Annotated in this window: 89 protein-coding genes and 13 pseudogenes (1 of these 102 running past the window's edge); 63 read left to right on the forward strand and 39 right to left on the reverse strand. The window is 71.6% G+C overall.

What is annotated here, in order from left to right:
- Together V1L54_RS11215 and V1L54_RS11220 are read right to left on the reverse strand one after the other, a co-directional pair.
- Positions 1-1,849: WD40 repeat domain-containing protein (locus tag V1L54_RS11215; RefSeq protein ID WP_330117976.1), on the reverse strand; the 1,849-nt coding region annotated here is incomplete at its 3' end.
- A 204-nt stretch (positions 1,850-2,053) separates the two neighbouring features.
- Positions 2,054-3,157, reverse strand: a pseudogene (locus V1L54_RS11220) (nSTAND1 domain-containing NTPase); the annotation flags it as partial.
- Between the two features lie 304 nt (positions 3,158-3,461).
- Here V1L54_RS11220 and V1L54_RS11225 point away from each other — a divergent pair.
- Both V1L54_RS11225 and V1L54_RS11230 read left to right on the forward strand, forming a co-directional pair.
- Positions 3,462-4,225, forward strand: a pseudogene (locus V1L54_RS11225) (transposase family protein).
- Positions 4,226-4,577: 352 nt separating this feature from the next.
- Positions 4,578-5,375 (forward strand): annotated as a pseudogene (locus V1L54_RS11230) (IS5 family transposase).
- Positions 5,376-5,445: 70 nt separating this feature from the next.
- Here V1L54_RS11230 and V1L54_RS11235 read toward each other — a convergent pair.
- The 6 genes from V1L54_RS11235 to V1L54_RS11260 form a co-directional block, all read right to left on the reverse strand.
- Positions 5,446-5,922, reverse strand: coding sequence for a hypothetical protein (locus V1L54_RS11235; RefSeq protein ID WP_330117795.1), 477 nt, complete (start codon positions 5,920-5,922; stop codon positions 5,446-5,448).
- Positions 5,923-5,954: 32 nt separating this feature from the next.
- Positions 5,955-6,434 carry a MarR family winged helix-turn-helix transcriptional regulator gene (locus tag V1L54_RS11240; protein ID WP_330117796.1) on the reverse strand — a complete coding sequence of 160 codons (480 nt, stop codon included), beginning with the start codon at positions 6,432-6,434 and terminating at the stop codon, positions 5,955-5,957.
- Between the two features lie 1,036 nt (positions 6,435-7,470).
- Positions 7,471-7,713 (reverse strand): hypothetical protein, encoded by a 243-nt coding sequence (locus tag V1L54_RS11245; RefSeq protein ID WP_330117797.1) that lies wholly within the window; start codon positions 7,711-7,713, stop codon positions 7,471-7,473.
- 178 nt (positions 7,714-7,891) lie between these two features.
- A complete protein-coding gene (locus V1L54_RS11250) occupies positions 7,892-8,161 on the reverse strand; it encodes a hypothetical protein (protein ID WP_330117798.1) in 270 nt (89 codons plus the stop codon).
- Between the two features lie 186 nt (positions 8,162-8,347).
- On the reverse strand, positions 8,348-8,788 hold the full coding sequence (locus tag V1L54_RS11255; RefSeq protein WP_330117799.1) for a helix-turn-helix domain-containing protein: 441 nt from the start codon (positions 8,786-8,788) through the stop codon (positions 8,348-8,350).
- A gap of 126 nt (positions 8,789-8,914) precedes the next feature.
- A complete protein-coding gene (locus V1L54_RS11260; protein WP_330117800.1) occupies positions 8,915-9,685 on the reverse strand; it encodes an SDR family NAD(P)-dependent oxidoreductase in 771 nt (256 codons plus the stop codon).
- Between the two features lie 54 nt (positions 9,686-9,739).
- On the opposite strand from V1L54_RS11260, the gene V1L54_RS11265 reads away from it, so the two are divergent.
- The 4 genes and pseudogenes from V1L54_RS11265 (at position 9,740) to V1L54_RS11280 (ending at position 13,132) form a co-directional block, all read left to right on the forward strand.
- Positions 9,740-10,078, forward strand: a complete 339-nt coding sequence (locus tag V1L54_RS11265; RefSeq protein WP_330117801.1) for an ArsR/SmtB family transcription factor — start codon at positions 9,740-9,742, stop codon at positions 10,076-10,078.
- 291 nt (positions 10,079-10,369) lie between these two features.
- Complete coding sequence (locus V1L54_RS11270) at positions 10,370-10,975, forward strand: dihydrofolate reductase family protein (RefSeq protein ID WP_330117802.1); 606 nt, start codon at positions 10,370-10,372, stop codon at positions 10,973-10,975.
- A 441-nt stretch (positions 10,976-11,416) separates the two neighbouring features.
- Positions 11,417-12,394 (forward strand): annotated as a pseudogene (locus V1L54_RS11275) (ISAs1 family transposase).
- 162 nt (positions 12,395-12,556) lie between these two features.
- Positions 12,557-13,132 carry a DUF3885 domain-containing protein gene (locus tag V1L54_RS11280; protein ID WP_330117803.1) on the forward strand — a complete coding sequence of 192 codons (576 nt, stop codon included), beginning with the start codon at positions 12,557-12,559 and terminating at the stop codon, positions 13,130-13,132.
- A 295-nt stretch (positions 13,133-13,427) separates the two neighbouring features.
- Here the strand turns inward: V1L54_RS11280 and V1L54_RS29460 are convergent.
- Positions 13,428-14,460: pseudogene (locus V1L54_RS29460) on the reverse strand (IS630 family transposase).
- 176 nt (positions 14,461-14,636) lie between these two features.
- On the opposite strand from V1L54_RS29460, the gene V1L54_RS11295 reads away from it, so the two are divergent.
- Both V1L54_RS11295 and V1L54_RS11300 read left to right on the forward strand, forming a co-directional pair.
- Positions 14,637-15,329 (forward strand): response regulator transcription factor, encoded by a 693-nt coding sequence (locus tag V1L54_RS11295; protein WP_330117805.1) that lies wholly within the window; start codon positions 14,637-14,639, stop codon positions 15,327-15,329.
- Positions 15,326-16,777 carry a HAMP domain-containing sensor histidine kinase gene (locus tag V1L54_RS11300; protein ID WP_330117806.1) on the forward strand — a complete coding sequence of 484 codons (1,452 nt, stop codon included), beginning with the start codon at positions 15,326-15,328 and terminating at the stop codon, positions 16,775-16,777. The genes V1L54_RS11295 and V1L54_RS11300 overlap by 4 nt, the downstream gene beginning before the upstream one ends.
- A 207-nt stretch (positions 16,778-16,984) precedes the next feature.
- Here V1L54_RS11300 and V1L54_RS11305 read toward each other — a convergent pair whose 3' ends face one another.
- Positions 16,985-19,135 (reverse strand): MMPL family transporter, encoded by a 2,151-nt coding sequence (locus V1L54_RS11305; RefSeq protein ID WP_330117807.1) that lies wholly within the window; start codon positions 19,133-19,135, stop codon positions 16,985-16,987.
- Positions 19,136-19,370: 235 nt separating this feature from the next.
- On the opposite strand from V1L54_RS11305, the pseudogene V1L54_RS11310 reads away from it, so the two are divergent.
- From V1L54_RS11310 to V1L54_RS11320, 3 pseudogenes are all read left to right on the forward strand, one after another.
- Positions 19,371-20,094: pseudogene (locus V1L54_RS11310) on the forward strand (IS701 family transposase); the annotation flags it as partial.
- Positions 20,095-20,191: 97 nt separating this feature from the next.
- Positions 20,192-20,434, forward strand: a pseudogene (locus tag V1L54_RS11315) (transposase); the annotation flags it as partial.
- A 271-nt stretch (positions 20,435-20,705) separates the two neighbouring features.
- A pseudogene (locus tag V1L54_RS11320) lies at positions 20,706-22,582 on the forward strand (Tn3 family transposase).
- Between the two features lie 47 nt (positions 22,583-22,629).
- Here the strand turns inward: V1L54_RS11320 and V1L54_RS11325 are convergent.
- Positions 22,630-23,388: an SDR family NAD(P)-dependent oxidoreductase gene (locus V1L54_RS11325; protein WP_330117808.1), complete on the reverse strand. Its 759-nt coding sequence runs from the start codon at positions 23,386-23,388 to the stop codon at positions 22,630-22,632.
- Between the two features lie 148 nt (positions 23,389-23,536).
- Here V1L54_RS11325 and V1L54_RS11330 point away from each other — a divergent pair, with 148 nt between their 5' ends.
- From V1L54_RS11330 to V1L54_RS11340, 3 genes and pseudogenes are all read left to right on the forward strand, one after another.
- Positions 23,537-24,190 carry a TetR/AcrR family transcriptional regulator gene (locus V1L54_RS11330; RefSeq protein WP_330117809.1) on the forward strand — a complete coding sequence of 218 codons (654 nt, stop codon included), beginning with the start codon at positions 23,537-23,539 and terminating at the stop codon, positions 24,188-24,190.
- A 122-nt stretch (positions 24,191-24,312) separates the two neighbouring features.
- Positions 24,313-24,717, forward strand: a pseudogene (locus V1L54_RS11335) (helix-turn-helix domain-containing protein); the annotation flags it as partial.
- A 372-nt stretch (positions 24,718-25,089) separates the two neighbouring features.
- Positions 25,090-25,623: a hypothetical protein gene (locus V1L54_RS11340; protein ID WP_330117989.1), complete on the forward strand. Its 534-nt coding sequence runs from the start codon at positions 25,090-25,092 to the stop codon at positions 25,621-25,623.
- A 30-nt stretch (positions 25,624-25,653) separates the two neighbouring features.
- Here the strand turns inward: V1L54_RS11340 and V1L54_RS11345 are convergent, their stop codons facing one another.
- Positions 25,654-29,421, reverse strand: a complete 3,768-nt coding sequence (locus V1L54_RS11345; protein WP_330117810.1) for an nSTAND1 domain-containing NTPase — start codon at positions 29,419-29,421, stop codon at positions 25,654-25,656.
- Between the two features lie 662 nt (positions 29,422-30,083).
- Here V1L54_RS11345 and V1L54_RS11350 point away from each other — a divergent pair.
- The 13 genes and pseudogenes from V1L54_RS11350 to V1L54_RS11410 all read left to right on the forward strand — a co-directional run.
- Positions 30,084-31,514, forward strand: a complete 1,431-nt coding sequence (locus V1L54_RS11350) for a tetratricopeptide repeat protein (protein WP_330117811.1) — start codon at positions 30,084-30,086, stop codon at positions 31,512-31,514.
- Between the two features lie 478 nt (positions 31,515-31,992).
- Positions 31,993-32,196 carry a DUF2997 domain-containing protein gene (locus tag V1L54_RS11355; RefSeq protein ID WP_330117812.1) on the forward strand — a complete coding sequence of 68 codons (204 nt, stop codon included), beginning with the start codon at positions 31,993-31,995 and terminating at the stop codon, positions 32,194-32,196.
- Between the two features lie 4 nt (positions 32,197-32,200).
- Positions 32,201-32,782, forward strand: a complete 582-nt coding sequence (locus V1L54_RS11360) for a 4Fe-4S cluster-binding domain-containing protein (protein ID WP_330117813.1) — start codon at positions 32,201-32,203, stop codon at positions 32,780-32,782.
- Positions 32,783-34,333: a Ycf46 family AAA ATPase gene (locus tag V1L54_RS11365; RefSeq protein WP_330117814.1), complete on the forward strand. Its 1,551-nt coding sequence runs from the start codon at positions 32,783-32,785 to the stop codon at positions 34,331-34,333.
- 4 nt (positions 34,334-34,337) lie between these two features.
- Positions 34,338-34,658, forward strand: a complete 321-nt coding sequence (locus V1L54_RS11370) for a hypothetical protein (protein WP_330117815.1) — start codon at positions 34,338-34,340, stop codon at positions 34,656-34,658.
- Positions 34,655-36,922 carry a hypothetical protein gene (locus tag V1L54_RS11375; protein ID WP_330117816.1) on the forward strand — a complete coding sequence of 756 codons (2,268 nt, stop codon included), beginning with the start codon at positions 34,655-34,657 and terminating at the stop codon, positions 36,920-36,922. Before V1L54_RS11370 ends, V1L54_RS11375 begins: the two co-directional genes overlap by 4 nt.
- A 5-nt stretch (positions 36,923-36,927) precedes the next feature.
- Entirely contained in the window at positions 36,928-39,234 is a 2,307-nt protein-coding gene (locus V1L54_RS11380) for a hypothetical protein (protein WP_330117817.1), read from the forward strand.
- Positions 39,231-41,129: a hypothetical protein gene (locus V1L54_RS11385; protein ID WP_330117818.1), complete on the forward strand. Its 1,899-nt coding sequence runs from the start codon at positions 39,231-39,233 to the stop codon at positions 41,127-41,129. The genes V1L54_RS11380 and V1L54_RS11385 overlap by 4 nt, the downstream gene beginning before the upstream one ends.
- Positions 41,126-42,736 (forward strand): Hsp70 family protein, encoded by a 1,611-nt coding sequence (locus V1L54_RS11390; protein WP_330117819.1) that lies wholly within the window; start codon positions 41,126-41,128, stop codon positions 42,734-42,736. Before V1L54_RS11385 ends, V1L54_RS11390 begins: the two co-directional genes overlap by 4 nt.
- A 55-nt stretch (positions 42,737-42,791) precedes the next feature.
- Entirely contained in the window at positions 42,792-43,199 is a 408-nt protein-coding gene (locus V1L54_RS11395) for a DUF1257 domain-containing protein (RefSeq protein WP_330117820.1), read from the forward strand.
- 36 nt (positions 43,200-43,235) lie between these two features.
- Complete coding sequence (locus tag V1L54_RS11400) at positions 43,236-43,358, forward strand: hypothetical protein (RefSeq protein ID WP_330117821.1); 123 nt, start codon at positions 43,236-43,238, stop codon at positions 43,356-43,358.
- 14 nt (positions 43,359-43,372) lie between these two features.
- Positions 43,373-43,609: pseudogene (locus V1L54_RS11405) on the forward strand (NUDIX domain-containing protein); the annotation flags it as partial.
- A 206-nt stretch (positions 43,610-43,815) separates the two neighbouring features.
- Positions 43,816-43,959, forward strand: a pseudogene (locus tag V1L54_RS11410) (glyoxalase); the annotation flags it as partial.
- A 49-nt stretch (positions 43,960-44,008) separates the two neighbouring features.
- Here the strand turns inward: V1L54_RS11410 and V1L54_RS11415 are convergent.
- Positions 44,009-44,899, reverse strand: coding sequence for an alpha/beta fold hydrolase (locus V1L54_RS11415; protein WP_330117822.1), 891 nt, complete (start codon positions 44,897-44,899; stop codon positions 44,009-44,011).
- 83 nt (positions 44,900-44,982) lie between these two features.
- Here V1L54_RS11415 and V1L54_RS11420 point away from each other — a divergent pair, with 83 nt between their 5' ends.
- The 5 genes from V1L54_RS11420 (at position 44,983) to V1L54_RS11440 (ending at position 48,221) form a co-directional block, all read left to right on the forward strand.
- Positions 44,983-45,462, forward strand: a complete 480-nt coding sequence (locus tag V1L54_RS11420; protein WP_330117823.1) for a MarR family winged helix-turn-helix transcriptional regulator — start codon at positions 44,983-44,985, stop codon at positions 45,460-45,462.
- Positions 45,463-45,515: 53 nt separating this feature from the next.
- Positions 45,516-46,700 (forward strand): IS701 family transposase, encoded by a 1,185-nt coding sequence (locus tag V1L54_RS11425; protein ID WP_330117824.1) that lies wholly within the window; start codon positions 45,516-45,518, stop codon positions 46,698-46,700.
- 301 nt (positions 46,701-47,001) lie between these two features.
- Positions 47,002-47,538: an RNA polymerase sigma factor gene (locus tag V1L54_RS11430; protein WP_330117825.1), complete on the forward strand. Its 537-nt coding sequence runs from the start codon at positions 47,002-47,004 to the stop codon at positions 47,536-47,538.
- Positions 47,535-48,032 carry a transmembrane transport protein gene (locus V1L54_RS11435; RefSeq protein WP_330117826.1) on the forward strand — a complete coding sequence of 166 codons (498 nt, stop codon included), beginning with the start codon at positions 47,535-47,537 and terminating at the stop codon, positions 48,030-48,032. Before V1L54_RS11430 ends, V1L54_RS11435 begins: the two co-directional genes overlap by 4 nt.
- A gap of 51 nt (positions 48,033-48,083) precedes the next feature.
- The gene (locus tag V1L54_RS11440; RefSeq protein ID WP_330117827.1) at positions 48,084-48,221 is read left to right on the forward strand and encodes a hypothetical protein; all 138 of its coding nucleotides are present in this window, start codon (positions 48,084-48,086) and stop codon (positions 48,219-48,221) included.
- A 390-nt stretch (positions 48,222-48,611) separates the two neighbouring features.
- Here the strand turns inward: V1L54_RS11440 and V1L54_RS11445 are convergent.
- The 5 genes and pseudogenes from V1L54_RS11445 to V1L54_RS11465 all read right to left on the reverse strand — a co-directional run.
- Positions 48,612-49,349: pseudogene (locus tag V1L54_RS11445) on the reverse strand (ATP-binding cassette domain-containing protein); the annotation flags it as partial.
- 333 nt (positions 49,350-49,682) lie between these two features.
- Positions 49,683-50,033, reverse strand: coding sequence for a hypothetical protein (locus V1L54_RS11450; RefSeq protein ID WP_443076589.1), 351 nt, complete (start codon positions 50,031-50,033; stop codon positions 49,683-49,685).
- Positions 50,034-50,275: 242 nt separating this feature from the next.
- Positions 50,276-51,268 (reverse strand): ArsA family ATPase, encoded by a 993-nt coding sequence (locus tag V1L54_RS11455; RefSeq protein ID WP_330117828.1) that lies wholly within the window; start codon positions 51,266-51,268, stop codon positions 50,276-50,278.
- Positions 51,259-51,516: a cory-CC-star protein gene (locus tag V1L54_RS11460; protein WP_330117829.1), complete on the reverse strand. Its 258-nt coding sequence runs from the start codon at positions 51,514-51,516 to the stop codon at positions 51,259-51,261. The genes V1L54_RS11455 and V1L54_RS11460 overlap by 10 nt, the downstream gene beginning before the upstream one ends.
- Positions 51,513-53,213: a carbon starvation CstA family protein gene (locus V1L54_RS11465; RefSeq protein WP_330117830.1), complete on the reverse strand. Its 1,701-nt coding sequence runs from the start codon at positions 53,211-53,213 to the stop codon at positions 51,513-51,515. The genes V1L54_RS11460 and V1L54_RS11465 overlap by 4 nt, the downstream gene beginning before the upstream one ends.
- Before the next feature lie 816 nt (positions 53,214-54,029).
- On the opposite strand from V1L54_RS11465, the gene V1L54_RS11470 reads away from it, so the two are divergent.
- The 7 genes from V1L54_RS11470 (at position 54,030) to V1L54_RS11500 (ending at position 61,470) form a co-directional block, all read left to right on the forward strand.
- Complete coding sequence (locus V1L54_RS11470) at positions 54,030-54,455, forward strand: VOC family protein (RefSeq protein ID WP_330117831.1); 426 nt, start codon at positions 54,030-54,032, stop codon at positions 54,453-54,455.
- Positions 54,456-54,475: 20 nt separating this feature from the next.
- Positions 54,476-55,513 carry an aldo/keto reductase gene (locus V1L54_RS11475; protein WP_330117832.1) on the forward strand — a complete coding sequence of 346 codons (1,038 nt, stop codon included), beginning with the start codon at positions 54,476-54,478 and terminating at the stop codon, positions 55,511-55,513.
- Positions 55,514-55,703: 190 nt separating this feature from the next.
- The gene (locus V1L54_RS11480; protein WP_330117833.1) at positions 55,704-56,720 is read left to right on the forward strand and encodes a helix-turn-helix transcriptional regulator; all 1,017 of its coding nucleotides are present in this window, start codon (positions 55,704-55,706) and stop codon (positions 56,718-56,720) included.
- Between the two features lie 486 nt (positions 56,721-57,206).
- A complete protein-coding gene (locus tag V1L54_RS11485) occupies positions 57,207-57,980 on the forward strand; it encodes an ABC transporter substrate-binding protein (RefSeq protein ID WP_330117834.1) in 774 nt (257 codons plus the stop codon).
- A gap of 597 nt (positions 57,981-58,577) precedes the next feature.
- A complete protein-coding gene (locus V1L54_RS11490) occupies positions 58,578-58,838 on the forward strand; it encodes a hypothetical protein (RefSeq protein WP_330117835.1) in 261 nt (86 codons plus the stop codon).
- A gap of 218 nt (positions 58,839-59,056) precedes the next feature.
- Positions 59,057-59,824: a bestrophin-like domain gene (locus V1L54_RS11495; protein WP_330117836.1), complete on the forward strand. Its 768-nt coding sequence runs from the start codon at positions 59,057-59,059 to the stop codon at positions 59,822-59,824.
- Between the two features lie 614 nt (positions 59,825-60,438).
- Positions 60,439-61,470 carry an oxygenase MpaB family protein gene (locus V1L54_RS11500; RefSeq protein WP_443076602.1) on the forward strand — a complete coding sequence of 344 codons (1,032 nt, stop codon included), beginning with the start codon at positions 60,439-60,441 and terminating at the stop codon, positions 61,468-61,470.
- Positions 61,471-61,710: 240 nt separating this feature from the next.
- Here the strand turns inward: V1L54_RS11500 and V1L54_RS11505 are convergent, their stop codons facing one another.
- Complete coding sequence (locus V1L54_RS11505; RefSeq protein ID WP_330117837.1) at positions 61,711-62,454, reverse strand: hypothetical protein; 744 nt, start codon at positions 62,452-62,454, stop codon at positions 61,711-61,713.
- A 776-nt stretch (positions 62,455-63,230) separates the two neighbouring features.
- Between V1L54_RS11505 and V1L54_RS11510 the strand changes: the two genes are divergently transcribed.
- Entirely contained in the window at positions 63,231-63,743 is a 513-nt protein-coding gene (locus V1L54_RS11510; protein WP_330117838.1) for a tetratricopeptide repeat protein, read from the forward strand.
- Positions 63,744-63,906: 163 nt separating this feature from the next.
- On the opposite strand, the gene V1L54_RS11515 is transcribed toward V1L54_RS11510, so the two are convergent.
- On the reverse strand, positions 63,907-64,848 hold the full coding sequence (locus V1L54_RS11515; protein WP_330117839.1) for an alpha/beta hydrolase: 942 nt from the start codon (positions 64,846-64,848) through the stop codon (positions 63,907-63,909).
- A 171-nt stretch (positions 64,849-65,019) separates the two neighbouring features.
- Here V1L54_RS11515 and V1L54_RS11520 point away from each other — a divergent pair, with 171 nt between their 5' ends.
- Positions 65,020-65,907, forward strand: a complete 888-nt coding sequence (locus V1L54_RS11520; protein ID WP_330117840.1) for a helix-turn-helix transcriptional regulator — start codon at positions 65,020-65,022, stop codon at positions 65,905-65,907.
- 716 nt (positions 65,908-66,623) lie between these two features.
- Here the strand turns inward: V1L54_RS11520 and V1L54_RS11525 are convergent.
- Both V1L54_RS11525 and V1L54_RS11530 read right to left on the reverse strand, forming a co-directional pair.
- On the reverse strand, positions 66,624-68,933 hold the full coding sequence (locus V1L54_RS11525; protein ID WP_330117841.1) for a beta-L-arabinofuranosidase domain-containing protein: 2,310 nt from the start codon (positions 68,931-68,933) through the stop codon (positions 66,624-66,626).
- Positions 68,934-69,508: 575 nt separating this feature from the next.
- Positions 69,509-69,730 (reverse strand): hypothetical protein, encoded by a 222-nt coding sequence (locus tag V1L54_RS11530; RefSeq protein ID WP_330117842.1) that lies wholly within the window; start codon positions 69,728-69,730, stop codon positions 69,509-69,511.
- A 1,523-nt stretch (positions 69,731-71,253) separates the two neighbouring features.
- On the opposite strand from V1L54_RS11530, the gene V1L54_RS11535 reads away from it, so the two are divergent.
- Both V1L54_RS11535 and V1L54_RS11545 read left to right on the forward strand, forming a co-directional pair.
- A complete protein-coding gene (locus V1L54_RS11535; RefSeq protein ID WP_330117843.1) occupies positions 71,254-72,918 on the forward strand; it encodes a hypothetical protein in 1,665 nt (554 codons plus the stop codon).
- Between the two features lie 738 nt (positions 72,919-73,656).
- Positions 73,657-76,535: pseudogene (locus V1L54_RS11545) on the forward strand (Tn3 family transposase).
- 90 nt (positions 76,536-76,625) lie between these two features.
- Here the strand turns inward: V1L54_RS11545 and V1L54_RS11550 are convergent.
- On the reverse strand, positions 76,626-77,213 hold the full coding sequence (locus V1L54_RS11550; protein WP_330117844.1) for a TetR/AcrR family transcriptional regulator: 588 nt from the start codon (positions 77,211-77,213) through the stop codon (positions 76,626-76,628).
- Positions 77,214-77,307: 94 nt separating this feature from the next.
- On the opposite strand from V1L54_RS11550, the gene V1L54_RS11555 reads away from it, so the two are divergent.
- The 3 genes from V1L54_RS11555 (at position 77,308) to V1L54_RS11565 (ending at position 80,593) form a co-directional block, all read left to right on the forward strand.
- Complete coding sequence (locus V1L54_RS11555; protein WP_330117845.1) at positions 77,308-78,348, forward strand: NAD(P)-dependent alcohol dehydrogenase; 1,041 nt, start codon at positions 77,308-77,310, stop codon at positions 78,346-78,348.
- 212 nt (positions 78,349-78,560) lie between these two features.
- A complete protein-coding gene (locus V1L54_RS11560; protein WP_330117846.1) occupies positions 78,561-79,529 on the forward strand; it encodes a recombinase family protein in 969 nt (322 codons plus the stop codon).
- A gap of 356 nt (positions 79,530-79,885) precedes the next feature.
- Positions 79,886-80,593 (forward strand): hypothetical protein, encoded by a 708-nt coding sequence (locus V1L54_RS11565; protein ID WP_330117847.1) that lies wholly within the window; start codon positions 79,886-79,888, stop codon positions 80,591-80,593.
- 369 nt (positions 80,594-80,962) lie between these two features.
- Here V1L54_RS11565 and V1L54_RS29465 read toward each other — a convergent pair whose 3' ends face one another.
- On the reverse strand, positions 80,963-81,628 hold the full coding sequence (locus tag V1L54_RS29465) for a hypothetical protein (RefSeq protein ID WP_443076590.1): 666 nt from the start codon (positions 81,626-81,628) through the stop codon (positions 80,963-80,965).
- 203 nt (positions 81,629-81,831) lie between these two features.
- Between V1L54_RS29465 and V1L54_RS11575 the strand changes: the two genes are divergently transcribed.
- The gene (locus V1L54_RS11575) at positions 81,832-82,404 is read left to right on the forward strand and encodes a GNAT family N-acetyltransferase (protein WP_330117849.1); all 573 of its coding nucleotides are present in this window, start codon (positions 81,832-81,834) and stop codon (positions 82,402-82,404) included.
- Positions 82,405-82,661: 257 nt separating this feature from the next.
- On the opposite strand, the gene V1L54_RS11580 is transcribed toward V1L54_RS11575, so the two are convergent.
- On the reverse strand, positions 82,662-84,218 hold the full coding sequence (locus V1L54_RS11580; RefSeq protein ID WP_330117850.1) for a GH39 family glycosyl hydrolase: 1,557 nt from the start codon (positions 84,216-84,218) through the stop codon (positions 82,662-82,664).
- Positions 84,219-84,673: 455 nt separating this feature from the next.
- Here V1L54_RS11580 and V1L54_RS11585 point away from each other — a divergent pair, with 455 nt between their 5' ends.
- From V1L54_RS11585 to arfA, 4 genes are all read left to right on the forward strand, one after another.
- Positions 84,674-85,945, forward strand: coding sequence for an ABC transporter substrate-binding protein (locus V1L54_RS11585; RefSeq protein ID WP_330117851.1), 1,272 nt, complete (start codon positions 84,674-84,676; stop codon positions 85,943-85,945).
- A 142-nt stretch (positions 85,946-86,087) separates the two neighbouring features.
- Entirely contained in the window at positions 86,088-86,978 is an 891-nt protein-coding gene (locus V1L54_RS11590; RefSeq protein WP_330117852.1) for a carbohydrate ABC transporter permease, read from the forward strand.
- Positions 86,978-87,880 carry a carbohydrate ABC transporter permease gene (locus tag V1L54_RS11595; protein ID WP_330117853.1) on the forward strand — a complete coding sequence of 301 codons (903 nt, stop codon included), beginning with the start codon at positions 86,978-86,980 and terminating at the stop codon, positions 87,878-87,880. Before V1L54_RS11590 ends, V1L54_RS11595 begins: the two co-directional genes overlap by 1 nt.
- A 131-nt stretch (positions 87,881-88,011) precedes the next feature.
- Positions 88,012-89,511 carry an arabinosylfuranosidase ArfA gene (gene arfA, locus V1L54_RS11600; RefSeq protein WP_330117854.1) on the forward strand — a complete coding sequence of 500 codons (1,500 nt, stop codon included), beginning with the start codon at positions 88,012-88,014 and terminating at the stop codon, positions 89,509-89,511.
- 141 nt (positions 89,512-89,652) lie between these two features.
- On the opposite strand, the gene V1L54_RS11605 is transcribed toward arfA, so the two are convergent.
- The 7 genes from V1L54_RS11605 to V1L54_RS11635 form a co-directional block, all read right to left on the reverse strand.
- Entirely contained in the window at positions 89,653-90,711 is a 1,059-nt protein-coding gene (locus V1L54_RS11605) for a LacI family DNA-binding transcriptional regulator (RefSeq protein ID WP_330117855.1), read from the reverse strand.
- A gap of 250 nt (positions 90,712-90,961) precedes the next feature.
- Complete coding sequence (locus tag V1L54_RS11610; protein WP_330117856.1) at positions 90,962-92,497, reverse strand: glycoside hydrolase family 43 protein; 1,536 nt, start codon at positions 92,495-92,497, stop codon at positions 90,962-90,964.
- A 133-nt stretch (positions 92,498-92,630) separates the two neighbouring features.
- On the reverse strand, positions 92,631-93,515 hold the full coding sequence (locus tag V1L54_RS11615) for a fructosamine kinase family protein (RefSeq protein ID WP_330117857.1): 885 nt from the start codon (positions 93,513-93,515) through the stop codon (positions 92,631-92,633).
- Positions 93,516-94,120: 605 nt separating this feature from the next.
- The gene (locus V1L54_RS11620) at positions 94,121-94,729 is read right to left on the reverse strand and encodes a hypothetical protein (protein WP_330117979.1); all 609 of its coding nucleotides are present in this window, start codon (positions 94,727-94,729) and stop codon (positions 94,121-94,123) included.
- A 197-nt stretch (positions 94,730-94,926) separates the two neighbouring features.
- A complete protein-coding gene (locus V1L54_RS11625; RefSeq protein ID WP_330117858.1) occupies positions 94,927-95,460 on the reverse strand; it encodes a DinB family protein in 534 nt (177 codons plus the stop codon).
- Positions 95,457-96,119, reverse strand: coding sequence for an SAM-dependent methyltransferase (locus tag V1L54_RS11630; protein WP_330117859.1), 663 nt, complete (start codon positions 96,117-96,119; stop codon positions 95,457-95,459). Before V1L54_RS11630 ends, V1L54_RS11625 begins: the two co-directional genes overlap by 4 nt.
- A gap of 64 nt (positions 96,120-96,183) precedes the next feature.
- Entirely contained in the window at positions 96,184-97,197 is a 1,014-nt protein-coding gene (locus tag V1L54_RS11635) for an alpha/beta fold hydrolase (protein ID WP_330117860.1), read from the reverse strand.
- Between the two features lie 169 nt (positions 97,198-97,366).
- On the opposite strand from V1L54_RS11635, the gene V1L54_RS11640 reads away from it, so the two are divergent.
- Entirely contained in the window at positions 97,367-97,945 is a 579-nt protein-coding gene (locus tag V1L54_RS11640; protein WP_330117861.1) for a helix-turn-helix domain-containing protein, read from the forward strand.
- Between the two features lie 115 nt (positions 97,946-98,060).
- On the opposite strand, the gene V1L54_RS11645 is transcribed toward V1L54_RS11640, so the two are convergent.
- Positions 98,061-99,074: a helix-turn-helix transcriptional regulator gene (locus V1L54_RS11645; RefSeq protein ID WP_330117862.1), complete on the reverse strand. Its 1,014-nt coding sequence runs from the start codon at positions 99,072-99,074 to the stop codon at positions 98,061-98,063.
- A gap of 164 nt (positions 99,075-99,238) precedes the next feature.
- Here V1L54_RS11645 and V1L54_RS11650 point away from each other — a divergent pair, with 164 nt between their 5' ends.
- The 10 genes from V1L54_RS11650 (at position 99,239) to V1L54_RS11695 (ending at position 108,065) form a co-directional block, all read left to right on the forward strand.
- The gene (locus V1L54_RS11650; protein ID WP_330117863.1) at positions 99,239-99,664 is read left to right on the forward strand and encodes a VOC family protein; all 426 of its coding nucleotides are present in this window, start codon (positions 99,239-99,241) and stop codon (positions 99,662-99,664) included.
- Positions 99,665-99,723: 59 nt separating this feature from the next.
- Positions 99,724-100,830, forward strand: a complete 1,107-nt coding sequence (locus tag V1L54_RS11655) for a winged helix DNA-binding domain-containing protein (protein WP_330117864.1) — start codon at positions 99,724-99,726, stop codon at positions 100,828-100,830.
- Positions 100,831-101,004: 174 nt separating this feature from the next.
- Positions 101,005-101,844, forward strand: a complete 840-nt coding sequence (locus V1L54_RS11660; RefSeq protein ID WP_330117865.1) for a helix-turn-helix transcriptional regulator — start codon at positions 101,005-101,007, stop codon at positions 101,842-101,844.
- On the forward strand, positions 101,841-102,809 hold the full coding sequence (locus tag V1L54_RS11665; protein ID WP_330117866.1) for a threo-3-hydroxy-L-aspartate ammonia-lyase: 969 nt from the start codon (positions 101,841-101,843) through the stop codon (positions 102,807-102,809). The genes V1L54_RS11660 and V1L54_RS11665 overlap by 4 nt, the downstream gene beginning before the upstream one ends.
- 707 nt (positions 102,810-103,516) lie before the next feature.
- Entirely contained in the window at positions 103,517-104,014 is a 498-nt protein-coding gene (locus V1L54_RS11670; protein ID WP_330117867.1) for a DUF2975 domain-containing protein, read from the forward strand.
- Positions 104,014-104,256 (forward strand): helix-turn-helix domain-containing protein, encoded by a 243-nt coding sequence (locus tag V1L54_RS11675; RefSeq protein ID WP_330117868.1) that lies wholly within the window; start codon positions 104,014-104,016, stop codon positions 104,254-104,256. Before V1L54_RS11670 ends, V1L54_RS11675 begins: the two co-directional genes overlap by 1 nt.
- Positions 104,253-105,185, forward strand: coding sequence for an ABC transporter ATP-binding protein (locus V1L54_RS11680; RefSeq protein ID WP_330117869.1), 933 nt, complete (start codon positions 104,253-104,255; stop codon positions 105,183-105,185). Before V1L54_RS11675 ends, V1L54_RS11680 begins: the two co-directional genes overlap by 4 nt.
- Positions 105,182-105,949 carry a hypothetical protein gene (locus V1L54_RS11685; RefSeq protein WP_330117870.1) on the forward strand — a complete coding sequence of 256 codons (768 nt, stop codon included), beginning with the start codon at positions 105,182-105,184 and terminating at the stop codon, positions 105,947-105,949. The genes V1L54_RS11680 and V1L54_RS11685 overlap by 4 nt, the downstream gene beginning before the upstream one ends.
- A gap of 22 nt (positions 105,950-105,971) precedes the next feature.
- Positions 105,972-107,129 (forward strand): FAD-dependent oxidoreductase, encoded by a 1,158-nt coding sequence (locus V1L54_RS11690; protein WP_330117871.1) that lies wholly within the window; start codon positions 105,972-105,974, stop codon positions 107,127-107,129.
- A gap of 459 nt (positions 107,130-107,588) precedes the next feature.
- On the forward strand, positions 107,589-108,065 hold the full coding sequence (locus V1L54_RS11695; RefSeq protein ID WP_330117872.1) for a UCP032817 domain-containing protein: 477 nt from the start codon (positions 107,589-107,591) through the stop codon (positions 108,063-108,065).
- A 169-nt stretch (positions 108,066-108,234) separates the two neighbouring features.
- On the opposite strand, the gene V1L54_RS11700 is transcribed toward V1L54_RS11695, so the two are convergent.
- Genes V1L54_RS11700 through V1L54_RS11720 form a run of 5 tightly spaced genes read right to left on the reverse strand, consistent with a single transcriptional unit; the run spans position 108,235 to position 112,931 of the window.
- Positions 108,235-109,302 (reverse strand): NAD(P)/FAD-dependent oxidoreductase, encoded by a 1,068-nt coding sequence (locus tag V1L54_RS11700; RefSeq protein WP_330117873.1) that lies wholly within the window; start codon positions 109,300-109,302, stop codon positions 108,235-108,237.
- Positions 109,303-109,313: 11 nt separating this feature from the next.
- Positions 109,314-109,832 carry an isoprenylcysteine carboxyl methyltransferase family protein gene (locus tag V1L54_RS11705; protein ID WP_330117874.1) on the reverse strand — a complete coding sequence of 173 codons (519 nt, stop codon included), beginning with the start codon at positions 109,830-109,832 and terminating at the stop codon, positions 109,314-109,316.
- Entirely contained in the window at positions 109,829-110,917 is a 1,089-nt protein-coding gene (locus V1L54_RS11710; protein ID WP_330117875.1) for a type III polyketide synthase, read from the reverse strand. Before V1L54_RS11710 ends, V1L54_RS11705 begins: the two co-directional genes overlap by 4 nt.
- On the reverse strand, positions 110,914-112,095 hold the full coding sequence (locus V1L54_RS11715; protein ID WP_330117876.1) for a geranylgeranyl reductase family protein: 1,182 nt from the start codon (positions 112,093-112,095) through the stop codon (positions 110,914-110,916). The genes V1L54_RS11710 and V1L54_RS11715 overlap by 4 nt, the downstream gene beginning before the upstream one ends.
- On the reverse strand, positions 112,095-112,931 hold the full coding sequence (locus V1L54_RS11720) for a UbiA family prenyltransferase (protein WP_330117877.1): 837 nt from the start codon (positions 112,929-112,931) through the stop codon (positions 112,095-112,097). Before V1L54_RS11720 ends, V1L54_RS11715 begins: the two co-directional genes overlap by 1 nt.
- Before the next feature lie 454 nt (positions 112,932-113,385).
- Here V1L54_RS11720 and V1L54_RS11725 point away from each other — a divergent pair, with 454 nt between their 5' ends.
- A complete protein-coding gene (locus V1L54_RS11725) occupies positions 113,386-113,985 on the forward strand; it encodes an LURP-one-related family protein (protein WP_330117878.1) in 600 nt (199 codons plus the stop codon).
- Positions 113,986-114,082: 97 nt separating this feature from the next.
- Here the strand turns inward: V1L54_RS11725 and katG are convergent, their stop codons facing one another.
- Positions 114,083-115,343, reverse strand: partial view of a catalase/peroxidase HPI gene (katG, locus tag V1L54_RS11730; protein WP_330117879.1) — the 3' portion only. It continues 974 nt past the right edge of the window; the window shows 1,261 of its 2,235 coding nt (coding positions 975-2,235); its start codon lies off the right edge, out of view; the stop codon is at positions 114,083-114,085.

Below are 115,343 nucleotides of genomic sequence, written 5' to 3' on the forward strand. Positions count from 1 at the left end.
ACAGGAAGACCCGTTCCAGCACTCCATACCGCACAGTGTTCAGATCCTCCTGAGAGATATCGCGTGTGACGCGTGAGCAGAGTTCGGCGACCCAGTCTTCGGCGGATGCCTGTCTCAGCTGGAAAACCACCGTCTCGGATGCCGACTCCGTCCCCTGTGTGATGTTCACCGGCACGCTCAGCAACAGGCGTTTTCCGTCGGGCGAGGGCACAACGGCCCGAACATGAGCGGCCGCAGGTATACGGGTTTGGGCCATGAGTCCTTCAGGGCCCCACCGCTCCACCACTCCCCTCCTTACGCTGACGGTCTCCTCGCCATCAGAGAGAAACGCTGTGACACGGTCGGCGGGCGGGACAGCCATCTCACGGCGCTCACCCCCGGCATCCCACACCTCCGCGCTTCCGTTTTTACCGATCAGCAGCAGACGCCGGCCGTCGTTGCTGAACCGCACAGCCTCCCGGTCGGCGAGCGGAACGCGAAAGCCGGGTCTGACCACAGAGACCCGCCGTCGATCGCGCAGATCCCAGATCTCGACACCGCGCAGATCCGCAGTCGCCACGGCAATCCGCTCGGACACCGGGTCGGCTGCGAAAGTAGTCGCGTACCGGCTCCGATCGACTCCCGCCTCCTCCCGGAACAGCAGCGCCTCACCTGCCCTGTGGCCGGTTGTGACATCCCACTGCGAGACGGCGCCTCCCGCCAGCACCATCAGCCGGCCGTGCCGGTTGAAGCCCAGGTCAAGGGACTCTGCGGCCTGGGGTGCCGATCCGAAGGGCATATCGACACGTACCCACCGTAGTACCTTGAGGGAGGGCAGCCTGTAGAGCGTGACCGACTGTGTCGGGGCATCGTTCACGGCCAGCGTCTTTTCCTCGGCGTCGAAGGCAAGCCTCGCGGATGTCTGATACCCGCCCTTACCGATGGCCGCGATCCGCCGTCCGGTTGCCGGGTTCCAGACGGCGACCGTGCCGCCGACGCCTGTCGTCACCAGGTAGCGACCGGAAGGAGAGAAGCGCGCGGTCTCCTCGTCGCGCTGACCGGTGTCCGCGGTGCCCCAGACGAAGATGTCGGCGGCCGGGAGCGAGCCGCGTGCCGGAGCTGTGGCAACCAGTACCTCCGTTCCGCGGGCGAGAGCCACACGGCGGCTCGCCCCGGCCAGGGCATAGCGGGTGTAGCGGCCCTTGGTGTCGTCCTCGGCCAGGACGAGAAGCCGTTGTCCGGTAGCCGCGTCCCGCACGGCTACTGCCTCGCCCTCATGTGTCAGCGCGATCTGATCCGAGACCGCGACCAGCGCGCCGGCCAGGTGGCTTTCAGCGCTGCACGGCAGGCCCTGGAAAAAATGAGGGTCGGGCCTGTCCGCAGCGACGCCGGACAGCCGCCACTCGCCGCCGGTACACGCCGCGGTCACCGGACGTGGGCCGGGGATGAACTCGGGTTCATTGAAGCCAGGGACATCCACCAGGCGGCCGGAGCGAGCGTCCCAGACACCCTGGCTTCCCGGCCCGGAAGACACCACGTGCTTACCGTCCACATCGAAGACGAATCCGTTAGGGGAGCCTTCAAGGAGCGGTTCCAACGTGACAGGCCGGGCGGTGGGCCGCTCCAGATCCCACACCTGAGCCGTATCGTCCTGCGCAGGGTGGGCCAGCAGGCGGCGTCCTGTGCGGTCGAAGCGCAGTTCGTCCACCGTCTGAACAGTGCTCCTGGTGCTCGCCGCGGCGCGCAGGGCCAGCAGGATCCTGCCTTTCCTCACATCCCAGATCCTGATGCGGTTGCCGTCGCTCCCCAGAGCCAGCCGGGTGCCGTCGGGACTGACCGCGACGGCCGAGACGTCGTTCCTGCGGATCATCAAAGATGGTCCGCCGGGCCCGACATCCCACACCGACAGCTGGCCTGCCCCGTTGCGTACCGCGACAACCTGGCCGGAGTCGTCCAGCGCCGTCTCCTCGACCTCCCCGTCGGCGGGCAGAACGGCGTCGTACGGGGCGTCAACCAGATAGCGAGCGAACAGGTTGTCATGCGCCTGCTGGGTGGGTGCGGTGCGCCAAGCCGCGACGGACAGCAGCGCGGCCTTCTCCCGGTGAGAGGCTGCCTGTCCCTGCGCCTGCTGCACGAGGCCGGCCGACAACTCTGCGGCTTTGCTGCCACGTACCGAGTGCGCTCCGATGAGGACCCGCTCGGCATGCGACGCGAGGGCGCCCGCGACGCGGCCGATCTCCTCGTAGGCGGCATGCCCGAGAACACCATGGCGCTGCCGCTCCCACAGCAGGGTGAGGGTGAACTCAAGCAAGGGCAGCACGCCGGGGCTGCGGCCCGCGTCCGACAGAAGCCGCTCGACGAGCCGCTCCTCGAAACGTACGGCCCCGTGAAACAGAGCCACAGGAGACAACACCACATCACGAAGCTGATTGCCGGCCAGGCGGTCAATGAGTACCGGCGACGCTTCGCACGCGCGCTCCAGAACCGGGAAGCGCCGCATGGCCTTCAGGAAGTCCAGCCGCAGGGCGAAAACCAGCCGCACCAACGGCCCACCGTCCACGGCACGCCATCCGGTCATGCCCACCACTTGCTCGACCAAGGTGTCGACAGCGTCCGGCGAGCAGCGGAACAGCATCTCGAACTAGTCCATGATCAGGACCAATTGAGTTGTTCCGGATCGGGCAAGCAGTTCCCTGACAACCGCAGCAGTCGCCCCCTCCCGCAGCCGCCCAGCAAGCCGTTCCACCTGTTCGAGCCGGTCGAGCGGGTCGAGCGGGTCGACCACCTCGATCGACACGCTGAGCAACGGCAACAGAGCAGCAGCGAGCATGACCTCCGCTCCCGAGGCAGGATCCGGGACCAACGAGGCGATACCGCAGTCCCCGCGCTTGCGCAGTTCGGGAACGAGACCGGCATGGACGAGTGACGACTTGCCGACTCCGGACACCCCGATGACCGGGACGACCGACGACGTGGTGACCGCCTCGGTCAGTGCCTTGACCTGCTCATCCCGTCCGAAGTAGTGGGCGGCGTCCTGCTCCCGGAACGACTCCAGCCCGCGGAACGGCGACGGCAACTCAGCAAGACGACGCAGGTCGGGATGAGCCTTGAACAGAGCATCGGCGGTGATGGCGTAGGCTGCCGGCCGGAGAAACCGCCCATCAGTGGCGACAACCATGCCGACCACCCCCTTGAAGCGCTCATCCCACAGCGGCGCGCCACTGAAGCCCTCTTGGATCTCGCAGGCACCGGTGCTCTCGAACTGCAGCCAGCCACGCCCGCGGTCGTCCACGATCGTGCCGAACGACCAGACGCCCTCGTCGTCACCGGCTGGGAAACCGAAAGCCCGAAACGGGTGGCCCCGCACTGAGCCGTTTTCAACCTGGGGCTGAAGGTGGGGCGGACCCTGGCGGTAGCAACAGACGAAGCTCCTGGTAGATGGGTTGTCGACCAAGATCAACCTGTCCGGCCAGGAGCTTCGTGTGCTTGTCTGCCCATCGGCGATCGATCTGTCCGGTTCGGCCCTGCGGTTCCTCAGCCGTCACCTGGCCGAGCGGCGCAGAGCCATCGGCTGCCGGTGGCGCCGCCTCTCCAGCAACCGCCAGGCGCTGCTGGTCCTGGCCCACCTGCGCTGCGGCGACACCTACGCCCGGCTTGCCGCGGCCTTCCGGATCGGGGTTGCCACCGTCCACCGCTACATCCGTGAGACCGTCGAGATCCTGGCGGCCTTGGCCCCGGGCCTGGCCGACGCCATGAAGACGGCCGACGCCAAGGCCTTTGTGATTCTGGACGGCACCGTGCTGCCGATCGACCGGATCGCCGCCGACCGGCCGTACTACCCGGGCAAGCACAAGCGGCACGGCATGAACGTCCAGGTCCTGGCCGACCCGTCCGGGAAACTGCTCTGGGCCTCCCCGGCGCTGCCCGGAGCGGTCCACGACCTCCGGGCCGCCCGCACGCACGGCATCATTAACGCCCTGGCCGAGGCCGGCGCGGTCTGCTGGGCCGATAAAGGCTACCGAGGCGCCGGCGGCACCACACGGGTGCCCCACTGGGGCCGCTGGGAGAAGCTCTCGGCCGGGCAGCAGGTTCACAACCACTCCCACGCCCCATCCGTGCCCTGGGCGAGCAGGCGGTGGCCGCCCTCAAGTCCCGGCGGCTGCTGCGCAAGCTCCGCTGCAGCACCACCCGGATCACCGGCCTGGTCCAGGCCGTCCTCACCCTCCACCTCGCCGCATCAGCATGAGGTTGGAAAACGCTCACTGATTACGCCCGAACGGTGGGTTTACCGGCAAGGTCCCCGCTGCGGTGGAGCGGAATGACAGCGCCATATGCAAGCCTCGTGCTGAGGCCCTTCCCGCGACCCCCCGTGGATCAGCGAGCGGCGTCGGATGTGGTCAATCGCAAAGCGGAGGGTGGTCCTCGTATGCGACGTACGCGGACGATCCGACAACGCGGCGAGTGGCTGCAGTCGGCGGCGGGACCCGCTGGGGGTCACGGGAAGCCCTTAGAGCTCCTAACGCAATGAGGTTGGGCCGTGTCCTTCGGGCAGGTGGCTCGGTTGTTCGGGTGTGAGGAAGCGTGACCCTCAACCGTGGATGGTTGACGATGAGTTGTGGGCGCGGGTCGAGCCGCTGCTGCCCGTGCGGCAGCGCCGGCACCGGCATCCGGGCCGGAAGGCGCTGGATGACCGCACCGTGTTGTGCGGAATCCTGTTCGTGCTCTACACCGGCATTCGGTGGGAGTGGCTGCCCAAGGAACTTGGCTTCGGCTCGGGCATGACCTGCTGGCGCAGGCTGCGGGACTGGAACAACGCTGGAGTGTGGCAGCGGCTGCACGAGGTGCTGCTGGCCGAGCTGCGGGCGGCCGACCGCCTGGACCTGTCGCGGGCGGTGATCGACAGCTCTCACATCCGGGCGCTCAAGGGCGGCCCAAAACCGGCAGGAGTCCGGTCGACCGGGGCCGGCCGGGCTCCAAACACCATCTGATCTGCGATGCCACCGGCATTCCGCTCGCGGCGACGCTGACCGGCGGCAACCGAGGGCGACGTCACCCAGCTGATGCCCCTGCTGGCAGCTGTTCCGCCGATCCGCGGCAAGCGGGGCCGGCCCCGGCAGCGGCCGCGGGAGGTCTTGGCCGACCGCGGCTACGACCACGACTGCTACCGCCGCCAAGTCTGGGCCAAGGGCATCAAGCCGGTCATCGCCCGCCGCGGTGTCGAGCACGGCTCCGGGCTGGGCGCCCGGCGGTGGGTGGTCGAGCAGACCATCGCCCTGCTACACGGCTTCCGCCGCCTGCGGATCCGCTGGGAAATCCGGGACGACATCCACGAAGCCCTCATGCGCCTTGGCTGCGCGCTGATCTGCTGGCGCCGCCTCCGCACCGCATTGCGTTAGGAGCTCTTAGTGCCTCCTTCGGAGGCTGCTACGGGAGGGGGGCCGTCCGGATCCGGTACGGCTGTGTGGGCTACGGCTGCACTGCGACGGTCGCGGCCTGCCGTTTGCGTCGCCGGGCGGCCGCGGTGAGAAGCCTGCCGTCGCGTGCGCTGAGACCCAGGAGCGTGATGTTGACGGCGCCGCCGAGGAATTCGATGGCCTGGACGACCGCGAACGTCGTGTCGAAGCGGCCGTCGTCGGCGAAGATCCGCAGGGTTATGGCGCACGGAACGAGGATCAGCAGCCCGATCGCCGCGGCGGCCACCATACGCCGCTGTTTGCGGCGGATCAGGGGAGCACGGCGGCGCGGTGCGCCCAGGCTCCGACCGGTGGCGCCGGTGATCGCCATGCACGGCACCAGTACGAACAGCGCGAAGACCACCGCGGTCTTGACGGCCCGTACAGCGGCATCGTCGCCGAAGATTTCGACCACGGCCGACGCCGTGAAGAAGAGACTGATCAGTGCCAGGGCCAGAACCCCGGCAACAGCGTGCACTCGGGTCTTCATGGGCTTTCCCTTCCTGGGTTCAGGTCTTGGGTTCAGGAGCGCCCGGCGGATGCCAGATTCTCGATGGACTGCGCGATCAAGCTCAGCAGTTGCGCGACCTCCGCCGCATCCAGACCGCGGGTTGCAAGGCTGTTGACGTCGCGGGCGGCGGCGATCAGGGGCTCACGGAGTTCGCGGGCCCGATCGCTCAGCAGCACCTTCGCCTGGCGTTTGTCGTGCGGATCGGGAACGCGGTGGATCAGTCCGTCGCGCTCCATCCTCTGCAGGGTGTTGGCCATGGTCGGCTGCTCGATTTGGACGCGCTCGCACAGCTCCCGCTGGGTGAACCCCTCCTGCTCGTACAGCGCGAGCAGCGGGGCGAACTGCCCGGGAACGACTCCGTACTCCTCGATGCGCAGCCGCAGGGCCCGCTCCAGAAGCCGCGCGAGATGGTTGACCTGGTATCCCAGTGACGCCTCCCGTGGCAGCCGCCGGACCGGCGGGCTGGAGGGGTCTTCGGGCTTCATAGTCATGATCAACCTCCGGTGTGGCTTCCTTACCGCCGATTACTCCATAGCTTGCTATGTATGTCAAACGAAGCCGGGCCGGCGCACGGTGCGCGGATGCCATCAGAAGAGGGAAAATGGCTGGTCAGCGGGCTTCTGTCCCTGGCCGTCCGTATGCGGGTGGCGCATCAAGATGCCAGCCGGCATGGGCCGATCAACTTCAACGGAGCTGTCATCGCGCCCAGGCTCTTCCGGTCCTGGTGGACTCTCCGAACGCCGACGGCGAAGGATGTCGGAGAGCCGTGTACGGGAGAACCGCATACACAGTTCGATGCGGCGGGGCTGGAAACGAGCAGCTCAACGGCATCGCACCAGCCCTCGACTCAACTGCAACCAGCCGAGGCGGTTGCCTCCGCTGAAGTGGCGTACGGGGGTTGAGACCGGCAGAGTCGCGTGTTCGAGTGTCGCGAGTTCCCCATTCCAAGGGATGCGGCAGTCACGGAAAGTCACAGGAAGCCAAGCCGAGGCGGGGAATACGCGACGGTTTGATACGCGACTCTGCCAGTACCGAGGCCATCCACCAGCAGCTTCACCTGCTGCTGTCACCGGATCCACCGCCAACCCCCGCGCCAAACCGGAAGGGAAGCGCTCAGTGTCTCGTAGCCAAGACCAGGGATCAGAGCCCTCGTGCGATGCACAAGTCCAACCTCAGCGGTCGACGTATCCGGCACGAAACCTCCCGGGCTTATCCGGCCTGCGGTGCTCCCCGCGCCCCATGCCGCCTACCCGGCCGACCGGCAGAGGCCTTCGCCTCGCGGGACTGTCAAATGAACGGCTCTGTATCACTTCCAGTGGTGACGGAAAGTAACCGTGATGATGGAGAGGCCATCCACCAGAACCCGCAGGTCCGCGCACCGTAGCGATCATTCTCCGGTACCGGTTGATCGGCTCGGCGTCTGTCCGCGAGAGTCTGGCGCGACAAGCTCAGCAACCTCGTTGCGCTGCCATCCGTTCGAGCTGTCGAGATCAGAACACCGTTCGCACTCTCTGCAAGCAGCGCCGCTCAACTCTCACGCTCCGTCGCCACCGGAAGTGAGCCAGAACCCAGAATGTGAGCCAGAACCGGCTTCCGTGAACGAGGCCACCTGTTGCAGGTCGCGCTGGCGACCGCGAGAGTCTGCACCATGAACTTCACCATGGACAGCAGTTCTGCGGTGCGCGGGTGGCGTGGGGTGAAGTCCATCGTGGAGAACACGCCGTTGTGGATGCGCAGAGCGAGACGGTTGCGGTGGAGGATGTCGAGCACGTGGAGATGCGCCTGGTGTCGCGCGCCAGGTGGAACATCTCGGAGATGTGCACGGTGTTGCCCCGGCCGCGCGTACGCGCGCAGCTTGTCGAACTTCGGGCGCTCCGGCGGTGGCTCTCCGGACCAGGCCCGCGAAGGCCTGGTCCGGAGAGCGCCGCATCACGGCGTGCGTGCCAGCTTACCGACCATCGTTGTATTCGAAGTAGTAGCCGGAGGACGCGAAGTACTTACACGGGATCGTAATGTCGTAGTAGCGCTGGAACTCGTTCTGAACGGTCATGCAGGAAGAGTGGCTTCCGAACGGCCCCTGCCACTTCAGGCTCTGGACGCCGACGCTCCCCGCAGCAGTCGCCGGCGCGGCATTGGCCGCTGATGCTCCTGCCAGCGTCAGGCCCGTAGACACCATGACGGCCGCCGCCGCGACCGCAACCCGCTTGCGCAAACTCATGCCAGATTCCCCCTCATCGACGGCACCACGAACATCAAGCTTCTCGCACGAAACCCGCTGACACAGGAGGGAAATTGGTCAACAGGTTGACGCAAATGGGGACACCCGCCCCGGCGCATAGGGTGGGCGTCCCTTCAGGAGCCAGGGTGGGGCGTGCGGATCGGCAGCACCCTCCCACAGGGCCGGTCACCAGCGCATGAACACCAGCCGACCCCCACACAACGAGGCAACGGACACGGCCCTTGCCCGGCAGGCACATTGCCGAGGGCTGGCACTGAACCGGACACGCCGCACCAGAGTGGAACGCAGCCTTGTCGGCCGGAGCGGGGCGGGCAGCAGCATCGGGAAACCGGCGGCGCCGCAACCCGGCCGGACGGTACGTCCGGTGCGTTTGCGGTCGGCCAGGGCCGGCAGGCCGCCGTCGGCGAACCGGCGGCGCCAGGTGCGCACGGTGTCCACGTGCAGACGGGTTTCGGCGGCGATCCGGGCGTTGCCCCGGCCGCGCGCCGCCAGTGGTACGACGGTGGCACGCTGCCGGGCCTGGTGCGGGGTCTTGTGGCCGTAGGCCGTCTTCTTCGGTCGGTGGCGCTCGGTGGCGTTCGGCTTCACGGGCACAGCTACGCGCACGGACATGGCAGGTGGACGGCCTGGTCCTTGGGGGTGGTGGCTGACGAGGCCGGCGCCTTCCCCGTATCCTGCAGCGGCACCTTGATCAGGTCCTCTCCGTTGGCCCTTGTCGGTGACGTTGAGTAATCAGGTCAGTTCGAGTCCGCCGTCGATGGTGAGGACCTGCCCGGTGAGCCAGGCGGTGTGTGGGTCCGCGAGCCGCTGGATCCATGCGGCGATCTCGGTGGGGTCACCGCGGCGGCCGAGCGGGATGCGTGCTGCCTCGCCTGCTTTGATCTGGTCGATGACCGTGTCCGGGAGACCGGCGGCGACCAGGGCCTCGCTTTCGGTCGGCCCGGGGGCCACTGCGTTGACCCGGATACCGTCGGGCGCCAGTTCCAGCGCCCAGCTGCGGGTCAGTTGTTCGAGTGCGGCCTTGGACGCGCCGTAGTGACCGGCACCGGCCGCAGGCCGGTGCCCGAAGGTGCTGGAGACGTTGACGATCGCTCCGCGGGAGGCTTTCAGATGCGGCAGCGCCGCCCTCGCCAGCAGGCTGGGCGCGAGGACGTTGACGGCCAGCAGTTGGGTGATGCCGGCCGCGGTGGCCTGAGCCAGCGGTATCGCGGCGAACCCCCCGGCGTTGTTGACCAGGACGTCGATACGAGCCCACCGGTCGAGGGCGGCTTGGGCAATCGCCTCAGGGGCGTCGTCCTGGGTGACATCGATGGGAAACGACTCGATGGCGGGATGCTGTGCGGCGCTCCCCGCGAGGGCGTCCGGTCGGCGGCCGACCCCCAGAACGCGAGCACCCGCGTTGGCGAACGCGGCTGCGGTAGCGCGTCCGATCCCTGATCCCGCTCCGGTCACGATCACGACCTGGTCGGCGAAGTGGCTGTTCGTCGGCTCTGGTGCGGGCACGGCAACCCCAATGTTCGATGTTCGTCGATTATCAAATGAAGGTAACATGGGGGGATGAGAGACCCGCAGCACCCCGACCCGAGCGAGATCACCCTCCCCCGCGTGCTGGCCGCGCTCAGTGACCCGATCCGGCTCGGGCTCGTGCGGCTGCTGGCTGATGGTCAGGAGCGTGGCTGGGGGGAACTGCGGGCACCAGTCGCCAAATCCACCTTGAGCCACCACCTGAAAGTCCTGCGGGACGCGGGCGTCACCCAGACCCGCCAGGAAGGCACCCGCTGCTTCGTCCGACTGCGCCGCACAGACCTCGACACCCGCTTCCCGCAGCTGATGGCGGCCCTGCTCTCCGCGGCGGCCGCCGACGACATCGGAGGAGACGTCACTGCGGCCAGGTGAGGCCAGGCGGCTTCAAGTTCCGGAATTGCGTGGATCGGCGGGGTCGTTCGCGGGTGGGGCTGAACCGGGGCTTTGGCAGAACTCAAACTGCCGTTCCCCATCGCGCGGAGATCATTACCCGACTGCGTGCCTACTGCAATCATGTAGGGCTCCAGGCCCTCCGAAGCAGTGCGCTCCGCTGACCTGATCGGCTGCAGCGTCATGGGTTTTCTCGTCACTCCACAGCGCGGCCGATGAGTTTGCGGCTCCCGGCCGGTCCAAGCTCGTGACACCCCAGGAAAGGACACCGCCATGTCGGAGCTTCTCGTCGACTTCATCACCTCCCTCGACGGCCACGCATCGGGAGAGGGATGGCCCGGGTTCTGGGGCCTCGAGGGCCCGGAATACCTCGCATGGCTCGGTGAGCAGCCCGAGGCCACCTACCTGATGGGAGCGAACACCTACCGCCTGATGTCGGGCTTCGCCGCAGGCGAGGTCCCCAATGGCCAAGACGAGTTCAGGCCCGAAGAAGAGGCGTCCGTCGACGAGCTCACGCAAGCGTCCAAGGTGGTGTTCTCCTCCTCACTCGAGGAGCCACTGACGTGGGCCAACTCCACGCTCATCCGCGACGACGCCGTCGAGACGGTCCGCGCCATGAAGTCGAGTGGCTCGGGGCTCCTCAGCACGATCGGCAGCCTCAGCCTGTGCCGGTCCCTGCTACGAGCCGGACTCGTCGACCGCTTCCGGGTCGTGATGTTCCCGGTGATCACCGGGGCCACGGGCGAAGAACGCATCTACGACGGCTATCCGGACGTTGCCCTCGAGATGATCGAGCACCGCACCTTCGACGGCCGCATCCAGCTGGTCGAGTACAAGCCCCGCGTGCTCGAGCACCCGCCGCTCGGCGTCCCTGCGTGACGTCGCCCCGTCCGCCGGCCCGGACGGCCGCCAGGCCGGCGCCGGCGGGCGCGGAGCAAGACCTGACAGGGGGCGAACGGCCGACGTCAGAACGCCCGGTCCACCGTCGCTGTGCGGCGGGAGTTGACGCCGCAGCAGAACAGGCACGGAGCCAGCGATCATGTTGGTGTCGAAGCCGGCTGATCACGAAGAGGTCCCGTGCCTGCCCGCTCATCTCCGTCCATCCTTGCCGTCCTGACCGAACCGGGTCCGCCCGACGAGCGGCATCGGGCGTCTGCGCGCCCATCTCGAGCGCGCCCCTGACCCGCGCTCGCGCCGCGGCCGCTGGTATCCCCTGGTCAGCGTGCTGCTGATCTGCTCGTGCGCGGTGGTCTCCGCGCACGGACCATCGAGGAGATCACCGAGTGGGGCCAGCGCGCCGCCGCCGGCCTGCCGGCACGGATGGGGGTGCGCCGCCGCCTGCCCGGCCGCTACCGTGCCCCTTCTCACCCCACCCTCACCCGGATCCTGGCCGCCGTCGACGGCGACGCCCTGGACACGGCCGTGGGCGCCTACCTGGCCGAACACGACCGCGGCGACGTGCAGGCCGCGGCCGCGCCCGGGCGGGCGATCGCGGTGGACGGCAAGGCGCCGGCCGGCTCCGCGCACCTGCTCCAGCGCCACCGGCACCTGCTGCCGGCCATCAGCCATGCCCCTGCCACGATCACCCTCGCCCAGCGGGAGGTCGGCGCCAAGACGAACGAGACGGCCGCGTTCCGCCCGCTGCTTGAGTCGCTGGACCTGACCGGGGCCGTGATCACCTTCGATGCGATGCACAGCGTCAAGGACCAGATCCGCTGGCCGGCACAGGACAAGAACGCCCACTACCTCGCGGTCATCAAGGGCAACCAGCCGACCGCGTTCGCGCAGCTGACCAACCTGCCATAGGACGAGGCACCCATCGCCCACACCGCCTCGCAGTCCGGACACGGCCGACGGGAATCCCGCTCGCTCAAGACGCTCACCCTCGCCGCGTCCACGGGTGGGCCTGCCTTCCCCTACGGCCGGCAGGCGCTGCGGGTGCACCGCCGCCGCCAGGAGACCGGGCGCAAACAGTCACACGAGACCGTCTACGCCGTCACCAGCCTGGATGTCCACCAGGCCACCCCGGCTGACCTGGCCGGATACGTTCGCGGACACTGGGCAGTGGAAAACTCCAGCCACCATGTGAGGGACCGGACCTTCGCCGAGGACGCCTCCACCGTCCACACCGGCACCGCACCACGGGCCATGGCATCGCTTCGGAACCTGGCGATCGGACGCCTGCGACTGCTCGGCGCGACGAACATCGCCAAGACCACCCGGGCGATCCGGGACCTACCCGAACACACCGCATGGATTATGGGCATCACCGACAGCCTGCACCCTTCGGGAACTTGAAACCGCCCTGAGGTGAGGCCCGACGTGGTAATGCCGGTGCCGCCGAACCCGACCTCAGGTCACCCCCGAAGGACTTCCGGAGCCGGCCCCCAAGAAGTCGGTTTCTCGCGTGGGTGAGCCCCGACATCATGGTCGTCGGTAGGTTCACATGGGAGAGGACGAGTGCGGCGGGTGTATGGAGACGGGCAGACAGATCTGACGGAGCTGTGGCAGCAGCGTTGGCCCAGTTGCCCTCCAGTCGGGTACAAGCTCCGGGACCCGTATCGGGATGTCTGGGTACGTTTTCACAGCCTGCCGGAGTCGAAGCGGTATGCGGAGGACGAGAGCGAGTACACCATCGTCCTGGAGCGTTACAACACCGTCCTCGATGAGTTCGCTGGTGCGGAGGTGTATGTCATCACTCCGCTCTGGACGACCGAGGTCGAGGTTCCGTCAGTGGAACCCGGAGCGGGGTATGGGCAGAGCCTGCTGGTGGAGGACGATCCTGCCCCTGAGTTCCGCACGTACTGCCACCTCTTTGCCGCCTGCCAGCCCTGGCAGCGCGGCTGTCTCGACGACTTGCTCCGAGATACCGCCGACGACAAGGTGGCGGGAATCCTCATCACCGACACCCGCATGCAGCGCATCCACCACCCCTACGACGGTGGCGCCGACGTCTTCCTTGCCACACCCGACGAGCGGGACCAGATGCGCGATCGGCATGCCGACTGGCTTTCCAGCCATCCCTCGGGTCTCTGACCGGCTCGGATCACCGCCCCGCTCAGAACGGTCTTCACCGCAAGTACCGGGTTGAGAGGCTCCACGAGTTCCCTGGTGGCGACGGCCACGAGGCGCGCGGGCGCATCAACCCCCAGTAACGCGCTCACATACTCGATGGCCTCCGCAGGCGAAAGCACAGGAAGCCTCTGGCGCAGTGCCCGCACGGCATGCATGCGTCCGCGCGTAGACGCGATTTCGCGGAGCACATCGTGTAGATCGTCCACCGCGGTGCGAACCGGCAGCCCACGTACTGATCTTTAACTGGTGTTGTCGGTCAGAGTGGATCGAGCGTGAGGCCGGTCCCGGCGAGGCATCCGTCGATGACATCGGGCCGGTACTGGAGCGATTTCAGTTTGCTCTTCACCTCGCGGAGGAGTTCGTCGGAGGTCTGGGCGGCGAGATTGCCGAGATCACGCTTCAGGAGGGACCAGGTGCCTTCTTGCGGGTTGAGGTCGGGTGCGTAGGGCGGCAGTTGACCACGGTCAGCCAGTCGGCCGTTTCGATGAACTCCCGTAACGGGCGGACGAAGTGGGTGGGCAGGTTGTCCCAGATCAGGATGATCGGGCCGCCGAGCTGCTGGTGGGCCCTGCGGATCAGGCCGCGGTAGTCGCGCCAGGTGAGGCTCTTCGGCTCGCCTCTGCGGCCACGGTGGGTGCGGATGTGGTGGAAGAAGCGGGACCGCCGGCCCGGTTTGTAGCAGACCATGCCGGCGACGTGGATCCTGCCCGTTCCGCCGCAGCGGACCTTCACCACGGGAGTGGCGCCCCGGGGCGCCCAGGTTTTCGCGCGAGGCGGCCTCATCGACTGCCCGGACTCGTCCTCGAAGAGGATCCAGGCGCCGGAGGCCGCCGCCATCCTTTTACCTCCGGCCAGGTCTCCTTCTTCCAGACCTCGACCGCCCCCTCGTTGCGCTCGGTGGCCCTGCGGGCGGGCTGCTGCCAGGACCAGCCGTGCCGCCGCAGGAGCTTCCACGTCCCCTCGACCGTGTACGTCACGTGGAACAACCGGCTGATCACCGTCTTGACCCGGGCCAGTGTCCACCGCTGGTCCGGCCAGCCGTGAACCAGCGGTCCCCGGGCCAACTCCCGCTCCAAACGGGCGATCTGCACATCCGACAGCCGCGGCCGACCTGGTGAGCCCTTCGACACGAGACCGGCCTCACGCTGCTCCCGCCACCGCTCGACGGACCGCACCGAAACCCGAAGGTCCGCCGCGATCCGAGCATTCGTCTGCCCGGCCTCCAGCCGGATCCGTTCCCGGGCCGCCCGCTCCCTGTCGGTCAGCCCACCCCCTTGCGCGTACCTCACACCCATTCAAGTAGCGCATCGACCACGCAGCCATCAAGCAGCCTTGGACGACATCACCCGTTCAAGATCTATAGGTATCCGTAAGAGCACGGTCCCCAGCGACGCTCTAATCCTGGCCTCAGGTTGATCGGGGACAATGAGCGGCAAAAACATCGACTGGAAGTGGGCGGGCCGACGTGCGGATCATGATTGCGGATGATGACGTGTCCATCCGTGAGTCGCTGGAGCGGGTGCTCCAAGTCGAGGGTTACGACACCAGCACCGTCGCCAACGGTCTCGCCGTGCTCGACGGGGTCGGTGGGGCCAGCGGTGACACGCTGGATCTGCTGCTCCTCGACGTGATGATGCCCCGCCTCGGCGGGTTGGAGACCTGTCGGCGGTTGCGGGCCGCGGGCTGGGATCTGCCGGTGCTGATGCTGACCGCCCGTGACCAGGTCTCCGACCGGGTCGCGGGGCTGGACGCGGGCGCCGACGACTACCTGCCCAAGCCGTTCGCCACCGAGGAGTTGCTGGCCCGGGTGCGGGCCCTGCTGCGCCGGCGCACGCCGACCGACGAGGAGTCGCAGATCCTGTCGTTCGCCGACGTCCGGCTCGATCCCGACAGGTTCGAGGCGTGGCGGGGCGGGCGGCCGCTGCGTCTGACCCGGACCGAGTTCTCCCTCCTGCAGGTCCTCGTGCGCAACGCGACCCGGGTCTTGACCCGCGACGCGCTGTTCGAGGCGATCTGGGGCTTCGGCATGAGCTCCACCGCCAACAACCTCCAGGTATACGTGAGCTACCTGCGCCGCAAGATGGAGGCCGAGGGTGAGCCGCGATTGATCTACACGCTGCGCGGCCTGGGATACACGTTGCGGGAGACTCCTCCGTGAGCAGGCCCGCCGGCCGGGAACCGCGCCGGCTGACCCGATGGTGGCGCCGGCGGTCCCTGCGGACCAGGCTGACGGTGATCGCGGCGACGGCCATCGCGGTCAGCGTGTTCGTGGCCTTCCAGGTGGCCAGCGAGCTACTGGACTGGGAGCTGCAGGACACCGCCGAGAATCAGCTGCGCGCCGACTCCCGCGTCCTGGCGACGAACGCGGAGCGCGCCGGTCTGGCGCAGGTCCAGCTACCGCCGTATCCCGGATCCGGTCGGCTGGTGCGGGTCATCCTGCCCGACGGCTCGATCCGGACGCCGGTCGGCCAACCCTCGCTGCCCCCGGTCAGCGAGCACGCCGGGCGCGTGGCGCAGGGCGCGTCGGCCGACCTGATGGAGTCGAACGACAGCGACGAGGACGGCTACCTCATCTACACGCTGCGGGCGGGCGACGGCGCGGTCCAGGTGGCCCGCGTCGTCGACGACGGCCCGATCAACCAGTTCGGGTTGGGAATGCTGCTGATCGGGCTGCTCTGCGTGGTCGGCGGCGCCCTTGTCGGGCGGACCGTGGCGCGGACCGGGCTGGCACCGATCGACCGGCTGACCGCCGCCGCGGTACGTGTCGCGCACACCCGGGATCTCGACGCCGACATCCCGGATGAGGGCGGTGGGGAGATCCGGCGGCTGATCCAGTCGATCAACGACATGCTCGCCGCGCTCCGGGACTCCCGGCGGGCACAGCGGCTGCTCGCCGAGGACGCCGCCCACGAGCTCAAGACCCCGCTCACCAGCTTGCGCCTCAACGTCGAGCTGCTGATCCGGCTCGATCGGCGCGGCACCCTGGACAGCGCACTGCCGGCGGAGAGCCGGACCCGGATGCTCAACGATCTCGGCGCCCAGGTGGCCGAGTTGAGCACCCTTGTCGCCGAGCTGACCGACCTGGCGCGCGGTGACGTCAGCGACGAGAGCACCGAGGTGCTCGACCTCGCCGACGTGGTGGTCGCCGCCGCGACCCGGGCGCGTTCCCGCGTGCCCGACATCGAGGTCGCGCTCGACGTGACCTCTGTGTGGGTGAGCGGGCGTCCCGCTGCGCTCGAGCGAGCGGTGCTCAACCTCATCGACAACGCCGGCAAGTGGTCCCCCGCGGACCAGCCGGTCCAGGTCCGGCTCCGTGCCGAGGGCGCGTCGGCGGTGCTCGAGGTCGACGACGCCGGGCCGGGCATCGACGCCGCCGACGTACCGCGGGTGTTCGACCGGTTCTACCGTGCCGATAGCGCCCGGGCGTTGCCGGGATCCGGTCTGGGGCTGTCGATCGTGCAGCGGGTCGTCGACGCCCACGGCGGCCGGGCCACCGTCGCCCGCTCCGCACGCGGTGGCGCGCTGCTCCGGGTCGACCTTCCGGCCGCGGCCCCGCCCGCCCCGATCGCGCGGCTCACCGCCGGGGAGGACACCGCGATGCGCTGACCCGCCCCGGCGGCGCGGCGCAGGACAAGGGACGGCGGCCCTTGGGCATGGCCCCGCGCGGCTCACCGTCGGGGCAGGACACCGCGATGCGCCGACCCCAGCCCCGGCGCGTGGCGCAGGACCAAAGGGCGGCGACCGTCGGGCCCGTGAAAAAAGATCCGGGACGGGCCTGGGTCCCCATCCCGGATCTCGTCCGTGCCGCCGCGCTCACCGTTGCAGCGCGGGCTCCCCGTCGTCGGCGAGCGGCTGTTGACCGTCCGGCGGCTCCGCCGCTGGACGGGCCAGCCGGCTCGGCCACCACATCCGCCGGCCGATCAGCAAGGTGAGGGCGGGCACCAGGACCGACCGCACCAGCAGGGCGTCGAGCAGCACGCCGAAGGCGACCAGGAACCCGACCTCGATCAGCATCACCAGCGGAAGTGTGACGAGGACCGCGAACGTGGCCGCCAGGACCAGGCCTGCCGAGGTGATGACGCCACCGGTGGCCGAGAGGGCTTTGAGCATGCCCTCTCTGGTGCCGAGACGCACGGTCTCCTCCCGGGCCCGGCTGGTCAGGAAGATGTTGTAGTCGATGCCGAGCGCCACCAGGAACAGGAATGCCAGCAACGGCACCGAGTAGTCGATACCCTTGAACCCGAGGATCGTGTCGAAGACGAACACGCTGCCGCCGAAGGCTGCGGCGAATGAGACGATCACGGTGGCCATCAGGACCAGCGGGGCCAGGATCGCGCGCAGCAGCAGCCCGAGGACGATCAGGACGACGGTGAGCACCAGCGGGATCACCAGCTTCTCGTCGCGCTTGGTGGTCACCTCGGTGTCGAGGTTCTCCGCACTCGGCCCGCCGACGATCGCCTCCGCCCCGCTCACCGCGTGCACGGCGGTGCGCACCCGCTTGATCGTGTCGTACTCTGCGGCGGTGTCCGGCGCGTCCTTCGGGAACACGGAGATGTTGGCCCAGTCATCGCTGGTCTGCTCCGGGATGGCCTGGGCCACACCGCGAGTGTCCTTGACGATGTCGAGCACCCGCTCCTGGTACGCCGGCCGCGTGAAGATCGTCATCGGCTGGCCGCCGAGCTCCGGGAAGTGCTGGCGGAGAACGGTGAAGCCGGTGACCGACTCCGGCGCGGACAGGAACTGGTCCTGCTCCCGCAGGGCGTTGGTGTTGCCCGCCAGCCCGAGGGCGAGCACGCCGAGGACTCCGAGCGAGCTGAGCGTCGCCACCCACCGGCGGCGGCTGATGGCGGTGCCGAGCCGTCCCCACAGCCCCGGCTTCTCCTCCACGGCCGTGCTGAACCGCGGGATGGCCGGCCAGAAGATCCGCCTGCCGAGCACCACGAGCACCGCCGGGAACAGCGTCAGCATGGCCACCAGCGCGCACAGGATGCCGGCCGCACCGATCGGGCCCAAGCCGCTGGTGCTGTTCAGGTCCGCGACGAGCAGGCAGAGCAGGCCGGCGACCACGGTGGCCGCGGACGCGACGATGGCCGGCGCCGCGCCGCGTAGCGCGTGGACCATCGCGACCCGGACGTTCTCATGGTGGTGCAGTGCCTCCCGATATCGAGCGATGAGCAACAGCGCGTAGTCCGTGCCGACGCCGAATACCAGGATCGTCAGCAGCGCCGAGTTCTGGTCGTTGACCACGATGCCGAAGCCCTTGACGAGCAGGTAGACGGTCCCCATCGAGGTCAGTGCGGCCGCGCCGACGGCCACCAGCGGGATGATCCACAACACCGGGCTGCGGTAGGTGAGGATGAGCAGGAGCGTGACGACGACGATGGTGGTGAGGAGGACCTGCACGTCGATGCCGTCGAAGACGGCATCCATGTCGCCGTCGATCGCGCCCGGGCCGGTCACGTCGAGTTCCAGGCCGGAGGGGCGGTCCTTCGCGGCGTCACGCAACGGGCCGACGATCTCCTCCGGTGCGCCGTAGGCCGTGCTCACCTCGAGGGTGAACATCATCGCCTTGCGGTCGGTGGAGAGGCTCGTCGGTGAGCCCTCGTCGTCCTCGCCGGCCGCCGCCGTCGCCTTCGGCGGGTACCGCTTGGCGAGGGTGTTGTAGTGGCGCTCGACCGTCGCGCGGTCGGCGTCGGTCATGCCGCCGGCGCGGTGGTACACGAAGACGAACGTGTTGTTGTCACCGCCGGGGAGACTGTCGTCCAGCACCGCCACCTTGGTGGACTCGGCACTGGCCGGCAGGGTGTCTACGGCGCTGTCGGTGGTGACCGAGCTCAACTTTCCGCTCAGCGGCACCACGCCCGCCGCCAGCACCACCCACAAGCCAATCACCAACCACGGCACCCACCGGCCTGCCAACCGACCGGCCGGCGCTTCCCCGGACGGCGCTGCGTTGACTGCCATCACTAGCCTCCTACATACGGGTTGCATCGCTTATCTGGATGCCTACTCCCTACCGAGCGAACCTGAGACGACTGTTAGTACTCCAGCTGTAGATCGTGATCTTGCTGGTCGGGGCCGGTGCGGAGACGGGTGCGGCCACCGTTGATCATCGTGACTTGTGTGGAGTAACGATGAGACGGTGGCCGCAGGTCACAGCACAGATCCCGTCCGCTGGCGGGAGGCGTTCGAGGTGGCCTTGGGACGGATCACCGGCCGGTTCGCCCGGGTCGAACCACGGATGCGGGCCGGGCGGTTGGTGCTGGGCCTGCTGTCGGACCTGCCGCGCAAGAACTGCTGGACGATCGCGGAGTGGGCCGGGGAGACCAGCCCGCACGGCATGCAGCATCTGCTGTGCCGAGCCGTCTGGGATGCCGATGGCGTCCGCGACGACGTGCGCGAATACGTCGTCGAGCACCTCTATGACGATGCTGCGGTCCTGGTTGTCGACGAGACCGGTGACGTGAAGAAGGGCACCCACACGGTCGGGGTCCAGCGCCAGTACACCGGCACTGCGGGCCGGATCGAGAACTCCCAGGTCACGGTCCACCTCGTCTACGCCGGAGAGCGCGGGCACGCCGCAGTGGACCGGGAGCTGTACATCCCGCGCTCCTGGACGTGCGACCCGGACCGCTGCCGGGCAGCCGGACTCGGCGGGGACACCGTCTTCGCGACCAAGCCGGAACTGGCCCGCACGATGATCGAACGGTTCCTGGACGCCGGGCACCACGTCGGTTGGGTCACCGGGGACGAGGGTCTACGGCGGCAACCCAAGACTCCGTACGGCTCTGGAGGAACGCGGCATCGGCTATGTCCTCGCAGTGGCCTGCTCGGCGGAAGTGCCCACCGGGGCAGGCAAGTTCCGCGCCGATGCCCTGGTGAAGAAGGTGCCGAAGCGGGCCTGGCAGAAGCTCTCGGCCGGGCGACTGGCGCCGCCGCCACCAGGCACGATCACGCACCAGTCACTACCGGCGGCAAGCCGCATCCCAGACATGAAGATCACGATCTACAGCTGGAGTATTACGGGAGTTCATCGAAACGGCCGACTGGCTGACCGCGGTCCAACTGCCGCCCTGCGCACCCGACCTCAACCCGCAAGAAGGCATCTGGTCCCTCCTGAAGCGTGATCTCGGCAATCTCGCCGCCCAGACCTCCGACGAACTCCTCCGCGAGGTGAAGAGCAAACTGAAATCGCTCCAGTACCGGTCCGATGTCATCGACGGATGCCTCGCCGGGACCGGCCTCACGCTCGATCCACTCTGACCGACAACACCAGTTAAAGATCAGTAAGCGGCTCACCTGAAGTCCTGCGCGTAATCCGGAGTGGTTGCTGGCCTGGCCCGATGGCCGCTGGTGGTGGGAGAGCCTCGGGGCTTGAGCAGCAACCGAACCGTCAGTGGCGTTAGCGAGCCGTCGGGGCAGGCGTTACCGCCACTGGCGGTTCCGGTGGAGATGGCGTCGGAGGGATGGGGGTCTTGTAATGGTTTGATCGCTCCGGGTGGCCCGTCTGATGGTTGGTCCTAATTTGCGGGTTATGCCTGTGGAGTTCTTGACTGATGATGAGGCTGAGGCATACGGGAAGTTCGCCGAGGAGCCGACCCGCCCTGAGCTGGAGCGGTTCTTCTTCCTGGACGACGTCGACCGCGATCTGATTGCGTTGCGGCGCTCCACGCATCACCAACTGGGCTTCGCGCTCCAGATGTGCACCGCGCGCTGCATCAGCCGGTTCCTCCCGGGCGATCCACTCGACGCCCCGTGGTCGGTGGTCGAGCACTTGGCCGCGCAGCTCGGCATCGAGGACCCGTCGGTGGTGAAGCGGTACACCGAGCGGCTGAAGACGGCCTACGAGCACGCGTGGGAGATCCAGGACGCCTACGAGTACCACGAGTACGAGGACTCGGAGTGGTCTCGGCGGTTCCGTACGTTCCTGCACGGGCGGGCGTGGACGCACGCCGAGGGGCCGAAGGCGCTGTTCGGCAACGCGGTGGGGTGGCTGCGCCGCAACCGGGTGCTGCCGGGGGTGAGCGTGCTGGCCCGGCAGGTGTCGGAGGCCCGGACGGTCGCGGACAAGCGGCTGCACGCCACCGTCTCGGGAGCCGCCCGCCGCGTGGATGCGGCGCTGCCCGGCGATCTGGTGGAGACGCTGACGACGCCGGAGGGCTCGCGGTTCTCGGAGCTGGAGCGGCTGCGCCGGCCGCCGACGCGGACGACCTGGCCACCTCCCTCGTCGCCCTGCTCGTGCCGGAGGCGTGCAACATCGGCCTGACCCCGGTAGTGAACCCGGCGCACGAGGCCCTCACCCGGGCCCGACTCGTCCACGTCGACCGGTACTACCTGCGCGCCGACACCATCACCGCAGCAAACGCGAAGCTGATCGAGGCCCAAGCCCAGGTGCCCATCGTGCAGTTCTGGGGCAACGGACTACTCACCTCGGTCGACGGCCTGCGGTTCGTCGCCCCCGTGCGCACGATCAGCTCGGCGTCGTCACCGAAGTACTTCGGCTTCAAGCGCGGTATCACCTGGCTCAATGCCGTCAACGACCAGGTCGCAGGCATCGGGCAGATGGTCGTGCCCGGCACCCCGCGCGACTGCCTGCACGTCCTGGACGCGCTGCTGAACCTCGACGGCGGAGTCAAGCCCGAGATGGTGGCGACCGACAACGCCTCCTACTCCGACATGGTGTTCGGCCTGTTCAAGATCCTCGGCTGCAACTTCAGCCCGCGGTTCCGGGACCTGGACGAACAGCGGTTCTGGCGCGCGACCATGCCCAGGGTGGAGACCGGAATGTACGGAGTGCTGGAGGACCTGGCCCGTAACGGGGTCAACCTGAACAAGGTGATCACGCACTGGCCGGACATGCTGAAGGTCGCCGGCTCCCTGGTCACCAACCAGGTCCGTGCCTACGACCTGCTGCGGATGTTCGGCCGCGAGGGACGCCCCACCCCGCTGGGGCAGGCGTTCGCCGAATACGGGCGCATCGCCAGGACCGAACACCTGCTCCGCGTGGTCGACCCGGTCGACGACACCTACCGCCGGCAAATGAACCGCCAGCTCACCGTGCAGGAGTCCCGCCACAAGCTCGCCCGCGCTGTGTGCCATGGCAAGCGCGGCACCATCCACCAGGCGTACCGCGACGGCATGGAGGACCAGCTCGGCGCGCTCGGTCTGGTCCTCAACGCCATCGTGCTCTGGACGACGCGCTACATCGACGCCGCCGTCGCCCAGCTCCAGGCTGAGGGCCACGAACTCCGCGAGGAGGACATCGCCCGGCTCTCCCCGCTCAAGCACCGCAACCTGGACCTGCTCGGCCGCTACAGCTTCACCGCCTCGACCCCCGCCGCCGGCGTCCTGCGCCCGCTTCGGGACCCTGATGCGCCGGAGCTGGACGAGGACGAGACCGGCTGGGAGTGAGTCGGGTCCGTCGCTGCCTGCGTCTCTACAGGCCGTCGCTCGGTCGCTCAGAGGAGGGCGCCGCCGGAGACCTCGATTCGCTGGGCGGTGACCCAGCGCAGGCCCTCGGAGGCCAGCGTGGCGATGGCGTCGCCGATCTCCTCAGGTTCGCCGACGCGGCCGAGCGCGGTCTGTCCGGCCAGAACCCGGCGCATCTCGGCGTCGTCCCGCATCGCTCCACCGTTGAAATCGGTGGCGGTCGGCCCCGGGGCGATGGAGTTGACCCGGATGCCGCGCGGGCCGAGTTCTGCGGCGAGGGTGCGGCTCAGGGCTTCGACGGCGGCCTTCGAGGCGGAGTAGACCGAGGTGGCGGGGCTGGTGTGGCGGGTCAGTGACGTCGAGACGTTGATGACGCGGCCGCCCTGGGCCAGCAGCGGCACAAGTGACTGGATGAGGAAGAACGTGCCCCGGACGTTGGTGCCCATCACCGTGTCGAAGTCGTCGATCGTGACGTCCTCCAGCGGTCCGAAGATCCCCACTCCCGCGTTGTTGACCAAGATGTCGAGCCGCGAAGTGCCCCAACGCTCCAGCTGCTCGCTCAGTTCGGAGGTGAAGGACGCGAAAGAGGAGACGTCGCTGATGTCGAGCCGGAGAACAGCGGCAGTCCCACCCACCGCCTGCACCTGTTCCACCGTCTTCTCAGCCCCGGCCGCATCACCGCGGTGGGTGACCAAGACCCGCACCCCGCGTGTGGCCAGAGCGATGGCCGCGCCGCGTCCGAGGCCGCGATTCGCACCGGTCACCAAAGCGATCTTGTCGATCGTCATGAACTGTTCCTCCACCGCGCGGCTACCGGAATTCGCCGGGCGCCACAGATAGGATGCGAGTCACTCGACTCGCCTTGCTCCCGTACCGTAAGCAGGACTACCGAAGCGAGTCAAGTGACTCGCCTCGGGTCTGCGGCATACTGTCCGCATGGCAGCAGAACTCTCCGCATACCACCGCAGACTCGCTCAGCAGAAACGCGAGGCGATCACCACCGCGGCCACAGAACTGTTCCTGGATCGTGGCTACGACGGCACCTCACTAGCCCGGATCGCCGAAGCGGCCGGGGTCTCGAAGTCCACCCTGTTCAAGCGGTTCCCCACCAAGGCGGCACTCTTCGAGGCCATCGTCACCGAGTCCTGGCAGCGTGACGCCGGCGACGCTGCCGCGCGGCCACAGACCGGAGATCTGCGCTCCGGACTGACAACTATCGGCCACCGCTATGCCGACCTGGTCGGCCAGCCCGGCATGACAGCCCTGTTCCGGATCGTCATCGCCGAACTGCCTCGTTTCCCCGAACTGGGACGGATGCAGTTCCAGCTCGGCAAACTGCCCTACTTCACCTCTGTTCAGCACTACTTGGAATCCGAGCACGAGGCGGGCAACGCTGACGTCCCGGACGCCGCGAGCGCCGCAAACCAGTTCCTCGGCATGATCGCCAACTACGTCCTGTGGCCGCGCATGCTGCTGCCCGACTGGAACCCCGCAGCCTCCGACATCCACGACGCCGTCGAACAGGCCGTCCAGACCATGCTCGCCAGATACACCCCGGCCCGCCGGCCTGACCCGAAGCCGGAAAGTTGACACTGGCGCGCAATGCTCACCATCCGCGACGCCTCCACTCAGCGGCGCATGTCGGTAAACGATGGCACCCTCAAGTGATCAACGCACCACCTTCGGATGATCATGTCATCGTGGAGGCACAGGTGCGTGGCTACGGGTTTTCGCCAGCTCAGCAGGACGAGATCTGGAGACGCTGGCGCGAGGGGCAGTCGTTCAGCTTGATCGGGCGGGCACTCGGGGCACCGACGCAGAGCGCTCGCCGGTTCCTGTACCAGAGCGGCGGCGGCCGCCTCACCCCGCAGACGCGTTCAGAGCGACATCTGAGCGGCAGCGAGCGCGAGGAGATCTCCCGCGGCATCGCCGCCGGGGAATCGGCCCGGCAACTGGCCGAGCGGCTGGGCCGATCCCCGTCGACCGTCTCTCGTGAGATCGCCCGCAACGGCGGCCGGGACCGCTACCGAGCCGCCTCGGCCGATGCAGCCGCCTACGAGCGTGGGCGCCGCCCCAAGCAGGCCAAGCTCGCCCAACGGCCCGCTCTACGCGCCCTGAAGGACCCGTGCCGGGGCCGGTTGTTCATCCGGCGTGAGGAGCTGCTGAACAACCCGGGACGCGCTTGGCTTGAAACTGCGGGGAGCCGCCGACGGGCTTCCAGCCGCCCCGTTTCCCGATGGGCGGTGCGCGCGGGAGGGAGCGGGAGTTCCGTGGGCGCCCGGAGCCGGAGTGTGTGCCGGGCCGGTGGGTCTGCGCCGTCGGTGCCCCGGGGCGGGGGCCGGAGTTGCGCGTCCGGCTCCGTGCTCTGTCCCGTGTGTCCACGATGCTCGCCGACACGGACGACGGAACCGATGACTCGAACCATGCCGACATCAGGAGCCCCTGTGAGTGACCCCGTATCTCCCCGTTCCGGGCCGTGGCCGCCTCGGGTGGCCGTAGGCGTTCTTCTGGCAGCGCTGCTGGCGGCCGGATGCGGCTCCGGGCCCGCGGGGGAAGGGGCGGACGGCGGCGAGACCCCGGCCGGCGGGGCCACCACGCGGGCCGGAACGAGCCGGCCCGCCCCTACGGGCACCCCGTCGGCCACTTCGTCCCCGCCGGCGCCCAAGCCCACCGCCTCCGACGGCACGCGTTACTCGGCCTGCGCGGACGGCACCTGCGAGGTGGCCGTCGCCCGGCCGGTCGACATCACCGTGGGCGGTGGCACCTTCTCCGTGAAGGGGGTGAAACCCGGCCATGAGCTCACGTTCGAGATCGTCACGGCGGACGGCGCCACGGGCTCCGGCACCCTCAAGGGCTGCGGCACCGTCCTCAGCTTCTCCCCGGGCGGCGGTGGTGTCACTTCCACGGCCTGCGACGCCGGCGGCGTCCCCGAGCCGCCCGATCCGGAGCCGGGAGCCCTTTTGATCCAGATGGCCGGATGGAGTGCCGATCGCGCCGCGGTGCTGCGGCTGGTGTCGGGCTGAGGACCGTGCCGGGGCGCCCCCTGCGGGTGGTCATCCGCAGGGGGCGGAGTAGGGCGCCCCGGCCACGTACCGCTCCCACTGCCGCCGGGTGAGGGAGTCGCCGGTGACGGAGCAGATGCGCCGGGCCGCCTGCTCCGCGTCCAGCCGCCACACCTGTGCCGTGACGTCGTAGCTCCCGCTGGCCAGGGTCCGGCCGCCGGGAGCGAACGCCACCGAGGTGACGGTCCCGAGGTGGCCGGTCAGCGGCTCGCCCAGGGGTTCGGGGCGGCCGGGCCGGCCGGTATTCCACAGCCGCACCGTGTGATCGCCGGACCCGCTGGCCAGGGTGGTTCCGTCGGGCGAGAAGGCCACCGCGCGGACGGGCCCCTTATGCCCGGTCAGTGGTCCGCCCAGGGGTTCGGGGCGGCCGGGCCGGCGTACGTCCCACAGCCGCACCGTACGGTCCTCCCCCGCGGTGGCGAGGAGGCGCCCGTCGGGTGAGAAGGCGACTGCGTGGAGGGGTCCTTTGTGTCCGGTCAGCGGCTCGCCCAGGGGCTCGGGGCGGCCGGGCCGGCGCACGTCCCACAGCCGCACCGTGTCCTGGTCGCCGGCAGTGGCCAGGATTTTCCCGCGGGGTGCGAAGGCCACCGCGTGGATGTCGTCGCGGTGGATGTCCCCCGGCCCGGGCAGGGGCCGGGGGCTGCCGGTGCGGCTGATGTCCCACAGCCGCACCGTACGGTCCTCCCCCGCGGTGGCGAGGAGGCGCCCGTCGGGTGAGAAGGCCACGGAGAGGAGGGCGCCGCCCCGGCCGTCCAGGGGTGCGGTCAGGGGGCGGGGGCGGGTGGGTCGGCTGATGTCCCACAGCCGCACCGTGCGGTCCTGGCTCGCGGTGGCGAGGATCCTTCCGCGAGGCGCGAAGGCCACTGAGGTGATGTCGTCGCGGTGGGCTTTCAGCGGCCGGCCGATCAGTGCCGGACGCGCGGGGTCGCGCGTGGTCCACAGCCGCACCATGTGGTCGTCGCTGCTGGCGCTCGCCAGCAGGAGTCCGTCCGGGCTGAACGCGACGGAGTTCACGGGGTTGGTGTGGCCGGTCAGCCGGGTGGGGGGAGGTTGCCACAGCCGTACTGTGCGGTCCTGGCCGCCGCTGGCCAGGGCGGTCCCGTCGGGGCTGAACGCCACGGTCCAGACGCCGTCGGTGTGGTCGGTCAGGGGTTCGCCCAGCGGCTGGGGGTAGGCGGGGTTGGCGACGTTCCACAGCCGCACCGCGTCGTCCTGGCCAGTGCTGGCCAGTGTCTTGCCGTCCGGGGCGAACGCCACGGAGGTGACGGGGGCGTCGTGGCCGGTCAGGGGTTCGCCCAGCGGCCGGGGGCGCCGTGGATCGGCGATGTCCCACAGCCGCACCGCCGCGTCGTACCCGGCACTGGCCAGCGTCCTGCCGTCCGGGGCGAACGCCACCGACCAGACGGGGGCGTCGTGGCCGGTCAGGGGTTCGCCCAGCGGCCGGGGGCGCCGTGGATCGGCGATGTCCCACAGCCGCACCACCGCGTCGTACCCGGCACTGGCCAGCGTCCTGCCGTCCGGGGCGAACGCCACCGACCGCACGCCGCGCCCGTGGGTGCCCGGGAGCCTGCCCAGGGGGCGCGGGTGCGTCGGCTCGCTGATGTCCCACAGCCGCACTGTCGCGTCGTCGCTGCCGCTGGCCAGGATTTTTCCGTCGGGGCTGAACGAGGCGGAGATGACCGGTCCCCGGTGTCCGGTCAGTGTTCTGCCCGGTGTCGTGGGGCGGCCCGGTCCGCCGACGTTCCACAGCCGTACCGTGCCGTCGAGTCCCGTGGTGGCCAGGGTCTTTCCGTCGGGACTGAACGTCACCGAGCGGGCGGGGCCCTTGTGTCCGGTCAGGGGCCGGTCCAGCGGCTCGGGGCGGTCGGGGCGGCGGACGTCCCACAGCCGCACCGCCGCGTCGTACCCGGCACTGGCCAGGATCCTGCCGTCCGGGCTGTACGCCACCGAGGTGACGATGTCGGTGTGCCCGGTCAGGGGGGCCGACAGTGCGGTGTGGGCGTCGGATATCAGTCTGGTGCGGAGTTCGGGGGTCTGCCGCATGCGGTAGGCGGTGAGGCCGAGCCGGGCGGAGAGTGAGGACTGGACGCCGCGCAGCTCGTCGGCCTTCGCGGTGACCTGGTGGAGGACGGCGGTGTTGCGCTCGGCCCGGGCGATGGTCCGCTGCTGGAAGGCGACGGCGGCGGTGACCGAGGTCAGCAGGAGAAGGGCGGCGAGAGCCGCGGTCACGGTCCGGCGCCGCGCGGCGGCGCGGCGCTGCTGCCGCACCGAGGCGGAGAGGAACTCCTGTTCCACCGGGGTGAGGTCGTCGCGGCGGCCGGTCTCGGGGAACGCCTCCGCCGCCATGACGAGCCGGCTGCCCTGGTAGAGGGCGCCGGGGTCGCGGCCGAGGTCCTCCCAGCCGTGTGCGGCCTCGGTGAGCCGGCGGTGGACGCGCAGCCTGTCGCGCTCGGCGTCGATCCATCCGCGCAGTCTCGGCCAGGCATCGATGAGGGCCTCGTGGGCGAGGTCGACCGTGCCGTCGGAGAGGGTGAGCAGCCGGGCTCCGGCCAGGTGTTCCAGGACGGTGGCGACATCGTGCGGGTCGCCGAGGCCCAGTTCGGTGCGGGTGGCGGGACGGCGGGTGTCGGGTGTGCCGTCGCCGGGTGCGACCAGCCGCAGCAGCAGTCGCCGGGCGAGGTCGGCCTGGGTGCCGGTTAGACGGGCGAAGACTTCCTCGGCGGTGCGGGCGGCGGCGCCGTGCAGACCGCCGGCCGCGTCGTACGCCTCCTGTGTCAGCGTGCGCCCCCGGCGGTGCCGCCAGGTCTCCAGCAGCGCGTGGGACATCAGGGGCAGCGCGCCCGGTTCGCCTTCGGCCTCCTCCAGGAGGCGGTTGGTCAGGGAGCGTTCCACCTGGAGTCCAGCGGCGGCGGCCGGTCTGACGATCGCCTCCCGCAGTTCCTCACGGCTCATCGGGCCGGTCAGCAAGGTGGCGTCCTGCAGGGCGGCGGTGAGTCCGGCGTGCTCGGCGCACCGTCCGAGGAAGTCGGCCCGCACCGCGATGACCACCCGCAGTCGGCTGTCGTGCTCCCGGGCTTCCAGCAGCCGGTCGAGGAAAGCGGCCCGCACCGCGGGATCGCGGCAGACCGTGTACAGCTCCTCGAACTGGTCGATGATCAGCCAGGTGTCGCCGTCGGCGTCGGGCCGGGGCGCGAGCCGGGTGCCGTGGGCGGCCACGGGGTCGGTGCCCGGGGTGATGATCCGCACGGCCGCCGGGCGTGGTCCGTCGTCCCCGGCCTGCCGCAGCCGGGGGATCAGTCCGGCGCGCAGCAGCGAGGACTTGCCGCTGCCGGACGGTCCGAAGACAGCGGTGAACCGGTGGTGCCGGGTGAGGTCGGCGAGCCGGTCGGCGAGCCGGTCGCGGCCGAAGAACAGCGGGGCGTCGTCCGGTTCGAACCGGGCCAGGCCCCGGTACGGCGGCTCCTCTTTCTCCTCCTCGTCCTGCGAGCGGGCTCTCGCCTCCCGGTCCGCCTCGCGCCACCGCTGCTCCCACTCGGCGGTGTCTCCGCCGCAGGCCCGTACGTAGGCGAGCGTGACCGCGAGCGTCGGCAGCCGGTTTCCGGCTGCGGCCTGGGAGAGCGCGGTGACCGAGTAGCCGACCCGCCCGGCCATCACGCGGTAGGTGGGCCCGTCGGCTTCCTGACGCAGTTTGCGCAGGTCGAGCGCGAACCGTTCCACCGGTCCCGCGCTCGGATCGAGCCTGGCCTCGCGGCGCCCCATCCCCACCCCCGTGATGTCTCTCCGTGCTATGCCGCTCACGGTAGGCAATCGGCGTGCGGCTCGGCAAGCGAAACGATTCTTCGCTGATCCGCGGGGCCGGCCCGCGCGCGGCGTGGAGCGGCACGGCGGAGAATTCCGCACCGGTTCCGGAGGGGGAACATTGTTCACGGCCCGTGCCGGGTTGCTGAACAACCACACAGCCGCTTGTGTGCGGTGACATGACCCCACCACCACCGAAAGCCGCCACGCGCGTCCACGCCGTGGCCGCGGTACCGCCCCGCACCTGCGCCCCGCCCGCGGCCGGGGCCTGCCGGACCACTGCCGGGGTGCGCCCTGTGCCGCCCGCCGTCCCCGCTCTCCTGCCGCTCCCGGGAACGGCGGCGGCGCCGCGCGGGGTGACCGGGACCGGCGGCGCTCCCGGCACCGGGGCTCCGCACGGCGAGGGGGTCAGCGCGGTGCTCAGGCCCACCCGCGCGGACTGAGCGGCTCCCTCCTCGCGGCGGCGCCGACGGACCGCGGCGCGGTCCGGGAGAGTCCCCCGCCCTCCGGCGGGACGGGACACCCTGCCCGGCGTCGCAAGCGCTCCCGCCTTCGGGCCCTCCCGGAAACGGAAGCGAACGACGCGGAACGTTCCAGCCGTTCCGCGACAGGAAAGGTTCAGGATGATCCACCCGCTGCACGCCGTGCCGGAGCCCGTGCCGCCACCCGGGCCCCGGATTTACGATCCGCTGGCCGTGGCCTTCGGCAACGCCTCCCTGCTCGGCGTCGGCTACCTGTTACTGGGCCGGCGCGGACTCGCCGCCGCCAACGCGGCGGGCACCGTCGTGCTCCTCGCCGCCGCCGTCCGGACCGCCCAGGTGTGGTGGCAGGCCGTCCTGCTCCTGTGGTGGGCGGCCGTCGTCGCGCACGGCCGGATCCTGGCCGGCCGGGGCGCGCCACGCGTCGCGGCGCGCGGGCAGCGCCTGGCCGCGCTCGGCGTCACGGTCCCGGTGCTGCTGGCCGCGGGGTTCCTGCGGTTCGACGCCGCCGGGATCCAGGACGACGTGGCCCGGGCCCGTCAGGACGGCGACTGCGCACGGGTGCTGGCCGCCCAGGACGAGGTGTGGCTCGGCCACCGTCTGGCCGACGCCCCGGCGTCCGAGCGCGGCGACGAGGCCGCCGAGGCGTGCCGCCGGATCCGGACGGCCGAACGCAGCCTCGCCACCGGACTGACCGGCGACACCGACGCGCTGGACGCGGGCTTCGACATCCTCGCCTCCGTCCTCCTGTCGGACCCCGGCCACGGGAAGGCGGCCGCCAAGGCACTGGACGGCTTCCTCGACGGCCTGCCCACCGGGGATGCCTGCCGCACCGTTGCGATCACCGACTGGCTCCGCGAACGGGAGCCCGGCCCCAGGGCCCTGGACCGCTACGACGGCGCCGTCGCCCGCACCGCGCCCACGGCGCTCGCCGACTGCGGCGACGACTTCATGGCCGGCGGGAGCTGGGAGTCGGCCCGCACCCACTACCAGCGGCTCGTCGACCGCTACCCCGCCAGCCACCTCGCGCCCAGGGCCCGCGACGGGATCAGGCGGGCCACCCTGAGCCTCGAACTGGCGACCGTCCGCGGCCTTCTCGACGAGTCGGACGGCACCACGCCCGAGTACTGCTCCACCCCGGCGAAGTACAGCGGCGCCGCCCCCTACGCCAAGGGGAAGACCAACCGCGCGCTGTTCTACGGCAACGACGCCTACACCGACCGGCTCCCCCGCGCATGGCGGGCCGACGACGCCGCCAAGGCCGTGCTGGTGGTCTGCGCGGGCGAGGAGAAACACGGCGCCGCCGTGCGGACCTGCCCCTACGAGAACAAACTCAGCCGCTACTTCCCGACCGACGTGACATTCCACAAGATCGCGGTACCGGTGAAGGTCTACGAGCTGCGCACCGGGAGACTCGTGGCCGGCCGTACGGTGCAGATCGACGGCAGGAGCTGTCCCCGGGTCCTGAGGTACACCACCTACGGCCCCGCCTACATCGGCCCGCCCTCGGATCAGTACGTCAAAGCCTCCGCCTCCGACATACGCGCCGCCTTCCGGCCCCTGATCACGCGATGACCGGCGCCGCAGACCACCGCACCGGTACCGGACGCGGTCGGCCGTGGCTGCGGCGCGCCGCCGGGCGCCGTCGCCGTCGGCCCGTCCCGGCCGGGCGTCCCCGGCCTGCTCGCCACCGCACCGGCCGGTCACGGGACGAAGGAAGCGGCGGCCTCCTTCCCGGGCTCCGCGGGATCCGGGCCGCTGACGCGGAGACCTCCCGCCGGGCACGGCCGTGACGCCGGCGGCGGGACGCGCCGGGCCGCCCGGCGCCGGGGACCGGGCGGCCGTCCCGGAACGCGTGCGGTCCGCGCGTACGGAGCCCGGCGGGATCGCGGACCGCGCACCATCCGTCCCCGTCCCCCGTCCCCCGGCCCTCGGGGAGCGCCGGGGACGGGCACGGCGGAGAACCCGGTTCCCGAACCGGACCGGGGCCTGTCCGCCGCACCGGGAAGGCCGGCCCACAGCGGCCGTCGCCCCTGAAAGGAGAGCGGAGTCGATGGCGGAGGAAACCGTTGAGATCGTCATCTCGCCGGACGGCACCGTGGACATGCGTGTCCAGGGTGTCGCCGGTGAGCGGTGTGTGGAGGACACCGATCCCCTGGTGCGGCTGCTGGGCGGACCGGTGGAGCACCACGAGCTCACCGAGGAGGCGTACCAGGAGGCCGGGGACGAAGAGCAGGACCGCCTGTGGCGGGGGTGAGGGGGTGAACGGCCCGAAGACCCCGTGGCGCCTGCACGCCGTCCTGCCCCGCAGCGCCGCCAACGGCCCCGGAATCCGCTGTGTCATCTGGAGCCAGGGCTGCTCCCTGGGCTGTCCCGGCTGCTTCAACCCCGGCACCCATCCCGCAGGCGGCGACGGCGCCGTCCGCACCGTCGGTGAGGTGGCCGAGGAGGTGCTGGCCGACGCCGCGCACCTGGAGGGCGTGACGCTGACCGGCGGCGAGCCGCTGGAGCAGCCCGCCGCGATCGCCGCGTTCTGCGCCGAGCTCACAGCGCGCAGCGACCTGTCGGTGATCGTGCTGACCGGGTTCACCCGCCGCGAGATCGAGGCGGACCCGGCCCGCGCCGCCGCCGTCGCCGACGCCGACCTGGTCGTCACGGGGCGCTACAACGCCCGGCTGCGCCTGGCCCGGGGGCTGCGCGGCTCGTCGAACAAGGAGTACTGGGCACGCACCGGCCGCTACACCGCGGCGGACCTGTCGGGCGTACCCGAGTTGGAGATCAGCGTCGCGGACGACGCGACCTTGACGTTCACCGGCATGCACGCGCCGGAGGGAGACATCTGAGTGGGCACCACCGGCATTCACGACGAGATCCGGCTCTACCTGCGCGCCCGGGTGGCGCTGATCGTGCTCGTCACGGTCGAGGAGCAGCGCGCATTGAATGTGCTGGACCGGGTGCGCCACGACCGCGATCCCTCCTCCGACCTCGTCACCTGGGACATCGCCGACGGCCTGGAGTCCGCCTCCGGCCGGCAGATGCCCAGGGCGGCCACCCCGCCGGAGGCGCTGGTCAAGATCAAGGAGCTGGCGCTGAAGCAGCCGCAGCGCCGCGACCTGTACGTGCTCAAGGACTTCCACGCCTTCTGGGAACGCGACCCGGCGGTCCGCAGGAGGCTGCGCAACCTCGCCCACGAACTCGTCTACACCGGCTCCTCCCTGATCGTGACCACGCCGGTGCGCACCCTCCCCGTCGAGCTGGCCGACGACGCGGTGGCGGTGGAGATGCCGCTGCCCGAGATCGGCGCGCTGCGCCGCGAACTCGACCACCTCATCGACAGCACCAAGGGGGTGAAGTCCACCCTGACCCCGGCGGGCCGCAGCAGACTGGCCCAGGCCGCGCTGGGCCTCACCGCCGCCCAGGCCCGCCGGGCCTTCGCCAAGGCGATCGTGCGTGACGAGGTGCTCGACGACCGGGACATCGACGCCGTGGTGGCCGAGAAGAAGGCCGTCATCCGGGAGAGCGAGGCGCTGGAGTTCTACAGCGCCGAGGAGACCCCCGACGACCTCGGCGGCCTGGACGTGCTCAAGGAGTGGCTGCGGCTGCGCGAGCGCGCCTTCAGCGACGCCGCCCGCCAGTTCCGGTTGCCGGCGCCTAAGGGCATCGCGCTCATCGGCATCCCCGGCACCGGCAAGAGCCTCACCGCGAAGATGATCGGCGGACTGTGGCGGCTGCCGCTGCTGCGCCTGGACGTCGGCGCGCTGTTCGGCTCGCTGGTGGGCGAGTCCGAGGAACGGGTGCGCCGGGCGCTGCGGCTGGCGGAGACGGTGTCGCCGTGCGTGCTGTGGATCGACGAGGTGGAGAAGGCGCTGGCGGCGGGCGGCCACGACGGGGGCACCTCGCAGCGAGTCTTCGGCACCGTCCTGACCTGGATGCAGGAGAAGACCGCACCGGTGTTCGTGGTGGCCACGGCCAATGACGTGAGCGCCCTGCCGCCGGAGACGCTGCGCCGGGGCCGCTTCGACGAGGTGTTCTTCCTCGATCTGCCCACCGAGGCCGAGCGCCGCGAGATCATCACCGTCCACCTGCGCAAACGCGGTCGTAATCCGGAGCTGTTCGACGTGTACCGGCTGGCCCGGGACTGTGACGGATTCGTCGGCGCCGAGCTGGAGCAGGTCGTCGTGGACGCCATGTACGAGGCGTTCTCCGACGGAGAACGGGACATCACCACCGGCGACATCGCCCGCGCCGCGGCCAGGACGGTGCCGCTGAGCAGGTCGCAGCGCGAAGTCATCGAGGACCTGCGCGCCTGGCTGCGCGAGGGCCGCGCCCAGTCGGCCTCCTTCGCCGGCGCCGCGCAGGCCGCCGCGCACCAGGTGCCGGTGCTGGAGGTGTGAGGAGGTGGGGTGGCTGACGGGGGACGGCGCGGCCCGGCTGCTGGAGCCGGCCGCGCGGCGGTGCGCGGCCGGCTCGCGCGGGCCGCGGGCCCGGTGGGCGTGCGCGGTCGGCGGCGCCGTGGCGCAGGAGGCCGTACGGGCGGCCCGGCTGCCGGACACCGGCGTGCGGGAGCGGCTCGCGCCGGCCGGCGGCCCGGGAGTGCCCGACGCGGCGGCGTCGCGTCCCGAGGACCGTTCCGGCACGGGGACCGCGCCGGGCGACGGCCCGGTGCCCGCGGGCGGGCCGCAGGACATCTCCCTGGGCGACTGCGGAACGGCGGGGTGAGCGCGATGCGCCTGCGGACCGCCTCTCTCCTCCTGCGCGTCTCCCGCGCGCAGCGGATGTCGCCGCGTGTCCGCCGCGCACTGGCGGCCGTGCTGGGCGCGGCAGACTCCGGCGACCCCGCGGGCCTGCGGGTCCTGGCCGAGGTCGTCGCCTCCCGCGGCCCCGAAGCGGTGTGGCCGGTCTGGCTGGAGCTGTGGGAGGCGGCAACCCCGGCCCGGCGTTGGGCCTCCCCCGTCCTGGCCGAGCTGACGGCCGACGCCTCCGCCGTGCCCGGCCGGGCCGTCGACGCCGCGTGGCTCGACTGGCTGCAGTGGCCCGACGCCGGGCTGTGGTTCCTGCTGGAGCGGTGGGACCGTCCCGCCGCCGGCGACCCCCGCACACATGCGCTCAGCCGACTGGCACTCGGTGATGACAGGGTGCCCCTGGAGCCGCGCCTGCTCGCCGACACCGCCGCCCGCCGTGACCACCCCATCGGCGAGCACGCCCGGAACCGGCTGCTCGCCTCGTCCGATCCCGAGGCCGTCGACCTCTACTGCGCGAGAGCGCTCGACTCCCCCGAGGTGCGGGAGTTCTGCGTCGCGCACGGGCTCGCCCCGTCCGGCGAGGTGGAGCGCGCCGTGTTCTTCGTCCGCACCGGGCAGCAGGAGCAGTACGAGGCACTGGACCCGGACGGCGCGCTGCTCGCCCTCGGCTACCGCGGCGCGTCGACGGCCGAGCGGGTGGAGCTGCGGGCCGCCATGGCCGCCCTCGACGGCATCGACACCCTGCGCGTCCTGGCCGGGCAGCGCTCCGACCGGCGCGAGTTCGCCTTCCTCACCGCGGCGGAACGCAATTGGCTGGTGCGGCAGTTGACGGACCGGGGCGACTGGGACCGGCTGTGGCCGCTGGTTCCGCTGATGCCGCTGCCCCAGGCCGTCGACACGGTCGGACGGTTCGGCGCGTGGCGGCCCGCCGCCGGGGAGGACCGCGAGCTGTTCGAGGCCCTGCGCACGGCGGACCCGCTGATCGTCAACGACGGCCTGATCTCCGTCTCCGTCATGCCCTCGCGCATCGAGCCCGTCCGGGTCGGGCTCGGGCCGGGCGGGGGGTTCGCCGTCCACGCCATGGACTTCTCCCCGGACGGGCGGCACCTGGCCTTCGCCGGGTCCCGCGACACGTACCAGGGCTGCGCCGGAGCGCTGGACCTCCGCGACCGGCGGCTCGTGCGGTTCCACTCCGATTTCACACACCGCCTGTCCCACGTGGCGCACCTGGGATCGGACGCCTTCGTCGTCGCCGAGGAATACGTGCACACCTCCCGTCCCGAGCCCGCGAGGAAGCTCTATCACGTCGATCGCCGGGGCGCGCGGCCGCTCGCCTTCGAGACCGTACGCGTGTGCGGGTTGGCACGCGCCTCCGGGGAGCAGGCGTTCCTCGTGGTGGCGCAGCGGCAGATCAGTGACGCGCGTCCCCGGTTCGAGATCTTCCTGTGCGCGGGCGACGGCCCGCCGACCCAGGTCACCGAGTTGCGCGGGGAGAACCGCTTCCACCCCTGGGGCGCCGCCGTGTCCCCGGACCGGCGGCTGGCCGCGGTGTTCGGCGAACGGGACGTCATGGTGGCCGACCTGGCCGGCGGAGCCGTCAACACGCTCGACAGCGGTCCCGCGGACGGGGCCGTCGGCCAGGCGCACGCCGCCCTGTCGGCCTCCGCACTGGTCCGCGTCACGCTGGACGCCTCCCTGAAGGTGTGGCACGACCCGCTCACGTCCGGCAGTCCGCCGACCACCGCCGGCGTCTGGTCCGCCGGGCGGTTCCCGACCGGCCTGGCCTGGTCGCCCGCCCTGCACCAGTTCCTCACGGTCGGGGACGGACACCTGGAGATCCTGGCCGTGCCGCCGATCCGCGACATCCCCCCGCCCGACCAGCTCGTCCACGACCGGATCGAACTCGTCGGCGCCCCGCGCCGGCGGCCCCGCGTACGGCTGTCGCCGAAGGGTGACGTCCTCGCCGTCACGGACGGCGGAGCCACCGTCCTCCTGTACGACCTCACCCCGCGGGAGACGGCCCTGACCCGGCCGATGGGCTCCCTGAACGGCCAGGACCTCGCGGAGGTGGACCGGCTGCGGCGGTCTCCCCGCATCCGCCAGACGGCCCGGCAGGCCCTGACCCTGCTGCTGGCCTGCCTGGAGTACCGGTTCCGGCACGACATCGGGATCACGGACGCGGTGAGCACCGGGCCGGGGACCGGCTACGAGATCGCCCTCGGCGGAGACGGGAAGGAGTGAGGGCCGTGCGACTGCGGACCGCCCTGCTGGTGCTGGGACTGCCTCTCGGAAGGGGGTCCCAGCGGCGCCGCCGGGCCCTGGTGACCGCACTGCGGGCCGCCGACTCCGGCGACCCGGCGGCCGTACGCGCCGTCGCGGGAGCTCTGAAGTCCCTCGGCCCCGAGACGGTGTGGCGGACCTGGACGGAGCCGCCGGCGGCCGGGCCCGCCCGGCGGCACTGGACCTCCCCGCTGGTGACGCTGATGGACGGTCCGGCACCGGTGCCCGATGTGCTGGTGGACGCGGGCTGGCGGGACTGGCTCGATGAGCACCAGCCCGGGCTGTGGTCGCTGCTGAGACGCTGGAACCGCCCCGCGACGGCCGGTGAGCCCCGCGTGCACGCCCTTAGCCGCCTCGTGCTCGGCGACGGCGGGGCCGCCGGCGCCCAGCTGCTCGCGGACACCGCCGCCCGCTTCGACCACCCCGCCGGCGAGTACGCCCGGGCCATACTCCTGAACGGTGACGACGCCCAGGCCGTCGACCTGTTCTGCGCGGCGGCCGTGGACTCCGGCTCGCCCGACGCGATCGCCCTCTGCACGGCGCACCATCTCGCCCCCCACGACGAGGTGGAACGCGCCGTGTTCTTCGTCCGCACCGGGCAGCGGGAGCAGCACCGGGCACTGGACCCCGACGGGACCCTGCTGTCGCTCGGATACCGGGGCGCGCTGCCCGCGGTGCGCTCGGCGCTGCGGGAGGCGATGACACGGCTCGGCGGCATCGACGCGCTGCGGGTCCTGGCCGGCCGGCGCTCGTGGCACGAGGAGGCCGCCTCCCTCAGCCGGCAGGAGCTCACCTACCTGGTGGAGCGGTTCAAGGAGCAGGCCGACTGGGACCGGCTGTGGCAGCTGACGCTGCTGCTGCCGCTGGCCGAAGCCGTCTCCCTGGTCCGCGCCCTCGGCACCTGGCGACCCTCCGGAGAGGACGACCGCCGTGTGTTCGAGGAGCTGCGCGCCGCGGTTCCGGCCGTCGTGGGCAGGCAGGTGAAGGCCCTCTGCGCTGCATCGTCCGAACTGAGCATGCCGCGCGTCCACATTCGCCTCCGCGACCTGGACGGGCGGGTGCACGGGCTCTCCGGCCTCGACTTCGCGCCGGACGGCGGACAACTCGCCTTCGCCTGCCTCGGCAGGTGCGCCGGGATCGTCGACGTCCACAGCGGCACGCTGTCCCGGCTGTACTCCGGCCTGCCAGCCGCCGCGACCCACATCGCACATCTGGGAGCAGCCGTCATCATCGGGGAACAGGGAAGCGACGCACACGAGGTGCCCGCCAGGCCCCGGATCCGCTACGCGGAACCCCATGGCAGACGGAGACCCGTCCCCGGTGTCCCCCGGAGCACCCGTATTCGCAGTGTGGAACGCATCACCGGTGACCGGAGCTTCGCCGTCCTGTCGTCACGGATGCGCATCGGGTACGTGACGTGGACGCTGTCCACCGGGAAGGCCAACAGTCCTCTCGTGAACACCGGTCTGCTCAACGGCATGTCCTGCTGGAGTCCGGCGACCACGACGGCACCCGGTGGTCGGCTGATCGCCGTGTTCGACCGCCATGCCACGCTGGTGGCCGACCTCACCCGTTCCGCAGTGAACGTGCTGAGCAACGACGGTTTCCCGACCGAGGAGGATCGGCTGTGCGCCGCCATGTCGCCCTCCGTCCTTCTCCTCGGCAGCCCCGAAGGCCGCGTACGGATCTGGCACGAACCGCTCACCTGCAAGGACGCACCGGTACAGCGGAGTCTGTGGCCGGGCGGGACGAACTCCCGGACGTACGCGCGAAAGCTGATCGACCTCGCATGGTCACCCGCGCTGCAGCGGTTCGTGGCGGTCGTCCTGGAAAAGACGGAGGACACGGTGTACGAGTGCCTCAAAGTGCTTGACGTACCGGAGTCCCGCGACAACCCTCCGCCCGACGCCCTGGTATCGCACTCGGTCGTCCTGGGCACCACACGGCACGGTGCCGGCTCCTCCCCGGTCACCCGGCTGTCTCCCGACGGCGACGTGCTGGCCGTGGCCGACAGGGGGCCCGCCACCGTCAGCCTCTACGCCCTCTCCGCCCTCGGCCTCCGGTCGGCCGTCGAGGGACCCATGGGTCGGCTGGACCACGGTGATCTGGCGAACATCGGCTCCGTCCTGGAGAACCCGGCCCTGGACGGGGAGACGCGGGCGGTGCTGGTGCTGCTGCGGACCTGTCTGGAGCACCGCTACCGCTACGACATCGGCATCGGGACGGCGGAAGCGTTCCCCCACATGGACGACGACATCGAGCTGGGGCGGTGAACGAGGCGATGCGGCCGCTCACCGAGAAGCGGACCGCCGCGCTGGTGCGGCGCGCCGCGCGGCGGCGCCCGGACGGCTCCCGGGGCCCGCTCGCCCGGCGGGCGTGGCGGCGCCTGGTGCGCAGATGCGCACAGGGCGACCCGCGTCCGCAGGACGCCGTGCGCGCGGTGGCCGCCGACCTGCCGGAGCCCGACGTCCTGGACCTGCTGGCGGCGGCACCGCAGGAGCCCGCCGACCGCGCGGCGTATCTGGTGCTGATCGGCCAGGACGCTCAGCACCGGGCCCTCGATCCGGACGGGGCATTGCTGGCGCTCGCCTACCGCGCGGCGGAGCCCGGGGTGCGCGAGCGGCTGCGCACCGCTCTGGCCGCCGAAGGCGACGCCGAGGTGATCCGGGTGGTGGTCACTGGCGACCGGCGCGACCGGCTCGCCGAGATGTCGTACGGCGAACTCGACTACCTCGGGCGCTACCTGGCGGAGCACCGCGGTTGGGACGAGCTGCGCCGCCTCGTACGCGACCTCCCCCTGGCCAAGGCGGCCGCGGCGGCCCGCCTCCTTCCCGACCGGGAGCGCACGGAAGGGATCCCGGAACTCCTCCGGACAACGTCCGCCCCCTCCCCCGCGCGGCTCCGGGCCACCCTCGAACGGCTGCCGTGGAACCGCCTGCTCAGGCATCCCGTTCTCGGGAACTACAGAAGCGCGTCCTTCTCACCGGACGCCTCCGAGGTGGCCCTGCGCCACGAGACGTGGAAGGGGCGCAGTTTCACCCAACTGCATGTGGCGACACTCCGGACCGGCACCGGCGAGGTTACCTGCCACACCGGCGGAACCGCACTGTGGGCACCGGACTTCAAGACGTCGGTACTGCACCTCGGCGACGAGGTCCTCGTCCGGATGAGGACCGGGGACGAGCTCCACCAGGTCATCAGGATCCTCCCCGAGTACGAGGCCGTCAGCCGACCGGTCCGCGTATCGCGCATGCTGAGATCGAGCGGCGGCGCGGTGATGCTCCACCCCGAAGGCCTGGCCTTCCTCGACCGGACCGCCCACGACCTGAGGCTCCGGACGATTCCGCGGGCCGGCGGGGACGGGACGCGCCGCCAGATCGCCGTCAACAGCGCGTCGAGCGGGCTCACGACACTGCCCGCGGCCCGGCTCGTCGCGTTCTGCGACTTCCGCGGCGTCACCGTGGCCGACGAGGACGGGGAGGTGCTGCACAAGGCGGCGACAGGCCCCGATCTCGACGGGTTCTCCCCCGTCCTCTCCTTCCTCTCCCCGGACTCGCTGGCGGTGCACCGGTGCACGTCGTTCCCGCCCGGACAGGTCACCGAGACATGGCACTTCCCCTCAGAGGGGCCCCCGCGCCGCACCGGCAGGCACCGGGGCCCCGTCCGCGAGCGGTGGCCTCTCGACCAGTGGCGGGGCCCGGTCCTGGACGACGCCTTCGCCGCACGCCTCCACTCCGCCGACGGGTTCTGGCTCGACAACGACGTGCCCTGGCTGCAGCGCAGCCCCGGGGAAGCCGGCGCGGAACCGCCCCTGCGCCAGCTCCTCGCGGTGTCTCCGGGGCAGGACATGTACGTCACGAGCAACCGCGGGCGCTTCTCCGGCTTCGAGGTGCACATCCCCCACCTGCCCTCCGCGCGCGAACTCCTGGAGCGGCCCCTGCTGCACGCCACCCCCCAGGACCTGCACCGGGTGCGGGACCTGCGGGCCAGGATCGGCGACCCGGCCGTACGGGACGCGCTGGACCTGCTGACCGCCTGCCTCACCGACCGCTTCGGCGGCGACATCTCCCTCGGAGCGGCGGACTCCGCCCCCTTCGGAGGCCCGCACGACATCGCCCTCGGCCCGCACCGGGACCAGGGCCCCGACCATCCGCGAGGAACCGCATGACCATCCGTATCGGCATCGACTTCGGCACCGCCAACACCGTCGTCGCGGGCTGGGACGGCGAGCAGGGCCGGGGCGTTCCCGTCCCGCTGCCCGGTGTCGACCTGCTGCGCGAGGCCGGCCCCGGTCCCACCCAGCGCGTGGTGCCCTCACTCATCGCCTACGCCCACGACGGCACCACCCGCCGCCTGGGCGCGCAGGTCACGCCCGACCTGGCGGAGGACCCCGGCTACACCGTCTTCGCCTCCACCAAGAGCAACGTCTCCGGGCAGGCGTACGACGCCGCCCGGCCGGTCGGCGACCGCAGGATCACCGGGCGCGAGGCGGCCACCCGGTTCCTCGGCGACGTCATGGCGCTCGCCGTGCTGGCCGTCGAGGACGACGACCTGGAGATCGTCGCCACCGCCCCCGTCGAGTCCTTCGACGGCTACCGCGACTGGCTCGTGCGCGAGGTCCGCGACGGGCTGCCCACCGCGCGGCTGCGGGTGGTGGACGAGGCCACTGCGGCCGCCGTCGGCTACTGCGCCCGGCTGAACCCTGGCGACGCCTTCGCCGTGATCGACTTCGGCGCCGGAACCCTCGACGTCTCCGTCGTCCGCGTCCAGGAACCCGGCACGGCCGCCGCCGGAGCCGGAGTGCGCACCATCGCCAAGAGAGGACTGGACCTGGGCGGCAACACCATCGACGCGCTGCTCGCCGAGCACGCCATCGGCCACCTCCCCCTGCCGCCCGGCGACCAGGTCGGCCGCAACCGGGTCTTCCGCCGCCTGCTGACCTCCGCGGAGCGGGCCAAGCGCGAGCTGGCCACCGTCGAGCACGCAGTGATCACCGCACGCGACGCCCGCGGCGGCGCCGAGCACCGCGTCACCGTCACCCGCGGCGAGTTCGACGCGCTGCTGCGCGACAAGGGAGTGCTGCGCCGCGTCAACCAGGCCCTGCGTTCCTGCCTCGACGCGGCCGCGGCCCGCGGCTTCGGCGCCGACGATCTGCGCAGCGTCTTCCTCGTCGGCGGCAGCTGCCTCATCCCCGCGGTGCGTGACCTGGTGCACCTGCACTTCGACCCCGAGGTGGTGCGCATGGACCGGCCGCTGGAGGCGGTGGCGGCCGGAGCGGCCGGTATCGCGGGCGGCCACGAGCTGTTCGACCACATCCAGCACGACTACGCCATCCGGCACGTCGACCGCGACACCGGGGCATACGAGTTCGAGACCCTGGTCGAGGCCGGTACCGCCTACCCCACGGCCGACCCCGTCCGGACGCTCACCGTGCGGGCCGTGCACGGCGGGCAGCGCCGGCTGGGCCTGGCGGTCTACGAACTCGCCCACGCCACCTACCGGGACGCCGGGGCGGAGCTGGAGATCGCCTTCGACGCCGGCGGCGGCGCCCGCACCGTCGCCGTCACCCCCCAACAGCGCCAGCAGCGCTCCATGCTGTGGCTGAACGAGGACAGTCCCACCTTCCTGGAAGCGGACCCGCCCGCCGCCGCCGGGGAGGACCGCTTCCGCCTCGAGTTCCGCATCGACGCCCACAAACGCCTGACCGTCACCGCTTACGACCTGCACCGCCACACCCTGGTCCTGGACCGGCAGCCGGTCGTCCGGCTGGCCTGACCGCCCCGGCCCCATCCACTCGCCCCCGGGCCACCCAACAACTTACGGAGCCGCGATGTCCCACTTCACCCGTGTGCGCACCAGCCTGCGCGACGCCGACCTGCTCGTGACCGCCCTGGCCTCGGTCGGATTCACCGCCGTGGAGAGCCACGACACGCCGCAGACCCTCTACGGCTACCAGGGCGACGCGCGGCCCGAGAGGGCCGAGGTCGTCATCCGGCGCCGCCACATCGGCCGCCTGAGCAACGACATCGGCTTCCGCCGCCGCGACGACGGCAGCTTCGAGGCCGTCATCAGCGAGTACGACCGCGCCGTCCACGGCCGGACCTGGCTCGCCGAGGTCGCCCGCGCCTACAGCCATGCGGCGGCGCTGCGCTACGCCGAGGACAACGGCTACGAGATCGACTCCGACGTCGTCGAGGAGGACGGCCATCGCCGTCTGGTCCTGCGCCGCTACCGCTGACCCGCGCCGTCGGCTTCAGCACAGTGGATCGGACTGGTGATCGCGCTGGCAGGGATGACGGTCACCCTGGCCGCGCAGACCAACACGGGGACCTCATGGCGCGCCGGGGTGGACGCGGCTGAACGCACCACGTTGGTCACCGGCGGACGGCGCCGATGACGGACAATGCGGGGATGACCCAACCCAGAACCCGTGTCGCCGCATACGTGGTCCGGCATCGCGCCGACCCCGAGCTCCTGGCGTTCGACCACACGGGTATGCCGGAAGCCGGCACCCAGGTTCCTGCGGGAGGAGTCAAACCAGGGGAAGAACTCGAAGAAGCGGTCCTTCGAGAGGTCGCCGAGGAGACCGGTCTGCAGACAGCCACCGTGCTCCGGCAGACCGCCGTGGAGGACAAGCCTCACCCCGACACGGGACAGTCACGTCGAACCAGTTTCTTCTGCCTCCAGGCGCCCGCAGGCACCCCCGATGCCTGGAAGCACCACGCCCACGGCGACGGAGACGACGCCGGCCTCGTCTTCGCCTGCCGGTTCCTCCCACTTCCTCTGGAGCAGCCGGTGTCACCGTCCGGTCTTTCCGTCAGCCGGAGCATGAACGCCGAAGTACGAGTTAGCACCGGGGCCTGGCCAAGACCCTCGGCGGCGTGCCCGGAGAAGGCGGTGGATCGCACCGGATCGTGCTCGGCGGCACCGCCGGGACCTTCACCGACCCGGACGGATTCGCCTGGGAGCCCGCGCCGGTGACGTCCGCCCCCGCCTAGTACTGCAACGGTGCTTGCCGTGACTGCTGGACAGTTTTGAGGGACGGTTCTACTTGTTGTCGATTTGCTTGGCGAAGTCCATAATCGTGGCCGCGAGTGCCTCAGGGGCTTCCTGTGCGACGGAGTGGCCCACTCCGTCAAGACATACCGCGGTGAGCTCGCCGGCGATCACCTGGCGGAAGGTGTTCTCGGTGAAAGGGTGATTGGCGCCGTCGACCGTGAGCACCGGCACTGCGATCGGGTGGGATTCGGCCAAAGCCCTGGTTGCCCCCTTGTCGGCAAAGAGTTCTTGGTAGAGACCCTCTGTGCCGCGCCAGCCGTTCGGGCGCGCGTAAGTACGGACGAATTCATCGATGTCGCCTTCCGTGATGGAACCCTCCGTCCCGTGCATCAGCGGGAGTGCCCAGTCGGTCAGGAATTCGCGTTCATGACCCTGGAGGAGCATCCCGGGGATGCCGGGAGCGCCGAGGAAGCCGACGTGCCAGGAACCGAAGTTGTTCACGTCGGCAAGAGCTTCGAGTCCGAAACCGGCCAGGGTCGTCTCGACTCCGGTGAAGCTGATGACGTCCTTGGGATGCAGTGCGGCGAAGCGGAAGGCCGCGCCGCCGCTGATGTCCTGGCACAGGAGGTGGACCGGGCCGGCGCCGATGTGCTCGACGAGATGGTGCAGGTCCTCTGCGGTGGCAGCCTCGCCGTACTCGGTGTCGGCGTTGCTCGAGTCGCCGAACCCCCGGAGGTCGGGGGCGAAGACCCGGTGCGTCTCGGCGAGCAGCGGAATCAGCTTGCGGAACGCCCACCACGTTTCCGGCCAACCGTGCACGAGGAGGATCGGAGAGCCGGTGTTGCCGGCGGAGACATAGTGGAGTTGCGTTCCGTTGACGTCCGCGAGGTGGTGCGTGATGCCGGGAATGGTCGCCCCGGGGGGCGTGATGGTGGTCATGAGAAGCTTCCGAATAGGCAACCTGGTTGCCAACAATGTAGGCAACCGGGTTGCGCATGTCAAGGGGGTCGTATGCTGACAGCATGTCCAGATCAGGCGCCGATCTTGCCCTGCTCCTGCTCGCCGGCTTCCGCGCTTTCGCAGACCGAGCCACCGCCGAGCTCGCTGAGCTCGGGTACGAGGACGTGCGGCCGGTGCATGACTTTGCCCTCCATTCGATTTTGTCCGGTGCGGACAGCGTTTCCGAACTCGCCCACAGAATGTCGGTGACAAGGCAAGCGGCCGCGAAGACGATCGCTGTACTGGAGGAACGCAATTTCCTGAAGCGCGAACCCGATCCGGTCGACGGTCGGCGAACGCGGCTTCGCGTCACCGAGCATGGACTCGCGATGTTGCAGGAGGGTCAAGTCGTCTTCAACAGGCTGCGTGAGCAGTGGGAGGAACAGGTGGGTACGGCGTCACTGTCTGCATTTGAGGAGACGCTTCGGGTCTTCGTTGGGGAGGGTGTGATCCGGCCTGATTCGCCGGGTTGGACCGCGCGCGACCTAGGAACAGTCTCTTAGTACTGCAACGGTGTCTGCCGTGACTGCTCGCCAGGTTGGTCGTTGGTGTGGTTATGGGTGGGGACCTTGCTGATGTGCGTGTGTGGGCGAGTGAACTGGATGCTGTGCACGGGCGGTTCGTGCACCGGTTCAGCAGGTCGGAGCCGAGGGAGTCGGCGCTGGCTTATATGCGGGGCCTGATCGCTCCGTTGCAGCGCAAGAACGGCTGGACGTTGGCCGAGGAGGCCGGCCACAGCGGGCCGGACCGTATCCACAGGATGCTGAACCGGATCGAGTGGGACGCCGAGGAGGTCCTCGACGACGTACGCCGCTACGTGGTCGACCATCTCGGTGACCGCGACGCCGTGCTTATCGTCGATGACACCGGCTTCCTGAAGAAGGGCACCTGCTCGGCAGGGGTTCAGCGGCAATATTCCGGCACCGCGGGCCGCACGGAGAACTCCCAGATCGGCGTCTTCCTTGCCTACGCCACCGGCCGGGGACGCACCCTGATCGACCGGCGGCTCTATTTGCCCACGTCATGGACGGACGACCGGGAACGCTGCCGCCGGGCCGGAATCGGCGACGAGGTCGCTTTCGAGACGAAGGTGGTCATGGCCAAGGCGATGGTCCGCAAGGCCATCGCGGACCGGATCCCGTTTCGGTGGGTGACCGCGGATGCCGCTTACGGGTTCAGCAAGGGCTGGCGCTTCGAACTCGAACAGGCCGATGTCTTCCACGTCATGGCCACCACCCGGCACGACACCGTCGTCACCCGCTGGGCCCTCGACCACCCCGTCCATGACCTGTTTCCCGGCCTGCCCCGGCAGAAGTGGAAACGCCGTTCCTGCGGCGAAGGAGCACATGGCCGTCGGATCTACGACTGGGCCCGGGTCGAGGTGCGGCCCTGGCACCGCGAAGACCGTCGGCACTGGGTCATCGCCCGCCGCAGCGTCAGCCGGCCCGAGGAGATCTCCTACTACATCGCCTACTGCCCCGCCGACACCACCCTGGACCAGTTGATCCGCATTGCGGGCAGCCGCTGGGCCGTCGAGGAATGCTTCCAGACCGCAAAACAGGAATGCGGCCTGGACGACTACCAGGTCCGCCGCTACCCCGGCTGGCACCGCCACATGACCCTCGCCATGGCCGCCCACGCCTGCCTCACCGTCCTGCGAGCCCGCCAGCTGGACACGGAGAAAGCAGAAACGGATCCTCCCAGCTCATCCACCTCAGCCTCGCCGAGCTCCGACGCCTGATCACCCGTCTCACCAACCGCCGCCCCACCCCGGTCGACCACATCCTGCACTGGTCGACATGGCGCCGCAGACGACAGTACCAAGCACGGTTGAGTCACTACAGACGACGCGGACACAGCCCTTGAAAACTGCCCAGCATTCAGAACAAGCACCGTTGCAGTACTAGAACCTGTCTGAAGTCGTGATCGAGGGGTGAGATTCCTCTTACGGCCGGCGTTTCGACCGGATGCCCAGAGTTCCGTGAACCTTTCCGCCCGGAATGCCGACTGTCTGTGTGGCGGACGGTGCAGAGCAGGGAGGTGTGGTGGGCAACGACGGGTTGCTGGTGGTGCGCTGCCAGCTCGGGGAGCGGGAGGCGTTCCGCGAACTGGTGGCCGTGTGGCACCCCCCGCTGTGGCGCTATGTCCGGGGCATGGTCGGCTCTCCGCACCTCGCGGACGATCTTGCTCAGGAAGCGTGGGTCACTGTGGTGCGCGGCCTGCCGCGGCTGCGGCAGCCGGAGCGGTTCGCCCCCTGGCTGTTCACCATCGCCCGGCGCACGGTCACCGACCATCTGCGGCAGACGTACAAGGCTCCGGAGACGGCCATGGAGGAAGCCACGGCCATCGTCGCCGACGACGAGCTCAGCGGCGTGCTCACCACGATGCAGATCGAGGCAGGTCTTACTGCTCTGCCGCCCTTGGAGCGCGAGGTGCTGGTCCTCTTCCACCTGGAGGACCTGCCACTGACTTCCTGCGCGGAGGTGCTCGGCGTACCGGCCGGCACGGTCAAGAGCAGGCTGCACCGCGCCCGGCGCATGCTGCGCAACCACCTTGCCGAGAAGGGATACGAGGCATGAGCGAGCAGAACCGCGCAGCGCAGCGGGCCGTGCCCGAGCGACTGGAGCGCGCGCTGGCCGCGGAGGTGTCACTGCGGTCCCGGCTGCGCCACGTGGCAGCGGGCCTGGCCGGGAGATGCGGCGCGGCCGTGATCGCGGTGCTGTGGGCCACCGAGCCGAATGCTCTGCCGACGCGTACCCAGGCCGTCTTCGCCGGACTGATCGCCATCGGGCTGGCCTGGGCCGTCTTCGCCGGCTGGGTGCTGAGCAGGCGTCGGCCGCTGTTCGCCCGGGACCGGGTGCTGTCCGCCCGGATCGCACTGGCGGCGACCGTGGTGACCGCCCTGGCCGGGGTGGCGCTGGCCGCAGTCCGCGGCAGCACCGCCGACCTGATGGCCACCGCCGCAGGCGGGGTCGTCTTCACCGCCGCCGCGATGCTCACCCTGGTACGGGCGCGGCGCCGCCGACGCGAACTACTGCGACTGCGGGATGCCTTGCGACAAGACGCGCCCTGAACAGCCGAACTCGCCCAAGCCAGGATCGCCCAGATCACCAGGGAGACAGACATGGACAACAAGACTCCTCCGATCGGCCCGCTGGCCCTCGCGCTCCGCCTCCGCGGTGCAGGCAAGCGCACCGTCCTGGTCGTCGCGGCCCTGGCCGGTACCGCCCTGCTGATCGGCGTCGGCCTGCTCCTGACCTGAGCTTGCGCCCCGGAGCCGAGGTTCCACCGCCAGGCGGCGATCGCCGAGTGCCATGCCGTCGCCCCGTCGGCCGGGGCGACGGGACGGGAGCGCGTCGTAGTCCGGCGGCGGTGGGCCGGCGCGCGCCCTCACCGGTGGCCGACCTCAATCGGGCGGTGGCGGTCTGCATGGCGCAGGGGCCGACCGCGGCCCTGCACACCAACACCCCCTCCCAGCGTCAGCGACCGCTCCCCGGCCTCGCCCTCGCCGTACCGCCGTCCGCCTTGGAACGGCAGCCCTTCCCGGGTGCCTGGCGTCTGAAGAGCCTGCCGGTCCGCCTCCGACCGTCCGGAGGGACAGGCCCCTGGTACCCATCCCTCCCCCGCACCGCTTCGGTGATCAGGCGGCGGTGAACTCGGCGACGTGCCCGTCCCGCAGCGTCAGACGGGCGCCGTTGAAGCGGGACCGCATGCGCCGGTCGTGGGTGACGACGACCGTGCCCTGATAACCGGTCAGCGCCTCCTCCAGTTCCTCGACGAGCGCGGGCGAGAGGTGGTTGGTGGGCTCGTCCAGCAGCAGCAGTTCGGGTTCCGAAGCCAGCGTCCCCGCCAGGGAGAGGCGTGAGCGCTCGCCGCCGGACAGGGTGCCCAGCCGCCGGCCGCGTTCCAGCCCGGGCAGCCCGAGTCCGTGCAGCGCGGTCTCCACCCGGGAGTCGGCCTCGTAGCCGCCGCGGGCCTGGTAGCGGTCCACCAGCGCGGCGTAACGCTCCAACAGGCCGGTGAGTTCTGGGTCCCGGCCCGTTCGGCAGGGCCGTTCGGCCAGCTCGGCCTCGGTCCGGCGCATGCCCTCCTCCAGCTCCCGCAGGTCGGCCAGGGCCAGATCGACGGCGTCCTGGACCGTGGCGTCCGGCGGCAGCTCCAGTGTCTGGGCCAGATAGCCGACACCACCGGGCGCGGCCACCGTCAGCGCACCGTTGTCCGGCTGTTCCCGCCCGGCGATGAGCTTGATCAGCGTGGACTTGCCGGATCCGTTGTCCCCGATGACACCGACCTTCTCGCCCGGCTTGACGGTGAAGCCGGTCCGGTCGAGTACGACGTGGTCCTGGTAGCGCTTGGTGATGTCATGCAGAGCGAGTTGCGCTGTCGACACGCGGGAGTCCTCCTGATCCGGGGTGAGTGATGTCGCCGCGCACACAGCAGACCGTTGGAGGAAGCAGTCGGTTCAGAACCCGCACCGTCAGGAGCGGTTCCGTCCGGCGGAAAAAGCGCATGACGAAGAAGTCGCAGCGCGTCCGTCTCCTCGGGTGTGCGCGGCCGGGCGCGGTGACGGAGCCGGGCTCGACGTCCCACACCCTCGCGGACCACACGTATCGATCACAGGGAACCCATGGGGCGACCGTAGGTGGTGCGAAGCTGCACCGGCAACCGGTCCGGCCGGAACCGGGCGGGAGGGCCGATCCGTCCTGCGGCCTTCCCGCCCGGGTCACGGCTGGGGGTGGGCCCGCACAGCGGTCGCCGGCTCCGGCCCCGCCCGCGCCTCCAGCGAGGTGCCCTGCTCGGTGTGCTCGGCGGACAGCACCCCGCCCTCCCCGTGGGCCCGGGAGACCAGGCCGCCCCGGGTGCAGGGCACCATGGCCTCGATCTCCACCTCGGGACGCGGCAGCAGGACGTCGATGAAGTCCCGCAGTGCCTCGATACCGTCTCCGGTGCGCGCGGAGACCGCGATCGAGCCCGCCTCCGCGGCCGGCAGCCGGGACAGCACGCCCGGAGCCCGGCGGACGCCTGCGAGCCCTTCGGCTTCCGTTCCGCTCCCGGCGGCGGTGCCGCCGGTCATCCACTCCCGTTCCCTCTGCTCGCCTCCCCTTCACCACGCGACCGGGGCCGGCCGTCGTACGGCCGACCCCCGGGGTGTTCGGTGGTGTCCTGGGCGTGTCGGCCCTCGACGTGGGTGGACTCGTCCGAGTCGTCGAACGTCTGGCGGCCCAGGTGAGGGTCGCCACCGGGTGGGGTGCCGGCCTGCGGCGCGAAGCCGTCGGTGTCCTGCGCGCGCCACGGACGAGCGGGGCGTTCGGAATCTCAGGGAGGGGAGGGCCCGAGCCGGTCCGCCAGCGCGGCAAGGGCCTGCGTGCCCACCAGATCCCCCGGCAGCAGCGGCACGTCGAGCAGGGGGACGTCCGGGACCCGCTGCCGCAGCCGGACGAGGTGCTCGTCCTCCTGCCTGCGGCGGCACTCGAGCAGCTCACCGGCGTCCGCCGGAGAACGGCGGTTGGCGACGAGTGCGGCCACGTCGATGCCGAGGCCGGTGAGCTTCTCGTACACCTCCATGGTCTCGGCGATCGGGAGCAGTTCGGCGGTCAGTACGAGTACGAATCCGGTCCGCGCCGGGTCCGTCACCACCTCGCGCAGCCGGGAGAAGCGGTTGCGCCGGCGCAGCAGGACGCGGCGCAGCTCGGCGTCGTGGTCGGTCTCCCTGCCGCCGCCGAGGCCGCGCACCGCGGCGCCGAACCGCTCGGACCGGTCGCGGTTGGCGAGCAGGGCCTCGGTCCAGGTGGTGAGCTGCTCGGGCAGCGCGAGCAGCCGCAGTGTGTGGCCGGACGGCGCGGTGTCGAAGACGACCAGGTCGTAGGCCTCCTCCCCGAGTTCCACCGCCTCGGCGATCCGCTCCAGCACCGCCGACTCGTGGGTGCCGGGCGCCTGCCGGGCCAGTTGGAGGTGCCGGGCGGCCGGTGCGTGCATCCGCTCGGGGAGCAGCCGCCGCATCGTCTCGGCGACCGCGGACAGGTGCTGCTCGACCGTGCGCTCCGGGTCGATTTCCAGCCCGTCGACGTGACCGGCCGTCCCCGCCCCGCAGACGAGGTCCCCGGGGCCGGCCAGGCGCACGGGCTCGTCGCCCACGGGGCGGCCCCAGAGGTGGCCGAGGTTGTGTGCGGGGTCGGTGGAGACCAGCAGCACGCGGGCGCCCGACCGGGCACGGCCGAGGGCGAGCGCCGCGGCGACGGACGTCTTGCCGACCCCGCCCTTGCCTCCGACGAAGACGGTCCTGCGCGAGGTGAGGAGGTCTAGCAGCACCCGATGTGCTCCAGTGGCGAGCGGTCCGTGCCCATGCGGCGGTGCCAGGCGTGGAAGTCCTCGTAGAGGGCGGGCATCAGTTCGGCGGTGTAGTACGCCGCCGGGTCCGGTACGCCCAGTGCCTCCGCGAGGACCACCATCGTGAAGAAGTCGTCCTCCTCGCGCCGGGCGCGGGCGAGGGTACGCCGGTAGGGACCGGCGTAGAACTCCTCCAGCCCGGCCCGGAGCGAGGCCCAGCGGGACGTCACTTCGTCAGCTCGGTCTTCTCCGTCACATCGGCGTCGAGAGCCTCGGGCGGCTCCCGGGACGCCCGCCGCATCGCGACGACCGCCTCGAAGGCGACCCACAGGGCGGCGACGATGATGACGAGGTCGATGATCAGCAGCAGCCAGTCCCGGGCGTCGTAGAAGTCGCCGAGCTGCACGACCGCGGCCCAGAACGCCATGACGAACACGACCGCGAGCGGGATCAGCGCAGGCGCCGGATTGCGCCGCTTGCGGATCAGCATGACGGCGACGATGGACAGCGTCAGGGAGGCCAGCAGCTGGTTGCTGGTGCCGAACAGCGGCCAGATGCGCAGGCCTCCCTCGCCTCCGGCGCCCTGGCTGAAGGTGAGTCCCATACCGACGGCGAGCGTGACGAGGGTGCCGGCGACATTGTTGATCCTCACCTTCGCGACCTCGCCGGCCTCCTGGACTACGAAGCGCAGCAGACGCACGCCGGTGTCCATGGTGGTGGCGGCGAACAGGATCGCCATGGTGGCCAGGACCGTGGAACTCAGCGACACGGGCAGGCCCAGGCCGCTGTTGAGGATCGCGCCGCCGCCTTCGACGAACGCCGCGACGCCGCCCTCGCCGAAGGCGCTGTAAACGGCCTCCCAGTCGGCCAGGGTGCGGTAGCCCGCGGTGGCGGCGATGATCGCGCCGAGCGCGAGCAGGCCCTCGCCGACCGCGCCGAAGTAGCCGACGAAACGGGCGTCGGTCTCCTTGTCCAGCTGTTTCGAGCTGGTGCCGGAGGAGACCATGCCGTGGAAGCCGGAGATCGCGCCGCACGCGACGGTGACGAAGAGCAGCGGCACGAGATCCGGGGTGCCCGCGGGCACGGCGTCGTTGAAGGCCGGGGCGACGATCGTCGGAGCGCTCAGCAGCACCGAGACGAACAGGATGCCGAGCCCGACGAAGAGCTGGACGCCGTTGATGTAGTCCCGGGGCTGGAGCAGCACCCACACGGGCAGCAGGGAGGCTATCCCGGCGTAGACGAAGAGGGCGACGATCCAGAAGGTCGCCGGAGACATGCCCAGGATCGGGTCGGGCAGTTCCACCGGGACGGCGTCGCCGAGGAGGATCAGGCCGTAGAGCGCCGCGACGCCGACCACGGTGACCAGGCCGAGGCTCATCCTGTAGCGGTAGACCGCCTGGCCGATCAGCAGCGCCACCGCGACCGCGCCCCAGGCGGGGATCACCGCCGAGGGCGTGGAGATCAGCAGGTTCTTGATCACCACTGCGAAGGCCGCGACCACCATCAGGAGCAGCAGGAAGATCACGACGAGGAAGAGATTGGCGCCCCGGCCGCCGATGTAGCGGCCGGAGAGCGTGCCGATCGAGCGGCCCTTGTTGCGCGCCGAGGCCCACAGGGCACCCAGGTCGTGCATGCCCGCGAAGAAGACCGTGCCGAGGGTGACCCACAGGAACGCGGGCAGCCAGCCCCAGATGACGGCGACTGCGGGGCCGACGATGGGCGCTGCGCCCGCGACCGAGGTGAAGTGGTGTCCCCACAGCACGAACTTGTTGGTCGGGACGTAGTCCACGCCGTCCTGCAGTTCGTGCGCGGGCGTCTGAAAGGACGCGTCGAGCTTGTAGACCCGGTTGCCCAGGAATCTCGAATACAGGACATATCCGCCCGCGAACATCGCGAGGCCGATCAGGAGCAGGGGAAGTGCGTTCATACGAGAGGCCCTCTGAGGTCTGGGAGACGGGGCGCCGGTCTGCACGAGGCGTGCGCCCGGCAGGCAGACAGCGGAGACGGTGGAGCGTGGCCCTGCTTGGCCGGGACGGGGAACCGGCTACGTGCGCCCCTTTCCCACAGCTTGGCGGCGAATCCGGACGCGGTGCGCCGCGCCTGGACGGCGGCTGTGCCGCAGCCCTCGGTGAGCAGCTCGCCGAGACGGAGGCCGGCCCCGACCGACTCGGGGGCACTGCTTCCGCCGTGCACGCCGTGGTCGGTGTCGCCGCCGGCTCCGGCCTCAACGCCGGGTTTACCGATGCTGGCCGAAAACGCTCCCTTCATGGTCCGCTCATGCTAAGCGACCGACCAGGCGATGAGGAGCCCCCGAAGGCTGGTGACGACCACCACGCCGGGCGGGCGCCGCACCCCCAGCCCATCCCGTTTATCCAGTTGGCGCACATTGAGCGATTCAACATAGGAAGCCGTTGTTCTATCGATCAAAGGCGTGTTGAAGACGGACCTTGGGCAGGCCGCGGTAGCGGGCATCGCCCGGGTGACGTCCTGCGGTGATCCGGCGCGGAACGAAGGGGCCAGCGTGTGCCGGACGGCGAGCCGGGCGCGGCGTTCCGCGTCGGTGACGTGGCGTACGGGCGGGCCGGCGGCGTCCGGTGACCGGCGGGGAAAGTCATCGGCATGCGAGGCGTCGTCCTCCGGGTAGAGGTCATTCCCTGGCCTCTACCCCTGTGAGTGTTTCCCCTGTCGGGGCACACGGCCCCAGCGGCCCGCGAGGGCCGGAAAGAGGAACAGGAACAACGGCATGAGCATCAAGACCGTCGCCCACATCAACCTGCGCGGCAACGCCCGGGAAGCGCTGGAGTTCTACCGGTCCGTCTTCGGTGGTGACCTCGTCGCCGTCACCTACGCCGACCTTCAGGCGGTGGCCGAGCCGAAGGAGGCCGACCAGCTCTCGTGGGGTCAGGTGACCTCGCCGTCGGGCTTCCACATCATGGCCTTCGACGTCCCCTCCGCACAGCCGTACGACCAGGGTGTGAGCTCCTACTTCGTCTCCGTCCGCGGCGCGGACGCCGACGAGATCAGCCGCTACTGGCACAAGCTCCGCGAGGGCGCCACCATCGTCTCCGACCTCGCCCCGTCCGCCTGGGCACCGCTGTACGGCATGCTCACCGACCGGTTCGGCGTCACCTGGACCCTCGACGTCGCCACCGAGTACGTCCCCTCCTGAACGGCACGAGGACCACGGACGTGAGGACACGCGCTCTGGGGCGGACCGGCATCCAGGTCAGCCCCTACTGCCTGGGCACCATGATGTTCGGGAAACTCGGCAATCCCGACCACGAGGACTGCGCCCGCATCATCCACCGGGCCCTGGACGCCGGTGTCAACTTCATCGACACCGCCGACGTCTACGGGTACAGCGAGACCGAGGAGATCATCGGCAAGGCCCTCAGGGGCCGGCGCGACAACGTGGTCCTCGCCACCAAGTTCAACGGCGTGATGGGACAGGATCCGAACCGGCGTGGAAGCTCACGGCGCTGGATCATGACCGCGGTCGAGGACTCCCTGCGCCGGCTGAGGGTCGACCACATCGACCTCTACCAGATCCATCATCCCGAACCCGGTACGGACCTCGAGGAGACGCTGTCGGCGCTCACCGACCTGCTGCGCAGCGGCAAGGTGCGGGCCATCGGCTCCTCGAACCTCCCCGCTTCGGAGATCGTGGAGGGACAGTGGCTCGCCGAGCGGCGCGGGCTGGCCCGCCTGCGCACCGAGCAGCCGACGTACTCCATCCTCAACCGGGCGATCGAGCGCGAGGTGCTGCCGGTGTGCCGGCGGTACGGCATCGGCACGCTGGTGTGGAGCCCGCTCGCCTCGGGCATGCTCGCCGGCCGCTACCGCAAGGGACGGCCCTCGGACAGCCAGCGGTTGAAGTGGGTGCCGAAGTACCTGACCGACGAGCGGGCCCTGGACCTGGTCGAGCAGCTCATCGCCCTGGCCCGGGAAGCGGGGATGCCGATCACCCACATGGCGATGGCGTTCGCCGTGAACCACCCGGACGTCACCTCGGCGATCATCGGCCCGCGTACGCTCGCGCACCTGGAGGACCTGCTGGCGGGCGCGGGCGTGGTGCTGGAGGACGCGCTCCTGGACCGCATCGACGCGCTCGCCCCGCCCGGCACCGACATCGCGACGATGGACATCGCCTATCGACCGCCGGCGCTGCAAGACCCCGCACTGCGCCGCCGTCCCGCCGCCGAGCGGGCGGCGGCCCCGGCCGGGTGAGGATCGCCCGGCCGGGGGGATGATTCCCGCGGCGCGTACCGCCGGGCGGCCCGCACGGGCCGTCCGGCGGGCACTGCCGGAACCCGGTCCACCCGCCGGGTACGGAGTGAACGACACCGGGACGGACCGGACCAGCGCCCTGCCGCGGGGCAGCGGTCGACAGCCCGGGGGAGCACGAGAGGACGGGAATGTGCCCACCAGCTCAGCACCGGCAGCATCTCAGCGCCTGCTCAACCTCCTGAGCCTGCTCCAGACCCGCCGGGACTGGCCGGGCGCGGTCCTCAGCGAACGCCTGCACGTCAGCCCGCGCACCCTGCGCCGTGACATCGACCGGTTGCGTGACCTGGGCTACCCCATCACTGCGACCAAGGGACCCGACGGCGGTTACCGGCTCGGGGCCGGTACTCAGCTGCCGCCCCTGCTTTTCGACGACGACCAGGCCGTCGCTCTCACCATCGCCCTGCGGACGGCCGTGGTGAGCGGCGCCGGGATCGAGGAGGCGGCCGGACGCGCGCTGGCCACGCTGAGCCAGGTCATGCCGGCCCGGCTGCGCGCCCGCATCGACGGCTTCGACGTCACCCCGGTCGCGCACACCGAAGGGGACGGCCAGCCGGCGGATCCTCAGACGCTGCTGGCCATCGGCGCCGCCATCCGCACCCGTGAAGAGCTGCGCTTCGACTACCGCACGCCGGGGCGGCCGGAGGACCACGAGGCCCTCCGGCCGCCCCGGCAGGTGCAGCCCCATCACCTCGTCGCCCGTGCCGGACGCTGGTACCTCATCGCATGGGACCCCGGGCACCAGGACTGGTGTGTCCACCGTGTCGACCGGATGACGGTACGCAGCCCCAACGGCCCCCGCTTCGCCCCCCGCGAGCCGCCCGGCGGCGACGTGGCGTCCTTCCTGGCCGCCCGCTTCAAAGGCGCACAGGACACCGACACCTGGCCCTGCCGGGCCGACGTCGTCATCGGTCTCCCTCCCGGCCGGGTCCTCCCCTTCATCGGGGACGGCATCGTCCTGGCGACAGAGCCCGACCGCTGCCGTGTCAGAGTCGGCTCCTGGTCCTGGGCCGGCTTGGCAGCATGGCTGCTGCGGTTCGACGCCGATATCGAGGTGGTGGACTGTCCGGCCCTCCGCCGCGCCTTCGCCGTCGCAGCCGCTCGATCGGCCCGTGCCGCCGGAGGCGACGACACCGACGCGGCCGGGTGAGCCCCTGCCCGGCGCGGCGAGGCGTGCACGGTGACGTCCAGGCCCCCCCGGCGCAACGCCGTGCTCACCGGGACCGCCGAGCTCGCGGGTCCGGCCCTCCTGGCCGTCCGTGATGCCCGCGGGGATACGGGCCTTGCAGGTGTGCTGCTCCTGGGCGCCCCTCCTTCCCCCTTGCTTACAGGTGGTGCAGGCCTGTGCCGCCGCCTTCCCGCCTGTCCTGGTGGCGTAGGCGGAACAGGCGTCGTGGGCAGTGATTCGCAGGGAGGTGATCACGCCGTCGGCCGGCTTCCGCATGGTGTGCCGTCAACCCGAGGAACACCCCGCCGCCAGCTCCGTAAACAGCGACCGCAACGCACCTGTCGACCAGCGGCCAGAGCGCCCCGGAGGGCCGGGCGGCCACTCCCGCCCAGCCACGTCCGGCAAGGCGTTGCCGACAGCCAACCACACCGACCTCTCCCAGGGCTCCCAATAATTCACGGAGGCACTGTGCTCCCCCTTCCGAGTCGGCAGGTTCCCGCCCTTGCACCGACGGCGGTCCTCTGGAACGACGGCCCGCAGGGCTCGTGGTCGCGGCACGGGGAGCCGGGCTTCGCGCCGGCCGCCCGCGCACTCGGCCACCATCTGGTGGGCCCGGCAGGCTACACCGAACCGGCCACCGGCCTGTCCGGCCGCATCGAGGCGTTCGCCGCCGCAGGTGCCGACATCGTCACCAGTGCGGCCACCGCCCGGGATCTGGCCTTGTTCCGTGCTCTGGCCGCCGAGCACGGCAGCACGCCCCGGCTGATCACCTGTTCGCGCTGGCTCGTCTACCCGCCCTCCGTCACCGGCGACGGTGACCGGCCCGCGCAGGCGAACACCGCCACCCTGGTCTACTGGACGCCGGCCCACCCCTGCCGCTTGTCGCTGGACGGCATGACCACCGCCGAACTGGCCGGGGCGTACGAACAGGCCACCGGCAGGCGGTGGCTCCAGCCGCTCGGTCTGGCCTACGCGCTGTTCGAAGTCGCCGTGCACGCCCTGCGGACCGCTGCCGATCCCGCCGACCCGGCGGCGGTCGCCGAGGTGGTGGGCCGTACCCGCCTGGAGACCATCGCCGGACCACTGGACTGGACGGCCGGGCCGGTGCCGAATGTCGCGACCGTACGGCTGGCGGGTGGGCAGTGGCAGCCGGGGACCCGCCATGACCACGAACTGGCGGTGGTGACCAACCGGCACGTCGAGGGACTGCCCGTCACCGCCGACCTGCTGCCCCTGCGGTGACCACGCGGCCAGGGCCGCACCGGGGCGAACCGCTCCGGGCGGGCGCGTGGCGGGTGCGAGGCAGGTATGACGGCTGGGACGGAGTACGACTTGCGCCTGTCCCGCCCCAGGGCGCCCGTGCCGCTGTCCGCGGCGCGCACCCGGGCGCACGTCCTCACCCCCGGGACGCGCTGTGCCTTGTTGACGTTTGTCCCGGCGATGGCGGCTCCGCCGGAAAACTCATTGGCGACCTCGTCCCGTCTCACCGGGAATCACTGCATCGAGGGATCCTCTCCCCGTTCTCCTGCGCCTGTCGTCCCGGGCGCGTAAAGGAAAGACTGTGAGCCGAGAACACAGCAGGCTGGGTGCGGGCGCGGTGGTGGCCGGGACACTTCTCGCGTTCATCGCGCCGGACAGTGCCCGTGCCGAGGAGCGGACCGGTTCCGGGCTTACCCTGCCGGGCATCGAGGTCCGGGCCGGGGACGACGCCAAGGCTCGACCGGCCGAAGGTCACCCTTCCCTGGTGGTCCTGGCACGGTCGGACTGTCCGGGCCTGTCCGTGACGATCGCGGTCGGCGGACACCTCGGCATACGGCTCGACTTGATCTCGGGCCGTCCGTGCCTTCCGCCCTCACCTCTTCCTCCGCCGCCCACGCACACGGCTCCGCCCCCGCCCTCACCCACGTCTCCCCCGCAGACGACTCCCCCGCCGTCTCCTCCACCACCCGCACCCGCTCCTTCCCCGCCGCCCGCGCACACGCCCCCACCCTCACCCTCTCCCACGTCTCCCCCACCCACCGCCACAATGCCGGCGTCCCACCGGACGGCCGTGCCCACCGCCGCGCCGCGGCCCCCGGAAAGAACCGCACCACCCCGTGAGGTCCCCCTGCCGGAGCACGCCGGTTCCTCCCCGGGTGCTTCTCCCCCGGCCACGATCCGCGCTACCGCCCCGCGCCACCGTCCCGGCTCCGGCCTCCCGCTCATCGGCCGCGTCCTGCTGATCGTCGCTCCCGCCGTGCTGGCCGCCGCCGCCCTGCGTCCTCGTTCCGGTGCGAGTTCCCGCTCCCGCCAGGCCCTCTGATACCCCGGGGAACCCCATGGCCGAATGGCTCTTCCTGCTGCTCACCGTCGCTGTCTCCTGCGCGGCCGTCGTGACGGTCATCCTGCTGCGTCAGCGCCGGGCGGGCGAGGACGACGACCCGTCCGAGACTCCCGACGTCATCGAGTACATGACGATGATGATCGGTGTGGTGTACGCGATCGTGCTCGGTCTGGCCATCGCGGGCGCCTGGGAGGGCCGCTCGGCCGCCGAGGAGTGGGTGCGCCAGGAGGCGCAGGCACTGCACGAGGTGTGCGAACGCGCCCAGGCCTATCCCGCCGCGGACCGCGACCGCGTCTGCGGCGACGTCGACGCCTATGTCCGCCACGCGGTGACAGTGGAATGGCCTCACATGGCCGAGCACGGCGAGGCGACCGAGCGGGGGGCGCTGCTCTTCGACCGGCTGCGGCGGAACGTCACCGACTACACTCCGGTCACCCCGCGCGAGGCGCAGACGTACCAGTCCCTGGTGGACCAGGTCGCCGCCGCCGACGAGGCCCGTACCGCCCGTGTACAGGGTGCCGAGCCGACGCTGCCCGGCGTGGTGTGGTTCGGGCTGGTGGCGGGCGCGGTGATCGCGGTGGGCATGGTGTTCGCCCTGCAGATCCAGCGCTCGGGCCGTGAGCTGGTGCTGGCCGGCCTGTTCACCGCGCTGATCACCTTTCTCCTCTTCCTCGTCTGGTACTTCGACTCACCGTTCACCCGCGGGCTGGAAAATCCGTCCGAGGCGTTCACCGTGCTCTTCCCGCGAGCCGCGGGCGACTGAGACCACCTCGCGCCTTCCACCGGGTGGGCTGCCCCGGGGAAGGGCAGCCCGTCCGGCCACGATTCCGGCGGGCAGCGCTCTTCGTCCTCTCCTGGTCGGGCGGGGAGCGGAGACCTGCCGCCCGCTGTGACGACTCGCGACTGTTACGCGAATACCAGTCCAGTCGTTCACCCGAATGCTGATACGCCCCGCCTCGCCCGACCGTCTCGGCCAAGCTGTCGACGGGATGACACAGGGCGACTGGCCGGCCCGGCAGCGCGATGACCGGTGCTGCCGGCGTCGCGCTTCGGGGAGGGGGCACGGTGACGTACAGGATGGAACGAGAGCGCGGCCCGGAGGGCAGCGACACGCTGCTACTGGCCGCAGGAGCAGCGGACTGAACGCTGGAGAACCTGACCACCGCCTTGGACGGCCTGCGTCGCCTGCTCGGCCGGGCGGACCTGGCCGACCTGGCAGAAGCAGGCAGGACCTCAGGACCCGCGGACGACTGGCGCTGGACCGCCTGGCCACCTCACCGCCGCCGGCGTACTTGGAGGTACTGTCCCGGCACGCCGCCGCCCGACGCGCCGAACGCGGCAATGGCTGACGGCAGCGCACACAGCGCCACGCACGCCATGGTGATGCCCGGCGGCGAAGCTCAGACTTTCAAGGGCCGTATCGACGACGTACTGCGCCGCTTCGTCACGGAGGAGGCCGACCGGTTGCTGGCCCTCGACGCGGAGCTGGCGCCGGTGGCCGAGCAGTTGCGCGCCGTCACCGCTCACGGCAGGCGGCTGCGGTCGGCGTTCTGCTACTGGGGGTGGCGGACGGCCGGGCAGCCCGACAGCGACGCGCTGGTGCGGGCCGCGACAAGGATGGCCGAGACCGGGCAGTTCACCGTCCACCTCATGCGGCCCGACGCTTTCGAGGCCGGCGGCCGCTTCGTCCCCGCCGCGCAGAAGGTCCGCCTGCTGCACGCCGCCGTCCGCCACCACCTCAAGCGGGAGGGCCGCTGGGACGTCGAGGGGCTGGGGACGCCGATCTGCCAGGAGGACATGATCGGCGGGCAGATGTTCTTCTCCCTGCTGGTGCTGGACTCCCTGCACCGCCTGGGCATCCACATGTCCGCCGAGGGCGCCGAGGCCTACTACTACGCCTGGCGGGTGGTCGGTGCCATGCTCGGTGCCGACCAGGGCGCCGCGCCCGAGGACCTTCAGGCCGCCCGCCGCTTCCTGGACCTGTACCTGGTCCGCCGCATGGGGCCGTCCGAGGAGGGCGCCCGCCTGACCCGGCAGCTGATCGATCTGTACGAGGAGGTCGTCCCCGGCACCTTCTTCGACCCGATCGTCTCCGCCCTGATCCGCTACCTGACCGGTGACACCTGCGCCGACTGGCTCGACGTTCCCCGCACCTCCTGGGATACCGCCGTCAAGGCCGCTCCCGCTGTACTGGGCGTGCTGGAGACCCTCGAGGACCGTTCTCCGCTGGGTGCCTGGGCCCTGGACCGGCTCGGACACCTCACCACCGTCTTCGAGCTGTCCACCCTCACCCGCGGCCGGGTGATGCACTACGCCATCCCCGAGCAGCTCAAGAAGGATTACGGCGTCTCCACCACCGTCCCCCGCTCCCGCCGCTGGACCCCGCCCGCCCCCACCATCGCCTCCTGAGAGGAAGGCAGGAGACTGCCTTTCGCCGGGGTGCTCCCTGCGGCATCACGGCCGACCGCCGGCGCCCGCCGGGGAGCAGGCCCGGCGGCGGGGCACCTGACGCCGCCATCGACCGGTCGGTGGGCCCGGGACCGCGCGGCCGTCTTCCCGGTCCCCGTGTCCGGACCGGCGACGAACCGTCCGTGTGCTGGGCGCAGCGGTCGCCGCGGCAGCGTGCGGCGGGCCCATCGGCGGTTCCTCTCAGGCGAGCGTGCTTTCTTCGACGTTTTCCATGCGCCCGTAGAGCACCTGCTCGTTGACCTCCAGATCGTTGATCAGTCTCAGACAGGCGGTGATGCCGTTACCGACCAGTTCCTCGGCGACCTCTCCGTACTCGACCTGGAACACGGTGTTCGGCGCCCGGTCGTCGTGCGCGGCTCCCCGCGGGTCCCGCCATGTCCCCTGGGCCCCGATCTCGGTCGCGGCACGCAGCACGAAGGAGATGGCGTGCGCCTTGCCCCGCGGCACGGTCAGCGTCAGCAGCTCCCGCTCCACCCGGTGCAGCGTCACGCCGGCTTCCTCGTCACCGAACAGCAGGGCATACAGCAGGTCCTTCGCCTCGCGCAGCAGCTCTTCACCGGCCTCCGTGCGGTGTTCCGGACCGATCAGACCAGGCGATCCCTTGGCGGGCGGAGCCACCAGCAGGCCGTCCTCGATCAGGGCCTGCCGGGTCAGTCTCCGGTACCGGCCCACGTACTGGCGCAGGAGACCGAGGTCGACGGACCGGGCACGGAGGCGCTCCATCCGCGCCTGCCGCTCCTCTTCCGGCTCCGACCACTGTGTCTCCCGGCCGCCCGGCGGCCGCTCCTCTCGCTGGGCCGGCAGCCCCGGCGTGAGAGCGAGGTCCAGGAGCTGTTCCAGCAGCCACTCCCGCGGCCGGTCGGCGACGGCCTCGCGGACCCTTTGCCGCAGTTCCTCGCGCATCTCCTGACGGACCTGTTGCACGATCGCAGTGATACCTGTTGCATGCGTCATGCCGCCGGACTCTAGGGCCGGGCGCCGGCGCGCGGCCCGGCTTCGGCCCGCGATCAGTCCTGCGGGTGACGTCTGAGCGCCGGACCCGTGACCGCCGGACGAGATCACCGCCGGCGGCGGTGCCGAGGTGCTGTACGAGCCCGCCGCCGATGACGCGTCGAAGCGGTCTCCGGACAGCGCCGCTCCGCGAGAGGAAAGGCGCAGGAGAAGCTGGTGGAAACGCTTCCCGGGTGAACGCTCCTGACCTCCTCCCGCGCAGCGCAGGTCCCCGGCGTGATGCGCCGGGGACCTGCGTGTCACTGACGCGGGTAGTCACCGGTACCGGCCGGGCAGCCGGTCTGAAGGGCGGTCAGCGGCAGCAGGGGTCGGAGCAGCGGGTGTGGACCCGTACGTCGTCGACGACGGGCCCGTGGTGTCGGCGTACGGGCCGATGTGCACAGCCAGGTACGGCTGAAGGTGCACAGCGTCTTGTAGGGGGCGGCGACCTGTAAGCGGTGTCGACACCACCGGGCCCTCTCGGTTGACAGACTTGCAGACGCGGGGAACCGGGGCGCCGCTCGTCACAATCGGTGGCTGACAGTAGCCCGCCCTCGGCGAAGCAGGTATCCGCATCTGCCGGGGAGCACGGCCCGTCGAATATGGACGCCAACGCTGCCAACGCCGGGCCGACCCACAGGTGGGCGCCTGCGGGCGAGGCTGCGCTACGGTGAGCCGATCTCCGGACCCGTACGCATGGGGGCGCAGCAGTGACGACCGACGTGACGCCCGAACTGGCCGAGGCGATCCAGCGTGGCTACGACCGGCGCGACCGGGCGAACATGGCGCCGACGATCGCCTACTTCCAGACACTGCTCGCCGAACACCCCGATCACCCGGTCCTCACATACGAGGTGGGTGGCGCCTACGACACCGCGGGCCAGGAGGAAACCGCCCGCGGCTACTACGAGCGGGCGCTCGCCCTCGGCCTCGACGGTGACGCCCTGCGCCGGTGCCTGTGCCAGTACGCCAGCACCCTGAGGTGGCTGGGCGAGCTGGACGAGTCGCTAGCGGTGCTCGACCGGGCCCGCAGAGAGTTTCCCGGCTCGGACTCCGTACGCGTCTTCCGCGCCCTGACACTCAACGACGCCCAGCGGCCGGACGAGGCGGTGGCCGAGTTGCTCACCGTCGTCACCGGGCACGCCGAGGTCACCGACCTCGGGCGGTGGGCGGCCGGACTGCGTGGCCTCGCCCAGTGGCTCGCCGACGGCCGCCCCGAATAGGAGGCATCCACCCTGCACAGGGCCGGCGCAGGAGGGCCTTGGCCGGTGGGCGTGCCCGTCTGCCACCACCGGAAGTGAGCCAGAGCCGAACGTCTTACAGTCCCTTTTCTTCGTTTGGGGGGAGCAGGGGTGCGTGTTCGGCGCCGGTCGCCCGGCGGGAAGATCAGAGGTACTTCGTGAAGAACGGGGACAGGTGAGCGGTTGCCTGGTCGACGTACTCGGGGATGTCGTAGAGGGCGACGTGTGTGGCGCCGTCGACGAGGACCAGCTCCTTGGGGCTGTTCACGCGCGGCAGGAGCTGCTCGGCCTGCCACAGGGAGCCGGCCTTGCTGCCGGCGACCAGGAGCAGCGGCTGGGTCAGCAGCGTCTCGACCTGATGGAACGCGTCGAAGGCGTAGATGTTCGCGATGCTGGTGAACAGCATGCGGTTGTCGGAGCGGGGGTGCTGGGCCCGCGGCGTGCGGTAGTAGTCGTGGGCCTCGGCCATGTCGGGGACCGTGGTCTCGTCCACCGTCTCGGCCACGTACGGCACGATGGCGGCGTCGGCGCCCGCGGCTTCGGCGGCCCGCTGCTGCGCCACCGCGTCGAGCGTCGCGAGCTGCGTGGCGACGGGCTCGGTCCCGTCCCAGCCCAGGCGGTAGGCGGCGCCGATGTCGATCGGGCTGACGGTGCCAACGGCCTTGATACGGCGGTCGGTCATCGTGGCGTTGACGGCATAGCCGGCGCCGGCGCAGATGCCCAGTACACCGATGCGGCCGGCGTCGACGTAGCCGAGCGTGGACAGGTAGTCCACGGCCGCCCGCACGTCCTCGGCCCGGGAGGCGGGGTCTTCGAGGTGGCGGGGCTCACCGCCGCTCTCACCCTGGTGGGAGGCGTCGAAGGCGAGGGTGACGAAGCCCTCGCGGGCGAGCTTTTCGGCGTAGAGGCCGGCCGTCTGCTCCTTGACGCCGCCACCGGGGTGGACAGACACGATCGCCGGGTGGGACCGGTCCTCGGAGAAGCCGTCCGGGAGGTGGAGGTTCCCGGCCATGGTGACGCCTGCGTTGGTGAAGGTGACGTTCCGCATGCTGATGTCCTTCGCTGATCTGGCCAGGAGAGGGGTCATGAGACCACCGCTCTCCTGATCTGGGTGAGAGCCCGCAGAGCCGGTCCGAAACCATGCGATGAGCGGGCCGACAACCATGCAACCGCTGCGTCGGCGAACGAGGGAGTCACCGCTGAAAGATGTAATGGCAGGGCACCCCACCAGGCCCTGCGGCTGCCTAGCCTGGAAGGCATGGACCACCGCAGCGAGATTCGCGAGTTCCTGACCTCCCGCCGGGCCAGGATCACCCCCGACCAGGCCGGGCTGCCCAGCTACGGCACCCGCCGGGTGCCCGGACTACGCCGCGCCGAGGCCGCGCAGCTCGCCGGGGTCAGCGTCGAGTACTACGCCCGCCTGGAACGGGGCAACCTCACCGGGGTCTCCGACGCCGTCCTGGACGCGATCGCCCGCGCCCTGCGGCTGGACGACGCGGAACGGGCCCACCTCCACAACCTGGCCCGCGCCGCCAGAACAAGTCCGCGCCGACGCCGCAAACCGGCGGCCCCGCAGGGCGTGCGGCCCAATGTCCAGCGCCTCCTCGACACGATGACCGACACCCCGGCAGCCGTCATCAACGGCCGCACGGACGTCCTGGCGAGCAACGCACTCGGCCGCGCCCTGTTCGCGCCGCTCCACGACACCACGACGCGGCCTCCCAACCACGTCCGGTTCATCTACCTCGACGCCCGCTCCCACGACTTCTTGGACAACTGGGACCAGGCCGCGGACGACGCCGTGGCCCTGCTGCACGTCCATGCCGGCCGCAACCCCTTCGACCCGGACCTGACCGCCCTGATCGGCGAACTGTCCACCCGCAGCGAGGACTTCCGCACCCGCTGGGCCCGCCACGACGTACGCCGCCACACCACCGGCGTCAAAAACCTCCACCACCCCGCCATCGGCACCCTCCACCTCACCTTCGAGGCCATGGCACTCGTCGCCGACGACGACCTGACCCTCCTCGCCTACTGCGCCGAACCCGGCACCGCCTCCGAGGACGGCCTGCGCCTGCTGGCGACCTGGGCGGCCACCCACGACCAGCAGCGGAAGCCGACGGTTCGTACCGCCGACGAAACCTGAGCGACCGGACCGGCCCCTGCGAGCACCCCACGAACGCCTCAACCGTCGTCGCTGTCGCACCGTGCTCATCCCGACGAGCCAAAACTGTCGGAGCTGTCTCTCCCCGGCTTTCCCAGCTCTGCGAGCCGCACCTGCAGGAGTCGGTCATATGCCTCCCCGTCGAGAAGACCGAGCTGCTGCGGCGCCTTGAGCAGCGCAACCAGCGCGAGGACGCGCTCACCGTGACCCCCGAGGCACTGGACGACTTCTTCTCCCGCTTCGAGGAGCCGGCCCCAGCCGGGAACGCGATCGTCTACATCGGGGATCTGAACGCTGTACTGCGGTAGAAACCGGTACTCCTAGGGACTGTAAGACGTTCGGCTCTGTCTCACATTCGGTGGTGACGGAAAGTAACAGTGATGATGGGCAGGCCGTCGACCAGAACCCTCAGGTCCGCGCACCGTAGCGATCGTTCTCCGGTACCGGCTGACCAGCTCGGCGTCTGTCCGTAAGAGTCAGGCGCGCCAAGCTCAGCGACCTCGGTGCGCTGCCATCCGTTCGAACTGTCAAGGTCAGAGCGCCGGTCGCACTCTCCGCAAGCAGCGCCGTCCAACTCTTACTGTCCGTCACCACTGAATGTGAGACAGAGCCGCTCGTTCGACAGACCCGCAGGACAAGGAGCAGGGTTCCGTTCGATCGGCCTGTGGCGCCTCGCCCGTGTCCCGCCCGGCCGGTCGTCACCGCACGACGCGCCACCGATTGTCGGCCGTGCCGTTGTCCGAGTCCTGGACCGCGAAGGCGCCGATCGCGGTGGAGCCGTTCTCGATGGCGAGCAGCTTCCCGCTGTGCGCGTTGCGGATCGTGCAGGTGCCGTCACCCTGGTCGAGGAGGGTCCACCGGTGGTCGGCGGTGCCGTTGTCCGACCACTGGAGGACGGTGGCGCCGTCGGCGGTGGACATGTCCTGCACACCGAGCACCTTGCCGCTGTGGACGTTGCGGAAACGGAAGGCATCGTCGTCGGGGATCATCTCCCAGTCGTGGTCGGCGGTGCCGGAGTCGCTCCACTGCAGGGCGCGGCCGCCGTCGGCGGTGGACATGTCCTGGATGCCCAGCACGAGGCCGCTGGCGGCGTTGACCAGGCGGACGGAGGCGAGGCCGCCGGTGTTCCAGTAGACGGTGTAGTTGCGGCCGTGCGCGTCGTGGAAGGGGCCGAGCGTGACGGTGGACCCGTTCGCGGTGGCGGTGAAGGCGAGTGCGGTGGGGCTGGTCCGCCTGATCGAGGACGTGTCCAGGGAGGGGAGGGAACCGAGGGCGGTGTCGCCGTAGTCGCCGGACAGGACGACCGGGCCGTAGGTGATCGCGGCGACGTCGGGGGCGTCGTTGGCCGGCCGCACGACGGTCCGCATGGGCAGGCGGACGGTGACGGTGTCGCCGGGGGCCCAGGCGCGGGTCAGGGACGCGTAGCTGCCGGGAGTGGCGGTGATGTTCTGCGCGGTGCCGTTGACGCCGACGGTGGCCCCGGTGGTCCAGCCGGGGATGCGGACGCGCATCGTCCAGGTTCCGCCGGTGTCGCCGGTGACACGCAGGGTCGTGGTGTCGCTCGCCGGGTAGGACGTGGTCTGGGTGACGGTGATACCGCGCCGGGCCCAGGTGAGCACCGAGGGCACGAACAGGTTCACGGTCAGTGTGGTGCCGGCGTGGAAGTAGATCGAGTCCATCAGCCGGGTGTGCATCTCCAGGCCCGTGCCCTGGCAGCACCAGAAGGTGGTGTAGTCGGTGCTCCAGGTGCCGCCGCCCCAGGCCGGGCCCACGCCACGCCGGCCCCCGGGGTTGAGCGGGGTGAAGTAGGTGACGTGGCCGTGCGGGTCGGCCGGGTTCTGCTGGCCGATCACATGGTTCAGCCACGCCTGCTCGTAGAAGTCGAACAGTGCGGCCCGGTCCGGGTCGAGGGCGAACAGTTCCCGGGTGAGGGTGAGCATGTTGACGGTGTTGCAGCTCTCGCACGTGTCCTGCCTGAGGTGGGCGGCGATGGCGTTCGGGGCGCGGAAGTGCTCGGCCTGGCTGTTGCCGCCTATGGCGTAGGTGTGCGCGCCGACGCAGATGTTCCAGGCGTTGGCGGCGATGTCCCGGTAACGGGCGGTGCCGGTGGCCTTGTACTCGCGGACGGCCCCGATCCACTTCGGCACCTGGGTGTTGGCGTGCAGCCCGGCCAGCCTGTCCTGGCCCACCGCCAGCGGGTCGAAGACCGCGGTGTGGTCGAACCGCTGGGCGACGGCGAGCCACCGTGCGTCGCCGGTCTGCTGGTGAAGGTCGGCCAGTACGGCGTTCATGCCGCCGAACTCGGTGCCCAGCACGGCCTGCATCTGGGCGGCGCCGAGCCGGCCGGTGCGCCGGTCGACCCAGCCCGCCAGTGCCAGCAGCACCTCACGGGCCTGGGTGCTGCCGATGTGCCGCCACACGTCCAGCAGCCCGGCCAGGGTCTTGTGGACGGTGTAGTACGGCACGTTCCCGTTGGACAGGGTACGTGCTTCCAGCGCGGTGAAGTCGGACTCGGGATAGCCGGAGAGATACCCGGCACCGAAGCCCGCGGCGCTGTTGTTGGCCTGGCACCTGGCCAGTTCCGCCACCATGTACGTCGCCTTGTCCCGGCAGACGGTGTCCCCGGTCACGGCGTACACCTGCGCCCAGGCGGTGAGGAAGTGCCCCTGGGAGTGGCTGCGGAAGGGGAAGTCCGGCGCCTCCCAGCCGCCGGTGGCGGACGCGCCGTTGGTCGGCAGGCGGTGGTTGGCGCGGAAGTTGTACAGCAGCCGGTCGACGTCGACGAATCTCAGGTAGTTCCGGGTGCGGTCCTGGTTGTCCAGCCAGCGGCTCGCGGTCAGCCGGACCTGGCCGAGGTCGAAGGGGAAGGCCAGGGTTCCGATGTCGGCCCGGACCGGGGGAACGGCCGCTCGGGCCGGGAAGCCGCCGACGAGGGGGCCGGCGGCGGAGGCGGCGGCTGTCGCCCCGGCGAGTCGGAGGAGGCGTCGCCGGCTGAGGGAGGGGGACATCGTGCACCTTTCTGCGCGGGCAAGCGGTGACCGCGACTTGGAGCGTGCGGCTGGGGTGAGGCCGGGCTTGTGGTCGGGGCCCTGTCAGGCGCCGGAGGAGCGGACGATGCGGGTGATGCTGTCGTGCCGCCGGAGGGCGGCCGGCCCTCGTTCATCGGCGCGCCCCGGGACTCCCGGGGGAGGGGGTGCGGAGAGCACGGTGCACGCTCCCGTCTCGGTCCAGGAGCCGGTCGGCACGGTGAGGCAGGTGTGGGGATGGGAGCCGGCCCACTTGACCGCCGGCACCCCGGGACAGGTCGGGCAGCGCTTGCCGCCGGGGGTGACGACACTGCCGTCGACGCCCAGCCAGTCGTCGGCGCCGAAGCGCCCGCCCTTGTGGGAGCACGGCCCCTTGGGAGGTGCTCGTCCTCTCCGCGACGTGCACGCGCTGGAACTCGATGCCGCCGGTGCGTCCGCCGCACCACCGGCACCCGGGCGGTCTGCCCGAGCCCCTCGGCCGCGGGCGCCGTCCGCATGGCCGGGAGACCCGTGTACGGCATCGCCATCGGGTGGTGGTAACCGCGGTGGCACGTCAGCTACGGGTTCACGCCGTCGCCGTTGACCGGACCGGTGAACAAGGGTGGGGTCGTGGCGTCGGCGGGTGCTCCCGCCGCTCCCCCTCCCGGTGCGGTCACCCGGTGGGCGAGGGCGAGCAGGGAGGTGAACAGGGCTCCACCCGCCGGGGCGGGAGCCACCGGAACGGTGGCCTGGGAAGAGCACCGGCGGGTCGGGCCGTCGAACGGTGCAGGGACACGCATGGACATCTCCTCGCGCGGGGAGGGGAGCCGAGCAGTGGGCGGCGTACCTGACACCGTCCTGCCGAACTGTTCACTGTCGGCGGCTGCCGCGAAATGCGGCGGGAGCGGAGCAAGCCGCCCAAGTGTTCGTAATATCGAACGTCGTTCGGTGACTCGTCGAGACGATAGTTCGTCGGATAACGGGTCGTCAATGCGACCGGCGTCTGCAAATCGGCCGACGAGCCAAGAGCGTGTCCTATGTGGTGAGACGGATCAGCCGCCTGTAGCAGAGGAGGGCTGCGGCCAGGCCGAGGAAGGCAGGCCGGCCAGGCCGGACTCCCCCACTCCCGGGGCACCCGGCGCGGTGCGTTCCCCCGGTTCGAACAACGCGTCCGGACGAGCGGTGAGACAGGTGTGGAACTCACCCCGGAGGCGTGACAGTTGTGCCAATGCCTCTTGCCGGGCGCCGCGTTGCGGCAGACCCGCCCTTGCGGCCTTCGTGCTGGACGTGTGTGTTCCTTGGTCGGAGCACATGGACGGACGAAGACCGCTTCCGCGTCCGCCGGATACCGAACCGAGTGATCAAGTTCGAGACGCCACTCGGCACCAGACGTTGAAGCTCAAGCCAGGTGCCCACCTCCAGCGCCCCTCCCCCGGGACCATCCTGCGCCTGCTCCCGGGAGCGCTCACCGCCACGCCGGGAACCCCGGTACGTCGGGACGTGACCTCGACGCCGACCGCGACGCACCCGATCCACGATGTCCTGAGGTGATCCGGTGACCACCGTCAGCGCCGACCGCATCCGCAGGGGCGGAGCCGTGGTTGCAGCCACTGATTCACGTGCACCCTCCTGTGCACGGCCCGATCGTGACCACCGGCGACACGCGCTGGACCGGTCGATCCGACACAGACACCACCAGGCCGTCGTCCGACACCGCCACCACCGAAAACGCGGCCCAGGGCACGAATCGCCGCCGGAGTACTCAGAAAGAACAAGCCCGGACGCGGCCGGCGCCTCGGCGGCTCACCCGTGTGGCGGTGGAAGGTGAGCCCGCGGGCAGGAAGACAGGACGGGAGGCCATCGGCCGAGCCGGTCGCGCCCGGCCCCGGTTCCACGGCGCCGGTGTCGCCGGTCACCGAGGCCGCCGCGCGTGACACGGGCCACGCCGGGTGACCGTGGGACACCCCGGCTTTGGTACGGTGCCTCCGGCGGCGGTCGGGTGCCACGAGCGCGCCCGCCCCGGTGGGTCCGCCGGGCCTCGGCTCCCGGACCGGGTCAAAGCCCCGTTCGAAAAGCGGAGTCGATGAGCTACGGGCGGTTTCGCAGGTCAGCAGGTTTCTCCCTGTGGATACGGACTGCCGCACCGGGGCCACGAATATCTCCCGCCGTCCGCTACAGTCCGTCCACCTGAATGTGGCACAAGGGGGCGTAGATGCGTCGCGGCACATGCCCGATCTGCGAGCACCGGGCACCGGTGGCAGGCGGGGTCATCAGTTACCACGAGAGCGGTGGCCAAAGCTGCCGTGGAGAGGGACGTACAGCCGTGGAAGAGCGGTTCTCACGTGAAAGCGCCCCGAGCGACGCCCGGACGAAGGCGGTCATACGCCTGGCCGCGCTCCTGACGGTGGCCGGCCTGCTCGTCCTCGTTCTCGGAGCGGTCCTCGGCTCCCTGCCCCTCCTGGTGGGCGGAGGCGTCGTCTTCGCCGCCGCGGGCCTCGGCGTCCTCGTCGTCCGCCGCGCCCCGGCGGGCCTGCGGGGCACCACCCGGGAGCGAGCCGAGGAGCGGGGGGCGGCCGCCGCGGAGACGTCGAACACCGTCTCCGCCGAGCAGGAACGACAAGAGGAGCCGGACGAGGAGAAGGAGGAGGAGCGCCGCGAGCCCGAGGCCGCGGACGCCGCCCCCGCCCGGCAGGAGACGGAACCCGAGGCACCGCGCGAGGAGGAGCGTCCCGAGCCGGAGGGAGAGCACCCCGAGCCGGAGGCGGCGAACGCCCTGCGGAACGCGGTCCGTGAGCTGCTGAGCGGCCTGCCCGAGCGGGAAGCCCCGCTGGAGAAGGCGATCGCGTACTGCCTGTCCAGGAGGGACTCGGCTGACGACCCCTGGGTCCGGGACGAGGCCGAGAAGCTGGCGCGTGAACACGTCGCCGCGGACGAGCGCATCCTGTGTGTGGCTCTCTCGGGGAGCCGCGAGGACGAGGGGCGCCCTGCCCTGCTCGTCCTCACCGACCGCGGCGCGGCCGTGTCGGACAAGGGGGAGTCGCACCGGTTCGTTCCCGGATCCGAGGACATGTTCGACCCCGTGGGAGACGCGGCGTGGGGGTGGCTGTCGGTCGGAGAGCTGACCTTCTTCTTCCGCGACAATCCCGACCTGCGCGCCGCCCTGGCGGCTCGGGAGGAGACCGCGACCACCGAGGCGTCGGAAGCGACCGCCGTGCCGACCGTCGACGAGCCCATCGCGTCCGCCGACGAGCCTGGTGGCGACGAGGTCCGGGAGCCGGAGACGGTCACCGACGAGCCCGCCCAGGCCACTGACGTACCCGAGCCGGTCGCCGACGAGCCCACCGTCGTCGAGCCCGTCCTGGTCGCCGACGAGGCCTCAAAGGCGCCTGCCGACGAATCCGAGCCGTCTGCCGTCGAGCCCACCGTTGCCGAGGAGTCCGCCAACGACGAGAGTCCGGAACCGGAAGCCCCTGCGGCCGAGGGCGAGGTCGAGACACCCCGGGCTCCGGAACATCCCCGGGTCACAACCGACAACGACCCCCCTGTCGGCGAACATGCCGCGTCCACCGAGGAGTCCGACGGCAGGAGTCCGGAGGCGAAGGCCCCCGCCGACGAACCGGAGCCGGTCGCCGGCGAGCCCACCCCGGTTGTCGACGAGCCTGCCGCCTCCGCCGTCGAGACGGAGCCGGCCGTCGGCGAGCCCACCGTTGCCGAGCCCGTCACGTCCGCCCACGAGCCGTTCGCCCAGCAGACGGAGGCCGCCGGAATGGAGGCCGAGACCCTCCGCAAGATCGCGCAGGCGGTCGTCACCGACCAGAACGCCAGCATCGTCTACGTTCAGGAGCGCTTCTCCCTCTCCCGCGTGGCCGCACGCCGTGCCCTCGACGCGCTCGAGGCGCTTGGGCTGGTCTCGGCTCCGGCCAAGAACGGGCGGCGCAAGGCCATGGTCACGTCCCTCGATCACCTCACCGCGTCGGGCGAACGCTGAGCCGTGTGCGGTGCCGGGCGGAACCCGCAAGGTAAGGGGGGTGCGCCGGCTGCCTTCCACGGTGCGTGGGTGAGTACAGGGCCGGAGGGCGCCCCCCGGGGGGCGCCCTCCGGCCGCTTCATTCGTCGCCTTCCGCCGGCAGAGGCCGGACCGTGAGGATCTGCTGGACGTGACCGGCCGGGCCGTCGGTATCGTGCAGGACCGTGCTGGTGAGGCACTGCCCGGGGGAACCGAAGGTGACCGCGGTGTCCGATCCCGTCCATGAGCCCCGGGTTGGCGGCGGAGGCGGCGTGGGTGCCGCCGCACGGGATGCGCTCCCGGCCGCTCGGCAGGTGACAGGTCCGCCGGCGGCGGGCGGGCAGGTGGAACTCCTCGCGGTCGATGCGCGCCGCGATGCCGGGTGCAGGCAGGCGGCGCGGGCCGTGGATCCCGCCGCAGCACGGCGCGTGGGCGATGCGGCCCTGTTCTCGTATAGCTGCCGCCAGGTGGCGTGTAGCACTGAGTAACCGCCATAGCCCTCGTTTCCCCGGGCTGGCCGCCTCGTTGAGCTGAACGAGTGACGACGAGGGGTGAATGGGTGCGGCAGGACTGGGAGCCGGAAGACCTGATCGAGGTCTGGACGCTGCTCGAAGACGACATGAAGCGGGTGCGGAACAAGTCTGGGGCGACCCGGTTGGGCTTCGCATTGTTGCTCAAGTTTTTGAGGTGGAGGCCCGGTTCCCGGAGTCCGCCAAGGAGATGCCCGCGGCGGCGGTGGAGTACGTGGCCCAGCAGGTAAAGGTCTCGGCCGGGGTGTGGGCGAACTACGACTGGCAAGGCGACCGGATCAAGAGGCATCGCAAGGAGATCCGGGAGGCATACGGGTTTCGGGCAAACACCGAGGAGGACCAGGAGCGGCTGGCCGAGTGGCTGGCCGCTGAACTATGTCCGGTGGAGCTGTCGCGGGATCGTCTTGCGGCGGCGGTGGTGGCCCGGTGCCGTAACGAGTGCATTGAGCCGCCCGCCCCGGGGCGGGTCGGGCGGCTGGTGGGCAAGGCGGTCAAGGACTTCGAGGCCCAGTTCTGCCGCAGCAGGGTGGAGCGGATCTCACACGCGACGCGTTCGCGTCTGGAGGACCTGGTCGCCGGCAGCGAGGCCGAGACGGGCGAGGGAACCGGTGGTGAGGGCACGGTGTCGGGCGGCGGGCGGTCGCACTTCGCCGAGCTGAAGGCCGATCCGGGGGCGCCGGGACTAGAGAGCCTGCTGGCGGAGGTGAACAAGCTGGAGCGGGTGCGGCGGTTGGAGTTACCTGCGGACTTGTTCGCGGACGTGTCGGAGAAGCTAGTGGACGCGTGGCGGGCGCGGGCGTCGAAGGAGTACCCGGCGAACCTGGAGCGGATGAAGCCGCCACGGCGCCTGACGCTGCCGGCTGCGCTGTGCCATGTGCGGCAGACGGAGATCACTGACTCCCTGGTGGACCTGTTCATCCAGCTCGTGCTGAAGATCAACACGCGGGCGGGGCGGAAGGTCGACAAGGAGCTGAACGCGGAGCTGAAGAAGGTCCGGGGCAAGGAGGGGATGCTGCTGCGGATCGCGGAGGCGGCGTTGTCCGAGCCGTCCGGCACGGTGCGGAGGGTGATCTTCCCGGTGGTAGGCGGGGAGAAGACGTTGAAGGCTCTGGCGGCGGAGGCCGCGGCGAACGAGGCCCGCTACAAGGCGCGGGTGCGTACGGTGCTGCGGTCGTCGTACTCGGCGCACTGGCGCCGGATGCTCTCGCCGCTGCTGGGCGCGCTGGAGCTGAAGTGCAACAACACCGCCTACCGGCCGGTGATGGACGCGATCGACCTGCTCCAGCGCTACCTGGACCAGCCGCTGAAGGAGGGCGCGTTCTTCGACCCGGCGGAGAGCGTGCCGCTGGCGGGGGTGGCGCCCGAGCACTGGCGGGCGGCGGTCGTCGACGACAAGGGCCGCGTCGAGCGCATCCCGTACGAGCTGTGCGTGCTCGTGTCGCTGCGCGACGCGGTGCGGCGCCGGGAGATCTGGGTGGTGGGCGCGAACCGGTGGCGCAACCCGGAGGACGACCTGCCCGCCGACTTCGAGGACAACCGGGACGTGCACTACGCCGCGCTGGGCCAGCCGCAGGACGCCGGGGAGTTCATCGCTGCCCTGCAAGGCAAGCTCCGCACTGCGCTGGACCGCTTCGAGCAGGCGCTGGCGGAGGGCACGACGGGCGGGGTGGCGATCGTCAGGAAGCACGGTGAGCCGTGGATCAGAGTCTCCCCGCGCGGCAAGCAAGAGGAGCCGGAGAGCCTGGTGGCGGTCAAGGGCGAGATCGAGCGGCGCTGGGGCACCATCGACCTGCTGGACATCTTGAAGTACGCCGAGTTCGACACGGACTTCATCGCCGAGTTCACCTCGGTGGCCACCCGCGAGAACCTGTCCAAGGACGTGCTGCGGCGTCGCCTGCTGCTGGTGCTGTTCGGCCTGGGCACCAATATGGGCATCAAGCGGGTCGCGGTCACCGGCAAGCACGGCGAGAGCGAAGCTACCTTGCGGCGGGTGCGGCACCTGTTCGTCAACCGCGCCAACATGCGTACGGCCCTGCGCAAGCTGGTGAACGCCACCTTCACCGTCCGGGACGAAACGTGGTGGGGCACCGCACCGCGTGCGCCTCGGACAGCCGCAAGTTCGGCGCCTGGTCCTCCAACCTGATGACCGAGTGGCACCAGCGCTACCGCGGCCCCGGGGTGATGATCTACTGGCATGTCGAGCGGAAGTCGGTGTGCATCTACTCCCGGCTCAAGTCCTGTTCGGCCCCCGAGGTCGCCTCGATGATCGAGGGCGTGCTGCGGCACTGCACCGACATGGAGGTGGACCGGCAGTACACCGACACCCACGGTGCCTCCATCGTCGGGTTCGCCTTCGCTCACATGCTCGACTTCAAGCTGATGCCGAGGCTGAAGAACATCGGCTCCGCGAAGCTGTACCGGCCGGCCGCCGGAGAGGACGACAACTGGCCGAACCTGAGCCCGGTGCTCTCCACCAAGACGATCGACTGGGACCTGATCGCCCAGCAGTACGACCAGATCGTGAAGTACACCACCGCCCTGCGCCTGGGCACCGCCGAGGCCGAGCAGGTCCTGCGGCGCTTCACCCGGGGAGGGCCCAAGCACCCGACGTACCGGGCGATCGAGGAGCTGGGCCGGGCGGTGTGGACCTCCTTCGTCTGCGACTACCTCGCCGACGTCGAGATGCGCCAGGAGATCCACGAGGGCCTCCAGGTCGTGGAGAACTGGAACTCCGCGAACAAGGACCTCTTCTACGGCAAGGACGGCGACCTGGCCGGTGCGGACAAGGAATCCCAGGAGGTGAGCATGCTCGCGCTGCACCTGCTCCAGTCCGCGTTGGTGCATGTCAGCACGCTGCTGATGCAGGAGGTCCTGGCCGATCCGAAGTGGGCGGACAGGCTCACCGACGCGGACCGGCGGGCGTTGTCGCCGCTGTTCTGGACCCACGTGAATCCGTACGGCCGGTTCGAGCTGGACATGAACAGCCGCCTCGACCCGGACCTGTCCATCCGGGCTACGGTGCCCGGCCCGCGCGCCCCGCAGGTGGAAGCAGTCGAAGTTCCGGTGTGAGACCTGGGCTCCGGTCCTGGCCGGACCCCAGGCAACATGCGTTAGTGCCGCCAGGGGTGTTGGTGCCAGTCATGAGGGGGATGCGTCGCCTCAGCCGGCCGCGGTGGCGTTTTGGACGCAGTCGCGGAGCAGGGCGCGGCGCTGGTCATGTACGTCATCGGGTTCTTGGCTGCTGGCCGCGTATACGTTGCTGACCGGTGACCAGGCCATGGACATGGCGATGACCATGGCCATGATGTCGAACGGGTCACCCGCGCGGACCCGCCCGGCGGCCTGGGCCTCGGCGATGGCCGTGAGCTTGCGGTCGTCGTAGTGCTGGTGCGTCTCGACGAGGTGCCCGGTGGGCCGACGCTCCAGCCGTGTCCAGGTCGCCAGCCGGATGAGGTCGGGGCGGCGCAGGTATTCGTCGTACAGACGGACGGCCCACTCCGCCAGATCGTCGGCGTCGATGGGCACAACGTTGGTGATGCGCTCCAGCGAGCTGAGGAAGATCGCGTCGAAGAGTCGCTCCTTGTCGCCGAAGTAGGCGTAGAGCTGAGCCTTGTTGGTGCGCGCCGCCGCCACGATGCGCTCGATGCGCGCCCCGGCGATGCCGTGCTGGGCGAACTCTTCCGTGGCGGCGTCCAGGATGCGCTGGTAGGTCGCGGCGCCTCGCGAGGTCTGCGGCTGTTCCGGCATGTCCGCAGCCTACCAAACAGAACAGTTGGTTTGCCTCGGTGTGCGATCGCCCCTACGCTGCAACAGACAGAACAGTCTGTTTAAGGAGAGACGCATGCGGACGACCGACGGATGGCAGGCGGCCGGCCCGACGGAGCTGCGGCGCGTCCGGCTGGAGCGCCGTGACCTGCGCCCGGACGACATCGCGGTGCGGGTCGACTACTGCGGCGTGTGCCACAGCGACCTGCACGCCCTGCGCACCCACGACCAGCACGCGGAAGCACCCCTGGTGCCCGGTCACGAATTCACCGGCGTCGTGGCCGGGATCGGCTCCGAAGTGACCGCCTTCTCGGTCGGCGACCGCGTCGCGGTGGGCAACATCATCGACTCCTGCGGCGAGTGCGCCATGTGCGAAGCCGGACAGGAGAACTTCTGCCACTCCTTCCCGACCCTGACCTACGGCGGGACCGACCGGCAGGACGGGTCGACCACCCTGGGTGGCTACTCCCGCGAGTACGTTGTGCGCGACGCCTTCGCCCACCCGCTCCCCGCCGGGCTCGACCCGGCCGCGGCCGCCCCGCTGATGTGCGCCGGTGTCACCGTCTGGGAACCCCTGCGCTCCCTCGGCGTGGGCCCCGGCAGCCGCGTCGCCGTGGCCGGCCTCGGCGGCCTGGGCCACCTCGCGGTCAAGATGGCCGTGGCACTCGGCGCCACCACGACCGTCATCAGCCGCACCCAGGACAAGCGCGACGACGCCCGGGAGCTCGGGGCCCACGACCTCATCGCCTCCACCGACACCCAACAGATGGCCGCGGCCCGCGACACCTTCGACGTCGTCATCGACACCATCTCCGCCCCGCACGACCTCGCCCCGTATCTGAAACTGGTGGCGATGGACGGCACCCTCAGCCTCCTCGGGTACCTGGGCCCCGTCACCGTCGAGGCCACGGACCTGCTCATCGGCCGCAAGAAGCTCAGTTCCGCAGGCAGCGGAGGCCGCCCGGCGACAGCCGAGATGCTCCAATTCTGCGCCGACAACAGCATCGCCGCCGACATCGAAATACTCCCGTCGTCACAGGTGGACACGGCCCTCGACCGCCTCCGGCGAAACGACGTCCGCTACCGCTTCGTGCTCGACATGTCCGACCTGGACTGAAGAGACGGTGGGCCGGGCCATGCCGTGCGGGCCGGACGGCGGTGCGCGTATGGCCCGGCACCCCGCCCTCTCACAAACGAGCCTTTCCCGGAGCATGATCAAGAACGGTCCACGGGAGCGGCCTGGAATCCGGATTCACTGTCACAAGTCGTTCTCACTCAAAAGTGCGTTGCGGCCCGTTCTGGGAAATGTTTGTGACAGCACCCGGGGTCATGACGGAGCCTCAAACCGCACACGCTTCCGACGCCGACGAGGTCGAGCGGCACCCCTGCCCGCGCTGTCACGCATCGTCAGGTTCCCCCTGCCGCTCGCGCTCCGGCGCGGTCGCCGGCACCTACCACACCGGCCGCTTCACGAAGGTATCCCGGCTCGCGAAACTGCTGCGCGTCCCGACGCCCGCCGACCGCGGCCCCGGCCAGCCGTGGCGGCCCGGCACCCCCGTCCCAGCGCCGATCGACCCGGACACCCCGACCGCGGACATCCGCATCGGATACGCGAGGTGCTCCAGCCTCGCCCAGGAACTCCAGTCGCAGCTCGACGCGCTCGCCGCCAAGAACATCCCGCGGGACAAAATCTTCTCCGAGAAGATCAGCACCCGGGTACGTGTCCGCCCGCAGTTCGAGGCCGCGCTCGCCGCGGCCCGGGAGATCAAGGCGCGCGCCCCGCACTGCCGGGTGATCTTCACGGTGTACGAGATGAAGCGCCTGGGACGCGATGCCGCAGAGCTGACCGCCCTCGCCGACCACCTCACCGCCCACGGCCTGGTGCTGGAGATGCTCGCCGGGCCCCTGGCTGGGATCTACGACCCCACCGGACCCGGCCGCCTGCTGTTCGGGGTCTTCGCCGCGATGGCCGAGACCGAGCGCGAGAACATCCGCGAGGCCACCCTCGAAGGACTCGATGCCGCCTCCCGCAAAGGCAAGCATGGCGGCCGGCCACCGGTCATCACCGATGACATGCTGCACACCGTGCTCCGCCGCCGCACGCACGGCGAGACCGTCGAGACCATCCAGCCGGACCTGATCATCCCCACAGGCCGCCGGAAGGGCCAAAACCCCAGCCTCTCCAGCATCTACCGGGCACTCGCCGAGCACGAGAAGGTCCAGGCACACCCGGAAGCCGTCGAGATCGCGCACGCCGACTTCGCCGCCCTCCAGCAGCGCAACCGCAGCCCCAAGTAGTCACTCAGTGCTACACGCCGCCTGGCGGCAGCTATACGAGAGCAGGGCCGATGCTGCTGCTCCTGGTGTGTGCGGCCCTGGTCTGAGAGCCCCACGGGGTTCGGCAGGCGGCAGCCGCGCGGCAGGGCGCCGCACCGGGGAGTGCGGCACTCCCGGCGGACAGTTCCTCACCAGCCGGGCTCGGCACGGCCGCCACCGGCCTCACATCCGGGCGGCACCCACCGGAAACCACGGGTCCGCGCCCTGTCGGTGACTCCGCCGGGCACGGCGGGGGGGAATCGGGTTGCCGACGGCCGCCGGCGTGACCAGTCCGAGCCCATGAGGTATTCCGTACGCCCCGCCGGCCGGTGTCGCGCATGCGGCTGAGGCTGAACGAGTTCCGGCCGCGCATCGGTCCGCACGAGTACCGCGTCGTCCAGCCCCGGACGCCGCTGCGGCACACCACGCTCAGCGATCCCCTGAAGGGGTGGGGCTACCTGCTGGGCGACCACGACGGGCTGTCCCGGCTGGCGGCCCTGTTCTCCTTCGCCGCGTTCTCCCGCCACACGGTCGTGCACGTGCCGCTCAGGCGGAGCCTGCCCAGACAGGTCGCGCCCGGTGTGCCCGTCGGCCTTGTCCTCGTCCACCGGTCGCCGGGCCTGCGCCCGTACGTCTGGCCGCAGTTGCGCCGCAGGCTGACGCGCGGCACCCCGCTGACCGTGCGCACCGACGAGCGGCGCACCGCGGCCCACGCGGACGCCTGGCGGTGCCGGTGGGAGGACCACTGGTACCGCATGGATGTACGTGACCGGATACGTCCGGCCGTCCACGCCCGGACGCTCTTCCTGTACGGCGGCCGCGACGTCTTCGCCTCGGCCTGTGTCCACCTGGAGCTGGCGGCCGACTTCGGGCCCCTGCAGGAGGGGGTCGACCGCGGCCGCGACGTGCTGGTCACCTCGCTCACCACGCACCTGCCGCTGGGGCACGGCCCCTGGCCGAAGCTGGACATCGGCTTTCAGGCACGCCCGTCCTACCGGCACTTCCGGCCGCCGGGCCGGTCCGCCCGGTACCACTCCCCCGCCTGAGGGGTGAGGGGCGGGGGCGCGGTAGGCGTGGGACAGACCGGGCGCAGTACCCGCGCCGGTGGGACACCGCAGACCGGACGGGCGTGTCCTGCGGCGTGTGCGCCCGTACCGGGATCCGACTCCCCCCGCCGGTCGTCTCCTCGGTGACCGGCGGGGCCGGTCCTGGGAACACCGCGTTCACAAGCTCGCCGGCATCCCGCACGCCACGCCGATGGCACCCGGTCACCCTCGCGCCACCGCCGAAAGCCGGACAGCGCCGTCCGGTCGGCAGGCCTGTTCGGGTCCGGAGGGACCTGTCGTCCTGCACGGCGGTCCGGGAGGGAAGGGCTGTCTGCGCACTTTCTTCCGCGCCGAGTGCGGCGGCATCGGCTACCGCTGCCCGCCCGAGTCCACCGCGGCACACGTCCGCACGGCGCCGTGGAACCACCCGTGGTCACGCTCGGCCAGGACCTGAAACTTCCTGCGGCACATCGCCCCGGACGGCGCCCCGTACACGGCCGGCTCGGTGGTGCGCCGGCTCTCCCGGGGCCTGGCCGCGACCGTGTGAACGGCGCCGGGACCGTACAGCGGCGGAGCGACACCACTGCCGCTCGGGGCAGCCGCGGTGGTGTCACCGCAGGGGTGTCCACCGGTCCCGGGGCGTGTCGTGGGAGTGACCGGGTTCCGCCGCCGGCCCGGCGCAGGTCGTCGGGCACCGAGGTGGCGAGCAGACGCTTGTCGGGCTCGGCGGACAGGGCGGCCACCCCGCACAGTGCCGTGAGCGCGCGCAGCCAGGTCACCGGGTTCTTCCGGTTCGGCGCGGTCACCAGTTGCCTGAGCATGGTGAGCTGGTCGAAGCGGACCCGCTCGCAGACCGGGTTCTTCCTCCTGGTCGAAGGGGAAGTAGGCGGTCGTGCGGACGCGGCAGCGGCCCTGGGTCGGCGGGACCGGGCCCAGGGGTCCCCGGTGGGTTCCCGTGAGCCAGAACGCGGCGATCACCGCGTCGGCGCTGTGGCGCAGCTCGATGATCTCGTGGTTCTGGTCGGGGAAGGCCACCCGGGTGTCGCGGTGGTAGCCGCGGACCTCGGCGTGGCGGCATGACGCTCGCTGCTCCCGGGCCGGCCTCGCAGCCCTGCCGGCGCACGTCCTCGCCCGCAACGCCCGCCACGTGCTGGAACGGGCCGTATCGGACGGCGGTGCATGTCGTGTTCCCCGGAAGCTGGGCTGTGCCGCCGTGCGCCCCGTGCCATCGTGGCGACATGACCATCGAAGTTCGTCCGGCCTCGGTCTTCGAAGACGTCCGTGCCCTGCTCGGCCCGAAGTCGCCCGGGGCCAACGTCTGCTGGTGCCTGAGCTACCGGCTGCCGTCCAAGCTCAACAACGAGCTCCGCGGGCTGGCCCGCGGCGAGTACGTCGCCGGCCTGTGCCGCGGGCAGCCCCCTCCGGGGGTGCTCGCCTACGACGACGGCGAGCCGGCCGGCTGGGCCGCCGTGGCGCCGCGTTCGGACACCTCCTTCGCGCGCAGCCGTAAGATCCCGCATGTCGACGACCTGCCGGTCTGGTCACTGTGGTGCGTCCGCGTACGCCCCGGCCACCGCGGGAAGGGGGTCTCGCACGCCCTCATCTCCGGTGCGGTCGAGTTCGCCCGCGCCCACGGTGCACCGGCGGTCGAGGCGTATCCCCTCGACAGCGGTGACGCCAGGGTCGACATGACGATGGCGTACGCCGGGCTCCGGAAGAACTTCGAGCGTGCCGGATTCACCCATGCCGCCGACACCGCCTCGGTGCTGGCCGGCCATCCCCGGGTCCTGATGCGGCTCGACCTGCGCTGACAGACCGGCTCCGTGCCTCGGCCGGAGTACCCCCGGCCGAGGCACGGAGCCGGGTCGGCATCCGGTGCGCCGCAACGGTTCCGCTGCCCCCGCACCGCTCGCGGCCACCGGAGCGGCGGTCCTCGAAGGAACTCTGCCGCTGAAGGACCCGCCCCCTTACGCGCCGACTCCAACGTCCACAACGTCATGCCCCGCAACAGCCAGCGCACCGACGGGGCGCGGCCCGCCACCGCAGCCCCGGCGGGCGGGGAGGGCGCTCACGGCCGGTCCGCGGAGGTGCCGGGGTCCTCGGGGTCCGAGGTACCCAGGCCGAGCAGCCGGTTGTCGCTCCACCACTGTGGCGTCTCGTCGACGACCGGGGTGAGCTCCAGCAGCGTCACCTCGTGGCGGCCCAGGACGAGGTCCACGTCGGCGCGCCCGCCGGTGACGGGCACGCTCCGGTGCGAGCGGGCGGGTTCGGCGGCCTCGCGGAGGGCGTCGAGCCGGCGGTTGCCGGGCGCGAGAGGACGCCCCATCTCGCACCAGGCGGCCCAGGGGTTGCCGGCGTCCTCGCCCACGGAGCGGCGGCGCGCGAAGGCGGAGCCCCGCGCGTCCGGGGCGCCGACGGGCAGGGACAGCCGGAGGGTGTGGCCGTCGACGGGCTCGCCGCCGGTCGGGTCGGCCGGTGCCCAGGCCAGTACGGTGACGCGTCCGTCGCCGTGCCGCGTCACCAGGTGGTCCTCGCCCCGGGCGAGCACCTGTTCGCCCATCTCGGCCATGAACGTGTACAGGTGGTAGGTGGGCTTCTTGATCTGGCGGTGTGTCAGCAGTCCGAAGCCGCCGTGGAACGGCGCGGTGGGGATGCCGACCTCCTCGAACACGTCGCTGAACGTCCAGTACGAGAAGGAGTCCGCGACATCGCCCCCGTTCACCAGCACCGGCGCGAGGTACGCCGCGTGGAACGCGGTGTCGTGGACCGGGTTGTCGGGCCGGTACGAGGAGTTGAACTCGGTGATGTGGACCGGCAGGTCCGCCAGAGCGGTGTCCGCCAGCTGCCGCCGCGGGGCGCCGAACTGCTCCAGCAGCGCCGACGCCGGCATGAGCGTCTGGTGAGTGCCGAACGGTACGGGCTGTTCGGGGCCGGAGGAGTAGGCGTGGCGGCTCACGAAGTCGATCGGCAGGTCGCGGGCCTCGACGAAATCGGCGAAGCGCCGGATCCACCCGTCCTCGTAGCCCGGCGCCAGTGAGGGGCCGCCGACCTGGAGTTCTGCGTCGACCTCCTTGACGGCCAGCGCGGTCACCTCGTAGAGGCGGTGGTAGGCGTCCTGGTCCGCGGCCCAGAAGATCTCCAGGTTGGGCTCGTTCCACACCTCGATCGGCCACCGGCGCACCTGGTCGATGCCGTAGCGGTCGACCAGGTGCCCGATGACGGCGCGGACGAGGTCCGCCCACTCCTTCTCGTCGCGGGGAGGAGTGATGTTGCCCTTCCACCAGAAGACGGTCGCCTCGCCGGAGGCGAGTCCGGACGGCATGAAGCCGAGTTCGAGGAAGGGCGCGATGCCCATGTCCAGGTAGGCGTCCACCACCTGGTCGACGTAGGTGAAGGCGTGGCGCACGCGCCGCTCGCCGGCGTACTCGTAGGGGCGGTGGACGCCCATCCCGTCGCTGAGCAGGCCGTGTCCCCGGATGTGGCGGAAGCCGATCTCCCGCTGGACGAGGTCGAGCGACTCCTGGTAGTCGCGCCGCAGCGCGAGGTCGAGCCGGCCCGTGCCGACGCAGTGGCGCCAGGCGTCGGAGAGCTGGGCTGTCGGCTGCCGGGGGACGACGATCCGCATGGTGGAGGTTCCTTTGCTGCGAGGCGGGAGCGGCGCGGGGTGAGGTTCGCCGGGGGCGGGCGGGAGCCGACCATGCTCTCGCTTGACGTGCTGCGCACCGTAGGGAGCCGGTGGAAACGGCGTCAAGGTGTCGGGCGGTCCACCTGCCGGCGCTCGGCGACGGCCGCCGGCGGGGCGCCACAGGTGTTCGGCAGGGGGCCGGCCTTCCGGATCGAGGCCCGGAAGGCCGGGGGTCCGGCTGGGTCGGCCGGGCCCGTTCGTGGTCGCGTATGACGGCGGCTGAGTCAGTAACGATTGCGCAACTTGCGAAAACTCCTGGTTGTCTCTCGCTCGTTTTGGACTGTACACCTTAGCTTCCGCTTCGCGGACAGCTCATTAGTTTGCGCAAACTAACGGCGGTTGGATCACTGACAACAGATCAGGGAGTTTCCACGATGATGAGGAAAGCCCGCAGCGTGACGGCTGCCGCGATCGGCTTGTGCGTCGCACTCGCCGCCACCGGCTGCGCCGGCGGCGGTGACGGCGGCGGCGGTTCGTCCGACGGCCAGGCCACGCTGACCCTCTGGACGAACGCGATGGAGGGGCGCGGTGCGGAGTACTGGAAGCAGGCCGCGAAGGAGTACCACGCGCAGCACCCGGACGTCACGATCAAGATCCAGTCGGTCCAGAACGAGGACCTCGACGGCAAGCTGCAGAACGCGCTCAACTCCGACTCCGCGCCCGACATCTTCCTGCAGCGCGGTGGCGGCAAGATGCAGGCCATGGTCAACGCCGGCCAGATCCAGGCGCTGGACCTGACCGACACCGACAGGGCGAACGTGGGCACGGCGGCTCTCGAGGGCGTCTCGATCGACGGCAAGGTCTACGCGATGCCGCTCGACACGCAGCCCGAGGGCATCTACTACAGCAAGGACCTGTTCGAGAAGGCCGGCATCACCGCGCCGCCGACGACGATGGACGAGCTCAAGGACGCCGTCGCGAAGCTGAAGGCGATCGGCGTCGCACCGATCGCGGTCGGCGCCAAGGACGCCTGGCCGGCCGCGCACTGGTACTACAACTTCGCCCTGCGCGAGTGCAGCCAGGAGGCCATGCAGGAGGCCGCCAAGTCGCTCGCCTTCGACGACGCGTGCTGGACCAAAGCCGGCGAGGACCTGGCCTCGCTCCTGGAGACCGACCCCTTCCAGAAGGGTTTCCTGACGTCATCGTCGCAGCAGGGCGCCGGGTCGTCGGCGGGCCTGCTCGCGAACCACAAGGCGGCCATGGAGCTCATGGGCAACTGGAACCCCGGTGTGATCGCCGACCTGACCCCGGACAAGAAGCCGCTCCCCGACCTGGGCTGGTTCCCCTTCCCCGCCGTGCCCGGCGGAAAGGGCGACCCGACCGCCATCATGGGCGGCGCCGGCGGGTACTCGCTGTCCAAGAACGCGCCGGAGGAGGCGCTCGGCTTCCTCCAGTTCGTCGTGACCAAGGAGCAGCAGGAGGCCTACGCCGAGGCCTTCGACACGATCCCGGTGAACAAGGACGCCCAGGGCGTGGTCACCGAGTCCTACAACATCTCGGCACTGGAGGCCTTCAACAAGGCCGCCTACTCGATGCAGTTCCTCGACACCGTGTACGGCCAGAACGTCGGCAACGCCATGAACATCGCCGTGGTGAACCTGATGGCCGGCAAGGGCTCCGCCGCCGACATCGTCAAGGATGTCGAAGCTGCCGCCGAGAAGGGCTGAGTAAGCAGACATGAGCAACACCCTGGGTACTGACACGGCCGACGGCCGCCAGACGCAGGGCACGCCTCGAGCCGGGGACGCGGCCAGGTCCGCGTCCCCGGCTCCGCCGCGAGCGGCTGCGCAGCGCCGAGGCCGTGCCAGGATGCGACTCGAGATCGCGGCCCTGTCCGCACCGGCGATCATCATGTTCCTGGCGTTCGTGATCTTCCCGGTCGTGCTCGCCGCGTACTACGGCTTCTACCGGTGGCAGGGCTACGGGGCGCCCACCGACTGGGTCGGCCTGAACAACTACAAACTGATCCTCACCGACCCCGCGTTCCACGACGTCCTGGGGCACAACGGCCTGATCCTGGTGCTCTCGCTGGTCATCCAGGGCCCGCTGGCGATCGTCCTGGCGCTCCTGCTCAACCAGCGGATCCGCGGCCGCTCGGTCATCCGCGTCCTGATCTTCGTGCCCTACATCATCTCCGAGGTCATCGTGGGCACCGGCTGGGGCCTGATGCTCCAGAGCAACGGAGCCGTCAACGGCCTGCTGCACCAGATCGGCCTGGGCTCCCTGGAGGCCGACTGGATCGCCGACCCGGACCTGGCCATCTGGACGCTGATGGCCATCATCTCCTGGAAGTACATCGGCTTCGCGGTGATCCTGATGCTCGCCGGCCTGCAGTCGATCCCCGACGAGATCTTCGAGGCCGCGCAGATCGACGGCGCCTCCTACTGGCAGATCCAGCGCCGCATCACGCTGCCGCTGCTGGGGCCGACGATCCGCATCTGGGCGTTCCTGTCGATCATCGGCTCGCTGCAGTTGTTCGACCTCGTCTACATCATCTGGGGCCAGTACGTCTCGGGCACCGCGGGCACCTCGACCATGGCGATCTACATGCTCGCCCAGGGCCGCAACGCGGGCAACTACGGCTACGGCAGCGCCGTCGCGGTCGTGATGTTCATCATCTCGCTCGTCGTCGCGCTGATCTACCAGCGCTTCGTCCTGCGCCGCGACCTCAAGGGCGCCGTCACAGAAGGGACCGTGTGATGAGCGCGACGACCGTCCCCTCCCGGACGTCCTCCGCGACGGAGCCGAAGGCACCCGCCGGCCGTCGCGGCAACCGCGGCAAGCCGGAGAAGTGGGGAAGCCCCGTCACCTACTTCGTCGCGCTGCTCTTCGTCGGCGTCTGCGTCGCGCCGGTGCTCTACATCGTGATCGGCGGGTTCCGCACCAACGCGCAGATCACCACGGACCCGGCCGCCCTGCCGAGCCCCTGGGTGGTCGGCAACTACATCGACATCCTGAAGTCGACGGTGTTCTGGGGCGAGTTCGCCAACTCCCTCATCGTCGCGATCGCGAGCACCGCCGGCACCGTCGTCCTCGGCCTGATGGTGAGCTTCGTGATCGCACGCTACGACTTCAGGCTCAAGGGGGCGATGTACTCCCTGTTCGCCGCGGGCCTGATGTTCCCGCTGGTCGTCGCGATCACTCCGCTGTACCTCGTCATCAAGGACCTCGGCCTCGTCGACAACCTGCTCGGCGTGATCATCCCGCAGATCGCCTTCGGCCTGCCGGTGACCGTCATCATCCTGGTGCCGTTCCTGCGAGCCATTCCGAACGAGATCGAGGAGGCGGCCGCGATCGACGGCATGAGCCGGCTCGGCTTCTTCTTCCGCATGGTGGTCCCGCTGTCGCTGCCCGGTGTGGTCACCGTCGGCATCCTCGGGTTCATCGGCAGTTGGAACAACTACATCCTTCCCCTGTACGTCCTCAACTCGCAGGCGAACTACACCCTGCCCCTCGGCGTCCAGGTGTTCTCCTCGCAGTACTCCACGGACACCGCGAAGGTCCTCGCCTTCACCTCACTCGCCATGCTGCCCGCGCTGATCTTCTTCTCGGTCTTCGAGAAGCGCATCGTCGGCGGTCTCACCGGCGCCGTGAAGGGCTGAGACCGGCACCGGGATCCGAACCGGACCCCCTCGCCTGCCCCTGCCACGCCCCGGCGGGGGCGGGCCGCTGATCGACGGCATCGCCCAGCCCGCGGCTTGCCCCGTGTCATCACTCGGAAAGGACCGTCGCATTGCCCCGCGCCCATATCGAGCTCGACAGGCAGGCCGTCATCGCCCCTGTCCGGCGCCGCACCTTCGGCTCGTTCGTCGAGCACCTCGGCCGCTGCGTGTACACCGGGCTCTACGAGCCGGGACACCCGAGCGCGAACGACGAGGGGTTCCGCATGGACGTCGTCGAACTCGTCAGGGAGCTCGGCAGCACGACCATCCGCTACCCGGGCGGCAACTTCGTCTCCGGGTACCGCTGGGAGGACTCGGTCGGCCCGCGCGAGAAACGCCCGGTGCGCCGCGACCTCGCCTGGCACTCGCTCGAGTCGAACCAGGTCGGCCTCGACGAGTTCGCCAGGTGGCTCAAGCTCACCGGCTCCGAGCTGATGCTGGCGGTCAACGTCGCCACACGGGGCATCCTGCCCGCCCTGGACCTGCTCGAGTACGCCAACCACCCGTCCGGCACGGCGCTGTCGGACCTGCGCATCGCCAACGGCACGCCGGACCCGCACAACGTGCGCATGTGGTGCCTGGGCAACGAGATGGACGGGCCCTGGCAGACCGGGTTCATGACGGCGGACGACTACGGCAAGATCGCCGCCCGCACCGCCGCCGCGATGAAGAGGGCCGACAAGGACCTCGAACTCGTCGTCTGCGGCTCCTCCGGGTCCAACATGCCGACGTTCGGCGACTGGGAGCGCACGGTGCTCGAGCACTGCTACGACCATGTCGACTACGTCTCGTGCCACGCGTACTACCAGGAGCACGACGGCGACCTCGGCTCCTTCCTCGCCTCGGCGATCGACATGGACTACTTCATCGACACCGTCGTGGCGACCGCCGACCACGTGGGGCACAAGAAACGCTCCAACAAGAAGATCAACGTCTCCTTCGACGAGTGGAACGTCTGGTACCTCGAGGAGCACCAGGAGTCCGAGGAGATCTGCGACGAGTGGCGCCACGCCCCTCGGCAGCTCGAGGACAAGTACACGGTGGCGGACGCCGTCGTCGTCGGCAGCCTGCTGATGACGCTCCTCAAGCGCAGCGACCGCGTCACCTCGGCATCGCTCGCGCAGCTCGTCAACGTGATCGCTCCGATCATGACCGAGCCCGGCGGCCCGGCCTGGCGGCAGACGACCTTCTACCCCTTCTCGATCACGAGCCGGCTCGCCTCCGGCGAGGTGATCCGCCCCGTGATCAGGACGCCGACGTACGAAACGGCGCGCCACGGCGAGGCGTCCGTGGTCGACGCCGTCGCGACCGCCGACGAGGACCGGGCCGCGGTCTTCCTCGTCAACCGCGGCCTGGAGGAGGCCGCGCAGGTCACCATCGACGTGCGCGGCCTCGGCTCGTCGCGCGTCACCGAGGCGGTCACGCTCGCCGACCCCGACGTGTACGCGAGGAACACGCTCGCCAAGCAGCACCGGGTGACCCCGGCCGCGAACGCGAGCGCGGCACTGGCCGACGGCCTGCTCACCATCGAGCTGCCGCCGACGTCGTGGACGGCGGTCGCCCTCCGGTGAGCGGCGGCACGGAGCCCGGTCAGGAGCCGGCCCGCCTGCCGAGCGCCGCGAGGTGAGCCGTACGCCGCGCGACGGAACACGGCCTGGGATCGTCCCGCTGGTTCTGCACGGGGCCGGAGCGCGGCCGGCCCCGCCGACCCGTCAACGGCGTGGTGCCGCGGCTGCCGGGGCGGACCCGGTGGAGGCCCGGACGACCAGCTCGGTGGCCAGCTCCATGCGGACGGGGGACCGGGCGCCGCCGTCCTCGCCCCGGGAGAGCTCGATCAGGAGCTTGACCGCCGCGGCACCCAGCTCGGTGCTGGGCTGTCTGACGGTCGTCAGCCCGGGGGTGATGTACTGCGCCTCGGGCAGGTCGTCGAAGCCGATGACACTGACGTCCTCGGGGATCCGCAGACCCCGGGCCTCCAGTGCGTCGTAGATGCCGAGCGCCATGGGGTCCGAGCAGGCGAAGATCCCCGTGACCCCCGGGTCGCTGTCGAGCAGGGCATGGGTGGCGGTCGTCGCCTTGGCGCGGTTCCATCCGCCGTAGACCACGGACACCGTGGCGCTGCCCGCGGTCGCCGTGTCGGCCGCCGCGCGGAAACCGTCGACGCGCGCCCGGCTGAACAGATGGCGGGCATGGCCGGCGACGACCCCCATCCGCACGTGGCCGAGGGACAGGAGGTGCTCGGCGGCCATGCGGCCGCCGTCCCAGTTCGCCACGCCGATGCTCGCCACCCCTGATGGCGGTGTGCTCATCGGGTCGATCAGCACCACGGGGACGCCCGCGGCGGAGAGCGCGTTGAACTGCCGCGAGGTGGGATCGATCAGCGTCCCGATCGTGCCGACGGTACGCCTCCTCAGGACCCTCGACACCCAGTCGCTGTGCGGCTCGGCGAGCGTCAGCACGACATCGAGTCCCGCTGCTGCCGCCTCTCGCCCGACCCCTGCTATCAGCAGGTTCGCCCACGACCCCTCGAAGTGGGTGACCACGAGGTCGAGCACGTTGGACAAGCCGCTCTCGTCCCGCACGCCGTCGCTCTTGGCCCCGGCCCGGCGGGTGTAGCCGACGGCTCGCACGGCTTCCATGACCCTCGCGCGCGTCTCGGCCGAGACGTCGGTTCCGCCTCGCAGCACCTTGGAGACGGTGGGCACGCTCGTACCGGCGGTTTTGGCCACCAGGGACAGGGTGGGGCGCGATCCGACGGGTCGGGGGGGCATGGGGACAAGATTAACCGGCGGGGGCCCTGTCCAGGACGCCGGGTACGCGTACCGCAGCCGGTCGGGCCGGTCGCGGACGAGGGCTTCGAGGTGGTGCGGGCGGGCGAGGACGTCCCCGGCCGGGGCGGTGGTGCGGGCGGTGCCGCGGAGGTGCTCGCCGCCGCCGGCGCCTCCCGGGGCGCGGTCGCGCGGCACGCCGCGCGCGGCACCCGCACGGACGCGGGTGCCGCACGCGGCCGCGCGGCGGGCCTCACACGGAGGGCGCCGGGGCCGGGGTGTACTCGAACCAGTCGAAGGCGACCGTGCCCTCGGTGGCGTACATGCCGATCACGCGGCCGGTGAAGCCGCAGGCGACCTCGGTGGACAGGTAGCGCCCGTCCAGTTCGGCGAGCGGCCGGGCGTCCGGGGCGCCGGGATCGCCGAGCCAGAAGGCGACGGTGTCGGGGCCCGTGGTCCCGCCGTCGGTGAGTTCGGGCGACGCGGGCACCAGGTCGGACGTCCGGATCGCCACGGTGAGGGTCAGCGGTCCGGGCGGGACCGGCCGGGCGGCCACGGTCTGGCGCAGCGGGCCGATCCGGGCGACGACGCGGGCCTGTCCGTTGTCGACCTCCAGTTCGTAGTGGTGGGCCTCGTCCAGGCGCACGCACAGGCCGCCGCGTCCCGTACCCGGGTCGATCGCGGCGGTGACGCGGCAGTCGTGGTGCTGCTGGCGGCGGCCGACGAAGGTGTACCCGGGGCGGTCGAGGGTGGGACCGGTGGCGTTCAGGACCAGCCGGCCGGGGCGTTCGGTGAGCGACCAGGAGCCCTCCGGGCGGGCGAACGGCGAGACCCAGTGCGGCGCGAGAGCGGGCTCGTCGAAGTCGTCGCGGGCGGGCGGGGCCGGAACGGGATGCCAGGCGCCGCCCGGGGCCGGGTGGCTCTCGGGAACGGGCGCGACGACCGGCCAGCCGTCCTCGTCCCACTCCACGGGGGTCAGGAACGTCTCGCGGCCGAGCACGTGCACGTCGGGGGTGAAGCCGCGGGGGCGGACGCCGAGCAGCACCATCCACCAGCTGCCGTCGGGAGCCTGCACCAGGTCGGCGTGGCCGGTGTTCTGGACGGGGCGGGGGGTACCGCTGTGGGACAGCAGGGGGTTGGCGGGTGCGCCCTCCCAGGGGCCGCGCGGGGAGCGGCCGCGGGCGATGGACACGCTGTGGCCGCGTTCGGTGCCGCCTTCCGCGATCAGCAGGTACCACCAGTCGCCGATGCGGTAGAGGTGCGGCGCCTCGGGGTACTTCAGGCCGCTGCCCGACCAGGTGGCGAACGGCCCCTCCAGCACCTCGCCCCCGACCGGGTCGATCCTGGCCATGTTGATGCCGCCTTCGGGCCCGGAGAAGGCGCACCAGCAGGTGCCGTCCTCCTCCCACGCCAGATCGGGGTCGATCCCGTGCAGGTCGATCCACACCGGGTCGCTCCACGGCCCCTCGGGCCGCTCGGCCGAGACGACGAAGTTGCCGCCGCCGTCGATATTGGTGTTGACGACCCAGAAACGGCCGTCGTGGTGGCGGATCGTGGGGGCGTACAGGCCGCCGGACGCCTTGGCGCCGGGCAGCGGCAGCGGCAGTTGCCCGGGCCGGTCGAGCACGTTGCCGATCTGCTCCCAGTGCACGAGGTCCTTGCTGTGGAAGATCGGCAGCCCGGGGAAGTACTCGAAGCTGGAGCACACCAGGTAGTAGTCGTCACCGACCCGGCACACGCTCGGATCGGGGTGGAAGCCGCTGATCACAGGGTTGTCGTAGGCAGGCACGGAGGCATGTTCCCTTCGGGTCGCCGGGCGCCGGGAGGCGAGTCCGGATGGCGTCCCCCAATGGTCGCCCCCGTAAGCCCTCCGGGGGCCGGCTCCGGAGCCGGTGTCGTGTCCGGCGTCGGCTCAGCCGGGCTCAGGACCGCTGCCGGAACGGGGCGAGCGTGGCGCGCACGAGCTCGGCGGCACCCCAGTCGGGGTCGAACTGGGCGATCACGGCCAGGTGCTGGCGCAGCTGGAGAATCGGCATGCGTTCGCGCCAGTCGCGGTCCAGCCCGGTCAGCTCGGCGTACAGCTCGAAGAACACGTGCGCCTCGGGCGGCGGCGCCGTCGTCCACAGGTGGGCCAGGTCGACCTCGGCCCACGTGTACGACACGGCCGGGTCGATCAGTGCGGGCCGCCCGTCGGTGGTGGCCATGACGTTCAGCGCCCAGAGGTCGCCGTGCGTCAGGCACGCGGGCCTGACCGGCAGCAGTTCGGGCAGCCGGTGGCACAGCCGCTCCAGGGCCGCCCGGTCCGCGGCGTCGAGCGCCTCCCGGACGCGGCGCTCGCCGAGCCAGCGCAGCAGACGGTGCCGGGCGAAGAACTCGAACCCGTCGTCATCCCAGGTGTTGACCTGCCGGCGGCGTCCCAGCCAGTTGTCCCGGTGCCACCCGAACCGGGGGTGCCGCGTGGTGGTGTGCAGGTGGGCGAGCGCATGCGCGAACTGCTCCCAGAAGGCCCCGCTGCCCGGCCGGGGCCGCAGCACGGACAACACGAGCAGGTCGCGGTCCGCGAGGATGATCTCGGGCGTGGCGACGCCGCCCGCCTCGCGCAGCACGGTGAGCCCTTCGGCTTCCGCGGCGAAGGCGTCGTCCGACGGCGGCTCGCCGAACGCCTTGACGAACACCGACGTGCCGTCACCGCGGCGCGCGAGCCCCGCGGTCGCGGCGAGACCCCCAGTGGCCGGCTCGGCCGCGACGATGTCGGTCAGGCCGGCCGCGTGCAGGCGTTCGAGCAGGAAGGACATCGCGTCTGCCACGGGCGTGCTCCTGTCGTCGTGGTCGGGATCCACGATGGTGGACCCGGACTCGGATGCCGGGGCGGTGAGGTGGAGGGCGAAGCCCCGGGCGCCGGCGGAGCCGCTGTGGCTCGGCCGCACGAGTCTGACGGCCCGCCGTCGGCGAGTTCACCGCCGGCGCAGGGGAACTGACCGCGGTGGCGGACGTCCGGGCCGACGGGTGCGGGCCGGAAGGTGCGGGCTCGCGCTCTCGGCTTCCGGGCGAGGGAGGTCTCGGTCGGCTCCGGCACTGTGGGCATGGGGGTCATCCTGCCTGGCCGTCCGCGTCAGTGGTACGGCAGGCTCCAGCCGACAGGGCCCACTTCTGCTGGCGGCCTGCCTGCCCTGCCCGTCACTGCTGCCTGCCCGATACCGCCGACCGCGCCGATGCGGGTGTGCCCGGGCCGGCCGGCCGTCGGTGCCCCGGACGCCCCCTCGTTCACCGCGCTGCGGGCCGCTCAGACCGAGGCGCCGGCCTGTCGGCGGCTGCCTGCCGAGGCCGGCGCCCCGCTGTCGCGCCGGTCGTGCCCGGCGCCGGCCCGCGCGGCCGTGCGGCGGGGCACCGCCCGGTACGGGGCCGGCCGGCCTCACCGTCCGTGTCGCCCTCTCGGTGTGTCCACCGTGGTGATCACCCGCACCAGGGCGGGGGAACGGGGGGCGGAGCCGAACCCGAACCGCACCGGCGGGTCGACCGGCGCGAGCGTACCCAGGTCCCGGCCCTCGAAGGACGCCGTGACCGAGGTGATCGGCAGCAGGTCCAGGGCCCCGTACCACTCCCAGTACCCACCGCCCGCGCTGCCCCGGGTCCGCACCCCGGGCAGCAGCCGGGCGGGGAGGTCGGTCAGCGCGGCCCAGGCGGGCCGGGCGGCGAGCGGAGCGGGCACGCACCGCAGCAGCCACCCGAGCCCGCCGCGCCGTCCGACGGTGAGGCGGAGGTCCAGCGGTCCGGCCTCGACGTGCCACACCGGTCCGGCCGCGTCCACCGCCACCGGAACGATCCGCACCCGGTCGAAGCGGTAGACGGCGGCGACGAAGTCCGCGATCCGCTCGTCCGGGGCCAGCAGCAGCCGCTGCCCGCCGGCCCGCTCCAGCATCACGTCACCGAACGGACCGAACGGCGAATCCGGCCAGTACCCCAGTACCACCCTCGTCCCGGACGAGGTCCCGGCAGCGGCGATCCACCCCCGGAACCGCAGGGCACTCCTCACCACACGCACACCCTTCCGGCCGGCCCGGTGCGCTCCTCCCCGGCTCCCGCGGAGCACCCCGTTCCTCCAGGATGCCCGGCATCCCGGCCCCGCCCCCCGTCCCGTGTGCCCTGTTCCCCACGAACGGGCGGCAGCGGGCGCGGTGGGGCGGCGGTCACCAGGAGGGCGGACACCGCCGCGCGCGGTCAGCGTCCGGTGGAGCCGTCGATCCGCTCGCGGAGGATGTCGGCGTGGCCCGCGTGCCGACCGGTCTCCTCGATCATGTGCACCAGGACCCACCGCATCGACGGCGCCGGCCCGCGGCGCGGGGGCCGGGGCGCGGGCCGGGTCAGGTCCGTGCAGGCCTCGATGACCCGGTTCGCCCGCCTGACGGCCTCCCGGTAGTCGGCGAGCACCTCGTCGGCCGTCTCCTGGGGGGACGGCCTCATGGTCCGGCCCCAGTCCCCGGCCTCCTCTCCCAGGAAGTAGAACCGCTCGACGGCCGCCAGGTGCTTGACCAGACCCAGGAGGCTGGTTCCCGAGGGCACCCCGCCGGTGCGGACCTGCGGTTCCGGCACTCCCGCGGCCTTGTCCGCGACCGCGTTGCGCAGGTGGTCGAGGAAGCCGAGGAGGGTGGCCTTCTCGTCGGCGCCGGTGCGCGGAGGTCCGGTGTCCCGCGTGGGGGCGGGCGGCGCCGTGTCCCTTGTGGTGCGGGGCGCCCGGTGCGGTCGCGCGCTCATCCGCCGGTCCGCCGGAGAACGAGGACGTTGTCGGTGACGGTGGCGGTCTCACCGGCGGGTCCGGTGGCCCGGCGCCGGGGCGTGTCCGCGCGCAGGACCGGCCACTGCCCGGGGTCGAGGTCCAGTCCGGCGGCGATCTCGGCGGGGGTGGGGCGGTGTGGGGCGGGGTCCTGGTTCCAGGACCAGGGCGCGGTGGAGCCGTGGTCGACGACCAGCAGCAGGCCGCCGGGCCGCAGGGCCCGTGCGGCGGTGCGCAGTATCCGGGCGCGGGGCAGCGGGAACGGGGTGTGGAGGTACTGCGCGGAGACGAGGTCGAACTCCCCGCCCGGGAAGCTGTGGGCCAGGTCGTGCCGTTCGGCGGTGACGCGGTCCCCGAGGCCGAGTTCACGGGCCCGCTCGCGTACCCGTTCGACGGCGGTCGCGGACAGGTCCACGGCGGTGACCTGCCAGCCGTGCCGGGCGAGCCAGAGGGCGTCGCCGCCCGCGCCGCAGCCCAGGTCCAGGGCGGCGCCGGGGCGCAGTGGTTCGGCGGTCTCGGCGAGCAGCGGGTTCACGCGCTCGCTCCGGCCGGGCCGGGTGGCGTGGTGCTTCTCCCAGAACAGCTCGGCCTCCTCGTCCGCGGGGCCGGCGTGTGGGTGGTCGTCTCGGGTGGTGTTCATCCGGGGTGGCTCCTTCATGGGTGTCGTTCGCCGGCCGGCGGGGCCGCGGTGCGCGGCCCCGCCGTCACCGTGCTGTCCGGCCGCCGAAGAACCTCAGCAGTTCGCCGGTGACGAACCGCGGGTTCTCCTCGGGCAGCCAGTGGCCCGCTCCGGGCACCTCGACGGCCCGTGTGATGCGGGACATGAGGGGTTCGGCCGTGGACCGGGTGGAGGTGAGCGTGCCTTCGGCGGTCATGAGCATCACCGGCATGCCGATCGGCGCGGCGGCGGTGTTGTCGCGCTCGTCCTCCTCCAGCGTCCGGTACAGCTCGAACCCGCCGGTCAGGACCTGCGGCCGGCGGTAGGTGCGGGCGAACTCGTCGATCTGCTCGTCCGTGAACGGGGACTTCGCGCCGGGCCCGCCGAAGGCCGTTCCCCCGTGGGCGACGTACGGGAAGAACAGCGCGAGGTACTCGCGCACGTCGTCGTCCACGAGCGTCTCCGGGAATCCGTCCTGGTCGTGGAAGGCCATGTGCCAGCTCAGCGACCGGTACCGGGCGGCGCTGAGTCCGGGGCCCGGCAGGGGGTAGTCCAGGTGGGCGTACTTGACGACCTCGTCCGGGTACTGCGCGGCGTACTGGAAACCGACGCCGGCGCCGAGGTCGTGCCCGACGAGGTTGATCTCGCGCAGGCCCAGCTCGCCGGCGACCAGGCCGTGCACGTAACGGGCGAGGGTGGCCTTGTCGTAGCCGGACGGCGCTCCCCTGCTGTCGCCGAGCCCCGGCAGGTCCAGCGCGTACACCGTGTACCGCTCGGCGAGTTCCGGCATGATCCCGCGCCACTCGTACCAGGACTGCGGCCAGCCGTGCAGCAGGACGAGCGGCTCGCCGGTCCCGCCGGTGACGTAGTGCATGCGCACGCCGTCGACATCGGCGAACTCGTGGCGGAACAGGCGGTTGAACTCGGTGTCGCCGCGGGTGGCCGAGTCGAAGGCGGGAGCTGCCGGGGTCGCGGCCCCGGCCGCCGGCCGGCGTGGTGCCTCGCCCGGTGTCTGTCCGCCGGCCGTCGCACACGCGGAGGTCAGGAGGAGTGCCGCCACGGCCGTCCCCGCGCCTCGCCTCCACCGTGCTCCGGCCCCGCGGACGGCGGTTGTTCCGTTTCTCCGAACTGTTGCTGCTCTTATGACCATGGGGGGTCACCTCCGCGGACAGCATCACCAGCGCCGTTCCGCTCTTGCAAGAAAAGTTGCGGATCCGCATCATGGGTGGATGAGCAGAACCGGAGAGGACGTCCTGGCAGGAGTCGGGCCGCGGTTGCGCGCCCTGCGGCAGGCGCGGGGCACGACGCTGAAGGCCCTGGCCGCCGAGACCGGCCTCACACCGAGCACGCTGTCCCGGCTCGAGAACGGGAGGCTCCGCCCCACGCTGGAGCAGTTGCTGCCGCTGGCCCGGGCGCACGGCGTCCCGCTCGATGATCTGGTCCAGGCGCCGCCGACCGGCGACCCGCGCATCCATCTGCGGCCGGTGCGGCGTTCCGGGCTGGTCCTGGTGCCGCTGACCAGGCGGGCCGGGGGTGTCCAGGCGTACAAGGTGGTCCATCCGCCCGCCGGCCGGGCGCCCACCATGAACCTGCAGACCCACGAGGGGTACGAGTGGTTCTACGTCCTCGACGGGCAGGTCCGGTTCGTGCTCGGCGAGCGGGAGTTCCGGCTCGGTCCCGGGGAGGCCGCGGAGTTCGACACCCGTCTGCCGCACTGGATCGGCAGCGCCGACAGCAGGCCCGCGGAGCTGCTGACCCTGTTCGGTCCGCAGGGGGAGCGCGCCCACCTGTCGGCGCCCGGCGATTGACCGCCCGCCACCGTGCCGGGCTCCCCCCGCCTCATCCCTCCCGCGGCGCCGCGCGGCGGTCCGCCGGGTACGTGTGACCGGGGGCCGTGGCCGGTCGCCCCGCCCGCGGTGGCCGTCAGGGCCCGGAACCGGGGTCCTTCCTCGCGGACGGGGCGTCGAGGCGTGCGGCCTTGGCACAGCGGGCCGCGAGATCCGCGAACGCGGCGGCCAGCTGAGGGGGTCCGACGACTTCGATGTCGGTGTCGAAGCGGCCGATCGTGGCGGCCAGACCGGCCCATGACCAGGAGCCGAGGGTGAGCCGGCAGCGGCCGGGGCCGAGTTCCTCGACGATTCCGTCCCGGGCGAAGGGCACGACTTCGGCGGCCGGGATGCCGAGGACGACCTCACCCCGGCAGGGCCAGTCGGTGGTGGTGCCCTCGTTGCCGCGGAAGCGGCCGGCGAGGAAGGCGGAGGCATCGCCTCCGGGAAGGGGACGCGGGGCGAACCGGGGGCCGGTGGGTGTACGGGGGCGGACCCGGTCCGCGCGGAAGGTCCGCCAGTCCTCGCGGTCGAGGTCCCAGGCGATCAGGTACCAGCGGCCGTGCCAGGTGACCAGGTGGTGCGGTTGCGCCCGGCGGGGCCGTCCGTCCGGGGTCCCCCTGTCCCGGTCGTAGTCGAAGCGGAGTTCCTCGCGGGTGTGGACGACCCTGCTCAGCTCCGTGAGGACCCGGGTGTCGAGCCGTGCCCCGTCGGGGCTTCCGCCGGCCGGCCGGGTGGCTGTGACGCGCAGCAGGTCCATGCGGTGGCGCAGGCGGGGCGGCATGACCTGGCGGATGGTCGACAGGGCGCGCGCGGCGTCCTCGGCGACCGCCGTACCGGCGGCCGCGGTCTGCAGGGCGACGGCCAGGGCCACTGCCTGGTCGTCGTCGAACAGCAGCGGGGGCAGGTGTGCGCCGGCGTCGAGGCGGTATCCCCCGCCGGTCCCCTTGAGGGAGGTGATCGGGTAACCGAGTTCGCGCAGGCGGTCGATGTCGCGGCGCACCGTGCGCGGGGTGACGCCGAGCCGTTCGGCCACTTCCTCGCCGGACCACTGGCGGCGTGTCTGGAGCAGCGCGAGCAGCGCGAGCAGTCGCGAGGATGTCTTCCGCATGTCGTTCATTGTGGCGCGGCAGAGGACACTTCCTGTCCTCTGCCGGTGGAAGGGTGGTCCGCGGGTCACCAGGCAGGCACCACTCCTGGAACACGGTTCGCCGCGCCGTGGGCTCGTCCGGCACAGCGGCACTCGTTCACCGATTCGAAGGCAAGGAGCGGACCATGTCCGTCACGACCACCACCCACCTGAACTTCCGGGGCGCCGCGCGTGAGGCGCTGGACTTCTACCGGTCCGTCTTCGGCGGACGCGCCGTCGCCGTCACGTACAAGGACGCCGGCGCCGTGCAGGACGAGAACGAGGCGGACTGGGTGATGTGGGGTGAGGTGACCGCGGACAACGGCTTCCACGTCATGGCCTACGACGTGCCCTCGCACCTGCCCTGGAACCAGGGCGAGAACCCGTTCTTCGTCTCCGTGCGCGGTGACGACACCGACGAGATCAGCGCCCTGTGGCACAAGCTCGCCGCCGGGGACTCGACGGTCGTACGGCCGCTGGAGCCCGCGCAGTGGGCGCCGCTGTACGGCATGCTCACCGACCGGTTCGGCGTGACCTGGGTCCTGGACGTCGCCGCCCCGTACAACGGCTGACCCGCCGACCGGCACCGGGCCGCCGCGGTCGCGCGGCGGCCCGAGAGGAGAACGCCGTCATGACCGTGCTCGGCACGCGCGCCCTCAACCGCGCCACCCTGGCCCGTCAGTTGCTGCTCGACCGCGCGGACGTCCCCGTCCGGGAGGCCGTGGCGCACCTGTGCGGCATGCAGGCCCAGGAGCCACAGGAACCCTTCACCGGCCTGTGGTCGAGGCTGCGCGCCTTCCGGCCGCGGGAACTGGACGACGCACTGACCGGGCGCGAGGTCGTGCGCACGCACCTGATGCGCCGCACCGTCCACCTCGTCACCGCCGACGACGCGCTGGCCTGGCGGGCCCGCCACGACGCGATGCTGCGCCAGCGGGTGCTGGCCACCTACCGTCGCGAACTGGCGGGCTTCGACATGGACGAGCTCACCGCGGCCGGCCGGGCGGTGATGGCCGACGGACGGCCCCGCACCATGGCCGAACTCGTCCGGGCGCTGGAGGACCGCTGGTCCACTTCCCCGCGCCGCGCCCTGGGCGAGCTGCTCGTCGCGGCCCTGGTCCCGATGGCCCAGCTCCCGCCCCGCGGCCTGTGGCGCACCAGGGCCGGGGTCCGCAACCTGCCCCTGGCCGCCTGGCTCGGCCGCGACATCGACCCGCTCCCCCCGGACGACGGGACCGACCCGGTCGGGCAGCATCTGGTGCGGCGCTACCTCGCCGCCCACGGGCCCGCCGCGACCGCCGATCTGCGCGCCTGGTGCGGCCTGGCCGGACTGCCCGCCGCCGTCAAGGCCGTCCGCGGGGAACTGATCGCCTTCCGCGACGAACGCGGCCGCGAGCTCCTGGACCTGCCCGACGCGCCGCGCCCGCATCCCGACATCCCCGCCCCCGTCCGGTTCCTGCCCGCGTTCGACAACGCGATCCTCGGCTACCACGACCGCGGCCGCATCATCGACGACGCCCACCTCGGCCTGTCGGTCGCCGGGCAGCGCGCCGTCCTCGTCGACGGACGGGTGGCCGCCACCTGGACCGCACGGGACGGGCGACTCGACATCACTCCGCTGCGGCCCCTGACCGCCCCGGAGCAGGAAGCCGTCCACGCCGAGGCCCGGGAGCTGGCCGCCTTCCTGGACGAGGGCATCGACCACATCCGGATCACAGGCACCGGCGCCGACCGCTGACGGCGGGGTCCTCCGCAAGATCCTCTGCGGCACCGGTGCGGGTTTCCCCCGCCGGGCGAGGCCCCCCGGCGAGCCGGGCCGGCGCCGCGGCGAAGCAGGTTGGATTTTCTGTCCAGTCGATGTACTTTACGTCCAAGATCTCGGCCCGGAGGGCCCTGACAAGCTGGAGGACCGATGCCACCCGGCCCGTCCCCCGATCGCGGCCCCGGCGGGCGGCACACCGGCGACGGGTGGCCGGGAGCGGACGGGCCCGGTGCGTCGGTGCCGCCCTCCCGCCCGGCGGAGGCGGGGCGCGGGAAGTCGCGGGGGGCGTGTGAGGCGTCGGTCCGGGAGCAGGACGCGATCATCGCCGCGCTGGCCCCGGTGGTCGACGGGATCGCCGCGACCCTGGGGTCGTTCTGCGAGGTGGTCGTGCACGACTTCCGCCGCCCCGAGCGCTCCGTGGTGGCCATCGCCGAGTCGGTCACCGGGCGCGGTGTCGGCGGCTCGATGAGCGAGATCGGCATGGGGATCCTCGCCCGCGGCGACCAGGCGCGCGACGAGCTCAACTACGTCACCCGCACCCGTGACGGGAAGCTGGTCAAGTCCTCCACGATGGTGCTGCGCGACTCCGCCGGCACGGTGTTCGGAGCCCTGTGCGTGAACCTGGACATCACCGCGGTCAACCAGGCCCACGCCCTGCTCGGCGGCCTCGCCGGCCTCACCGCCCCCGCCGCCGTGCCGACCACGACCTTCGGCGACGACATCGCCTCCGTGGTGGACGCCGTCGTCGACGCCTACCAGCTGCGGCAGAACAGGCCCTGGGCCGAGCTCGGCCGCGCCGAGCGCCTGGAGCTGTTCGCCGGCCTGCACGAACGGGGGGTGTTCGCCGTGCGCCGCGCGGTCCCGCAGGTCGCCGCCCGGCTCGGCATCTCCCGCGCCTCCGCCTACAACTACCTCGCCGAGGTACGCGCCCGGTCCGCGCGGGACGATGCCGGGTCCGGCCACACCACCCCGCAAGGAGAGCAACCATGACGAACCGGCCTCCGGTCACCCTGGACGACGTGCGCGACGCCGCCGCGCGGATCAAGGGCGTCGCCCACCGCACCCCGGTGCTGCACTCGCGCACCCTGGACGCCCTGGTGGGCGCCGAGGTCTTCCTCAAGTGCGAGAACTTCCAGCGCGTCGGCGCCTTCAAGTTCCGCGGCGCCTACAACGCCGCCTCCCGGCTCTCCCCGGAGCAGGCGGCCCGGGGCATCGCCGCCTACTCCTCCGGCAACCACGCCCAGGCCGTCGCCCTGGCCGCCCGGGAGATGGGCACCACCGCGGTGATCCTCATGCCCGAGGACACCCCGAAGTCCAAGATGGAGGCCACCGCCGGCTACGGCGCGGAAGTCGTCACCTACGACCGCTACACCGGCGACCGGACCGCTCTGGGCGAGGCGCTGGCCGCCGAGCGCGGGCTGGCACTGATCCCGCCGTACGAGCACCCGCACGTCATCGCCGGGCAGGGCACCGCCGCGCTGGAGCTGATCGAGGAGACCGGGCAGCTGGACGCCCTGGTGGCGCCGGTGGGCGGCGGCGGGCTGATGGCCGGCAGCGCCACCGCCGCCAAGGGTCTGCACCCCGCCACCCGGGTGGTCGGCGTCGAACCGGAGGCCGGGGACGACACCCGCCGCTCCCTGGCCGCGGGCGAGCGCGTCACCATCCCGGTGCCGCGCACCATCGCCGACGGCCAGGCCGCCGAGACCCCCGGCGAGCTGACCTTCTCCATCAACCGGCGCCTGGTGGACGAGATCGCCCTGGTGAGCGACGAGGAGATCCGCGAAGCGATGCGGTTCGCCTTCGAACGGCTGAAGATCGTCCTGGAGCCCAGCGGCGCCACACCACTGGCCGCCCTGCTCTCCGGCCGCGTCGAACGGCTCCCGCGCCGCGTCGGGGCGATCCTCTCCGGAGGCAACGTCAGCGCGCGGCGCTTCGCCGAGCTGTGCGGCGGCTGAGGCCCACCGGTCAGGTGTTCCACCCGGGCAGAACATCCCCGCGACCTGCCGCATGTCCGTGCGCGCCGGCAGGCGGCACGGCGCAGTCGTCCCGAAAGACGCCGGGGCGACCAGCCTGATGCGGGCCGGCTGCTCCCCCGGTCTCACCGAATACCGCTCCGTCCCGCTCCGAGCCGGGCGGGACGGACGGAACGCCGACGGCACGCGGAGTGCCGCCGGCAGGGCGAGAGCCACCCCCCGAACAGCGCCGGCGGTCTTGTCGTTCGTCAGACCGCCCCGCCCCGCGTCCGGGCGCACGGCGGTGGCAAGCCCGGCGACGGCACCGCCGCCGCCCGCACCGCTCCCGTGACCGCGATGCCGAGAACAGCCACACCACCCTGCTCGCCGCACCCTTCTCCGGCTGTCACAGCTACGCCGACTGCCCCCTGCCGCCCGGCCGGGGCAGCGCTCCGGCACGCCCCGGGGCCGCCCCGGCCCGGCCGCTGAACCGCGCCGCCGCAGACCCCGGCAGATCTGCGGCGGTGACGGCGGGTGAGCACGGCAGGGGCCGGCCTCCCCACTGCCCCGCCCCCAGACACACCATCGGTCCGGCGCCGCCGGCACCAGGTCACGCGTCCGTACCGGCTTCCCGCCTCGCCTATGACTCCCCTTGCTCAACCTATCGAGTATCGATAGATTACCATCGCAATTCGATAGAGGGAGAGATGATGGGAAAGCTGACAGTGCTTGCGCTGCGTGCCGTGATCGTGGCGCTGCTCGCCGGTTCGGCGTTCGTCCAGACGGTGATGGTGCCGTTGCTGGCCATCGACCTGGAGGAACTCGACGCGGAGTTCGCGTATCTGCGCACCCCGATCCTCGTGATCTTCTTCCTGGGCGTCGTGACGGTCCAGGTCGTCCTGGTCTGCGTGTGGCGACTGGTGACGATGGTGCGGCGCGGAACCGTGTTCTCCCACGCCGCCTTCCGGTACGTGCACATCGTGATCGGCGCGTTCGTGGCGGCCGCGCTCCTGGTGTTCGCGCTCGCGGTGGTTCTCGCGCCGGGCGAGGCCGTGGCCCCGGGCGTCGTGCTCCTGCTGTGCGGAGTCTCCCTGGCCGTCTTCGGGATCGCGCTCATCGTGCTCGTACTGCGGATGCTGCTTGCCCAGGCCGTCACGCGTGACGTCGAGGCGGCCCGGATGCAGGCCGAACTGGCCGAGGTGATCTGATGCCGATCATCGTCGACATCGACGTGATGCTGGCCAAGCGGAAGATGTCCGTGGGCGAGCTCGCCGACCGCGTCGGAATCACACCCGCCAACCTGGCAGTGCTCAAGAACGGCCGCGCCAAGGCGGTCCGCTTCGCCACGCTCGCCGCGCTCTGCGAGGCACTCGAGTGCCAGCCGGGAGACCTGCTGCGCTGGGAACCCGAGAACGCCACGAGCGGGGCCGTGTACGGGGGGCACCGATGATCGAGGTACGTGGGCTGACGAAGCGCTACGGCGGCGTCCTGGCCGTCGACGACCTGACCTTCGACGTCGAGGCCGGAAAGGTCACCGGTTTCCTGGGGCCCAACGGTGCCGGCAAGTCCACGACCATGCGGATGGTGATGGGCCTGGACCGGCCCACCGCCGGCACGGCTACCGTCAACGGCCGGCGCTGTGCCGACCTCGTCGAGCCGCTGCGCGAGGTCGGGGCCCTGCTCGACGCCGGGGCGATGCACCCCGGGCGCACCGGCCGGGCCCACCTGCGGATCGGGGCCCGCGCCAACGGCATCCCCGTGTCGCGGGTCGAGGAGGTCATCGGCCAGGTCGGCCTCGGCGCGGCGGCCGGGCGACGGATCAAGGGGTACTCGCTGGGCATGCGGCAGCGGCTCGGAATCGGGGCCGCGCTGCTGGGCGACCCGCCCGTGCTGCTCTTCGACGAGCCGGTCAACGGCCTCGACCTCGACGGGGTCCGCTGGATCCGGGCCCTGCTCCGCGGCTTCGCCGACGAGGGCCGCACCGTACTGGTCTCCAGTCACCTGATGAGCGAGATGCAACTGGTCGCCGACCGCGTCGTGATCATCGGCCGGGGCCGGCTCATCAGCGAAGCCGGCATCGACGAGGTGCTGCGCGGCCTGGACGGCCGGCGGGTGCGGGTCCGCAGTCCACGCGCCGACGACCTGCACCGTGCCCTGGCCGACCGCGGTGCCGTGGAGCACACCGCCCCCGGTGAACTCGAGGTCACCGGCCTGGCCGCCGACGAGATCGGCGACCTCGCCCATTCCCTCCGCATACCCGTGCACCACCTGGCGGAGGTCGAGCAGTCGCTCGAGCACGCCTACCTCTCCCTCACCGAGGACAGCACCGACTATCACGGCCGCACTCCCGAACCGATCGCGAACGGAGCGAACCGATGAGCACCACCACCGTCCTCGTCCGCACCGGCGGGGCGGAGTGGAGCCGGATCTGGAGCGTCCGCTCCAGCTGGATCCTGGCCGTGGTGACCGCGGTCGCGGTGGTCGGCCTCGGCACGATCATCGGGTACAACGCCGCCGACGAGCCCTCCGGCGCGGCCCCGGGCGTGAGCGCCTGGGACAGGGGCCAAGCCACCGGGATGTTCGCGCTCTTCGGGGTCCTCGCGATGTCCGTGGTCACCAGCACCGCCGACTACGGCACCGGCGGCATCGTGCCGACCCTGCAGTGGACGCCCCGGCGGGGTGCCCTGCTCGCCGCCCGGGCCGGCGTCATCGCCGCCACGACGGCTCTCCTGGGAGTGCTGCTGGTGGCCGCGGCGAGCGTGGCGGTGTGGACGCTCCTGCCCGAGCTCGGGTTGCCGGCGGGTGACGGCACGGAGATCCTCGGAGGGCTCGGCTTCGTGTTCCTCTCCGGTGCGCTGCTCGCGGTGGGCCTGGGGCTGGCCCTCCGCAGCACCGCCGGCGGGTTGGTGGCCGTCATCGCGCTCATGCTGGTGCTGCCCATGCTGCTGGAGCAGCTTCCCTACGGCTGGGCCGTCGACCTCTCCACCCTCATGCCCGGCTCGGGAGCCCTCTACCTGATCTTCGGTGGGGGACCGAGCGACGACGTGACGACGACATCGGCGCGGCTCACCCTCGCGGCCTGGGCCGTCGCCGCACTGCTGGTCGGCGGCCGGCGCCTGCTGCGCACCGACGCGGACCGATGACGGACTCCACAGGGAGCGAACCGTGAAGACAGCCGACATCTCCCACCACCTCGGGGGTACGGCCAGCACCGATGTCCTGGTGGTCGGGGCCGGGCTGGCCGGCCTTCACACCGCCACACTCCTCGCCCGGCAGGGCCACGACGTGCTCCTGGTCGAACGGCGGGCCAGTCCCGCCGGCGCGATCCGCACCACGGGGATCTTCGTGCGGAAGACGCTCGACGACTTCCCGCTGCCCCCCGAGCACCTCGGCCCACCGATCCGGAGAGTGGTGCTCTACCCCCCCGATCTGCGCCGCCCGGTCAGCCTGGTCAGCACCCGCGACGAGTACCGGGTGGGCGACATGGCGCCGCTCTACACAACGGCGGCCGCCGCCGCGGCCGACGCCGGCGTGCGGACGGTGCTGGGCACACGCTACGCAGGCCGGCAGGGCGGCGCCTTCCACCTGGCCGGCCGCGACGGGCCGACGGTGGTGCGGGCGCGCTTCGTCGTCGGTGCCGACGGAGCTCGCTCAAGCGTCGCCCGCGACCTCGGCCTCGACCGCAACCACCACCTGCTGGTCGGCGCCGAGGAGGTCTTCGAGCTGCCCGGAAACGACGGACCACCGACGTTCCACTGCGTGCTCGACCCCTCGCTCGCCCCCGGCTATCTGGCCTGGGTGGTCAACGACGGGCAGCACGCCCATGTCGGCGTCGCAGGCTGTGCCGACCGCTTCCCGGAGGGTCTTCGCCGGGCCCTGGAGCGGTTCAGCGCCTCAGCGCCCGGACTGGCCGGTGCGGACCGTCCCGAGGTGGTGGAGCGGCGCGGAGGCCCGATCCCCGTCGGTGGCGTGCTGCGCCGGATCAGCTGCCCCGACGGGCTTCTCGTGGGGGACGCGGCGGGTGCGGTCTCCCCGCTCACCGCCGGTGGCCTGGATCCGTGCCTGCGGCTTTCGGAGCTCGCGGCCGAGGTCCTCGACGAGGCGCTGCGGACCGGGCAGCCCGGCATACCGGCCACCTACGACGGAGCCGCCCTGCGTGCCCGCTTCCGAGGACGGCTCATGCTGCGCAGAGGGCTGGCCCGTGTGCGGACACCGGCTATGGCAGCGGCCGCCTTCACACTGCTGCGCACGCCGCTCGGCCGGGCCGCGGCCGGCCGGGTCCTCTTCGGCGACAGGTCCTTCCCCGACCCCGCACGCGGGTGAACACGGGGCCGCGGTTCTCCCCGGATCCGGTCGCCCGGGCACCGGGATGCGCGGCCCCGGGGAGGGCGGAGGCGGGTGGGGACGAGCACTCGGACAGCGGGGCTCTCCGGAGCCCTGTCCGGTCGCGGCCAAGGGGCCGCGGCGAACGGCGGAGGGCTCCGCGGAAGCCGCGTGCCGCGCGGGAGGAGTCCACGTGAAGCCGTGGTCTTGACGGTTTCCCGGCCACGCCCCACGATGAGCTCCGGCGATTATGCCAGCCGTCATAACAGAGGGAGGGGCCGGTATGTCTCTGGCCGAGATCCAGGAGCTGCTCGTGGAGGACGAGATGTTCGAACTCCTCGAGGAGGTCACGGAAAGCTGCTACGCCGCGGTCGGATAACGGGCCGCCAGCACTTTCCCGGAGCGGGCGGTGGCCGTCCGCCGCGTTCCCCGCCCGCTTCCCGAGCTCAGGAGCCACCCGTGATCGATGTGATGTCGTACGTCCCGCCCGAGGTCGTGGACGTGCTCCGCAGACGCTTCCCCGAGCGGTCCGGCGAGGAGATCGACGCCCAGCTCGGAGAGTGCCTGAAGTTCCTCTACGTCGTCTCCGCCGAGGAGGCCACCTTCCTCCCCCTGACCAGGGAGGTGGATGAGACCTGGCACGAGCTGATCCTGCAGACCGCCTTCTACCAGAAGCTGTGCGCGGCTCTTCCGGGCGGGCGGTTCCTGCACCACCATCCGGCTCCCCTGGGGAAGTACGCCGATCAGCTCGGGAGGCGGGAGTCGGTGCGCCGGCTCCTGCAGTGGATCCCGTGGTACGTGGCGTACTTCGGCGGCTTCTCCGAGGAGACCGCCCGCTACTGGGTGATCGTGGACCTGCTCCGCACCCGCCTGGGCATGTCCCTCGAGGAGATCAACGAGCTGGGCCGGCGCGAACTCCGCTCCCGCGCTGCCTGAGACGGCTCCGCGGCAGCGGCAGGCCTCCGGCTGCGGCAGGTACTCGCGCCCGGCGTGCCCGCCGGGCTGACGCACCCCGGACGTCCGCGTGAACCGCCTGGCGTACGGCAGGCGGCGACCGCACGGCGGGGCACACCGCGGGGCGCACCGGGGCAAGGCGCCGGGAGCGTCACCCGCACGGCTGCCGCACCCGGCCGGCCCGCTCCCCCGCCGGGCGCGCCAGCGCGTCGACGGCCGCCGAGAACAGCCACGGCAGCCGCTGCGCCGCGGGCACCAGCGCCGCCCGGGCCCGGGGCACGCCCGCCGTGCCGAGCAGCGCACGGGTCAGCCAGCGGTAGCGGCGGGTGAGCCGGCGCCACTCCCGTTCGTACGCTCCCGGGTCGCCGGCGGTGATCGCCCGTACCGCCGCCGGCGCCTGCGCGAGCGCCAGCGCGACGCCCTCACCGGTCAGCGCGTCGACGTAGCCGGCGGCGTCACCGACGAGCAGCACCCGGCCGGCGGTGCGCGCGCCCGCCGTCTGGCGGAGCGGGCCCGCCCCGCGCACCGGTCCGGCCGGACACGCCCCGGCCAGCCGCTCCCGCAGCTCGGGGAAGGCCGCCAGGTGCTCGTCATAGGGCCTGCGGGCGGTGGTGAGCACCGCGACGCCCACCAGGCCGTCGGCCACCGGGGTCACATAGGCCTCCGCGTCGCGGGCCCAGTGCACCTCGACACGGTCGCTCCAGGGGGCGAGCGCGTAGTGGCGCCGCAGCCCGTGCCGCGGACGGCCCCGGCACGGCCGGTGCAGGCCCAGGGCCCGGCGGACCGGCGAGTGCAGGCCGTCGGCCGCGACGAGGTGACCGGCCCGGATGCCGTCGGCCACCACACCGTCCCCGTCCTGCGCGACCCGGCGCACGGTGTGGTGCTCGACGCGCACGCCCGCGGCCAGCGTTGCCTCGCGCAGTGCCGCGTGCAGCACCGTGCGGCGCACCCCGCGGCCCGGGCCCGCCCGGAAGGCGGCGTCGGCCCGGCGCGGCCCGGCGACGTACCGGATGCCCCGCAAGTCGTGCCCCGCCGGGTGTACGCCGAGCGCGGCCAGGGCGGCGACGGCCCCCGGCATCAACCCCTCGCCGCACGCCTTGTCGACGGTGCCGGCGCGCCGTTCGAGGACGGTGGTCTCCAGCCCCGCCCGGGCCGCGTGCAGGGCCGTGGCGAGACCGGCGGGTCCCCCGCCGACGACGAGCAGGTCCGTGTCGCGCATGCCGCGTCCCGTCAGGCCAGCCGCGCCAGGGCGGCGTTCTCGGTCCGGACCCGGGTGGCCAGCAGGAAGGCGTTCAGCGCGGTGAAGACGGCCGCGGTGATCCAGGCCGAGTGCACCAGCGGGAGCGCGATTCCCTCCACCACGACGGCGACGTAGTTCGGATGCGGGATCCACCGGTAGGGGCCGCCGGTCACGCGCGGGGCGCCGGGGACGACGATCACCCGGGTGTTCCACTGCCGGCCCAGGGTGGCGATGCACCACCAGCGCAGCGCCTGCGAGGCCACGACGAGGGCGAACATGGCCCAGGCGAGGACCGGTGCGGTCTCCGGCCGGCGCACCCACACCTCCACCAGCGCGCCGGCCAGCAGGCCGGTGTGCAGCACCACCATGAACGGGTAGTGCCCCCGCCCGGACTCCACACCGCCGCGCGCCAGACTCCAGGCGGCGTTGCGCTTGGACACCACCAGCTCGGCGATCCGCTCCAGGCCGACGGCCAGGACCAGAACGGTGAACAGGACCTCGCCGCTCATCCCTCGCCTCCCGGGGCGCGCAGGAGCACCAGTTCGGAGCAGAAGCCCGGGCCCATGGCGAGCATGAGTCCGTGGGAGCCGGGGCCGGGCGGCCGGGCGGCGAGTGTGTCGGCCATGACGTGCAGTACCGAGGCGGAGGACAGGTTGCCGATCCGGCGCAGCGAGTCCCAGGTCACTCTCAGGGCGTCCCGCCCGACCCCGAGGGCGTCCTGCAGCGCCTCCAGGACCTTGGGGCCGCCGGGGTGCGCGACGTACCAGCCGATGTCGTCGCCGGTCAGGCGGTGGTCGGTGAGGAAGCCGCGGACGTCGTCGCCGACGTGACGGCGCACCAGGTCGGGGACCGAGGTGTCGAGCACGATCCGGAACCCGCCGGAGCCCACGTCCCAGCCCATCGCCCGCTCCGAGTCGGGGTAGAGGCGGCTGCGCGAGGCGAGCACCTCGGGACGGGCCGGGTCCCCGGACCGCGCGAGCGGGTGCTCGGGCCCGACGGCGACCACCGCCGCCGCGCCGTCCCCGAACAGGCCGGCGGCCACCAGATTGGCGACGGAGGTGTCGTCGCGCTGGAACGTGAGCGAGCACAGCTCGACCGACAGCAGCACCGCGACCCCGTCCGGGCGGCCGCGCAGCAGGTCGTGCAGCCGGGCGAGGCCGGCCGCGCCGGCGACGCAGCCGAGGCCGACCAGGGGCAGGCGCACCACGTCGGGGCGCAGCCCGATCTCCGACGCGACACGGGCCTCGAGCGAGGGGACGGACAGACCGGTCACCGTGCAGGAGACGATGTAGTCGACATCGGCCGGGGTGAGGCCGGCGCCCTTGAGCGCGTCGACGACCGCGCGGGCGCCCAGCTCGGTGCCGGCCCGGATGAAGACGTCGTTCGCCCGGCCGAAGTCCCCCAGCCGGGCGTACTCCGCCAGCGGGAGCACGGTGTGCCGGGTCTCGACACACGCGTTGCGGTGGAACCGTTCGGCCACGCCGCGGTCGACGGTGCCCTCGACCAGCGTGGTGGTGAAGGACTCGGTGATCTCCTCCTGCCGGTGGCGGTGCTCCGGCAGGACGCCGCGGACGCTGAGGACGCGCATGGTCATGCTGGCTCCCTGGATCGGCCGGTCGTGCGGTCGGGGGTGAGGAGCGCCCGGCCGAGGCCGAACGCGACGGCGGGGGTGAGCCGGCCCCGGGCGAGGCCGAGCTCGACGAGGTCGTCGAAGACACGCTGGTCGGCGGCCGAGGCGCGCAGCCCGGCCGCGAGGACGAGGCGGCCGCGGGCCAGGCGGGCGGCCAGGGCGGTGTGGCGCAGATGGGGCAGCAGGATCCGGCGGGTGGCGCGGGCGTACCACTCCCCCGCCCGCTCGGGCCGCCCCTCGCGCCGGGCCGCAGCCGCGGCCCGGCCGGCCGCGATGCCGGTGGCCACCGCGTAGTAGATGCCCTCGCCGGTCAGCGGGTTCACCAGGCCGGCGGCGTCGCCCGCGAGCAGCACGCGGCCGGCCGGAGGGCGCCAGCGGGCCGTCGACAGCGGCAGGTGGTGGCCGGTCCAGTCCCGCCCGTCCTCGGCCGCGCCGGGCAGGAGCGCCTCGAGGCGTTCGAGCAGTTGGGCACGGGTGGGTGCCGGACGGCCGGTGTGGAGGACCTCGCCGTAACCGACGTTGGCGTGGCCGTCACCGCGGTCGAAGGACCAGGCGTAGGAGGGCTGGTGCCGGGTGCCGAACTCGATGACCTGCGCGCCGCGCCGCCCGGGCGTGACCGGGGCGTAGCCGCGCAGTGCCAGGGCCGACGGGCCGCGGGGGCGGCCGAGCGCGCGCCGTACGGCCGAGTGGGCGCCGTCGGCGCCGACGACGACCGCGGCCGGGATCTCCCCGTCCAGGACCACCGCGCCGGCGCGCCGCCGCAGCTCACGGACCCGGTGCCGCCGGAACCGGGCGCCCGCGGCGAGCGCCGCGTCGACCAGCCGGGCGTCGAGGATCCGGCGCGGCACCACCCAGGCCGGGCGGGCCGTCCGCCGCTCGGCGGCCAGGCCGCCGCGGCCGATGCGGAGGCGGCCGACCGGGACCCGGTCCTCGACGAGACCGGTGGCGCCGACCTCGGCGAGGAGGTCGAGGACATGGGGGGCCACGCCGTCGCCGCAGGCCTTGTCCCGCGGGAAGTCCGCCCGGTCCAGGAGGAGGACACGCAGGTGGGGGTCGGCGTGCAGCGCGCCCAGGGCGGCGGCGGCACCGGCCGGCCCGGCGCCGACCACCGCGAGGTCCCAGTGGGCGGGTGCCGGCGCCATCAGCCGGCCGCCACGAGCAGTACGACGTCCAGCAGGGCGATGGCCACCGCGGCCCGGAAGGGGGTGCGGCCGCGGGCGACCAGCGTGAGCACCGCGAGGACGGCCACCGGTGCGAGGAGCGCCCAGGCCCACACCGGAGGGGTTCCGGCGGGGCCGAACACGGCGAGCAGCGAGGCGGCGGGCAGCAGCACGGCGGCCAGGACGCGCGAGGGGCGTTCGCCGATCCGGTGCGGCAGGCCGCGGACGCCGGTGCGCTCGTCGTCGGCGAGGTCGGGAAGCGCGTTGAGCAGGTGGGCCCCGACGCCGAGCGCGGCGCCGGCGGCGGTCGTCCACAGCGGTGCCCAGGACGGGGCGGGGCCGGCCAGGGTGACGACCGAGGGCAGCGTTCCGAAGGCGCCGGCGTACGGCACCCAGGACCACCGGGTCGACTTGAGCGCCAGGTTGTAGGCGTGCCCCGCGCCGACTACGAGGACGACGTTGGCCAGCGCGCTGGGCCAGCCGGCGAGCACGGACAGCACCAGACAGGCGAGCGCGGCCACGGCCAGGGCGCCCACCACCCGGCCGACCGGGAGCGCTCCGGTGGCCAGCGGCTTGTCGGTGCGCCCGACGGCGCGGTCGCGCGGGAGGTCGCGCAGGTCGTTGCCCCAGCCGATGGTGAGCTGGCCGGTGAGCACCGCCCCGGTGACGACGGCGGTGTCGAGCGGGCGCAGGTCGCCGCGGAGCGCGAGCAGGCCCGCGATGGCGGTGACGGCCAGGGCCGGCCCGCCGTGGGCGGCGGCGAGCAGCGCGAGCGCGGGCGGGGGTCCGGGGCGCGCCGGGGCCGTGCCGGTGGTCACGGGCGCCGCCGTACCGCGGCCGGGCCGGTGAGGGCGTACCCGCCCTCGGTACACGGGCGCCGCGCGACGGCGGAGCCGCTGTTCCCGGTCGTCCCGGTGACCACGATACGCATGCAAGGACCGGTGCCCCGTCGCCGCCCGCTCACACGAGGTGTTCCGGCATCCGGCGGATGCCGGGCGCAACGCCGGGTGACGGCCACACGGGCGGAGGAGGGGTACGGTGAGCGCGAGCAGGCCGTGTGCCCGCAACGGGCGGGCAGGCCGGCGGAGCGGCCCGGTGCCCGTGTGAACCGGGCGGCGTCCCGGTGCGTGACAGGTTCCGGGGGACGGCTGTCCTCGCCGCACGTCCGCGGAAGCGGAGGACGACAGGCAGCGGCCCCGGGGCGCCCGCACGAAGCGAGCGGCACCACAGCGGTGCGCAGGCACCAGAACCAGAAGAGGACTGAGAACACTCGTGGACAACTCGCGGTTCCAGGCGCAGGAGCGTTTCCACATCCGGCAGAAGGTGACCTTCGCGGTCAACCGGTACGTGGTGACCGCGGAGGAGCCGGACGGCTCCGAGGGTGAGGTCGTCGCCTTCGCCCAGCAGAAGCGCCTGGCGTTCAAGGAACAGGTGACCTGCTACACCGACGAGTCCGGGCAGCGGGTGCTGTGCGCCTTCAAGGCCCGCAAGGTCCTCGACCTCGGGACCGTCTACGACGTGACGGACGAGGCGGGCAACGTCATCGGGTCGTTCCGCAAGAAGTTCGCCGCCTCCCTGCTGCGCTCGACCTGGCAGGTGGACCAGCCGGGTGCGGCGCAGCTGACCGGACGGGAACGCAGCCGTTTCGTGGCCGTGCTGCGGCGGGCCTGGAACGTGGTCCCGTTCACCGATCTGCTGCCGTTCGCGTGGCCGTACCACTTCGACTTCACCGCCGGTGACGAGCGGGTGCTGTCGGTGGACAAGAAGTTCGGTCTGCGCGACCGCTACGTGCTGGAGATCGCCTCGCCCGGCATCGACCGGCGGCTCGCCGTCGCGCAGGCCGTGGCCCTGGACGCGCTCCAGGACCGCTGACCGGAAGGGCGCGGGTGCCTGCCGGCCCGTACCGGCGCGGCGGTACGGGCCGCGGTCGTCCGGGCCGGCCCGCGCGGGCCGGCCCGGACGTCAGGCGTCAGGCCAGGTCGAACCGGTCGAGGTTCATCACCTTGTCCCACGCCGCGACGAAGTCCGTCACGAACTTCTCCCTGGCGTCATCGCTCGCGTAGACCTCCGCGACCGCGCGCAGTTCGGAGTTCGCCCCGAAGACGAGGTCGGCGCGGGTGCCGGTCCACCTGACCTCGCCCGTGGCGGCGTCGCGGCCCTCGAACACGGTCGCGTCACCGGACACCGGCTTCCACTCCGTGCCCAGGTCGAGCAGGTTGACGAAGAAGTCGTTGGTCAGCTTCCCGGGGGCCGAGGTGAGGACGCCGGCCGGCGACTGCCGGTGGTTGGCCCCCAGGACGCGGAGACCACCGACGAGGACCGTCATCTCGGGGGCGCTCAGGTTGAGCAGGTTCGCCTTGTCGAGCAGCAGGTACTCGGCCGGCAGCCGGTTGCCCTTGCCGAGGTAGTTGCGGAACCCGTCGGCGGTCGGCTCGAGCGCGGCGAACGACTCCACGTCGGTCTGCTCCTGCGAGGCGTCCACCCGGCCCGGGGTGAAGGGGACCTCGACGTCGAAGCCGGCGTCCTTGGCGGCCCGCTCGACGGCGGCGCATCCGCCGAGCACGATCAGGTCGGCGAGGGAGACCCGCTTGCCGCCGGTCTGGGCGGTGTTGAAGGACTTCTGGACGCCCTCCAGGGTGCGCAGCACCGTCGCCAGCCGGTCGGGGTCGTTGACCTCCCAGCCGTTCTGCGGCTCCAGGCGGATGCGCGCGCCGTTGGCGCCGCCGCGCTTGTCGCTGCCGCGGAAGGAGGAGGCCGACGCCCAGGCGGTGGACACGAGGTCGGACACGGACAGGCCCGAGGCGAGGATGTCGGCCTTGAGGGAGGCGATGTCCTGGGCGTCGATGAGCTCGTACGTCCGCTCGGGCAGGGGGTCCTGCCACAGCAGCGTCTCGGCCGGGACCTCCGGGCCGAGGTAGCGGGCGACCGGCCCCATGTCACGGTGCGTCAGCTTGAACCACGCCTTGGCGAAGGCGTCGGCGAACTCGTCGGGGTTCTCCAGGAAGCGCCGCGAGATCTGCTCGTAGACCGGGTCGAAGCGGAGCGCGAGGTCGGCCGTGGTCATCATCGGCGCGTGGCTCCTGGCCGGGTCGTGGGCGTCCGGGACGGTGCCGTCGCCGGCGCCGTCCTTCGGCCGCCACTGGTTCGCCCCGGCGGGGCTCTTGGTCAGCTCCCACTCGTAACCGAACAGGGTCTCGAAGAAGGTGTTGTCCCACCGGGTCGGGGTGGCC

Origin of the sequence: Streptomyces rubellus, assembly GCF_036323805.1 — a bacterium.
Taxonomy (GTDB): Bacteria; Actinomycetota; Actinomycetes; order Streptomycetales; family Streptomycetaceae; genus Streptomyces.

Bases quoted from the DNA above. Each gene is read 5' to 3' on its own strand.
- V1L54_RS11235 (WP_330117795.1), bottom strand. From the start codon at position 5,922: ATGAAGACCCGAGTGCACGCTGTTGCCGGGGTTCTGGCCCTGGCACTG.
- V1L54_RS11240 (WP_330117796.1), bottom strand. From the start codon at position 6,434: ATGACTATGAAGCCCGAAGACCCCTCCAGCCCGCCGGTCCGGCGGCTG.
- V1L54_RS11250 (WP_330117798.1), bottom strand. From the start codon at position 8,161: ATGAGTTTGCGCAAGCGGGTTGCGGTCGCGGCGGCGGCCGTCATGGTG.
- V1L54_RS11265 (WP_330117801.1), top strand. From the start codon at position 9,740: ATGAGAGACCCGCAGCACCCCGACCCGAGCGAGATCACCCTCCCCCGC.
- V1L54_RS11270 (WP_330117802.1), top strand. From the start codon at position 10,370: ATGTCGGAGCTTCTCGTCGACTTCATCACCTCCCTCGACGGCCACGCA.
- V1L54_RS11305 (WP_330117807.1), bottom strand. From the start codon at position 19,135: ATGGCAGTCAACGCAGCGCCGTCCGGGGAAGCGCCGGCCGGTCGGTTG.
- V1L54_RS11325 (WP_330117808.1), bottom strand. From the start codon at position 23,388: ATGACGATCGACAAGATCGCTTTGGTGACCGGTGCGAATCGCGGCCTC.
- V1L54_RS11330 (WP_330117809.1), top strand. From the start codon at position 23,537: ATGGCAGCAGAACTCTCCGCATACCACCGCAGACTCGCTCAGCAGAAA.
- V1L54_RS11345 (WP_330117810.1), bottom strand. From the start codon at position 29,421: ATGGGGCGCCGCGAGGCCAGGCTCGATCCGAGCGCGGGACCGGTGGAA.
- V1L54_RS11350 (WP_330117811.1), top strand. From the start codon at position 30,084: ATGATCCACCCGCTGCACGCCGTGCCGGAGCCCGTGCCGCCACCCGGG.
- V1L54_RS11355 (WP_330117812.1), top strand. From the start codon at position 31,993: ATGGCGGAGGAAACCGTTGAGATCGTCATCTCGCCGGACGGCACCGTG.
- V1L54_RS11390 (WP_330117819.1), top strand. From the start codon at position 41,126: ATGACCATCCGTATCGGCATCGACTTCGGCACCGCCAACACCGTCGTC.
- V1L54_RS11395 (WP_330117820.1), top strand. From the start codon at position 42,792: ATGTCCCACTTCACCCGTGTGCGCACCAGCCTGCGCGACGCCGACCTG.
- V1L54_RS11415 (WP_330117822.1), bottom strand. From the start codon at position 44,899: ATGACCACCATCACGCCCCCCGGGGCGACCATTCCCGGCATCACGCAC.
- V1L54_RS11420 (WP_330117823.1), top strand. From the start codon at position 44,983: ATGTCCAGATCAGGCGCCGATCTTGCCCTGCTCCTGCTCGCCGGCTTC.
- V1L54_RS11425 (WP_330117824.1), top strand. From the start codon at position 45,516: ATGGGTGGGGACCTTGCTGATGTGCGTGTGTGGGCGAGTGAACTGGAT.
- V1L54_RS11435 (WP_330117826.1), top strand. From the start codon at position 47,535: ATGAGCGAGCAGAACCGCGCAGCGCAGCGGGCCGTGCCCGAGCGACTG.
- V1L54_RS11440 (WP_330117827.1), top strand. From the start codon at position 48,084: ATGGACAACAAGACTCCTCCGATCGGCCCGCTGGCCCTCGCGCTCCGC.
- V1L54_RS11450 (WP_443076589.1), bottom strand. From the start codon at position 50,033: ATGACCGGCGGCACCGCCGCCGGGAGCGGAACGGAAGCCGAAGGGCTC.
- V1L54_RS11465 (WP_330117830.1), bottom strand. From the start codon at position 53,213: ATGAACGCACTTCCCCTGCTCCTGATCGGCCTCGCGATGTTCGCGGGC.
- V1L54_RS11470 (WP_330117831.1), top strand. From the start codon at position 54,030: ATGAGCATCAAGACCGTCGCCCACATCAACCTGCGCGGCAACGCCCGG.
- V1L54_RS11495 (WP_330117836.1), top strand. From the start codon at position 59,057: ATGGCCGAATGGCTCTTCCTGCTGCTCACCGTCGCTGTCTCCTGCGCG.
- V1L54_RS11500 (WP_443076602.1), top strand. From the start codon at position 60,439: ATGGTGATGCCCGGCGGCGAAGCTCAGACTTTCAAGGGCCGTATCGAC.
- V1L54_RS11515 (WP_330117839.1), bottom strand. From the start codon at position 64,848: ATGACCCCTCTCCTGGCCAGATCAGCGAAGGACATCAGCATGCGGAAC.
- V1L54_RS11520 (WP_330117840.1), top strand. From the start codon at position 65,020: ATGGACCACCGCAGCGAGATTCGCGAGTTCCTGACCTCCCGCCGGGCC.
- V1L54_RS11525 (WP_330117841.1), bottom strand. From the start codon at position 68,933: ATGTCCCCCTCCCTCAGCCGGCGACGCCTCCTCCGACTCGCCGGGGCG.
- V1L54_RS11530 (WP_330117842.1), bottom strand. From the start codon at position 69,730: ATGCGTGTCCCTGCACCGTTCGACGGCCCGACCCGCCGGTGCTCTTCC.
- V1L54_RS11550 (WP_330117844.1), bottom strand. From the start codon at position 77,213: ATGCCGGAACAGCCGCAGACCTCGCGAGGCGCCGCGACCTACCAGCGC.
- V1L54_RS11555 (WP_330117845.1), top strand. From the start codon at position 77,308: ATGCGGACGACCGACGGATGGCAGGCGGCCGGCCCGACGGAGCTGCGG.
- V1L54_RS11560 (WP_330117846.1), top strand. From the start codon at position 78,561: ATGACGGAGCCTCAAACCGCACACGCTTCCGACGCCGACGAGGTCGAG.
- V1L54_RS11565 (WP_330117847.1), top strand. From the start codon at position 79,886: ATGCGGCTGAGGCTGAACGAGTTCCGGCCGCGCATCGGTCCGCACGAG.
- V1L54_RS11575 (WP_330117849.1), top strand. From the start codon at position 81,832: ATGACCATCGAAGTTCGTCCGGCCTCGGTCTTCGAAGACGTCCGTGCC.
- V1L54_RS11580 (WP_330117850.1), bottom strand. From the start codon at position 84,218: ATGCGGATCGTCGTCCCCCGGCAGCCGACAGCCCAGCTCTCCGACGCC.
- V1L54_RS11590 (WP_330117852.1), top strand. From the start codon at position 86,088: ATGCGACTCGAGATCGCGGCCCTGTCCGCACCGGCGATCATCATGTTC.
- V1L54_RS11595 (WP_330117853.1), top strand. From the start codon at position 86,978: ATGAGCGCGACGACCGTCCCCTCCCGGACGTCCTCCGCGACGGAGCCG.
- V1L54_RS11605 (WP_330117855.1), bottom strand. From the start codon at position 90,711: ATGCCCCCCCGACCCGTCGGATCGCGCCCCACCCTGTCCCTGGTGGCC.
- V1L54_RS11625 (WP_330117858.1), bottom strand. From the start codon at position 95,460: ATGAGCGCGCGACCGCACCGGGCGCCCCGCACCACAAGGGACACGGCG.
- V1L54_RS11630 (WP_330117859.1), bottom strand. From the start codon at position 96,119: ATGAACACCACCCGAGACGACCACCCACACGCCGGCCCCGCGGACGAG.
- V1L54_RS11640 (WP_330117861.1), top strand. From the start codon at position 97,367: ATGAGCAGAACCGGAGAGGACGTCCTGGCAGGAGTCGGGCCGCGGTTG.
- V1L54_RS11645 (WP_330117862.1), bottom strand. From the start codon at position 99,074: ATGCGGAAGACATCCTCGCGACTGCTCGCGCTGCTCGCGCTGCTCCAG.
- V1L54_RS11650 (WP_330117863.1), top strand. From the start codon at position 99,239: ATGTCCGTCACGACCACCACCCACCTGAACTTCCGGGGCGCCGCGCGT.
- V1L54_RS11655 (WP_330117864.1), top strand. From the start codon at position 99,724: ATGACCGTGCTCGGCACGCGCGCCCTCAACCGCGCCACCCTGGCCCGT.
- V1L54_RS11660 (WP_330117865.1), top strand. From the start codon at position 101,005: ATGCCACCCGGCCCGTCCCCCGATCGCGGCCCCGGCGGGCGGCACACC.
- V1L54_RS11665 (WP_330117866.1), top strand. From the start codon at position 101,841: ATGACGAACCGGCCTCCGGTCACCCTGGACGACGTGCGCGACGCCGCC.
- V1L54_RS11670 (WP_330117867.1), top strand. From the start codon at position 103,517: ATGGGAAAGCTGACAGTGCTTGCGCTGCGTGCCGTGATCGTGGCGCTG.
- V1L54_RS11675 (WP_330117868.1), top strand. From the start codon at position 104,014: ATGCCGATCATCGTCGACATCGACGTGATGCTGGCCAAGCGGAAGATG.
- V1L54_RS11680 (WP_330117869.1), top strand. From the start codon at position 104,253: ATGATCGAGGTACGTGGGCTGACGAAGCGCTACGGCGGCGTCCTGGCC.
- V1L54_RS11685 (WP_330117870.1), top strand. From the start codon at position 105,182: ATGAGCACCACCACCGTCCTCGTCCGCACCGGCGGGGCGGAGTGGAGC.
- V1L54_RS11700 (WP_330117873.1), bottom strand. From the start codon at position 109,302: ATGCGCGACACGGACCTGCTCGTCGTCGGCGGGGGACCCGCCGGTCTC.
- V1L54_RS11705 (WP_330117874.1), bottom strand. From the start codon at position 109,832: ATGAGCGGCGAGGTCCTGTTCACCGTTCTGGTCCTGGCCGTCGGCCTG.
- V1L54_RS11710 (WP_330117875.1), bottom strand. From the start codon at position 110,917: ATGACCATGCGCGTCCTCAGCGTCCGCGGCGTCCTGCCGGAGCACCGC.
- V1L54_RS11715 (WP_330117876.1), bottom strand. From the start codon at position 112,095: ATGGCGCCGGCACCCGCCCACTGGGACCTCGCGGTGGTCGGCGCCGGG.